Below are 110,896 nucleotides of genomic sequence, written 5' to 3'. Positions count from 1 at the left end.
TCCTGCGCATCTTCGGCTTCCGTGTCCTCCTCCCAATCCATCGCCCTGGTCGGCATGCCCGGCGCCGGCAAGTCGGCGGTGGGCAAGGAACTCGGCCGCCGCCTGCAGCGTGCCTTTGCCGACAGCGACGTGGTCATCGAGCAGCGCATCGGCTGCTCGATCCGCGAGTACTTCGAACGCGAGGGCGAGGCCGCCTTCCGTCAGCTCGAAGAACAGGTGCTCGCCGAGCTGGGCGAGCAGGGCGCCGGCGTGGTGGCCACGGGGGGTGGCATCGTCATCCGGCCGGCCAATCGTGCCTGCCTGCAGCAGTCCTTCCGTGTCGTCTACCTGCACGCGGCGCCTGAGGATCTGTACCGCCGCCTGCGCCACGACACCAAGCGGCCGTTGCTGCAGGTGGCCGATCCGCTGGCCCGTCTGCGCGAGCTCTATGCGGCGCGCGACGGGCTCTACCGCGAGGTGGCCCATGTCGTCGTCGAGACGGGCCGTGCCTCGGTCGGTGCCGTGGTGACGGACGTCCAGCGGCAGCTGCAAGCAGCCTCCGAAGGCTGAAAGACAGAGGCCGCCCTCTAAACTCGGGGCATGGCCGCTACCCCATCCCTTGCGCCGGCCGTCGAGCAAGTCCGCATCGACCTTGGCGAGCGCAGCTACCCCATCCTGATCGGCGCCGGCCTGCTGGCCGAGCCCGCCACCTACGCCGCGCTGCCGGCGGCATCGGCCGCCGTGATCGTGACCAACACCACCGTCGCGCCGCTCTATGCGCAGCAACTGCGCGACACGCTGGCCGGCCGCTTCGCCACGGTGCGCGTGGTCGAACTGCCCGATGGCGAATCGCACAAGAACTGGGAGACGCTGCAGACCATCTTCGATGCACTGCTGGCCGCCCATTGCGACCGCCGCACCGTGCTGTTCGCGCTCGGCGGCGGCGTGGTGGGCGACATGACCGGCTTCGCCGCCGCCTGCTACATGCGCGGCGTGCCCTTCGTGCAGGTGCCGACCACGCTGCTGGCGCAGGTCGATTCGTCGGTGGGCGGCAAGACGGCCATCAACCATCCGCTGGGCAAGAACATGATCGGCGCCTTCTACCAGCCGCAACTGGTGGTGTGCGACCTGGAAACGCTGCGCACATTGCCGCCGCGCGAGGTGTCGGCAGGGCTGGCCGAGATCATCAAGTACGGGCCCATCTACGACATGGGCTTCTTCGACTGGATCGAGGCGAACATCGAGGCGCTGGTGGCGCGTGAACCCGCCGCCCTGGCCCATGCGGTGCGCCGCAGTTGCGAGATCAAGGCGGCCGTGGTGGGCCAGGACGAGCGCGAGTCGGGCCTGCGCGCCATCCTCAACTTCGGCCACACCTTCGGCCATGCCATCGAGTCGGGCCTGGGCTATGGCGAATGGTTGCATGGCGAGGCGGTGGGCTGCGGCATGGTGATGGCGGCGCGTTTGTCGCAGAAGCTGGGCGGCGTCGATGCCGCCTTCGTCGAGCGGCTGACCGCGCTGGTGCGCCGCGCCAGCCTGCCGGTCGTGGCGCCGGCTCTGGGCGCGCAGCGCTACCTCGACCTGATGCGCGTGGACAAGAAGGCCGAGGCCGGCGAGATCCGCTTCGTGGTCATCGGCCGGCCCGGCAGCGCCCTGATGCGCCCGGCGCCCGATGCCCTGGTGCGCGAGGTGCTGGCCGAATGCGTGGCAGCCTGAGCGTGCGCGCCGGCAAGGCAGGGCGATGAGCGCGCCGGCCTGGGCCAGCGACCCCACCCGCAGCCGCGGACGTCGCTTCGCCGAGCCGCCCGCGCCCACGCGCGACGACTTCCAGCGCGACCGCGACCGCATCGTCCATTCGACGGCCTTCCGCCGGCTGGTCTACAAGACGCAGGTCTTCCTCAACCACGAGGGCGACCTGTTCCGCACCCGGCTCACGCATTCGCTGGAGGTGGCGCAGCTCGGCCGCTCGGTGGCGCGCTCCCTGGGCCTGAACGAGGATCTGGTCGAGGCCATCGCCCTGGCGCACGACCTGGGCCACACGCCGTTCGGCCATGCCGGGCAGGATGCGCTCAACGGCTGCATGGCCGAGCACGGCGGTTTCGAGCACAACCTTCAGAGCCTGCGCGTGGTCGACGCGCTGGAGCACCGCTACCCCGGCTTCGACGGCCTGAATCTCTGTTTCGAGACGCGCGAGGGCATCCTCAAGCACTGCTCGCGCGCCAATGCCGAGCGGCTGGAGGCGCAGGAGCCCGGCGGCATCGCGCGGCGTTTCCTCGATGGCACGCAGCCCGGCCTCGAGGCGCAGCTCACCAACCTGGCCGACGAGATCGCCTACAACGCCCACGACATCGACGATGGCGTGCGCTCGGGGCTGTTGCGGCTGGAGGCGCTGCAGGAGGTGCCGCTGTTCGAGCGCCACCGCCGCCAGACGCTGGCCGAGCACCCGGCGCTGGACGATCGCCGCCTGCTCTATGGGGCCATCCGCCGAATGCTGAGCGAACAGGTCTACGACCTGATCGATACCACGCGCGCCGCGCTCGCGCAGGCCGATCCGCAGGACGCTGAGGCGGTGCGGCGGCTGCCGCCCCTGGTGCGCTTCAGCGAGGACATGCGCGGCCAGTCGGTGACACTCAAGCGCTTTCTCTTTGCCAACCTGTACCGCCATCCGCAGGTCACCCGCACGACAGGGCGGGCGCAGGACGTGGTGCGCGACCTGTTCGCGGCCTATGTGCAGGGCGACCTGAGCCTGCCCGAACGGCACGCGCGGCGCCCCGACCGCCACCGTGCCGTGGCCGACTACATCGCCGGCATGACCGATCGCTTCGCCGTGCGCGAACACGAGCGGCTGACGGGCCGGCCGTGGACGGACGAATGAGCACGGCCGCGCCCGTGTCCCGTCACGCCGCCTTCTTCGTGGTCTTCGGTGGTGTGAGCGCCGCCATCCATCTGGGCAAGCTGCCGCCTGCGTTGCCGGCGTTGCACGACGAACTGGGGCTGTCGCTGGTGCAGGCCGGCTTCCTGCTATCGGTGCTGCAGTTCGCGGGCATGGGGTTCGGCCTGCTGGCGGGCGTGCTGGCCGACGGTCTGGGCGCGCGGCGCTGCATGCTCATCGGACTCGGGCTGCTCACCGGCGCGTCGGCGGCGGCGGGTGCCTGGGGGCAGATGGGCATCGGCTTCGGGGCCATGCTCGCGCTGCGCGTGGTGGAAGGGGCGGGCTTTCTGCTGGCGGTGATGCCCGGGCCGGCGCTGGTGCGGCGGCTGGCGGTGCCCGGCACCGAGAAGGCGGCGCTGGGCTGGTGGGGCGCCTACATGCCCCTGGGGGTGTCGCTCGCGTTGCTGGCGGGGCCCGTGTTCCTTCACGTCGCGGGCTGGACGGGTTGGTGGCAAGGCGCCGCGCTGGTGTCCGCCATGGCCATGCTGGGGCTGATCCATGCCGTGCCGGCCGATGGGGGGCGCCCCGCACCCGCTGGCGCTGGCGCTGGCTGGTCGTCGCGCCTGGGCCTGACGCTGCGCGAGCCGGGCGCCTGGCTGGTGGCGGGCGCCTTCTGCGTCTATGCGGCGCAGTGGATGGCTGTGATCGGTTTCCTGCCGACCATCTACGCGTCGGCCGGCATGCCGGCGGCCTGGACGGCGCTGCTCACCGCGGTCGCGGCCGCCGTCAACATCGTCGGCAACGTGTGCGGCGGCCGCCTGCTGCAGCGCGGGCACGCGCCGCAACGCCTGCTGGTGCGCGGTTTTCTGGTGATGGCGCTGATGGCTGCCCTGGCCTTCGCCCAGATCGGCAGCGGCGATCAGGTCTGGGCGCTGCCCATGCCCGTTCGCTACCTCGCCGTCTGCGTGTTCTCGCTGGCGGGCGGTATGGTGCCCGCCACGCTCTTCCTGCTGGCGGGACGCGTGGTGCCGCAGGCGGCCTCCACCACGGTTGGGCTGATGCAGCAGGCCTCGTCGCTCGGCCAGTTCCTGGCGCCCCCCGTCGTGGGCTGGCTGGCCCAGCGCGTGGGAGGCTGGCACTGGACCTGGGTGTTCGCGCTCGGCTGTTCGCTGGCGGGCATGCAGATGGCCCTCTGGCTGGGACGGCGCGCGCAGGCTGGCGCTTGAGAAGGGCGCAGACAATCGGCGGATTGCAGGGCCCGCCGCGGCCCGTGCACACCAAAGGAAATTCTTCATGACCATCGATGCCGCGCAGGCCATCGCCGACACGCGCCGCTGGGTCGACCGGGCGGTCATCGGCCTGCAGCTGTGCCCCTTCGCCAAGGCCGTGCAGGCCAAGGGCCAGGTGCACTACGCCGTCCATGCCGGCGACGACCTGGACCAGCTGGCCGAGCGCCTGTTGGCCGAGGCACAGGCGCTGCGCGAGACACCGGCCGACACCCGCGACACCACCTTGCTGATCGTCCCCCACGCCTTGCACGACTTCTACGACTTCCACGATTTCACCGGCCGCTGCGAGCGCCTGATGCGCCGCGCCGGGCACGAGGGCGAGCTTCAGCTGGCCAGTTTCCATCCGCGCTTCCAGTTCGCTGGCGAGGACGAGGACGCGCTGGGCAATTTCAGCAACCGTTCGCCCCATCCCACGCTGCATCTGCTGCGCGAAGCCAGTATCGACCGCGCGGTCGAGGCCTTTCCGGACGCGGCGGACATCTTCGAGCGCAACATCGACACGCTCGACGCCCTGGGGGCGGCGGGCTGGGCGGCGCTGGACGTGGGTGCCGGGGCAGGGGGGCGGCCATGAAACGCCAGGCAGACAAGGGGCAGCGCGCGGGCGCAACGGGCGTGGCAGACGCGGCGTTGGCCGAGGAGCTGCGGCCTGGCCAGTCGGTCGAGCTGCTCAAGGAGCTGCACATCCTGACCCGCGAGGGCCGGCTCAACCAGGACTCGCGGCGCAAGCTCAAGCAGGTCTACCACCTCTACCAGTTCATCGAGAAACTGCTGCTGGAGCTGCCGGAGGAAGGCGCTGTGGCGACCGTGGCGGACCACGGCGCCGGCAAGTCCTACCTGGGCTTCATCCTGCACGACCTGTTCTTCAAGGCGCGCGGCGGCCATATCTACGGCATCGAGAGCCGGGCCGAGCTGGTCGAGCGCTCGCGGGCGCTGGCCGATCGGCTGGGCTTTGCGCGCATGCATTTCCTGGCGCTGTCGGTGGCTGAATCGGCGACGGCCACCGAGTTGCCGGCGCAGATCGACATGGTCACCGCGCTGCATGCCTGCGACACCGCCACCGACGACGCCATCGCCTTCGGCCTGGCCAAGCAGGCCCGCTTCATGGTGCTGGTGCCCTGCTGCCAGGCCGAAGTGGCGGCCAGCCTGCGGCACAGCAAGGCGCTGTCGCTGGCGCGCACGCCGCTGGCCGAGCTGTGGCGGCATCCGCTGCACACGCGCGAGATCGGCAGCCAGCTCACCAATGTGCTGCGCTGCCTGTACCTGGAAGCCTGTGGCTACCAGGTGACGGTCACCGAACTGGTCGGCTGGGAGCACAGCATGAAGAACGAGCTGATCCTGGCGCGCCGCACCGGCCATCGCAAAGCCAGCGCCGCCCAGCGGCTGCGGGCGCTGCTGGCCGAGTTCGGGCTCGACGAGCTGGCCGGGCGCCGCTTTCCGGCACTGCCGCCCGCGGCGTCGGCGACCGAGGCCGTGCACGAGGCCTGAACATGGCCAGGCAGCCCCGGCTGGCGCTGGCCGGCCATCCGCACCACCTGATCCAGCGCGGCAACAACGACCAGGCGGTGGTGGTCGACACCACCGACCGGCAGATGCTGCTGGACACGCTGGGCGAGCAGGCCCAGCGCGCGGGCGTGGCCCTGCATGCCTACGTGATCCTGGAAGATCATTTCCATGTCCTGGCCACGCCGCCGACGGCCGAGGCGCTGTCGCTGTGGATGCAGGCCGTGGGGCGGCGCTATGTGCGCCACTTCAACGACCGCCACGGACGGCGCGGCACGCTGTGGGAAGGCCGCTACCGTGGCACGGTGCTGCAGGCCGAGCGCTATTTCCTGCCTTGCATGGCCTACATCGACCTGCATCCGGTACGGGCGGGGCTGGTGGAGCAGGCGCGCGACTATGCGTGGTCCAGCCATGGCCACTACGTGGGGCTGCGCACCGATCGCTTCCTCACGCCGCATGCGCTGTACTGGGCGCTGGGCAATACGCCCTTCGCGCGTGAAGCCGCGTACGCCGAAATGGTGCATGTAGGGCCGACGCGAGCTGAACAGCTCATGCTGACCGAAACCGCCCGCAAAGGATGGGCGGCGGGCGAGGCTGCCTTCGTCCAGCAGCTGCAGGCCGATACACCGCGCCGATTGGCGGTCGGGCGTGCAGGGCGTAAGCCGAAAGATCCCAGTCTTCCCGGGGGCTGATGCCTCGCAAGCGGCCGTAAGACCGGTTGCTCCCCGTTGATCGTGATCTGTCCCCAATTCTGAAGCGATAAGAAATGGCTGACGCCGAAATGGAGTCTGACCCCAATTAAAACGTTTGGCATTCTTCGTGCAAGTCCCTATGCTCCCCGCATTCCCCACGATATCTCCGAGGAGCGTGCCATGACCCTGGCAGCAGAAATCGAACACCTCCAGCAAAAAGGCCTGTACGTCACCGCCAACGAGCACGACGCCTGCGGCGTGGGCTTCGTGGCCCACATCAAGGGTGAGAAGCGCCACGACATCGTCACCCAGGCGCTGAAGATCCTCGAGAACATCGACCACCGCGGCGCCGTCGGTGCCGACAAGCTGATGGGCGACGGCGCGGGCATCCTGATCCAGATCCCCGATGCGCTCTACCGCGAAGAAATGGCCAAGCAGGGCGTCACCCTGCCGCCGGCCGGCGAGTACGGCGTCGGCATGATCTTCCTGCCCAAGGAGCATGCCTCGCGACTGGCCTGTGAGCAGGAGATGGAGCGCGCGATCAAGGCCGAAGGCCAGGTGCTGCTGGGCTGGCGCGACGTGCCGGTCAACCGCGAGATGCCCATGTCGCCCACCGTGCGCGACAAGGAACCCATCATGCGGCAGGTCTTCATCGGCCGCGGCGCCGATGTGATCGTGCAGGACGCGCTGGAGCGCAAGCTCTACGTCATCCGCAAGACGGCCAGCGCCAACATCCAGGCACTCAAGCTCAAGCACAGCAAGGAATACTACGTTCCGAGCATGAGCAGCCGCACCGTGGTCTACAAGGGCCTGCTGCTGGCCGACCAGGTGGGCACTTATTACCTGGACCTGCAGGACGCACGCTGCGTCTCGGCCATCGGCCTGGTGCACCAGCGCTTCTCCACCAACACCTTCCCCGAGTGGCCGCTGGCCCACCCCTACCGCTACGTCGCCCACAACGGCGAGATCAACACGGTCAAGGGCAACTACAACTGGATGCGCGCCCGCGAAGGCGTGATGAGTTCGCCCGTGCTGGGCGCCGACCTGGCCAAGCTCTACCCGATCAGCTTCGCCGGCCAGTCCGACACCGCCACCTTCGACAACTGCCTCGAACTGCTGACGATGGCCGGCTACCCGATCAGCCAGGCCGTGATGATGATGATCCCGGAGCCCTGGGAGCAGCACGCCACCATGGATCCGCGCCGCCGCGCCTTCTATGAGTACCACGCCGCCATGCTGGAGCCGTGGGACGGCCCGGCCGCCGTGGTTTTCACCGACGGCAAGCAGATCGGCGCCACGCTGGACCGCAACGGCCTGCGCCCCGCCCGCTACTGCGTGACCGACGACGACATGGTCATCATGGGCTCCGAGGCCGGCGTGCTGCCCATCCCCGAGGCCAAGATCATCCGCAAGTGGCGCCTGCAGCCCGGCAAGATGTTCCTGATCGACCTCGACCAGGGCCGCATGATCGACGACGAGGAGGTCAAGGCCACCCTCGCGCACAGCAAGCCCTACAAGCAGTGGATCGAGAACCTGCGCATCAAGCTTGACGACGTCGAGGGCGCGGGCGAGGCCCCGGCCAGCGCCGTCTCGCTGCTGGACCGCCAGCAGGCCTTCGGCTACACGCAGGAAGACATCAAGTTCCTGATGAGCCCGATGGCGGTGGCCGGCGAGGAGGGCATCGGCTCCATGGGCAACGACAGCCCGCTGGCCGTGCTCTCCAGCAAGAACAAACCGCTGTACAACTACTTCAAGCAACTGTTCGCCCAGGTGACCAATCCGCCGATCGACCCGATCCGCGAGGCCATCGTCATGTCGCTGGTCAGCTTCGTGGGCCCCAAGCCCAACCTGCTGGACATCAACCAGGTCAACCCGCCCATGCGCCTCGAAGTGAGCCAGCCCGTGCTCGACTTCAACGACATGGCCAAGCTGCGCGACATCGGCACCTTCACGCAGGGCAAGTTCAAGAGCTACACGCTGGACATCACCTACCCGCTCGCCTGGGGCGAAGAGGGTGTGGAAGCCAAGCTGGCCTCGCTGTGCGCAGAAGCGGTGGACGCCATCAAGGGCGGCCACAACATCCTGATCGTGAGCGACCGCGCGATCAGCGCGACGCAGTTGCCGATTCCGGCCGCGCTGGCGCTGTCCGCGATCCACCAGCACCTGATCCGCGAAGGCGTGCGCACCAGCGCCGGCCTGGTGGTGGAAACCGGCTCTGCCCGCGAAGTGCACCACTTCGCCGTGCTGGCCGGCTACGGCGCGGAAGCGGTGCATCCGTACCTGGCCATGGAAACCCTGGCAGCGATGCACCAGGACCTGCCGGGCGACCTGTCGGCCGAGAAGGCCATCTACAACTACGTCAAGGCGATCGGCAAGGGCCTGTCCAAGATCATGTCCAAGATGGGCGTGAGCACGTACATGAGCTACTGCGGCGCCCAATTGTTCGAGGCCATCGGCCTGAACACCGAGACGGTCGCGAAGTACTTCACCGGCACCGCCAGCCGCGTGGAAGGCATCGGCGTGTTCGAGATCGCGCAGGAGGCCATCCGCATGCACAAGGCCGCCTTTGGCGACGACCCGGTGCTGGAGTCGATGCTGGATGCCGGCGGCGAATACGCCTGGCGCACCCGCGGCGAAGACCACATGTGGACGCCCGACGCCATCGCCAAGCTGCAGCACTCCACCCGCGCGAACAACTTCAACACCTACAAGGAATACGCGCAGATCATCAACGACCAGAGCCGTCGCCACCTGACGCTGCGCGGCCTGTTCGAGTTCAAGTTCGACACCGCCAAGGCCATCGCGGTCGACGAGGTCGAGCCCGCGGCCGAGATCGTCAAGCGCTTTGCGACCGGCGCCATGTCGCTGGGCTCGATCAGCACCGAGGCCCATTCGACGCTGGCCATTGCCATGAACCGCATCGGCGGCAAGAGCAACACCGGCGAGGGCGGCGAGGACCCGGCGCGCTACCGCAACGAGCTCAAGGGCATCCCGATCAAGCAGGGCGCCACGCTCAAGAGCGAGATCGGCGCGCAGAACGTCGAGGTCGACCTGCCCCTGAAGGAAGGCGATTCGCTGCGCTCGCGCATCAAGCAGGTGGCCTCGGGCCGTTTCGGTGTGACGGCGGAGTACCTGTCCTCGTCCGACCAGATCCAGATCAAGATGGCGCAGGGCGCCAAGCCCGGCGAAGGCGGCCAGCTGCCTGGCGGCAAGGTCACCGAGTACATCGGCAAGCAGCGCTATTCGGTGCCCGGCGTGGGCCTGATCAGCCCGCCGCCGCACCACGACATCTATTCGATCGAGGACCTGGCCCAGCTGATCCACGACCTGAAGAACGTGGCGCCGCATGCCTCCATCAGCGTCAAGCTGGTGTCGGAAGTGGGCGTGGGCACCATCGCGGCCGGCGTGGCCAAGTGCAAGAGCGACCACGTCGTGATCGCCGGCCATGACGGCGGCACGGGCGCCTCGCCCTGGTCGTCCATCAAGCATGCCGGCAGCCCGTGGGAGATCGGCCTGGCCGAGACCCAGCAGACGCTGGTGCTCAACCGCCTGCGCGGCCGCATTCGCGTGCAGGCCGACGGCCAGATGAAGACCGGTCGCGACGTCGTGATCGGCGCGCTGCTGGGCGCCGACGAATTCGGCTTCGCCACCGCGCCGCTGGTGGTCGAGGGCTGCATCATGATGCGCAAGTGCCACCTGAACACCTGTCCGGTGGGTGTGGCCACGCAGGACCCGGTGCTGCGCCAGAAGTTCGCCGGCAAGCCCGAGCATGTCGTCAACTACTTCTTCTTCGTCGCCGAGGAAGTGCGCCAGATCATGGCCCAGCTGGGCGTGCGCAAGTTCGACGAGCTGATCGGCCGCGCCGACCTGCTCGACATGCGCAAGGGCATCGCCCACTGGAAGGCCCGCGGCTTGGACTTCAGCCGCCTGTTCGCCCAGCCGCAGGTGCCGGCCGAGGTGCCGCGCCTGCATGTCGACAGCCAGGACCACGGCCTCGAGAAAAGCCTGGACAACAAGCTGATCGAGAAGTCGCGCCCGGCCATCGACCGCGGCGAGAAGGTGCAGTTCATCGAGACGGTGCGCAACGTCAACCGCTCGGTGGGCGCCATGCTCTCCGGCGCGCTGACCAAGGTGCATCCGGAAGGCCTGCCCGACGACTCCATCCGCATCCAGCTGGAAGGCACGGGCGGCCAGTCCTTCGGCGCCTTCCTGGCCCGCGGCATCACGCTCTATCTGATCGGCGAGGCCAACGACTACACCGGCAAGGGCCTCTCGGGTGGCCGCGTGGTGGTGCGTCCCAGCCTGGACTTCCGCGGCGAGGCGGCGCGCAACATCATCGTGGGCAACACCGCGCTGTACGGCGCCACCACGGGCGAGGCCTTCCTGGCCGGCGTGGCGGGCGAGCGCTTCGCGGTGCGCCTGTCGGGCGCCACCGCGGTGGTCGAGGGCACGGGTGACCACGGCTGCGAATACATGACCGGCGGCACGGTGGTGGTGCTGGGCAAGACGGGCCGCAACTTCGCGGCCGGCATGAGCGGCGGCGTGGCCTTCGTCTACGACGAGGACGGCCAATTCGCCTCGCGCTGCAATATGGCCATGGTCACGCTCGAGAAGGTGCTGACCACCGGCGAGCAGACCGCCGGCGTCGACCGCAAGTTCTGGCACAACGCCCAGACCGACGAAGCCCAGCTGCGCAAGCTGCTCGAAGAGCACCACCGCTGGACCGGCAGCAAGCGCGCCCGCGACCTGCTGGACGACTGGGCCCTGTCGCGCACGAAGTTCGTGAAGGTCTTCCCGAACGAATACAAGCGCGCCCTGGGCGAGCTGCACGACCGCAAGATGATGCTGGCCAGCACCGGCAATGACGCCAAGGCCGGCCTGGAGCCGCATGCCGTCTCCGCCGCCGCAGCCGGCTGAGCCGACGCGCCACGAACCAGAACGAGGAACACACGATGGGAAAAGTCACCGGCTTCATGGAATTCGAGCGGCTCGAAGAGGGCTACCGCCCGGTCGATGAGCGACTGAAGCACTACAAGGAATTCGTGGTCGCGCTGGACGACCAGCAGGCCAAGATCCAGGGTGCGCGCTGCATGGACTGCGGCACGCCCTTCTGCAACAACGGCTGCCCGGTCAACAACATCATTCCGGACTTCAACGACCTGGTGTATCGCCAGGACTGGAAGAACGCCTTCGCGGTGCTGGACTCGACCAACAACTTCCCCGAGTTCACGGGCCGTATCTGCCCCGCGCCCTGCGAGGCGGCCTGCGTGCTGAACGTGAATGACGATGCGGTCGGCATCAAGTCCCTGGAGCACGCGATCATCGACCGCGCCTGGGCCGAGGGCTGGGTCAAGCCCCGTCCGGCCAAGCACAAGACCGGCAAGAAGGTCGCCGTCGTCGGCGCCGGCCCCGCCGGCCTGGCCGCGGCCCAGCAACTGGCCCGGGCCGGCCACGACGTGACGCTGTTCGAGAAGAACGACCGTGTCGGTGGCCTGCTGCGCTATGGCATCCCCGACTTCAAGATGGAGAAGTCGCATATCGACCGCCGCGTCGAGCAGATGAAGGCCGAAGGCGTGGTCTTCCGCACGGGCGTGGTCGTCGGCGCCGCCAAGGACGCGCTGGGCAAGGGCTCCAAGGTCACCAACCTGGCCAAGGAAACCGTCACGCCCGAGCAGCTCCAGGCCGAGTTCGACGCCGTGCTGCTGACCGGCGGTGCCGAGCAGTCGCGCGACCTGCCCGCACCCGGCCGCGACCTGGACGGCATCCATTTCGCGATGGAGTTCCTGCCGCAGCAGAACCGCGTGAACGCCGGCGACAAGGTCAAGGGCCAGTTGCGCGCGGACGGCAAGCACGTCATCGTGATCGGCGGTGGCGACACCGGCTCCGACTGCGTGGGCACCAGCAACCGCCACGGCGCAGCCAGCGTGACCCAGTTCGAGCTCATGCCCATGCCGCCCGAATCGGAGAACAAGCCGCTGGTCTGGCCCTACTGGCCTTACAAGCTGCGCACCTCCTCCAGCCACGAGGAAGGCTGCGAGCGCGAGTTCGCCATCTCGACCAAGGAATTCATCGGCGAGAAGGGCAAGGTCACCGGCCTCAAGACCGTGCATGTGGAGTTCAAGGACGGCAAGTTCGTCGAGGTGCCCAACACCGAGAAGACCTACAAGGCCGATCTGGTCCTGTTGGCCATGGGTTTCGTGAGCCCGGTCTCGCCGGTGCTCGAAGCCTTCGGCGTCGAGAAGGATGCGCGCGGCAACGCCAAGGCCACGGTCGACTTCACGGGTGGCTACGCCACCAACGTGCCCAAGGTGTTCGCGGCCGGCGACATGCGCCGCGGCCAGTCGCTGGTGGTGTGGGCCATCCGCGAAGGCCGGCAGGCGGCGCGGGCCGTGGACGAATTCCTGATGGGATTCAGCGACCTGCCCCGTTGAACCAAAGGGCAGCCGTAAGGTCGAAAACCGGCCTACGTGCTTTCCCTTATCATCGGCCGCCGCCAAGCCGGGATGCCGCACAGGCGCCCCGGCTTTGTGTTTTCTTGAGACTGCCCGTTTCTCCCACCGTCCCTCCCCCGGCTTTGTCCTCCGTCGATTCCGCCCCTTTCGTCGAGTTTCGTGACGTGCGCTTTGGCTACGGCGAGCGCGCCATCCTCGATGGCGTGTCGTTCTCCGTGCCCCGCGGGCGCGTGACGGCGCTGATGGGTGCGTCTGGCGGCGGCAAGACGACGGTGCTGCGGCTGATCGGCGGGCAGGTGCGTGCCAACGCCGGCGAGGTGCGCTTCGACGGCCAGGACGTGGGTCGCATGGCACCCCCTGCGCTCTATGCTGCCCGGCGCCGCATGGGCATGCTGTTCCAGTTCGGCGCGCTGTTCACCGACATGACGGTGTTCGACAACGTGGCCTTTCCCCTGCGCGAGCACACCCAACTGCCCGAGCCGCTGGTGCGCGACATCGTGCTCATGAAGCTGGACGCGGTGGGCCTTCGCGGCGCGCGCGAGCTGATGCCCAGCGAGGTCTCCGGCGGCATGGCGCGCCGTGTTGCACTCGCCCGGGCCATTGCGCTCGACCCCGAGCTGGTCATGTACGACGAGCCCTTTGCCGGGCTCGATCCGATTTCGCTGGGCACGTCCGCCCGCCTGATCCGCCGGCTGAACGACGCGCTCGGGCTGACGAGCGTGATCGTCTCCCACGACCTCGACGAGACCTTCCGCATCGCCGACCACGTGGTGATCCTCGCCAACGGCAAGGTCGCGGCACAGGGCGCGCCGGACGAGGTGCGGGCCAGCACCGATCCGCTGGTGCACCAGTTCGTCAATGCCGAAGCGGAGGGGCCGGTGCGCTTCCACTATCCCGGGCCCACGGTCGACGAGGATTTCGGCCACATGCAGGGAGGCCGGCCATGAGGTGGTGGCATCCGTCCGACGTGGGCTTTGCCGTGCGGCGCAAGCTGGCGGACCTGGGCCATGGGGCCCGCCTGTTCGTGCGCCTGGTGGCCGACCTGGGGTCTTGCCTTCGTCGTTTCGGCCTCGTGCGCGACCAGATCCACTTCCTGGGCAACTACTCGCTGGCGATCATCGCGGTCTCGGGTCTGTTTGTCGGTTTCGTGCTGGGGCTGCAGGGCTACTACACGCTGCAGCGCTACGGCGCCTCGGAGGCGCTGGGCCTGTTGGTCACGCTCTCGCTGGTGCGCGAGCTGGGGCCGGTGGTCGCGGCGCTGCTCTTCGCGGGCCGGGCCGGCACCTCGCTTACCGCCGAAGTCGGCCTGATGAAGGCGGGCGAGCAGCTCAGTGCCATGGAGATGATGGCGGTGGACCCGGTGCGTCGGGTGTTGGCGCCTCGCTTCTGGGCGGGCGTCATCACCCTGCCGCTGCTGTCCGCCGTGTTCAGCGCCGTGGGCGTGCTCGGGGGATGGGTGGTGGGCGTGCTCATGCTGGGCGTGGACTCCGGCGCTTTCTGGGGGCAGATGCAAAGCGGGGTGGATGTCCTGCAGGATGTCGGCAACGGCATCGTCAAGAGCGTGGTGTTCGGCTTCACCGTCAGCTTCGTCGCGCTGCTCCAGGGTTTCGAGGCCCAGCCGACGCCCGAGGGCGTCTCCCGCGCCACCACGCGCACGGTGGTGGTGGCTTCGCTGGCGGTGTTGGGGCTGGACTTCCTCCTTACCGCCATGATGTTCAGCCTCTGAGGTAAACCAATGCAACGTTCCCGCAGCGATCTCTGGGTTGGCCTGTTCGTGCTCATCGGCGCGGCGGCGCTGCTCTTCCTGGCCCTGCAATCGGCCAACCTGCTCAGCCTGAATTTCCAGAAGACCTACAAGGTCACGGCCCGTTTCGACAACATCGGCGGGCTCAAGCCGCAGACGGCGGTCAAGAGCGCCGGTGTGGTGGTGGGTCGCGTGGAATCCATCGGCTTCGACGACAAGACCTTCCAGGCCAGCGTGACGCTGGCGCTGCAGGACCGCTATCGCTTTCCCAAGGACAGCTCTTTGAAGATCCTCACCAGCGGTCTGCTGGGCGAGCAGTACATCGGCATCGAGGCCGGCGCCGACGACAAGAACCTGCAGGCCGGCGACACGATCTCGTCGACCCAGTCCGCGGTCGTGCTCGAAAACCTGATCAGCCAGTTTCTCTACAGCAAGGCGGCCGACGGAAGCTCCTCCGGCGATGCCAACAACAAGACCGGAGAGGGTGCGAAGAAATGACGACGAGAAGAACCCCCGTTGCGGGCCCGTGGCGCGGCGTACGCGCCGTGGCCCTGGGCATGGCGCTCGCAAGCTGCGGCCTGGCATGGGCCCAGGCGCAGCAGCCGGCTGCTGCGCCGGCCACTGAGGACTCGACCGCGGCGCCTGCCGACCTGCGCAATCCCGCGGACCCCTTCGAGCCCTTCAACCGCCGCATGTTCCGCTTCAACAAGGCCTTGGACGACGCGGTGCTCAAGCCGGTGGCCACCACCTACCGTGACGTGCTGCCGTCGATGGTGCGAAGCGGTGTCACGAACTTCTTCAACAACCTGGGCGACATCTGGAATTTCGCCAACAACGTCCTGCAATTGAAGGCGCAGAACAGTGCCGAGACCTTCATGCGCCTGAACGTGAACACGGTGTTCGGGTTGGGCGGCATCCTGGACGTGGCCTCCGACCTCGGCATCGAGCGGCACAGCGCGGACTTCGGCCAGACGCTGGGCTACTGGGGCGTGCCGTCCGGCCCGTACCTGATGTTGCCGCTCCTGGGCCCTTCGACCGTGCGCGACACCGCCGCGCTGCCCATCGACTGGCAGGGCGACCCGGTGCCCTCCATCGACGACAAGACGGTGCGCTGGAGTCTGACTGGCCTGTGGCTGGTGGACCGTCGCGCGCGGTTGCTGCGGACCACCAGTCTCCTGGAAGACGCGGCACTCGACCCGTACAGCTTCTCCCGCGACGCCTATCTCCAGCGGCGCCGTGCAGAAGTGAACGACGGACGCACGCGTCAGGACGACGACCAGTGACCAAGCAGGGCCCTTGCAGTTGGTTGCAAGTGCCGCCGCCTCGACGGAAACCCGCGCCGCAACGAGCCGCTCGAAAGGGCAGGCAGCGTCGCCGCACACAACGATAGAAGGGATACCCACCATGAACTTCGCCATCCAACGACGCACCATCGGCCGCTGGGCCGGAATGGGCGCGATCCTCGTGGCGCTGGGCAGCGCCTCGCTGTCGGCAATGGCCGCCGATGAAGCCCCTGATGCGCTGGTCAAGCGGCTGTCCAGCGAAGTGCTGGACACCATCAAGGCCGACAAGTCGATCAAGGCCGGGGACATCCCGAAGATCATGGCGCTCGTTGACGCCAAGATCATGCCCAACGTGAATTTCCAGCGCATGACCTCCTCGGCCGTGGGCCCCGCCTGGCGTCAGGCCACGCCGGAGCAGCGCACCCAGTTGCAGCAGGAATTCAAGACGCTGCTGGTGCGCACCTACGCCGGCGCCCTGGACCAGGTCAGTGACCAGACCGTCACCATCAAGCCCTTCCGTGGCTCGCCGGACGACAAGGAAGTGCTGGTGCGCACCGAGGTCCGCGGCGGCTCTGGCGACCCGGTGCAGATCGATTACCGGCTCGAGAAGACCCCCGGCGAAGGCTACGGCTGGAAGGTCTTCAACTTCAACGTGATGGGCGTATGGCTGGTCGATACTTACCGCACCCAGTTCGCCCAGGAGATCAACGCCAAGGGCATCGACGGCCTGATTGCCACGCTGGCGGCCCGCAACAAGGCCAACGCCCGCAGCTGACCGGGGTGACCGCATGGCGCTCGATGCCCTGACACTGATGCTGCCGCCTCGTCTGACGCACGACGAGGCACCGGCCTGCATGCGCATGCTCCAGCAGGGGCTGACGGCGCAGCCCGGGTCTTCGGCCGTGGTCGACGCGAGCGCGCTGAACCAGTTCGATTCCTCGGCCATCGCCGTGCTGCTCGAATGCCGCCGGGAGGCCGCGGCGCTGGGCCGGGGCTTTGCCGTCAAGGGGCTACCCGCGCGCCTGCGCGAATTGGCCATGCTCTACGGCGTGGCCGGCCTGCTGCCTTCCGCGCCCTGATCTCCCGCCAGGGGCGGGGCCAAGGGGAACAACCTAGAATCCCCACCCCCTATGGCCGCCGTCTCCTTCCAGTCCGTCTCCAAGACCTATCCTCCGTCCCGCGCACAGCGGGCCCATGGCAATCCCGGTCTGCGGGCGCTGGAGGATGTCAGCTTCGACATCGAGGAAGGCGAGTTCTTCGGCCTCCTGGGCCCGAACGGCGCGGGCAAGACCACCCTCATCAGCATCCTCGCTGGACTGTCGCGGCCCACGTCAGGTCATGTGAGCGTGCATGGCTTCGACGTGCAGAGCCACTTCGCCGATGCGCGCCGACAGTTGGGCATCGTGCCGCAGGAATTGGTCTTCGACCCCTTCTTCAATGTCCGCGAGACGCTGCGGCTGCAGTCGGGCTATTTCGGCATCCCGAACAACGACGACTGGATCGACGAGCTGCTCACCAGCCTGGGTCTGGCCGACAAGGCCGATGCCAACATGCGCCAGCTCTCGGGCGGCATGAAGCGCCGCGTGCTGGTGGCGCAGGCACTGGTGCACAAGCCGCCGGTGATCGTGCTCGACGAGCCCACGGCCGGCGTGGACGTGGAACTGCGCCAGACGCTGTGGCAATTCGTCGCCCGCCTCAACCGCGAAGGCAGCACCGTGCTGCTGACCACCCACTACCTCGAGGAAGCCGAGGCGCTGTGCAACCGCATCGCCATGCTCAAGAAGGGCAGGGTGGTGGCGTTGGACCGCACCAGCGAACTGCTCAAGGCGGCGGCCAGCAACGTGCTGCGCTTCAAGACCGATGCCGAGCTACCCTGGGAGCTGGCCCGCAACGCCCGGATCACCGGCCGCATCGTCCAACTGCCGGCGCAGAACGCGCTGGAGGTGGAACAACTGCTGTCCAACCTGCGACAGGCCGGCGTGTCGGTCGAGGACGTGGAAATGCGCAAGGCCGACCTGGAGGACGTCTTCATCGACCTGATGGCCGGCGAGCAGACACCGCTGGAGGTGGCGCGATGAGAGACATGCTGCTGTCGCGCGCCATGGGCTGGCGCGCCCTGCTGGCCAAGGAAGTGCTGCGCTTCTGGAAGGTGGCCGGCCAGACCGTCGGTGCGCCGGTGCTGACCTCGGTGCTCTACCTGATGGTCTTCGGCCATGTGCTGGAGGACCACGTCCAGGTCTACGGCCGCTTCAGCTACACCGCCTTCCTGATCCCCGGTCTGGTGATGATGAGCGTGCTGCAGAACGCCTTCGCCAATAGCTCCTCGTCCATCATCCAGAGCAAGATCATGGGCAACCTGGTGTTCGTGCTGCTGACGCCGTTGTCGCACTGGGGCTGGTTCTTCGCCTATGTGGGCTCGTCGGTGGTGCGCGGCCTGGTGGTCGGCGCGGGCGTGCTGCTGGTCACGATGTTCTTCGCCGTGCCGCCCTTCGCGCAGCCGCTGTGGATCGTGCTCTTCGCCCTGCTGGGCGCGGGCCTGCTCGGCACGCTGGGCCTGATCGCCGGCCTCTGGGCCGAGAAGTTCGACCAGATGGCGGTGTTCCAGAACTTTCTGATCATGCCCATGACCTTCCTGTCGGGCGTGTTCTATTCCATCGGCTCGCTGCCGCCCTTCTGGCAGGCGGTGAGCCACCTCAACCCCTTCTTCTACATGATCGACGGCTTCCGCTACGGCTTCTTTGGCATGTCGGACGTGTCGCCCTGGCTGAGCCTGGGCGTCGTGGCCGGTGCGCTGGCCGTGGTGAGTACCGTGGCGGTGCACCTGCTGCGCACCGGCTACAAGATCAGAGGCTGAGGAAGACCTGCCATTTCGAGGCCGCGACTGCCTGCTGGCAGATGCTGCATCCAACGACCGCCCCGCGCCCCACCATGACTGCCCAAGAACTCCAGGCCCTGATCGAGGCCGGCCTGCCCTGCCAGCACATCACGCTGGAGGGCGATGGCCGCCACTGGTTCGCCACCATCGTCTCGGCCGAGTTCGACGGCAAGCGTCTCATCCAGCGCCATCAGCGGGTCTACGCCACCCTCGGTGAGAAAATGCATACCGACGAAGTGCATGCGCTGTCGATGAAGACCTACACGCCTGCCGAGTGGGCCAAGCATAGCGCCTGACCCGTTGACCGAACGGCGAGGCCGCCGTTCCAAGGAATCCTGATGGACAAACTCCTCATTCGCGGCGGGCGTCAGCTCGGCGGCGACGTCACCATTTCCGGCGCCAAGAACGCGGCGCTGCCCCAGCTGTGCGCGGCGTTGCTGACCACTGACCCGGTGGTCGTGCACAACGTGCCGCGCCTGCAGGACGTCTCCACCATGCTCAAGCTGGTGCGTCACATGGGCGTGACCGCCGAGCGTGACGACAACGGCACGGTGCGCCTCAATGCCGCCGACCTGACGCAGCCCGAGGCGCCCTACGAGCTGGTCAAGACCATGCGGGCCTCCGTGCTGGCGCTGGGCCCGCTGGTGGCGCGCTTCGGCCATGCCAAGGTGTCGCTGCCGGGTGGCTGCGGCATCGGCTCGCGGCCGGTGGACCAGCACATCAAGGGCCTGCGGGCCATGGGCGCCGAGATCGATGTCGAGCACGGCTACATGATGGCCCGGCTGCAGCCCGGCCTCACGCGGCTGCGTGGCGCGCGCATCACCACCGACATGGTCACCGTGACCGGCACCGAGAACCTGCTGATGGCCGCCACGCTGGCCGAAGGCGAGACGGTGTTGGAGAACGCGGCCCAGGAGCCGGAGATTCCCGACCTGGCCGAGATGCTCATCAGGATGGGCGCCAGGATCGAAGGTCACGGTACCAGCCGCATCCGCATCCAGGGCGTGGAGCGCCTGCACGGCTGCGAGCACGCGACGGTCGCCGACCGCATCGAGGCCGGCACTTTCCTGTGCGCCGTGGCGGCCACTGGCGGCGACGTGCTGCTGCGCGGCGCCCGCGCCGATCACCTGGATGCCGTGGTCGAGAAGCTGCGCGATGCCGGTGCGCAGATCACCGAGGAGGCGGGCGGACTGCGCATCCGTTCTCAGGGTCGCCTCAAGGGCCAGAGTTTCCGCACGACCGAGTACCCCGGCTTTCCGACCGACATGCAGGCGCAGTTCATGGCGCTGAACGTCATCTCGGAAGGCGCGTCGACGGTGACCGAGACCATCTTCGAGAACCGGATGATGCACGTCAACGAGCTGCTGCGGCTCGGCGCGCGCATCCAGACCGATGGCCGCACGGCCGTCATTGAAGGCGTGCCCCGCCTGTCGGGCGCCTCGGTGATGGCCACCGATCTGCGCGCCTCGGCCTGCCTGGTCATCGCCGGCCTGGTGGCCGAGGGCGAGACGCTGGTGGACCGCATCTACCACCTGGACCGCGGCTACGACCGCATCGAACGCAAGCTCGGCAGCCTGGGCGCCGACATCGAACGCATTTCCACCGGAGCCGCCGCGTGATCACGCTCGCCTTGTCCAAGGGACGCATCTTCGAAGAGACCCTGCCGTTGCTGGCCGCCGCCGGCATCGAGGTGACCGAGGACCCCGAGAAGTCGCGCAAGCTGATCCTGCCCACGACCCGCCCCGATGTTCGCGTGGTGCTGGTGCGCGCATCGGACGTGCCGACCTACGTGCAGTACGGCGGCGCCGACCTGGGCGTGACCGGCCTGGACGTGCTGCTGGAGCATGGCAGCGAAGGCCTGTACCAGCCGCTGGACCTGCGCATCGCCCGGTGCCGCCTGAGCGTGGCCGTGCGCGCCGACTACGACTATGCCCACGCGGTGCGCCAGGGCGCGCGCTTGGCCGTGGCCACCAAGTACGTGGGCCTGGCCCGCGAGTTCTTCGCCCGCAAGGGCGTGCACGTGGACCTGATCAAGCTCTACGGCAGCATGGAACTGGCGCCGCTCACCGGCCTGGCCGATGCCATCGTCGACCTGGTCTCCACCGGCAACACCCTGCGCGCCAACCACTTGGTGGAGGTCGAGCGCATCATGGACATCAGTGCCCGCCTGGTCGTCAACCAGGCCGCGCTCAAGCTCAAGCGCGAGCCCATCCGCCGCATCATCGACGCTTTCGCGTCGGCCCTTCCGCAGAACTGACCGATTCTTCTCCCACCCCGCCGCTGCCATGACCCTGCAAGCCACTCCATTGCGTCTCGCCACCTCCGCGCCCGATTTCGAGGCCGCGTTCAAGGCGCGTCTGCATTGGGCGGCGGACACCGATGCAGCCATCGAGCAGCGCGTGGCGGACATCCTGGCCGACGTGCAGCAGCGCGGCGACGCGGCAGTGCTGGACTACACCCGCCGCTTCGATGGCCTCGAAGCGGATTCGCTGGCGGCGCTGGCTCTGGATCCGGCCGAGCTGAAGGCCGCCTTCGACGCGCTGCCGGATGCCCAGCGCAACGCCCTCGAAGCCGCCGCCCGCCGTGTGCGCAGCTACCACGAGGCCCAGAAGAAGGCCAGCGGCGAAAGCTGGAGCTACCGCGACGAGGACGGCACGCTGCTGGGCCAGAAGGTCACGCCGCTCGACCGCGTGGGCATCTATGTGCCGGGCGGCAAGGCGGCCTATCCGTCGAGCGTGCTGATGAACGCGATTCCGGCCCAGGTCGCCGGCGTCGGCGAAATCGTGATGGTGGTGCCCACCCCGCGCGGCGAGAAAAACCCGCTGGTGCTCGCTGCCGCCCATGTGGCTGGCGTCACACGCGCCTTCACCATCGGCGGCGCACAGGCCGTGGCCGCGCTGGCCTACGGCACGGCGACGGTGCCGGCCGTGGACAAGATCACCGGCCCGGGCAATGCCTACGTGGCGGCCGCCAAGCGCCGCGTGTTCGGCACCGTGGGCATCGACATGATCGCGGGCCCCAGCGAAATCCTGGTGCTGGCCGACGGCAGCACGCCGCCCGACTGGGTGGCCATGGACCTGTTCAGCCAGGCCGAGCACGACGAGCTTGCCCAGAGCATCCTGCTGTGCCCCGACGCGGCCTACATCGACGCCGTGCAGCGCGAGATCGACCGCCTGCTGCCCACCATGCCGCGGCGCGAGATCATCGCGGCCAGCCTCAACGGCCGCGGCGCGCTGATCCACACGCGCGACATGGAAGAGGCCTGCGCCATCAGCAATCGCATCGCGCCCGAGCACCTGGAGGTTTCCAGCCTCGAGCCGCAGCGCTGGGAGCCGCTGCTGAAGCACGCCGGTGCGATCTTCCTGGGTGCCTTCACCAGCGAAAGCCTGGGCGACTACTGCGCGGGGCCCAACCATGTGCTGCCCACCTCGGGCACGGCGCGCTTCTCCTCGCCGCTGGGCGTGTACGACTTCCAGAAGCGCAGCAGCCTGATCGAGGTGAGCGAGGCCGGCGCGCGCGCGCTCGGTCCCATTGCCGCCGAGCTGGCCTATGGCGAGGGCCTGCAGGCGCATGCCCGCGCGGCCGAACTGCGGCTGGAAGGGCGGCCGTGAACGCCGCGCGCCAGGCGCTGCTGGCGCTGGCGCTGCTGGGCGTCGCCGCAGCGGCCCCCGCCATGAGCCTGCGCGAGTTCCGCACGCTGGAGGCCGCCGGCAAGGAAGGTCCCAACTACGCCAGCTATTACCTGGTCGGCGTGGTCGAGGGCCTGCGCGAATCGGCCGAGGCGACGCAGCGCAGTGGCCAGAAGCCGCCCTTCTGCGTGGCGGGCCGCCGGCTGGAGCCCTCGATGGCGCGATCCCTGTTCCAGGGCGAGCTGGCGCGCAATGCCCAGCTCTACGAGGCCGACATGCCGGTGCAACTGGTGCTGTCGGCGGCGCTGCAGAGCGCCTATCGCTGCGCGCCCTGAGCGACGAAAGGCGCCCCACCCATGACCATGCCCCCGATGTCCGACCTGACCCGCCGCGCCCTCGAACGCATCCGCCCCGACGTGCGCGACATGCATGCCTACGTCGTCCAGCCCGCCGAGGGCCTGCTCAAGCTCGACGCGATGGAGAACCCCTACGGCCTGCCGCCCGAGTTGCAGGCCGAGCTGGGTGCCCGCCTGGGCGCGCTGGCCGTCAACCGCTATCCCGGTGACGAGGCCCAGCGGCTCAAGACGGCGATCGCGGCCCACGTGGACCTGCCGGCGGGCCAGTCGCTGGTGCTGGGCAACGGCTCGGACGAGCTGATCTCGCTGCTGGCCATCGCGTGCGACCGGCCGGGCGCCACCATCCTGGCGCCGCTGCCCGGCTTCGTGATGTATGCGCTGAGCGCGCAGCTCCAGGGGCTGCGCTTCGTCGGCGTGCCGCTGGATGCCGATTTCCAGCTCGACGAGGCCGCCATGGTGGCCGCCATCGCCGAGCACAAGCCGGCGCTGTTGTACCTGGCCTACCCCAACAACCCGACCGCCAACCTGTTCGACGCCGCCGTCATGCGCCGGCTGATCGCTGCCCAGGGCGAGCAGGGCGGCCTGGTCGTGATCGACGAGGCCTACCAGCCCTTCGCCGCCCACAGCTGGCTGGACGAGATCCGTCGCGACCCTGCCGCCCACGGCCATGTCGTGCTGATGCGCACCCTCAGCAAGTTCGGGCTGGCCGGTGTGCGCCTGGGCTACCTGCTGGCACCCGAAGCGCTGGCGGCCGAGATCGACAAGGTGCGCCCGCCCTACAACATCAGCGTGCTCAATGCCGAATGCGCGCTGTTCGCGCTCGCGCATGCCGAGGTGTTCGAGGCGCAGGCCGAAGCCATCCGCGGCGAGCGCACGCGCCTGGTGGAGGCACTCCAGGCGCTCCCCGGTGTGAAGGTGTGGCCCAGCGAGGCGAACATGGTCCTGCTGCGCGTGCCCGATGCCGATGCTGCCTTTGCCGGCATGAAGGCGCGTGGGGTCCTCATCAAGAACGTTTCTAGAATGCACCCGCTGCTGGCGAACTGCCTGCGCCTGACGGTCGGCACCCCCGACGACAACGCGCGCATGCTGGCGGCCCTCCAAGCCTCCCTATGAACACCCCCACGGCTCCCGACGCCATCGTTGCCGCCGCCGGCGGCGCCACGCCCCCGGCGCGCATCGCCGAGGTCGCCCGCAACACCGCCGAGACGAAGATCCGCGTGCGCGTCGACCTCGACGGCAGCGGCAAGGCCCAGTTGGCCACCGGCATCGGCTTCTTCGACCACATGCTCGACCAGATCGCCCGCCACGGCCTGATCGACCTGGACGTGCATTGCGAGGGCGACCTGCACATCGACGGCCATCACACGGTCGAAGACGTCGGCATCACCCTGGGCCAGGCCGTCGCCCGTGCCGTGGGCGACAAGAAGGGCATCCGCCGCTACGGCCATGCCTATGTGCCGCTCGACGAGGCGCTGTCGCGCGTGGTGGTCGACTTCTCCGGCCGCCCGGGCCTGCACATGGATGTGCGCTTCACGAGCGGCATGATCGGCGGCTTCGACACCCAGCTGACCTTCGAGTTCTTCCAGGGCTTCGTCAACCACGCGGGCGTGACGCTGCACATCGACAACCTCAAGGGCGTCAATGCGCACCACCAGTGCGAGACGATCTTCAAGGCCTTCGCCCGCGCCGTGCGCGCCGCGCTCGAACTCGACCCGCGCTCGGCGGGCGTGATTCCCTCCACCAAGGGCTCCCTGTAAACCTCCCGGCGCACCGCCGCCCGACCGGTCCTTTCCGACCCGAATGACTCCGATGAAGAACAGCGTCGCCGTGGTGGACTACGGCATGGGCAACCTCTGGTCCGTGTCCCAGGCCGTGCGCCATGCGGCAGACGCCGCGGGCGTGGAGGTGCACGTGACGGCCGACCCCGAGGTCGTGCGCGCGGCCACCCGCGTGGTTCTGCCCGGCCAGGGCGCCATGCCCGACTGCATGCGCGAGCTGCGCGAGTCCGGCCTGCTGGCCTCGGTGCTCGAAGCGGCCGCGAGCAAGCCGCTGTTCGGTGTGTGCGTCGGCATGCAGATGTTGCTGGGCCGCAGCGAGGAAGGCCCCAGCGAGGGCCTGGACCTGATCCCCGGTGAGGTGTTGCGCTTCCAGCTGGCGGGTCGCCTGCAACCCGACGGCAGCCACTTCAAGGTGCCGCAGATGGGCTGGAACCAGGTCTCGCAGGCGCGGCCGCATGCCATGTGGCAGGGGATTCCCGAGGGTGCGTGGTTCTATTTCGTCCACAGCTTCTATGCCCGGCCGCAGGACGCGGCGCACAGCGTGGGCGAGGCCGACTACGGTGGCCGCTTTACCGCGGCGGTGGCCCGCGATAACATTTTTGCGACCCAATTTCACCCGGAGAAGAGTGCCGACCACGGTTTGCAGCTCTACCGGAACTTCCTCCACTGGACTCCCTGAATCGGCCAAGCCGATCACCGCGGTTGCGGTGGGCGCCCGCGTGCCCCGCAGCAGCCTGAGACGGCCGGTTCGGAATCAGTTCGTTTCACCTTTCTCCTCCTTCGTTCCCGGCACTTTTCAGCGCCTCATCATGCTCCTCATTCCCGCCATCGATCTCAAGGACGGCCATTGCGTTCGGCTCAAGCAGGGCGACATGGACCAATCGACCGTCTTCAGCGAAGACCCCGCGGCCATGGCGCGCAAGTGGGTGGAAGCCGGCGCGCGCCGCCTGCACTTGGTGGACCTGAACGGTGCCTTTGCCGGCAAGCCGCAGAACCACGCGGCCATCAAGGCCATCCTGCGCGAGGTGGGCGACGACATTCCGGTGCAACTGGGCGGCGGCATCCGCGACCTGGACACCATCGAGCGCTACATCGACGACGGCCTGCGCTACGTGATCATCGGCACGGCGGCGGTGAAGAATCCCGGCTTCCTCAAGGATGCCTGCGTGGCCTTCGGCGGCCACATCATCGTGGGCCTGGACGCCAAGGACGGCAAGGTGGCCACCGATGGCTGGAGCAAGCTCACCGGCCACGAGGTGGTGGACCTGGGCAAGAAGTTCGAGGATTACGGCGTCGAGTCGATCATCTACACCGACATCGGCCGCGACGGCATGCTGTCGGGCATCAACATCGACGCCACCGTGAAGCTCGCGCAGGCGCTGACCATCCCGGTGATCGCATCGGGCGGCCTGTCCAACATCGCCGACATCGAGCAGCTGTGCGCGGTGGAAGGCGAGGGCGTGGAAGGCGTGATCTGCGGTCGCGCCATCTACTCGGGCGACCTGGACTTCGCCAAGGCACAGGCCCGGGCCGACGAACTGGCCGATGCGGCCTGACGCCGCGCTCCGCCTTCCTGCCTTCACCGGCCGCTTGAGGACTTTCGGATGAGCCTGCGCGAGATCACCGTCCAAGGCCAGCCGGCCGTCGAACTGTCGGCCACCACGGGCGACCAGGTCACGGTGGCGTTGCATGGCGGCCATGTGTTGTCCTGGCGCAGCGCGGACGGCACGGAGCGGCTCTACCTCAGCCCCAAGGCGGTGTTCGATGGTCGCGCGGCCATCCGCGGTGGCGTCCCGGTCTGCTTTCCCCAGTTCAACCAGCGCGGCCCGCTCGTCAAGCACGGCTTTGCGCGCAACCTGCCCTGGCAGGTGGTCCCCGACGCGGCTGCCGACACCGTCAGTCTGGGCCTGACGGCCAGCGACGAAACCCTGGCGGTCTGGCCGGAGCTCTTTCAGCTTCGCCTGAACGTGCACGTGCCCAAGGCGAACGTGCTGCGCATCGACCTGCAGGTGCGCAACACGGGCACGACGCCCTGGCCCTTCACTGCGGCGCTGCACAGCTACCTGCAGGTGGACGACCTGGCGGACGTGCAACTCCAGGGGCTGCAGGGCGCCGCTCGCTGGGACGCGGTGCGCGACGAGCGTTCGACCGAAGGCCGCGAGGTACTGCGCTTCGGCGAGGAGTTCGACAGCGTCTATGCCGCGCCCGCCCATCCTCTGGTGCTTCGCGCGGGGTCTGGCGAACTGCGCATCACCGCCGCGCCCACCTGCCCGGAGACGGTGGTGTGGAATCCCGGCCCCGCGCTGTGCGCGCGCCTGGCCGACATGCCGGCCGATGGTTGGCGCCACATGCTCTGCGTCGAGGCTGCGGCCATCGACACCCCCGTCGAACTGGCGCCGGGCAGCGAAGTGCACCTGTGGCAGCAACTCGATGCCAGGCCTTCCTCCTCCTCCTCCTCGACTTCCTGATCCTGCCATGCTTGCCAAACGCATCATTCCCTGCCTCGACGTCACCGGGGGGCGGGTGGTCAAGGGCGTCAACTTCCTGGAACTGCGCGACGCGGGCGATCCGGTGGAGATCGCTGCCCGCTACAACGCCCAGGGCGCGGACGAACTGACCTTCCTGGACATCACGGCCACCAGCGACGACCGCGACCTGATCCTGCCGATCATCGAGGCCGTGGCCTCGCAGGTCTTCATCCCGCTCACCGTGGGCGGCGGCGTGCGCACGGTGGAAGACGTACGCCGGTTGCTCAATGCCGGCGCCGACAAGACCAGCTTCAACTCCGCCGCGATCGCCAATCCGCAGGTGATCGAGGACGCCTCGTCCAAGTACGGCGCCCAGTGCATCGTGGTGGCCATCGACGCCAAGCGGCGCACGCCCGAGGAAGCGGCGACGCGGGGCGAAGGCTGGGACGTCTACAGCCACGGGGGCCGCAAGAACACCGGCCTGGATGCCGTCCAGTGGGCCAGCGAGATGGCACGCCGCGGCGCCGGCGAGATCCTGCTGACCAGCATGGACCGCGACGGCACCCGAAGTGGCTTCGATCTTGCACTCACCCGTGCCGTGAGCGATGCGGTGAGCGTGCCGGTGATCGCCTCGGGCGGCGTCGGCTCGCTGGCCGATTTGGCCGACGGCGTGCAGCAGGGCGGTGCAGACGCCGTGCTGGCCGCCAGCATCTTCCATTACGGCCAGCACACGGTGGGCGAAGCCAAGGCCCACATGGCTAAACGCGGCATAGTGGTGCGTACCTGACAGACTTATACGGAGCCGCATCCAAAGCCGAATATCATCAACATAGCGTTGACCTTTTTTGGCCACCGCTGCGCGCAGGGCCGTTGCTGCAGCAGTGCGTGATCCACGATCTGACAGGTATTTGATTTGAAACTCCCAGTGAATTTGCCGGCGTGGACGGCGTTGGCGACTGCAGCGCTTCTACAGGGTTGCACCGTGGTTCCCGGCATGGGACCTGTCGGTCCTTATTCGGATCAGGCCGAATTACCACCTAAGTTTCAATATGTGCCAGATGAGGCACCCGAAGGGCGCATCACTCCCATCACTCAGGCGCTGGTGCGCACATTGCAGGAAGTTGCGCCACGTGGTGTTCCGCCTGAAGTGCAGGCCCTGTTCGGCAAACCGGAGCCCTATTCCATCGGGCCCGGCGACGTGGTCGGCGTCATCGTGTACGACCACCCCGAGTTGCTGCCCAACGCGGGCGCCGTGATTTCGCAACAGACCGATCCGACGGGCGTCAGCGTGGCGCCCGGCTTCATCGTCGGGGGCAATGGCGAGATCTATTTCCCCTACGTGGGTCGCGTCAAGATCGAAGGCCTGACAGAGGCCGAGGCTTCCGACCTGATCGCACGCCGCCTGGAGCGCAACATCCAGAGCCCGCAGGTTTCGGTGCGTATCCAGGCCTTCCGCAGTCGCCGCGCCTACGTCGAGGGCCAGGTGCGTGCGCCGGGCTCGCAGATCTTCACCGACCTGCCCATGACGATGGCCGAGGCCATCAATCGCGCCGGGGGCATCACCGATGCGGGCGATCGCTCCTCGATCACGCTCACGCGCGGGGGGCGATCGGTGCGCATCGACCTGACGTCGCTGCGCGAGGCGGGTCACGATCTCAACGACATTCCTCTGCGCAACAGCGACACCATCACCGTCGGCACGCGCGAAGACACCAAGATCTACGTGATGGGCGAGGTGCTGCGGCCCACCGCGCTCGCGTTGCGTGGCTCGGGTCGTCTGACCCTCAACGAGGCGCTGGGCGAAGCGGGCGGTCCTTCACTGGACACTTCCAACCCTGGACAGATCTATGTGATCCGTAAGGGAGCGACGGGCTCGCCGGCGATCTTCCAGCTCGACGCCAAGAACCCCGCGGCCTTTGCCCTGGCCACGCAGTTCCCGTTGCGTCCCCAGGACGTGGTGTACATCGATCCGGTGCCGCTCGTTCGCTGGAACCGCGTCATCAGCCTGATCCTGCCGTCCGCCTCCGCCGTGAACGTGGGAACGGAAACCATCGACCGCGCTCGAGGCTGGTAAGGGCGGTAGGGCCTGCCTGGCCGGCCGTGATCGCGAAAAAAATGGCCGCCCTTGGGGCGGCCATTTTTTTGCCGTGCATTGCTCGCCGGGCCGCAGCCTCCCGTCGAAGAGAGGCCACGGTCCGAAGAACTCAGCGCTTGTACTTGTACTCGGTGTAGCGGTAGCCGCCGTAGCGGTAGCCATAGCTGCCATAGTGGCGGCGCGTCATGTCCATGGCGTTGAACACCACGCCCGTCGGCGTGACGTTGCCTTGGCGCAGGCGCTTGACGCTTTCGACGAGCTCGCCCATTTGCGTCTGGTCGGCACGTGCCACCAGCAGCACCACGGCCGAATGCGCTCCGGCAGCAGCGGCATCGGCCGCCACCAGCACCGGCGGCGCATCCATCACCACCAGATCGTATTGAGCCGACAGCGTGTCCAGCAGGCGGGCAAAGGTGTCGGACATCAGCATGTCCGCAGGATTGGGCGGATAGCGGCCGCTGGTGAGGACGTCCAGGTTGGGCACCACCTGGCGATGGATCGCCTTCTCCAGGGTGACCTCGCCCACCAGCAGTTCGGACAGGCCGCCCTCGCGCGCGAGCCCGAACTGCTTGTTGATGTAGCCCTTGCGCATGTCGGCGTCGAGCAGCAGCACCCGCTTGCCCGCCGCCGCCATGATGGCCGCGAAGTTGGCGGAGACGAAGCTCTTGCCGATGCCGGGCGTCGGACCGGTGATCAACACGCGGTTGTTGGCGCCTTCGAGCATGGCGAACTGCAGCGCGATACGCAGGCTGCGCACGCTTTCCACCGTCGTGCTCTCGGGGTTGGTGACGGTCAGCACATGTACGCCCTTCTGGCCGGACTCCATGCGCACTTCCAGTACTCCTTGCTCCTGCGTGTACGGGATGACCGACATCACGCTCATGCCGGTGTGGCTCTCGATCTCCTGCGGGTTGCGGATACCGCTGAAGAACATGCTGCGCACGAAGGCGACCGCGACGCCGGCAAGCAGGCCCAGAACGCCGGCGAGCGCAACCACCAGGGCCTTTTGCGGCTTGACAGGAAGGCGCGGAGAGATGGCAGAGTCCAGCAGGCGCACGTTGCCGGTCTTGCCTTCCTTCACCAGGCGCAGCTGAAGCGAGTTGGTCAGCAGTGATTGGTACAGCTCACTGTTGACGCGCACGTCGCGCTCGTAGCGGAAGGCCTCCTGCTGGATCGTCGGCATGCGCGAGACGCGGCTGTTGATCGCGTCGATGTTGCGCTGGATGAGGCCGATCTGCTGGTCGATGGTCTGGACGCGCGGGTGGTTCGGGGTGAACAGGGCGATGAATTCACGGCGCTTCTGCTGCGCATCGAGCAGCTTGGTCTGCAGGTCGACGATCTGCGACAGCGCGGCCTTGGCTTCCTCGTCGAAGGCCACCGTGGAGTTCTGGTTGCGGAAGCGCGTGTAGGCATCTTCCGAACGCTCCAATTGACGCTTGAACTCGGGCAGTTGTTCGTCGAGGAAGCTCAGCGTGCGCTCGGCCTCGGCCGCCTTGCGCTCGCGGTTCTGGTCGACATACTTGGTGCCCAGGGCATTGAGGATGGCTGTCAGCCGGGTGCGGTTGCTGTCTTCCAGCTCGACGCTGATCACATTGGACTGGCGGCCCTGTTCGCTGGCCTGGATGTTCCGCTGCAGGTCCTCGATGGTGCGCAGCCGCGAGTAGCGGCTCACATTGAATTGCGCGCCGGGCAGCGCGTCCAGGCGGTCGATCCTGAGCACGATGGCGCCGCCGGCACCGGGCACGTCGTGCGTGATTTCCTGGCCCACCCGGCCCTCGAAGGGCGCATCGAGCAGGGGATGCTCCACTTCGAAGCGCCCTTCGCCCATCGCGGTCACGACGAACGGCGCCTGGTCTTCGAGGCCGCCGGGAACGTCGAAGCGGCTCACCTCGATCTTCTCAGTGCCATAGACGCGACCGGCAAGTCCTGGCAACGTCATGGGAGTAGACAGGCTGCTGGCCCGCCGGGAGAGCCATTCACCCACCAGGGGCACGTAGGCGGGCTTGGCGTCGATGTAGAAGCGCGCCGCGTCGACCGCGCCGCCCACCACCAGTCGGGAGCGAAGCACCTGGATTTCGCCCGTGGCGGGTGTCTTGACTTCGAACAGGCTCGAAACGTCGCCCAGGACGCTCTTGGCGTCCGGCGCCGCATCCTCGACCTGGATCAGCAGGTTCGAGCGATAGATCGGCGTGGCCAGCAGCGCGTAGGCGGCGCCGACGATCAGTGCCAGTGCCGTGATGCCGGCCACCAGCCATTTGTTGTCGACCAGGATGTCGAAATACTCGGCCAGGTGGATTTCGTCATCGTCGTTCTCCAGGGACGCAGCGGGAGCGGGTGGTGTTTGCATGGGGCTTGCCGGAATGGCGGAGGACTTCAGGAGAGTTTGCGGATGCGTTCGGTCCACGTCTGGACGCCGGCATCGATCAGCTGCAGTGCGTTCTCGAAGGCTTCGCGGCCGAGCTTGTACGGGTCGGGCACGTTCAGCCGGGCGGCGTCGCCGAGCCGGTAGACCTTGCCGCGCACGAAGGGATAGCTCTGTTCGACGAAGCGCTTCTGCGCATCGTCCATGGTCAGGATCAGGTCGGTCTCCTGGCACATGGCCAGGCTCACCTGACGCGCGCGGTGCGCGCCGATGTCGATGCCACGTTCGCTCATGAGGGCGAGCGCCGTGGGATCGGCACCGTGGCCGATGAGCGCGCCGATGCCGGCGGAACTCACGGCGAGGCCGGGAAGCTGCTGTGCGAACAGGGCCTCGGCCATGGGGCTGCGGCAGATGTTCCCGACGCAGAGGACGAGGAGGGACTTCATGGACGAACGCAAAGAGAAAGGGCGCAGCACGCACGGGGCGCGGCTGCAGCGGGCACTGCGAGGATTACGCACGCACCGGTCGCCCGGATGCTAACCGGCACGATGAATTCAGCGCTGGACATCGAAGTCGAGAATGTTGTCTCCCGCACGCGGGCGTGTATCGGGGGGCGGGCCGAAGCTGCGCGAATCCGGGTCACGGGCGTAGGTGAGGTCGTACAGCGTCACGGCGCGGCCCAGGCGCGCGCCGCCGTCGCGGGTCAGCGGCGACCAGTTGAAGCCGATGACGGAGCGGCTGGAGCGGGGCAGCAGCGCGTCCAGCGGGATTGAGATGAAGATGCCCTTGTCGAAGCTGCCTTCGCCGAACTGGGCGGACGAGACGTTGGTCTTGGTGGCGTAGGCGCCCATGGTCAGGCCGTTGTCGAAGCGCTTGGCGATGTCGATCGACACGCCACGGTCTCCGGCGAGGTACTGGCCGGCGCTCAGCCGCACGAGCACACCGTTCCAGCCGGTGTTCCAGTACAGCGACGCATGTCCCGTGTTGACCTGGTAATCGCGCAGCGAGAAGTGCTGTGCGTATTCGCGCTGGCGCACGTGGTTGATGTCGATGCCGAAGGCCAGGCGGCTGCCCCATGGACGGTACAGCCATTCGCCGCCCACGCCCGCGAACATCGATTCGAGGTAGCCGCCATAGACGCTGTAGTACTGGTCGCTGGCCAGCTGGCCGACGTGCGTCAGCTGCAGGTTCGGGACTGTCACCCGGCTGGTCGTCAGGTAGAGCCGCTGGTCCGTGCGCACGCGGGGCAGGTTGCTGGGCGCGTCGTAGGTGAAGCTGTCGTAGTTGTCGGCCAGCCGCAGGTTGACCTGGCCCTGCAGCCAGGTCTGTTGCGTGAAGCGGTACTGGGCATTGGCCTTCGCGCCCAGTTCGACGAGCGCGAAGTTGTTGGGGCCGCCCACCACCTGGCTGAAGTTCGGCGAGATGCTGAAGTTGAAGCGGTCCGCGGGCCGCTCCCAGGCCGTGGCCGTCTCGGCAGGGCCGCCCGAGCCCGTGGCGGGGGGCAACTGTGCCTCGGTGGGTTCGTCCGGCACCGGCGCGTAGTCGCGCTGCGTCACGTCGCGCGCCAGGTGCGGCGGCAGGGGCTGCGCATGCGCCGCGACCCACTCCTCGCGCTGGAAGGCCTGGGCCTGGATCGCGATGCCGCGCTCTTCGTAATGGATGACGAAGGTGCGGATCCCCGCTGGCGCGCTGTGATGCAGCACGGCCACGGCGCGGTCCGAGCGCACCTCCCGGTAGACGGCATCGCTGTCGCTCACCCAAAGGTGCAGCACGTCGTCCTTGGGCGCGATGCGCAGCACGCGCCAGCCCGTCTGCGCCTCGACCTGCTCGGCCGTGCTCGCCCAGCCGGGGGGCTTGGCCGGGGCCTCGGGCATGAAGCGGGGCAGCGGTGGGTCCAGCAGCTTGGGCGTCTGGGCTTCCGCCGCGTTGCCGGACAGGGTGAGGCCGATCATGAACTTGTCGCCCCGCTCGAAGCCGGCGGCGAGGGTGACGTTCTTGTTGAGCTTGTAGGCCAGTCCCACGTTGATGGGGGAGCGGCGCGGCAGCGCGTTGCTGAAGGGTTCGCTCTGGTAGTTGTTGCCGTCGTATTCGATCTTCAGGGTCAGCGGATCCCAGGGCGTGCGCCATTGCACGCCGCCGAACAGGGCGGCCGGGCCGCGGAAGTAGCTGCTCAGGTTGGCCTCGCCGGCCGTGCTGGCCGCGGGCCGCGTCTTGAAGCGATCGCTCAGCAGCGTGAAGGGATTGCTGATGTTGCCGCTCGAGCCCATGTAGCCCCAGCCGATGCCCAGGCTGAAATCCAGGTCGCCCCAGCGCTTGTTGCCGACCAGGTATTCGCTGGAGAACAGGCCCGTGCCGCCGATGTCCCGGAAACCGAGCGACACCTCGGGCAGGTACGTCGATTCACGCATGAGCCTGAACTTGACGTCGATGCTCTTGTCCTTGTAGCTCTGCGTGCTGATGGTGGGGCCGTATTCGCGGTTGGAGATGCTCGTGTAGCGGAAGCCCGCCTCCATCCAGTCGAAGGGCTGGAACATGATGTTCAGCCGGCTGTAGGGCCAGACGGAGCTGTACGACGCGCGGATCTCGCCCGCAGACGCCATGCGTGCCGTGGGCGTCTGCAGCAGGCCGGTCTCGCCCCAGTCGTTGGCGCTGACGTCCAGCGGGCGGGGCAGGGCGCTCGCCACCGCGGGCAGGTTGCCGTCGGCGACGAAGGCGGTCGATGGCCTTGAGGTACCGGCGGGCGGCACCATGGGGCCCTGCCGCGCGGGGGCCGGTCCCTGAGTGGCCAGGAACTTGATGAGCCCTTCAGACGCAGCGACCAGGTCGGCCATTGTGCGCGGAGGGGCCCAGAGCCAGGCGCCCGGCGCCGGCTCCACGCCGGCTTCCGCATTCCAGCCCGCGATGCCGATGCGTGTGGTGCGCCCGTCGGGCTGCGCCAGCCAGGCCCAGTCCGTGCTGCCCATCCGGCCGCAAGCCTGCAGGTAATCGCCCACCCAGCGGCCGCTGGCGTGGGGCACGTGGCAAAGCGTGCCATCCGGCTGGACGACCACCACATCGGCCGTGCGGCCCGTGGGCAGCGCAAAGCGGGCGCGGTCGCGCGCCACCGGGTCCTGTCCCGGATTCACTTCGAGCCAGCGTGGGTCGGTGATGCTCAGCGCTACCCGGCCCGTGGCCGGCAGGCTGTGCAGCCAGACCAGCAGGCGCTGGCGGATCTCCCGGTCCTGCCCCGAGAGCTGGGCGGCGGAGCGCTCCAGGTGGACCAGCAGGACGTTGCGCAGGTATTGCTGCGGCAGCTTCTCCTGCGGCACCAGCCAGGCCAACGCCGGATCGGCAGGCTGGGGCGACTGGCGCAGCAGCCAGTGGCTCAGCCGTTCGCCTTCCAGAGTGGGCAGGGGCGCAGGATCCTCGGCCGGTGGCGCCAAGGGCTGCGCCTGCGCCGCCACAGCGGCGCCGAGCCCGAACGCGGCAAGCAGATGGATCCTGAGGGGATGGAGGCGGAAAGTGCGTTCGCGCGTCTTCATGAGCCGGCAGATGTCGGCGTGGCTGTCGCTGAGGGCGCACTCCACCGCTCGAAGGTGTAGCAGGCCTCGGCACTCAGACATTGCTCCGAGTACACGACCGACGGCGAACCGTTCGCCGTCATGGCAATCCCGAATCTGGCGGGAGGCAGCATAGGGCCGGGGGATGTTGATTCGGTGACTTGTTCTTCGAACCACTTCAGCGAAGCGGCACGCGCGCCCTGCAGGGCTGCGGGCGTGTAGCTTGCCAGCGGCGTAACGCGCACGGTTTCGCGGATGTTCGAGTGGTAGCCCGGCATGACGTCGCGCACACGCAGATAGCTGCCGGCGGTCTGTGCCTGCGCCCCTGCCGGCCAGAGCGGGAGCCGCTCCACCTGGGCGCGCCGCCAGTCCGGATTCAACCCGGTGGTGCCGACGACCCGGCCATCCAGGAGGCGGACGACTTCGCCGTCGCCGCTGTACCACACCTCGACCAAGCCTTGCGGCGTGGGATCGAGGTAGCCCAGCACCATGTAGACGGCGGTGCCGGCATGCGTCACGCGCAGGTAGCGAAAGGCCGGGTTGAAGACGGCAGGCTGTTGGTCCCGGATGCCGCCGGCCGTGCGGTCATACAAAAGCCGGGCACTGTCGCCCAGCGCTGCACTGCCGGTACTGCAGCCTCCCACCAACGCCGTTGCCAGAACGCAACAAAGCAGCCTCAGATGGAGATGCATCGAAGGCTGCCGCCGCGTGGAAGAGCGCACCCCTCGGCCACGAAGGGTGCCGGGGCTCACCGGCTCGTGGTACCGGTGGTGCCCGTCGTGCCAGTGGTGCCGGTGCCGGGGAAGACACCGGCGTTACCGCCGTCGCTGCCGCCGCCGGCCGCTGCGCCAATGGCCAAGGCGCCAGCCAGGCCAGCCACGGCGAGACCCGCAGCGCCCAGGCCACCTGCAGCCGCGCCCGTAGCGCCGGCCGCACCAGCGGTCCCGCCGCCGGCTGCGCCACCGGCGCCACCTGCCCCACCGCCAGCGCCGGGCGTCGCCTCGGCGGGCGTCGAAGACGGCGGAGGAGGCGTCTGGGCAGAGGCGATCATGGGTGCGGACACCAGGGCGGCCGCAGCGACCATCGAAACGAAACGAGCAAAGTTCATGGCACTTCCCCAAAAAGCCTGTGTGGCCAATATGCCAGCCGCGCCCAAGGCGCACCTGACCCAAAATGTTTCCCGAAGTTTAACGGCCGTGGCCGCGGAAGGCCATTTTTTGTTGCAGTGCAGCTGGGTAACAATCTGTCCCCATGACCACATGGATCGATGAAGTGAGCTGGGACGCCGCGGGGCTGGTGCCCGTGATCGCCCAGGAACACGGTTCCAAGGACATCCTGATGTTTGCCTGGATGAACCGCGAGGCCCTTGCCAAGACCGTGGAGTTGGGGCGCGCCGTGTATTTCAGCCGCTCGCGCGGCAGGCTCTGGTTCAAGGGCGAAGAGTCCGGCCACATCCAGCGAGTGCATGAGGTGCGGCTGGACTGCGACAACGACGTCGTCCTGCTGTCGGTGACGCAGGAAGGGCATGATCCCGGCATTGCCTGTCACACCGGCCGTCATAGTTGTTTCTTCCAAAAGTATTCTGATGGGCGGTGGGTGGCCGTCGAACCGGTGTTGAAGGACCCGACCTCGATCTACAAATGACTGTTTCCGATTCCTCCGACCCGATGCCTGCCTCCCCGACGCTCGACATCCTGGAGCGCCTTGCCGCGGTGATCGACAGCCGCCGGCCCGCCGCGGGCGGCGATCCGAGCACCAGCTATGTCGCCCGACTGCTTCACAAGGGCCCCGATGGCTTTCTCAAGAAGGTGGGCGAAGAGGCCACGGAGGTGGTCATGGCCTGCAAGGACGCCGACCACGGCGCACCGCGGGAAAAAATAGTGAACGAAGTGGCCGACCTGTGGTTCCACTGCATGGTGGCGCTGGCCCATTACGGGCTCTCGCCCCGGGACGTGGCGGCCGAACTGGCGCGCCGCGAAGGGATGAGTGGCATCGAGGAAAAGGCCCTGCGCAAGGCGCAGGCCCGCGAGGCGGCGGGTGATTGACGCCTCGGCCCGCGCCGCAGGCGCTTCGACATCCAGCTGGAGGAATCCATGAGCAAGGACATCATCGACGTGGGCGGCAGCGATTCGCTGCGCGCCGTGGGCTGGGTGAGCTATGTGCTGCACCTCATCGTCGCCATCGCGGCCGTTGTGCCGGGCGCCCAGGTGTCGGTGCTGCTGTTGCTCATTGCCCTGCTGATCGACTTTGTCAAACGCGACGATGCGGCCGGCACCTGGCAGGCCTCGCACTTCACGTGGCGCATCCGGTCGGTGCTGTGGGCGGGACTGCTCTACGTCCTGACCTCGTGGCTCTGGCTGCTCTTTCTCGTGCCCGGATGGATCGCCTGGAGCCTGATCTCGCTGTGGTTCCTGTACCGCATCGTCAAGGGCATGGTCCGGATGAATGCCGGGCGCCCCATGGACACTGCGGCTGCCGCGTGACCGCCAGCTCACCTTTCTGCGTTCCCCTCCCCTAAAAGACCCAATCGAATGGCTGAGCCCGACTGCATCTTCTGCAAGATCGTCGAAGGAAAGATTCCTTCGCGGAAGGTGTACGAAGACGACGACCTGTATGCTTTCCACGACATCTCGCCGTGGGCGCCTGTGCATTTCCTGATCGTGCCGAAGCGGCACATCGCTTCGATGGCGCACCTCACGTCCGAGGACGAGTCGTTGATGGGCCGCATCATGACTCTGGCGCCCCGTCTGGCCCTGGAGCAGGGTTGTGGCGCCTATCCCGAGGGTGGCTTCCGCGTGGTGGTGAACACCGGCAAGGAAGGCGGGCAGGAGGTGCACCATCTCCATGTCCACGTCATGGGCGGTCCGCGTCCCTGGCTCAAGGGCTGAGCCCGTCCGCAGTCTAAAATTTGAACATTGTTAGGAGTCTTCCATGGGTTCGTTTTCCATCTGGCACTGGCTGATCGTGCTGCTCATCGTGGTCATGGTCTTCGGGACCAAGAAGCTGAAGAACATCGGTTCGGACCTCGGCGGCGCCGTCAAGGGCTTCAAGGACGGTATGAAGGACGGATCGTCCGACGCCCCCGCCGCAGGGACGCCCACGCAGCAGGTGACCGGCCAGCCCTCGGCCGACAAGTCCACCATCGACGTCGAGGCGCGTCAGAAGTCCTGAGTGCTGCGCGCAATTCCTGAGCGAGGGGCACGCCGGTGATCGATCTGGGCATTTCGAAGATGGCGCTGATCGGCGCCGTTGCACTGGTCGTGATCGGCCCCGAGAAGCTGCCGCGCGTGGCGCGGACGGTCGGCACGCTGCTCGGCAAGGCGCAGCGCTACGTCAACGACGTCAAGGCGGAGGTCAACCGCTCCATGGAGCTGGATGAGCTGCGCAAGATGAAGGACAGCGTCGAAGGCGCGGCGCGCGACGTGGAGCAGAGCATCCGCGACGGCGCGCAGGACGTGCACAACGACCTCTCCGGCCTGGACACCGTCACGCCGGCCACCTCTTACGAGGCGGCGCCGGTCTACCCCGTCTACCGCCATCCGAAGAAGAACTGGCGCCTCAAGCAGGGCGCCGTTCCAACCTGGTACAAGGCGCGCAACAAGGTTCGCACCCGCGCGCAGTCCGGAGCCGCTCGCGTGGCCCGTCATCGGCCACGGCCCGGCGCCTGAGCCGCGGAAGCCTGCACGGTACATCCTGGCTCCGCGGCTTTTTTCCTTTCCGTTCATTTGTGCGCCCGAATCCGGCCACGCGGTGACCTCTGATGGCTGAATCTCCCTCCCACGACAAAGAAGACGAGCTTGCAGGCACGGAGCAGCCATTCGTTGCCCACCTGACGGAGCTGCGCGACCGGCTCCTCTACTGCATCTACGGCATCGCACTGGCGGCGGCATTGCTGGCGCTCTGGCCGGGGCCCGGAGGCCTGATCGACTGGATCGCCATGCCCATCAAGGCGCACATGCCGCCCGATGCCAAGCTGATCGCGGTTGGTGTGTTCTCCCCCTTCTTCGTGCCGCTGAAGGTGCTGGCCATGGCAGCCGTGCTGCTGGCGCTGCCTTGGCTCATGTATCAGGTCTGGGCCTTCGTGGCGCCGGGCCTCTACAGCCATGAGAAGCGCTTTGCCCTGCCGCTGATCATCTTCGGCAGCTTCCTGGCCTATGCGGGCATCGCCTTCGTGCAGTTCTTCGTGCTGGACAAGATGTTCGCCTTCATCCAGCGCTTCACACCGGCCTCGGTCGCGGCCACGCCCGACATTTCTTCGTACGTGGAGTCCATCCTTTCGCTGTACATCGCCTTCGGCCTCGCGTTCCAGGTGCCGATCGTGGTGATGCTGCTGGTGCGGTTCGAGATGGTGACCATCGAGAAGCTGCGCAGCTTCCGTGGCTACTTCATCGTGCTGTCTTTCGTGGTGGCCGCGGTGGTCACGCCGCCCGACGTCATCTCGCAATTGGCGCTGGCCGTGCCAATGTGCGTGCTGTACGAGATCGGCATCGTCGCCGCGCGGTACTTCGCCAACGCCACGCGGGCACCCGAAGAGACCGAGGCCGCGAGCGAAGAAGCGAAGTCGGCGGGACAGTAAAGTAAGCAAGCGCGGACCTGGCGCGCACGGCTGTTGTCCAGGCGAGGAGCGCGTTTCTCGCGCAGGCGACCCCAAGGGCCTCCGCGCATGCGCGGAGGCCCAATCGTCTGGCCAGGATTTGCCTGCGCTACTCGGCCTGGCGCCGCCGCACCGGCGTGGCCGGCCTTGTTCCGGCGGTGACGTCGACCTCGATCCGGTCGTTGCCGCGCTGAACCTGGAAGCGGCTGGCCGTGCCCGGCTTGAGCCCGGCCACGGCGGTCAGCAGTTCCTGCACGTTGCCGATGGCCTTGTCGCCCACACCGGTGATCACGTCGCCCGGCCGGATGCCGGCCTGCGCAGCGGGCGCGTTCTGCAGCACGCCGGTGATGATCACGCCCTGGGTCGCCTTGACGCCGAAGGTCTCGGCCATCTCGGGCGTGAGCGTGGCGGGCTCCACGCCGATCCATCCGCGGGTGACGCGGCCATCCTTCACGATGCCCTCGAGCACCTGCTTGGCCGTGGACACGGGAATGGCGAAGCCGATGCCCATGCTGCCGCCCGAGCGCGAATAGATGGCGGTGTTGATGCCCTGCAGATTGCCCTCGGTGTCGATCAGCGCGCCGCCGGAGTTGCCGGGGTTGATGGCGGCATCCGTCTGGATGAAGTTCTCGAAGGTGTTGATGCCGAGCTGGTTGCGGCCCAGTGCCGAGACGATGCCGCTGGTCACCGTCTGCCCGACGCCGAAGGGATTGCCGATGGCCAGCACCTGGTCGCCCACGAGGAGCGCATCCGAGTTGCCGAGCACGATCACCGGCAGCTTGTCCAGCGCGATGCGGATGACCGCCAGGTCGGTGTCGGGGTCTGTGCCGATCAGGCGGCCGCTCGCGTGCCGGCCGTCGTTCAGGGTGACCTCGATCTCGTCGGCGCCCTCGACCACATGGTTGTTGGTCAGGATGTAGCCGTCCGCGCTGACGATCACGCCGCTGCCCAGGCCGACCTGGGGCTGTTCGTTGTCCTGGTCGCCGAAGAAGAAACGGAACCAGGGATCGTTCGAGCGCGGATGCCGCGGCGCTGCCTTGCTGGTGTTGATGCTGACGACCGCGGGCGCCGCCTTCTGCGCGGCGGCCGCAAAGCTGCCGGGCGCCGGCGCGGTGGGTGCCGAGGCGGGCGCCTCGATGATGGAGACGACGCCGCCCAGCGAGGTGCTGCCCCGCCGGACCCATTCGGGCTTGAGGGTGGCGACGACGAAATAGCCCGCGAGCAGGACGGTCACGGCCTGGGCAAAGAGCAGCCAGATGCGCTTCATGAGGAGAGAGGAGGGGTGCTGTGGCAGAGGGAAGGCGGAGGGGTCCGCCGGCCCGGAATTGTCTCCCAACGGTCGGAGCCGACTTTTGATTCGACGTCGGACAAGACCCCGTTGCGGCTCGAGGCCAGGGGTAAACCCTAAAATCTCCGGTCTTGGCCTATCCGGCCGCCCCGACAGTGGCCTGCGCAATCCATCCGGTTGTCTGTGTCTCACGCCTGTCGACGCCCTCGCTGTCTTCCCTCACCTTCCGTGTCCCGTGTCGGACGCGCCGGCCGGCGGCCGTCTCCGCTGCATTGCTCTGTCATGTCCTCTGCATTCCCTTCCGCCGGTCCGCGTGCCCTCACCGCGCGCGACTACAAGACACTCGCCCTTTCGGCGCTGGGCGGCACGCTCGAGTTCTACGATTTCGTCATCTACGTCTTCTTTGCCACGGTCATCGGGGCGTTGTTCTTCCCTGCGGAGATGCCCGACTGGCTGCGGCAGCTGCAGACCTTCGGCATCTTTGCGGCGGGGTACCTGGCCCGGCCGGTCGGTGGCATCGTCATCGCCCACTTCGGCGATCTGCTGGGCCGCAAGCGGATGTTCTCGCTGTCGATCTTCCTGATGGCGGTGCCGACGCTGGTGATCGGCCTGCTGCCCACCTACGCGGCGATCGGTGTGGCCGCCCCGTTGCTGTTGCTGCTCATGCGTGTGCTGCAGGGCGCCGCGATCGGCGGTGAGATGCCGGGCGCCTGGGTCTTCATCGGCGAGCATGTGCCGGCCCAGCGCTACGGGCTGGGCGTGGGCACGCTCACGGCCGGCATCACTGGCGGCATCCTGCTCGGGTCTCTGGTGGCAGTGGCCATCAACACCCACTACGTTCCGGCGGAGGTGAGCGACTTCGCTTGGCGCATTCCCTTCATCCTGGGTGGCGTGTTCGGCCTGGTGTCGGTGTACCTGCGGCGCTTCCTGCACGAGACGCCGGTGTTCCAGGAACTGGCCCAGCGGCGCAATGTGGCGGCCGAACTGCCCCTCAAGACGATCGTGCGCGACCACCGCGGCCCCGTCTTCTTCGTGGCACTGCTGACCTGGGTGCTGTCCGCCGCCATCGTGGTGGTGGTGCTGTACACGCCCACCTACCTGCAGAAGGTGCACCACATTCCTGCGGCCATCGCGCTGGAGGCCAACGCCCTGGCCACGCTGACGCTGACGCTGGGCTGTGTGATCGTCGGCTGGGCCTGCGACCGCTTCGGCACCAGGCCGACCATGCTGGTCGGCTGGGCCGGTCTGTTCATTACGGCCTATCTCTTCTACACCGGCCTGCCGGGCACCACCGCCTCGCTCTTCTGGCACTACGGGCTGGTCGGCCTGTTCGTGGGCACCATCGCGACGGTGCCGATCGCCGGGGTGCGCGCCTTTCCGGCGCCGGTGCGCTTCTCCGGCCTGTCGTTTGCCTACAACATGTCGTACGCCATCTTCGGCGGGCTGACGCCCGTGATCTTGACGCTCTGGCTGCAGCGCGACCTGATGGCGCCCGCCCACTATGTCGGTGCGCTCGCGCTGCTGGGCTTCGTGCTGGCCTGGTTGCCGCTGGCCGCGCGCGGCCATGCCATGCGGCCCGCGACAATGCGCGCATGAGCATCACGCGATCCGCCCTGCTGCACGCCTTCGACGAGCTGCTGTCGCCCGAACGGTTCAAGGACTACGGGCCCAACGGCCTGCAGGTGGAAGGGCGGGGCGAGATCCGCAAGATCGTCTCCGGCGTGACTGCCAGCCGCGCCTTCATCGAGGCGGGCATCGCGGCAGGTGCGGACGCCTTGTTCGTCCACCACGGCCTGTTCTGGCGCGGCCAGGACGGGCGGGTGACCGGCTGGATGCGCCAGCGGCTCGGCCTGCTGATCGGCCATGACGTCAATCTCTTTGCCTATCACCTGCCGCTGGACGCCCATGCCGAATTGGGAAACAACGCGCAGTTGGGCAGGCAACTGGGGCTCGTCCCCCAGCATCAGCGATTCGGCGACCAGGACCTGGGCTGGCTCGGCGCGCCGGGCGCGGGGCTGCAGTTCGAGAGCGCGCAGCAACTGGCCCTGCACATCGAGGCACGGCTGGAGCGGCGCGTCACCGCCATTCCCGGCGACGGCCGGCCGTTGCAGCGCATCGCGTGGTGCACGGGCGGCGCGCAGGGCTTCTTCGAGGCGGCCATCGCCGCCGGGGCCGATGCCTTCATCACCGGCGAGATCTCCGAGCCCCAGGCGCACTACGCCCGGGAGTCGGGCGTGGCCTTCCTTGCCTGCGGTCACCATGCCACCGAGCGCTACGGCGCCCCCGCCGTTGCCGCGCATGTCGCGGCGCAATTCGGATTGGCGCATGAGTTCATCGACATCGACAACCCTGCCTGAGCCGTTCGCCATGCGTGCCCCCGATGCTTCTTCCGTCCTGGCGCTTACCCAGGGAGACCCGGCGGGCATCGGTCCGGAGATCATCGTGCGTGCCTGGCAGGAGGCGCCGGATGCGCTGCGGCATTGCTTCGTCGCCGGCGATGTCGCCGTGATGCGCCGTGCTGCCCGATTGATGGCCGGTCCGCAGGGCCTGGCCTGGCCCGTCGCGCAGATCGAGCGGCCGGCCGACGCGTGGGCCATGCCGCCTCGATGCATTCCCGTGCTGCAGGTCGGCGCATCGCTGGTGCCGCCAGACTATGGCCGCATCACGGCCGAAGCGGGCCGCAGCGCGGGCACTGCCGTCGAATGGGCAGCGCGCGCCGCGCTGCGCCGGGAGATCGCGGCCATGGTGACGGCCCCCCTGCACAAGGAGGCGTTGTCTGCGGCCGGCTACGGTTTTCCGGGCCACACCGAACTGCTCCAGGCCGAGGCCGCGGCCTTCCGGGGCGTGGGCATCGAGGAGGTTCCGGTGCGGATGATGCTGGCCAACGACGAACTGCGCACCGTGCTGGTCAGCATCCATGTGTCGCTGCGGGAGGCCATCGATCGCCTGAGCCGCGGCGGCGTGCTGCAGACGCTGCGCATCACGCATGCGTCGTTGGCCCGCATGCTGGGCCGCGTGCCACGCATCGCCGTGGCGGGCCTCAATCCGCATGCCGGGGAGGGCGGCCTGTTCGGCCGGGAGGAAATCGAGCGGATCGCCCCGGCGGTGGCCGACGCGCGCGCCGAGGGCATCGAGGCCTTCGGCCCCTTCGCGCCGGACACGGTGTTCATGAGGGCTCGACGCCAGCCGGGCCAGGCCGCAGGCGAGTTCGACGCCGTGATCGCGATGTACCACGATCAGGGGCTCATCCCGGTGAAGTACCTCGGCGTGGAGACCGGCGTCAACGTGACGCTGGGCCTGCCCTTCGTGCGAACCAGCCCAGACCACGGCACCGCCTTCGACATCGCTGGCCAGGGCGTCGCGAAGGCCGACAGCCTGATCGCCGCCGTGCGGATGGCGCGAAGCCTGGCCGGCTGCTGAGCGGGCTGCCGGCGAACGGCGTACTGCGCCGACGGCCCCGGCGCCGCCCGCTGCGCAGGGGCGGGTGGATGTTCAGCGGCGTGCGAGGCTGTCGCGGATCTCGCGCAGCAGCACGATGTCTTCCGGCGGCGCGGCAGGCGCGGCGGCGGCCGGTTCCGCCTTTTCGCGGCGCAGCCTGTTGATCTGCTTGACCATCATGAAGATCACGAAGGCCAGGATCACGAAGTTGACGACGATCGTCAGGAAGTTGCCGTAGGCCAGGACGGGAACACCGGCTTTCTTGAGATCGGCCAAGGTATTGGTCACGCCCGCAGGTATCGTGCCGAGCACGACGTAGAGGTTGGAGAAATCGAGTCGGCCGAAGACCAGCCCCACCAGCGGCATGATCACGTCGCCGACCAGCGAATCGACGATCTTTCCGAATGCGCCGCCGATGATCACGCCCACGGCCAGATCGACCACATTGCCCTTGACCGCAAATTCGCGGAACTCGCTGAAAAAGCTCATGAAAAGTTTCTCCTTTCCCATGTGTGTTAACACTTTAGGGGAAAGTATAGAGAGTCGGACGGGCGTCGAGCCCGACGGCATGATGGCTCCGATCCGCGGTTGTCGGGCCTTTTCCTGCCTCTTGGCGGACGGCCGCGACGGCTTGGATATCGGGGGTGTCCCGCGTTGAAGCAGCGAAAACCCCTCCGCTAAAATTGTTTGTTGACCCGGCACAGCCCACAAGTACATCGAGGAACCCCCATGAGTGATATCCCGGTCGGCCCGAAACGGGTCGACGCCAGCAAGCGGACCTGGCTGATTGCATCCGGCTGTGCCGGCGCTGTGGGTGGGGTTGCCACAGCGATTCCCTTCGTGAGCACCTTCCAGCCGTCCGAAAAAGCCAAGGCGGCCGGCGCGCCGGTCGAGGTCGACATCGGCGGCCTGCAGGTCGGCGAAAAGATCACGGTCGAATGGCGTGGCAAGCCCGTCTGGATCCTCAAGCGCTCGCCCGCGCAGATCGCCGAGTTGCCCAAGCTGGATCCGCTGCTCGCCGATCCGCTGTCCAAGCGCAATCCGTCCGAATTCACGCCCAAGTACGCCCAGAACGAGAACCGCTCGATCAAGCCGGAGGTGCTGGTCGTGGTCGGCATCTGCACCCACCTGGGCTGCTCGCCCACCGACAAGCTGCAGGCGGGTCCTCAGCCCTCGCTGCCCGACGACTGGCAGGGCGGTTTCCTCTGCCCCTGCCACGGCTCGACCTTCGATCTGGCCGGCCGCGTGTTCAAGAACAAGCCCGCGCCCGACAACCTGCCCGTTCCGCCGCACAGGTACCTGTCGGAAACGCGCCTGTTGATCGGCGAAGACGGCAACGCCAACGCCTGAGCGGGAGGAGACACCCATGGCCGAATTCAAGGACATCTCGCCCAACGCGCCCGCCGGCGCCAAGCTGGGCAACTGGCTGCACAACCGCTTCCCGACCGCCTTCGACGCCTACCGCGTCCACATGTCGGAGTACTACGCGCCGAAGAATTTCAACTTCTGGTACATCTTCGGCTCGCTGGCGCTGCTGGTGCTGGTCATCCAGATCGTGACCGGCATCTTCCTGGTGATGCACTACAAGCCCGATGCGACCCAGGCCTTCGCCTCGGTCGAGTACATCATGCGCGACGTGCCCTGGGGCTGGCTGATCCGCTACATGCACTCCACCGGCGCCTCGGCCTTCTTCGTGGTGGTGTATCTCCACATGTTCCGCGGCCTGCTGTACGGCAGTTACCGCAAGCCGCGCGAGCTGGTCTGGATCTTCGGCTGCGCGATCTTCCTGTGCCTGATGGCCGAGGCCTTCATGGGCTACCTGCTGCCCTGGGGCCAGATGTCCTACTGGGGCGCGCAGGTGATCGTGAACCTGTTCTCCGCGATTCCCTTCATCGGACCCGACCTGGCGCTGCTGATCCGTGGCGACTATGTGGTGAGCGACGCCACCCTCAACCGCTTCTTCAGCTTCCACGTGATCGCGGTGCCGCTGGTGCTGCTGGGCCTGGTGGTGGCGCACCTGCTGGCGCTGCACGACGTGGGTTCCAACAACCCCGACGGCATCGAGATCAAGGCCAACAAGGACGCGCAGGGCCGGCCGCTGGACGGCATCCCGTTCCACCCGTACTACACGGTGCACGACATCTTCGCGGTCGTGATGTTCCTGATCGTGTTCACGGCGGTGATCTTCTTCGCGCCGGAAATGGGCGGCTACTTCCTGGAGTACAACAACTTCATCCCGGCCGATCCGCTCAAGACGCCCAACCACATCGCCCCGGTCTGGTACTTCACGCCCTTCTATTCGATGCTGCGTGCCATCACCAGCGAGATGATGTACGCGCTCATCGCCTGCGTCGTCGGTGCCGCGGTGTTCGGCGTCTGGAAGACGCGCATGGCCAGCGTTGCCAAGATCGCCGTGGTGGTGGCGGCCGTCATCGCCTGCGCGATGATGCTGTCCATCGACGCCAAGTTCTGGGGCGTGGTCGTCATGGGCGGCGCCGTGATCATCCTGTTCTTCCTGCCCTGGCTGGACAAGAGCCCGGTGAAGTCGATCCGCTACCGTCCTTCCTGGCACAAGTACCTCTACGGCGTGTTCGTCGTCGTCTTCGTGGTGCTGGCCTATCTGGGTGTGCAGCCGCCGTCCCCCCTCGGCGAGCGTGTGTCGCAGGTCGGTACCCTGTTCTATTTCGGCTTCTTCCTGCTCATGCCGTGGTGGACCCGCCTGGGCGAGTTCAAGCCCGTGCCCGAGCGCGTGACCTTTGCCGCGCACTGACCGAGCCGCCGGAGAAGCATCCCCATGAAGAAACTGATCCTCTCGTTGATGATGGCGCTGGGCCTTGCCACGGGCGCCCTGGCGGCCGAAGGCGGCATCGCCTGGGACAAGGCGCCGGTGCGCACCAATGACCTGGCTTCGCTGCAGAACGGCGCCAAGCTTTTCGTCAATTACTGCCTCAACTGCCACTCGGCCGCCTTCATGCGCTACAACCGCCTGCAGGACATCGGCCTCTCCGAACAGCAGATCAAGGACAATCTGCTGTTCACCACCGAAAAGGTGGGTGACACGATGAAGGCCAACATCGATGCCCGACAGGCCAAGGAATGGTTCGGCGGCACCCCGCCCGACCTCACTTTGGTGGCGCGTTCGCGCGCAGGTCACAATGGCACCGGTGCCGACTACCTCTACACCTACCTGCGCACCTACTACCGCGACGACACCAAGGCAACCGGCTGGAACAACCTTGCCTTCCCGAGCGTGGGCATGCCCAACGTGCTGTGGGAATTGCAAGGCGAGCGCCGCCCGGTCTATGACAAGGTGGAGCAGCACGGCCACGAAACCGAGGTGCTCAAGGGCTGGGAGCAGGTCAAGCCGGGCAAGATGACGCCCCTGCAGTTCGACCAGGCCGTTGGCGACCTGGTCAATTACCTGCAGTGGATGGCAGAGCCCGCGCAGAACACCCGCGTGCGCGTCGGCGTGTGGGTGTTGCTGTTCCTGGCGGTGTCGCTGGTCTTCGTCTGGCGTCTCAATGCCGCGTTCTGGAAGGACGTGAAGTAGAGAGAACGCGGACGGCGTGGCCCGGGCTTGCCGGGTGCGTGAACGTACAGAGTGGGCTGCTCAAGCGGCCCACTCTTTTTTGATTTTTTGGAGCCTTTCGCCATGATGGTGCTGTATTCCGGAACGACCTGCCCTTTCTCCCACCGCTGCCGCTTCGTGCTGTTTGAAAAGGGCATGGACTTCGAAATCCGTGACGTCGACCTCTACAACAAGCCCGAGGACATCAGCGTGATGAATCCGTACGGGCAGGTGCCGATCCTGGTCGAGCGCGACCTGATCCTGTACGAATCGAACATCATCAACGAGTACATCGACGAGCGCTTCCCGCATCCGCAGTTGATGCCTGGCGACCCGGTGGACCGCGCCCGCGTGCGCCTGTTCCTGCTGAACTTCGAGAAGGAGCTGTTCGTCCACGTCTCCACGCTCGAGAACCGCGGCGCCAAGGGCAACGACAAGGCCATCGAGAAGGCCCGCTCGCACATCCGCGACCGCCTGACGCAGCTGGCCCCGGTGTTCCTCAAGAACAAGTACATGCTGGGCGAGAACTTCTCGATGCTCGACGTGGCCATCGCCCCGCTGCTGTGGCGTCTGGACTACTACGGCATCGACCTGAGCAAGAACGCCGCGCCGCTGCTGAAGTACGCCGAGCGCATCTTCTCGCGCCCCGCCTACATCGAGGCGCTGACGCCTTCCGAGAAGGTGATGCGCAAGTAAGCGCGCGGCGACGGCAAGAGAGAACGACGCGCCATTCATGATCAGCGCCCTCGAATCCACATCGTTGCGGCCGTACCTGTTGCGTGCGCTCTACGAATGGTGCACCGACCACGGCTTCACACCGTACATCGCGGTCGTGGTGGACGAGACCGTCCAGGTCCCGCGCGAGTACGTCAAGAACGGCGAGATCGTGCTGAACATCAGCTACGACGCGACCAGCGCGCTGAAGATCGGCAACGACTTCATCGAGTTCAAGGCCCGCTTCGCCGGCACCGCGCGCGACATCATCGTCCCCATCGGACGGGTGGTGGCCATCTATGCGCGCGAGAACGGCCAGGGCATGGCCTTCCCGCCGCTGGACGCGCAGGCGTCCGAGGCGGGCGAGGTCATCGCGCCCGGCATGGCTCAGGCCACGCCGGAGCCCCGGCCGGGCATGCATCTGGTGGGCGAAGCCGCCGAATCCCAACCGGGCGGGGCGTCCGCCGCCATCGAGCCGCCGCCGGACGAGCCGCCGCGGCCCCCCAGCGGCGGCCGGCCGGCGCTCAAGCGCGTGAAGTGATCGGCCCGCGACCCTTTCGATAGAATCGCAGGCTTTGCCGCTTTAGCTCAGTTGGTAGAGCACCCGCCTTGTAAGCGGTAGGTCGTCAGTTCGATTCCGACAAGCGGCACCAGACTGTCGCCATCCCGCTTGGCGGGATGCCGATCGAAGCCCCCGGACACATCAAGGTCCGGGGGCTTTTTTGTGCCCGGTGCGCGCGGCTGTCCGGCGTGCCGATCGCCGAGCCCGCCATCGGGCCGCCGCCGCCCGGCAAGCGGCCGGCTCGGCGGTCGCCTGCGCACGGCCGCCGTGCTCACAGCAGCGGCGTGTACGGCGAGCTGAGCGGCGACGGTCCACTGCCCCGGCCAGCGCCCGTGCCGAAGGTGTCGCCGCCATCGAACAGGTAGCGCAGGTACACGCCGCCGCTGAACTCGCGGTAGTTGCGCGCGTTGCTCAGGCTGACCGTCCCGCCCAGGAACATCCGCGGCATCACCTGGTACTCCACCACCGCACCCAGTCCGTAGGCGAGGCCGGTGTTGCTCTGGGCCGCATAGCGCGCGTCGAGCACGCCGGTGTAGAGGTTGGCGGCGAAGGCCTGCCGCAGCGCGGTGGCAGCGGCCGTCTGGCGCGCGCTGTCTGTCGGAAAGTAGTCCGCCGCATCCTGCTGGATCGACTGCACGCCCAGCGAGGCATTGAGTCGCCATGACAGCCGGTCGCTGCGGCCCTCCCACGCGACCGGGAAGGCGAGGCTGAAGTAGCGCTGCGGGCTGAAGTAGCCGCCGTGGCCGTAGGTGAAGTAGCTCAGGTTCTTGTCGTAGTGCATGAGCCCGAGGTTGACGCCGGCCGTGAGCGAGGAGCCGGCGCTCTTGAGCACATGGAAATACAGGCCCGCCCCCAACTCCGCACGGGCGTTGTCCTGGACCTCGGTGCCGTTGAGCGCGGCGGCACCAGCGTAGCCGTAGATGCCCATGGTGCCGTTGTCGTAGGTCATGTCGTAGCGGCCGCCGCTGGCGACCACGCCGCCCCAGCGCTCGCCGGTGCGGCTGTCCTTGGCGCCCGCGAAGGACAGCAGGCTGTCGGTCACCGGCCGGCGATAGAGCTCGGCCTTGTAGCTCAGGCTGTCGCTGAAGCTGCCCTGGTACGCCACCTTGCCGATGACGTTGGTCTCGGCGAAGCCGAGCGGCGTGGTGCCGATGCTGGCGCTGAGTTGCGGTCCCTCGTAGCCCACGCTCAGGCCGACGCCCGCCGCGTCCTGGGCACCTGCCGGCGCCACGCTGCCGTAGGCCTGTGCAAGCGTGGCCTGGGGCCCGCCGCCGAAGCGGGCACCGGTGGCGAAATCTGCCGCAGGCGTGCCCGAGTCCAGCAGCGTGGGCGTGGCGCTGACCACCAGCTTGCCTTCGCCGACGGGAAAGCGTGCCTCGATGGGCGTCTGCAGATCGCTCAGCCGGCTCAGCCCCGATTCGCCGCCGCGGGCGCGCAACACCGTGCCGACGCTCAGGCTGGGGCTGCGTGCGCTCTGAAGGTCGGCCAGTTCGGCCTGCAGCGGCGTGGCGGCCACGGCTGTTGTGGCGGCGGGCGCAATGGGCGCCGTGGGCCAGTCGGTGTCGGCCCGTGCCTGCACCTGCACCATGGGCAGGCTGCGCGAGGTGGCGCCTGCCACCGCCGCGCCGGGCACGGGCAGCCACAGGGGCGCGGCTGCGCCGGCGTTGGCGGGGCCCGGCGAGGAAGCGGGCGCGGCGGCGAGGGGGGGCGCAGGCTGCGCGGGCGCCGCCGCAGTGCCGGTGGCCCCGCCGCTGCCTGCCGCTCGTCGGTGGCGGGTCGCCCCGCCGCTCGGCGCCGGAGCAGAGGACGCGGTGACCGGCGGCGATGCAACCGGCCCCGCCGGCCAGGGCTGCAGCACGTCACCGCCCGCTGTCGCCATCGGCCAGGGACTGGCCCCCGCGCCGTAAGCGGAGGCGGGCTGAAGCGCACCGGGCGCGGCAGTACCCGACCAGCCCGCGGGTGGCGCCGGCAATGCGCCGGCCGAGGCGTAGACGGCACCTGCGCTCAGCGGCGGCGGAATGTAGGCGGCAACGGCGGCAGGCGCCGTGGACGTACCCAAACCGCCGGGCCAGGCGCCCGCACTGCCGGCAGGGCCGGTCATGCCCGCGAACGGGTTGGCACTGGCTGGGGCCGCGCCGCCAGCACCAGGCACGGCGGTGGCCAGGCCGGCCTGCCGGGCTTCGGCCTGCACGGCCGCGGCGAGAAATTGCTCGGCCTGGCGGCTGTCGCCCGCGTTGCGGTAGACGCGGCCCGCCGCCGCCAGCACGCGGGATTCGCCTGGGGCCTGCTTGAGGGCGGCCTGCACATAGGTCAGTGCGTCGTCGTGGTCGCGCAGCGCGCTGGCACTGGCGGCGGCGGCGAGCAGGGTGTCGAGGTCGGTAGGCTGGCGCTGCAGCACCCGCTGGTACAGCGCCAGCGCCTGACGCTCGTCGCGTGCGGCGGAGTACAGCCGTGCCAGCGCGCCGAGCACGCCGGCGTCGTCCGGGCGTTCCGCCAGCAGCGGCGACAGCATGGCGTAGGCCGCTTCCAGGTTGCCGACCTGGCGCAGGGCGTCGGTCTGGCGGATCGCATAGGCGCTGCGCAGTCCGTCGAAGTCCTGGCGCTGCGCGGCCGTCAGGGCGCTGGCCTGCAATTGCCGCAGCAGGGCCGAGAGCTCGATGTCCTGCCGCGTGGCCAGCAGCAACTGCCCGTAGCGCAGGCGGTCGGCCACGCTGGGGTTGGGCGTGCGGCTGAGCAGTTGCCGGCCCATGGCCAGCGCCCGCGGCGCATCGCCGATCTCGGCATAGGCCTCGGCCAGCTGGCTCCAGGGCTCGGCCGGCAGGTCGGCGCCCAGGCTGGACTGGGTGGCGGACAGCAGTTCGCGCGCGGCCTGCACCTGGCCGCGGCGTGCCAGCGCGGTGGCCTGGGCCGCCCTGTCCTGCACGAAGAGGCGACGCTGCAACTGGGCCATTGCGGGCGTGCGCCGTGCTGCGGGAATCCGCTCCAGGTACTGCAGGCCGGCACGCCCGTCGCCCGTGTCGGCGGCCAGCAGGGCCGACGCATACAGCGCGTCGGGCATGTCGGGCTGGCTCATCAGCAGGCCGTCCATCACCGCGCGGGCCTGCGGCACCAGGCCGGCCCGGCGGTAGAGGTTGGCCAGGTCCAGCCGCACCCAGGGGCTGTTGGGGGCGGCAAGCAGCGCGTCTTCCAGCGTGCGCTGGGCACCGGCGGTGTCGCCTGCCGCCAGCTGCTGCTGCGCCTGTGCGCGGGCCTGCTCTGCGCGCAGCGCCGACAGGTCGCCCAGTTGCGCGACCTGCTCGGGCGTCAGGCGTTGCAGCAGGGCCTGCGCATCGGCCTGGCGTCCCTGCCGGGCGTAGACGGTGACCAGGCCGGCCAGGGCCTGCGCCTGCGCGGGCTGGGCCTGCAGCACGCGGCGGTAATTCTCTTCGGCGGCGCCGAGTTCGCCCGCCGCCTGCTGGAGGTCGGCCAGGCCGAGACGCGCCACGGGCTCGGCCGGGTCGGTGCGCGTGGCCTGTTCGTACAGGCGGCGCGCCGCCGCGCTGTCGTTGCGTTCGCGCGCGGCCTGGGCCTCGCCCACCTGCTGCCAGTAGGTCGCGCTGCGCAGGGCCTGCGCCCACTGGCTGGCCTGTCCACCGCGGCTGGCGCGCTCCAGCAACTGGCGCGCCTCGGCATAGCGCTGCTGGCGCAGCCGCACCACACCCAGGCCGCCCAGGGCCTCGGGGTCGTTCGGGTTCTGGCGCAGCACGTCCTGGAAGCGGGCCTGGGCCGTGTTCTCGTCGCCCTGCTGCAGGGCGCGGTAGCCCTGTGCCAGCGGCTGGGCCTGGGCGCTGGCCTGCGCGCCTTCGCGCAGGCGGGTCAGACGGGCGTTCACCGCCTCATCGGTGCGGCCGGACAGGTACTGCTCATACAGCGGCGTGTCGCTGGCCCGCGCGTCCAGCCAGATCAGGGCCTGGCGCCAGGCCTCCCGCGCGCCGGTGGCCGTGTCGCCGCCCTGGCCTGCCAGTTCGGCCAGGCTGCGGATGCCCTCGCGCCGGCTGGGCTCGCGGTAGGTCTGCACGCGCGCCAGGGCGAGCCGGTAGGCGGCGTTGCCGGGGTTGCGCTGCACCAGCTGCTCCAGGCCGCGGCGGCCTTCGTCCCAGCTCTGGGTGGAACCCCCCAGCACCTGGTAGTACTCCAGGGCGAGCGGTTCGGGCACCGGCTGTTTGCCGATCACCTCCCGGTACAGCCGGATGGCTTCCTCGGTACGGCCGGCTTGCGCCGCGGCCCGGGCGCGCTGCAGGTCGTTGGCCTGCGCCGGGGCGCCGGCCGGGCGGCGCAGTTGCTCGTCCAGTCGCGCGAGCCGGGCATCGCCCGGCCGCGCAGCCCGCAACCGTTCGATCCAGCTGCGGGCCGCATCGGCATTGCCACGCGCCAGTTCGAGCTGCGCCATGCCAGCCAGCGCATCGGGTGCGTTCGGGTCGACCCGCAGCAGCTTGCGCCAGCTCTCCTCCGCCAGGTCGTTGCGGCCCAGGGCTTGCCAGTAGCGGCCCTGCTCGACGAGGGCCGTGGCCGCGTCCGATTGGGCCCGGGCGGGCGTGCCGGGCATCAGCGAGCAGACGAGGCCCAGCGCGGCAGGCAGCGTGCGCAGGGACGCGGGGAAGGGGGTCAGGCGTTGGCGGGGCATGGCGGGGCAGGATTCGGCTGCAGCCGGCCGCTGGCGTCGAAGGCGAAATGGCCTTCCAGCCAGCCACGCCCGAAGAGCAGCAGCATGCGTTCGTAATAGGGCAGCAGCGGCTGGCCGGCGGCGGTGCGCAGGTTGACGAAGGCCAGCCGGGCCTGCACGAGTTGTTCATGGCCCAGGGCGCGCAGGTAGGGCAGCAGCGCCGCCGAGAAGCCCGGCGGGCCATCGCCGCGGACCGTGCCGGTGGCGGTGTCGACCCGCTCGGCGACGCGACCGGTGGACTGCAGCAGGGCGCGGGGCCCGTACAGGCTGTGCAGCAGCGGCGCCCGGCCCGTGTCGCCCGTCGCCGTCATGCCCGCCCACAGGTACACCCGGATGGCGTCGTAGCTGCCTTCCGCCCCCTTTTCGGGATCGGTGACGAAGGCCTGCCGGGCCTCGCTCCAGGCGCACCAGTCGGGCACGAAGCCGTGCGGCGAGGTGGCGGCGACCATGCGCACCGTGTTCTGCGCGATCTCGCTCCAGGGGCCGGCCGGGTTCTCGGCGGCCAGCCGGCGCAGCAGGGGCAGGGGCATGTAGCTGGCATTGAGCCGCCACACGGGGCCTTTGCCCACGCTGCGCGGCCAGGGCAGCAGCATGGCGCCCAGGCCGGGCAGGCGCACCACTTCCTCGCGGATCACCAGCACCAGCATCTGGCGGGCGAGCGCGGTGTAGGCCGGCTGCTGCCACAGGCGCCCGGCCTCCAGCAGCGCATAGGCGATCCACAGGTCGGCGTCGGAGGCGGGGTTGGCATCGATCACGCCCCAGCCGCCATCGTCGCGCCGGCCCCACTGCCACGCCGGCAGGCGGCGGTCGGGCTGCCCGTCGCACAGGTTGGCGACAGTCCAGTCCAGGATGCGCCGGAAAGCGGCGCGGTCGCCGTGCACCAGCGAAAAGAAGAGGCCGTAGGACTGGCTTTCCGAGGTCGATTGCTGGCGCGGCGTGTCGAAATCCACGATGCGGCCGTCGGCCTGCAGGTGGCGGGCGGCGAAGGCAGGCCAGTCGCTGCGGTCGAGGCAGGCTGGCCCCAGCGGGCTGGCCGCTCCCGCCTGAGCCCAGGCATGCGGTGCCGCGCCCGGCAGCGCGCACAGCAGTGCCTGCTGCAACCAGCGGCGCCGGGCGAGGGGCAGGGAGGGGGAATGGAGGTCTTGCTGCATGGGATCGCTGTCACTCCAGCCGGCGCCGCGCGCGCCGTTGCAGCCCGGCATAGGCCACGGCCGCTGCCAGCGCCGCGGCGGCCAGGGCCAGCAACGCGGGCATGAAGGCATTGCGCGAAAGCTGCCATTGCAGCCAGGTCAGAGGCGGCAGTCGGCCGACGTAGTAAGGCTGGCCGCCGAGCACGCTCTCCACGCGGCCTTCGCGCACCACGGCCATGCTGCCCTGTACGCGCTGCAGCAGTTCTGGCGTCTGGAGCGCGTCCAGCAGCTTGTCGCCCTGGCCCGGCTCGGCCACCACGGCGATCACGCTGCGGCCGGGCCGCAGCGGCGACTCGAAGCCGGCCAGCACCGCCGTCTCGCGGCCGGCGCCGCGCAGGTCCAGTTGCGCGGCCTGGGGCAGGTCCTGCCGCATGCGCGAGCCGGCCACGATGTCGAGCGCGCGGCGCAGCCAGCCCGGCAGTTCCAGCCTCTGGGTGTCGGCCGCGGGCTGGCTCAGGGGCATGCGCGCGCGCCACTCGCCGAACAGCGGCTGGCGGTCCAGGTCGCCGAGCACCAGCAGGTCCTTGTCGGCCACCTCTGCCGGCCTGCGGACGTCGCCTACGCGCAGCCGCAGGGCGGGGTAACCGGTGCTGCGGCCGATCTGGCCCATCAGACCCAGGTAGAGGCCCAGATCCTGCGCCGTGGGCGCGGGCGGCAGCAGCACCGCGCTGTCCGCCAGGTCCGCCAGGCGCGAAAACGGGAAGCCCGCATTGGCATAGGCGGCCAGATCGGGCATGGCGATGTAGTGCGGCAGGCCCGAGAGGTCGAGCGTGGAGTCCGGGTCGATGGCCCCGCGCACGTTGGCCAGCAGCGGCTGGCATTTGCCGGCGCTGGGCTCGAAGTAGTAGTGCAGCCGCAGCTGGCTGCTGGGCGCCAGCAGCTGCGGCGGCACCTGCACCGTCTTCTTCTCGGCCACGGTGCCGTCGGGCAGCAGCGGCAGCGCGAAGGGGTTCCACCACGCGTCGTGCAGCGTGTTGGCGGCCCGCAGCGGCACCGCGCCGATGAAGCTCTGCCCCATGTTGATGTTCAGCGTGGACTGGTCGGGCCGCACGCGCGGGGTGTAGCGGTAGTGCAGCGCCAGCGGCATGCCGTGGCTGCGCCAGGTGAAAAGATCCGGCGGCAGTTGCAGGTTGACGCGGATCACGTCGGGGGCATAGCCGCTGACGTTGAGGTCCTGGGCCTGGGCCAGTTCGCCCAGTTGCACGGGGCGGTCGCTGGGCACCCAGCGCGGCGCGTCGTAGGGCTTGCGCGCAGGCGGCGGCTCGAAGCCGGCGATGCGCGCCTGGGCACCTGCGAGCGCGGGAGAACCCAGGGCCAGCGCCGAGGCGGCGCTGCGCAGCTCGGTGGCGTCGCGGCCCATCACCAGCAGCAGCTTGCGCTGGGCGTGGCCGGGCATCGGCGCGACCGCGAGCTGGGGGCCGTCGATGGGCGGCATCGCCACCCCCGCGGGTAGCGCCTGCGGCGTGGCGAAGACCACCGCATGTCCGTCGGTGGGCAGGGTGTCCTCGCTGACCGGAAAGCGGGCGCCGCGGTAGCCGGCCAGCGCACCGAACCATGAGGCGACGATGCCCGCGGCCTCCAGCACCTCGGGGGCGGCGCCCGCGGGCAGCACGAAGGGCAGCGTCAGCCGGCCGACGTCGCGCCGGTCGAAGAAGGGCACCGGCAGCAGGCGCAGGTCGTTGTCGAGCGTGAGCGGCTGGACGGACAGTCGCAGCGTGCTGCCGCTGTCGATGGCGGCCCACAGGCTGCTGTGGTTGGGATCCTCGCAGTCGCGGGTGTAGTGGCCGACCAGCTCGACCACGAGCCGGTTGAACTCGGTCACCAGCCGGCGGTCGATGGCGATCTCGGCGGTCTGCGGCCGGCCCGCGGCGGCAGGGTCCACCGGCAAGGTGGCCAGCACCACGTCGTTGACGCTGACCTTCAGGTGCGACAGCGCGGGGATCAGCGCCGGCGAGAAGGTGTAGTTCAGCCGCAGGCTGCCCCCGGTGACCAGCTCGTCGGCCCGCACGCTGAAGGGAATGCCCACGGCGCCGCTGGTGCCGCGCAACTGGATGGCGTAGTCCACGCCCAGCTGGCGCAGCGTGGCCTCGCGCACGGGCGGGCCTGCCACGGCCGTGCCCGGTGCCGGGACGGTCGCCGCCGCCGCGCCCGTCGGCGCGGGCTGCTGCGCGTGCAGGCCCGGCGCCGGGCCTGCCAGCAGGCCGAGGGCGAGCGCGGCGGGCAGCAGGCGGCGGCCGCATGCCGGCGACCGGCGGGGCGCATGGGGCGCAGCGCGCATGCCGTTCATTTCGCCGCCTGTCGCACCGAGGGCCGCGGATCGGGGCCGATGCGCAGGCCCGCCTGGCGCAGGTAGTGGAAGCTCATGTCGCGAAGTCCGATGACACTGATCCGGCTGATGTGCGCGAGGACCGACCACACGGACGCGCGGGGATGGTTGCCCCAGCGGGCCGCCCACAGGTCGGCGCGCGCGGTGGTGCACTGCACGAAGGCGCGCTCCTGCGCCAGCGTCATGGCGTCCAGGCGCACGCCCATGCGCCCGTCCTGGTGGTGACGCACCACGGCGTCGAAGCGGTGCTCCTGCGCGCCCGCGAACAGCGCGACCGACACGCGGTCGTCCGTCTTCGCCGCCACCGGCTGCGGCAGGCGCAGGCCCAGGCCCTGCCGGGAGAAGTCGTTGGTCTCGCAACGCATCGACACGCCGTCCGGCGTGTAGAGCGTGGCCGCCACCTGCAGCCGCACCCGATGCGTCTCGTGCCGTTGCTGCGCTTCGTTGGCAGCCGCCACGCAGGCGCCCAGGATCAGCACGTTGTAGACCGTCCAGGCCATGTTCAGCCAGACCGTGAGGGTGTCGTGCGCCGGCACCCAGCCCAGGCGCCACACGCCGAAGCCCAGCCCCACCACGTTCAGCAGCAGCAGCACCAGGTAGGGCTTGGCGATCTGCGCATCGAAGTAGCGCTCCGCGATCAGCCCGCCCTTGGCCGTGACGTTGAAGCTGCCCAGCTTGGGATTGAGCAGCGCCACCAGCGTGGGACGGAAGATGTACCAGGCCAGCACCGCCTCGTAGACCTCGTTCCACAGCAGGTAGCGGAACCGCCCCTGGATGCGGCTGTTGGTGAGATTGGCATGCAGGATGTGCGGCAGCGCGAAGGCGAAGATCATGGCCGCCGACGCATGGATCACGCTGGCACCCAGCAGCAGGTAGGCCAGCGGCGCGGTCAGGTAGATCAGCCGCGGCAACCCGTACAGGAAGTGCAGCATCGCATTCAGGTAGCACAGCCGCTGGGCCCAGCTCAGCCCCCTGCCCAGCAGCGGGTTGTCGGTGCGGAAGATCTGCGCCATGCCCCGCGCCCAGCGGATGCGCTGGCCCACGTGGCCGGACAGGCTCTCCGTGGCCAGGCCCGCTGCCTGCGGCAGGGCCAGGTACGCGGTGTTGTAGCCGGCGCGGTGCATCTTGAGCGCCGTGTGGGCGTCCTCGGTCACCGTCTCCACGGCGATGCCGCCCACGGCCTCGCAGATCGTGCGCCGCAGCACGGCGCAGGAGCCGCAGAAGAACGCCGCGTTCCACAGATCGTTGCCGTCCTGGATCAGGCCGTAGAACAGCTCGCCCTCGTTGGGCACGGTGCCGAAGGTGCCCAGGTTGCGCTCGAAGGGATCGGCCGAGAAGAAGTAGTGCGGCAACTGCACCATGCCCAGCTTCGGGTCGCGTCCGAACCAGCCCATCGCGATCTGCAGGAAGGAGCGGGTGGGGATGTGGTCGCAGTCGAAGATGGCGATGAACTCGCCATGGGTGTGCTTGAGGGCCGCGTTGATGTTGCCGGCCTTGGCATGGCGGTTGTCCGTGCGGGTGAGGTGCTCCACGCCGGCGGCTTCGCAGAAGACGCGGAATTCCTCGCGCCGGCCATCGTCCAGCACGTAGATGCGCAGCTTGTCGCGCGGCCAGTCGATGGTCTGGGCCGCCAGCACCGAGCTGCGCACCACATCCAGCGGCTCGTTGTAGGTCGGAATGAACAGGTCCACCGTGGGCCAATGGGCCGGGTCTGCAGGAAGCGGCACCGGCCGGCGCTGCAGTGGCCAGGCCGTCTGCACATAGCCCAGCACCAGCACCACGAAGGCGTACACCTCCGCCACCAGCAGTCCGGCGCCCAGCGTCAGGTCGAGCACGCCGGGCAGCACCAGCGTCTCGGTCAAGCGCCAGTAGAGGTAGCGGGAGGACACCGTCACCGACAGCACCATCATCACCAGGCTGGCGAAGCGGCCGCGGGCGCGGCCGACCACGAGGGCGGCGACGAAGCACGTCACCGACAGCAGGAGCTGCTGCCCGAGCGTGAGCGGCGTGATGACCACCAGCGCCAGCAGCACGAGCGCCAGCAGCCAGCCTCCCACGCGCACGGGCAGCAGGCCCAGCCAGGCGGGCGGCTGTGCGGCGGGGTGCGCCGGCGACGGCGTCATGCGGCGGGCCTTCCCGATGCGCCTGGGGGCGCCGTTGAGCGACGCCTCACGCCTGGGCGGGCCAGTGGCCGGGGCTGGTGGCGTCCAGGTGGGGCAGCAGGCGCCGCACCGCCTCGTCGATGTCGTGCGCGGCCTGGCTGTGCGGCGCGTACTGCGCCACCGGGAGCATGTGCGCCATGGCCTCGCTCACGGCCTGGTCCTGGTGCAGTTCGCCGATGAGGCGCGGGCCCAGCTCGTCGCGCAGGCGCTGGAGCACATCGCGCGCCAGCCGCCGCTCGGGCGCGACCTGGTTGACCAGGTACAGCAGCCCGCCGAAGCCGGCGCGTGCACGGGCGTACTTGTCGACCATGCGCTCGACCAGCTCACGCGTGGCGAAGGAGGCCGCGTCCGCCAGCAGCGGCATCAGCGCGAGCGAGGCCACGCGCAGCACCTGCTGCAGATAGACCGACGGGCCGGGCGGCGTGTCCACCACCACCACGGCGTCGGCCGGCAAGGCCCAGCCCTCGATGGCCAGCGCCAGCCAGTCCGGCTGGGCGGCCAGCGACTGCTGGAACGCGACGAGCTGCTCGTCGTCGAGCTGGCCGAAGGGCAGCAGCACCACGCCGCCGCGGCCGCGCATCATGCTCTGGCGCCAGCCGATGCGGCCGAGCACCACGTCGGCCAGGCCGTTGGTGGGCAGGGGCTGTGGCGCCAGATGCAGCCGCAGCGCGTTCTGTGGATCCAGGTCCAGCGCCAGCACGGGCCGGCCCTGGCGTGCCAGGGCCGCGGCCAGGTTGGCTGCCAGCGTGGTCTTGCCCACCCCGCCCTTGGAGGCCACCAGGGCCAGCACGGTCGCCATGGCGGCTCAGGCCTGGCGGCGCCAGCTGCGCAGCAGCCCATGCCGCACCACGGGCGGGCTGGACGATGCAGGCGGCTGCTGCGCCAGCCGCTCGAACAGTTGCTGCAGCGGTGCCATGCGCGCATCGTTGCCGGCGGTCGCTGCGCCCACGGGCAGCGAGGGCGCCGCTGCGCTGGCTGCCGCATGGCGAAGCAGTGGCGCCAATCGCGCGGAGGGCATGGCCGGGGAGGTCGGCTCCGCCTGCGCGGGGCCGGTCCCCGTCGACGGCGCAGCCCCCGTATGGGGCGAAGCAAGCAGGGGCCACTCGGCCGTCGGCTCGGGCGCGGCCGGCGACGCGAACTTGCGGTAGCTGCCGGCGTCGCCGTCGAATTTCTGGAACAGGCCGACGATGTCGTCGGGAGGCACGGGAGCAGTCATCGATCGGCGCGTCGGTGGAGTTGGAGATGGATGCGCGGGCTGACGGTGGGCTCGGCCGCATCGGGCACGAGCGCCGACACGGCCAGCGCGGCGGGCGAGCCCTGGGCTTCGAGCCAGCCCTCGTACACGCCCTCGAAGAAGCTCTGCGCCCAGGGCAGCGAGACGCTGCCGAAGCTGGCCACCAGCGGTTGGCAGTGGTGCTGCAGCCACAGCCGGTCCTCGTCCTCGTGCAGGCGCACGAAGCCCCAGTGCATGTCGGCCCAGGTGCGGTTCATCGCCGCCTCGAGTTCGGCCACGGTCTGGCAGCGCTCCAGCGGCATCGACTGCGCCACTCGCCGGCCCAGACGGGCGAACAGCGCCTTCAATTCGCTGTCCGGGAGCCCTTCGCCCAGTTCCACGCCCAGCGCCTGATTGAAAAGGCGCCATTGCCGATCGCAGTGAACACTTTCGTAATACGCTATTTCTTCGGAGCTCAAGGAGGACATAAAAACGGGTCCCGCATCTCAATGGGTCAGGAAAAAACATTCACTTGTAATTAAATGTTTTTAACAAGGATAAGATTTGATTTTCCTTTGAAAACAACAACCTGAATGACATTTGGCGAGAGTTTTCCCCATGTTGGGAAACCTTTCGCAACCATGTTATCGCGCTTTGTTTCTCAACGGCCAATTGGCCGTTGAGGCTGACAGGCCGTCTCCGAGACGATGCAAATCCGGAAAATGTCCTCGCATTGCGAAGGGGACCGCGTCGGACAATTCCGCTTTGCAGCCGGCCCGGCGGGAACGGGGCATGGCCGGCCCTCGTACCGGGGAGGCGCAGGTGCAGGCCGGCCCTGTGCCTGCGAAACAGGCAATCCGTCCAAAGTGCACGGGGGAACGGGCCTTGGCGATGCCTTCCCAGGAATATGCCCAGACTTATCCACAGAAATCCGGGACAACACGGCCTGCGGCGGCAGGAGCGCGCGGGGCGACTTGTCCGGACGTGTGCGTAAACGCACTTCCGCGCACCGGCGAGGGGCAGAAACTGCAAGGCATCGATCCGGTGGCACCTGCCGCGACGGGATCGACCTCTCTCTCCCGACCCTCGAAAGGATTCGCCATGAACAAGACCGCTCTCCTCGCCGCCGCCCTGCTGACGCTCGCTGCCGGTGCAGCCTCCGCCGAAACGCAGGAGGACTACATCCAGCAGAACCGCACGGCGGTGCACAGCACCCTGTCGCGTGCCGAGGTGCAACAGCAACTGGTCGCCGCCGAGCGCAGCGGCGACGTGGCCGCCATCGGCGAAGCCAGCAGCTTCGGCCAGCAGCCCGTGTTCGTCAGTGCCCGCACCCGCGCCCAGGTGCAGGCCGAGGCGGTGGCCGCCGCCCATGCGCCCAACCAGAACCTGGACCCGCGCGCCTTCGTCGACAGCCGCCTGCCCGCCAACATGCAGCATGAGCCGCAGCGTCAGCAGGCCTCTGGCGCCGCCCAACAACCCCTGTGAGGCCCGCCATGTCCTACGCTTCCTCCGAGACGGGCGCCGCGCTGCTTCCCCGCCACGACGATGCCGGCAAGCTGGTGCTGCGCCTGGCGGTCGGCGTGCTGGTGCTGCTGCACGGCATCTTCAAGCTGGGCACGGGCCCGGGCTTCATCGTGAAGATGCTGGCCGCCCACGGCCTTCCCGGGGCCATCGGCTACCTCGTCTATGTGGGCGAAGTGCTGGCGCCGGCGCTGATGATCCTGGGCCTGTGGACGCGCCCGGCCGCGGCGGTGGTCGTGATCAACATGATCGTGGCCTTCCTGCTGGTGCATACCAGCCAGTTCTTCACGCTGACCGGCCAGGGCGGCTGGGCGCTGGAACTGCAGGGGCTGTACCTCTTCGGTGCCCTGGCGGTGATGCTGCTGGGCGCGGGCCGCTATGCCGTGGCCGGACCGCAGCGCGGGCTGAACTGAACTGAGCGCGACGCGCCTCAGGCGCCGCCGTCGCCCGTCACCTCGGCGACCACGCGGGCCAGGCGCGCCACGTCGGTGACGACGAGGGCGTCGCCCTCCTTGCGCAGCAGGCCGCTGCGCACCAGCGCATTGAGTTCGCGGGTGACCTGCTCGCGGTTGGTGCTGATGCGGCTGGCGAGTTCGGCATGGCGAGGCGCCGGCGCCAGCCGCACCTCGCCGGCGGCGGCATCCGGGCTGGCGGTGCGGGCCAGCCGGAGCAATTCGGCGTGAAGCCGGTTCTGCACGCCCAGCGTGCTCAGCTCGATCACCCGCTCCGACAACTGGCGCACCAGGGTGGTCAGGCGCTGCATCTGGCGCCGCGCCACCGTCGGTTCGTCCTGCAGCAGCTCCAGGAAGGCCTCGCGGTCGAGCACCGCCACCAGGCTGTCCTCGACGGTCATCACGTCCGCCGAGCGGGGTTGGCCGTCCAGCGCGGCCAGGTCGCCGACGATCTCGCCGGCACCCAGGTCGCGGAAAGTGACCTGCCGGCCATTGGCGCCGTAGGTGGTCACACGCACGGCGCCGTCGATCACAAGATAGACGTCGGCGCGCGGCTGGCGCCGCAGCAACAGCGGCTGGCCGGCAGCCACCCGGCGCCAGACGCAGCGGCCCGCCAGTGCGTCCAGGCGCGCCGGGGGCAGGTCGTCGAAGAGGGCGAAGCGCCGAAGCGCGAGACTGGAGGGCCGGTCGCTCATGGGCGCGCGATTATGCTCAGCCGCCCATGAGCCCGCCTCCGCCGGTCGCCGCACCGGCCGCCCCCGCCCCCTTCTCCTTGCGTTCGCGCCGCGATCTGCGCTGGGCCAGCGGCCTGGTGCTGATGGCCTACGTGACGCTGCACCTGCTCAACCACGCGCTGGGGCTGGTCTCGCTCCGGGTGGCCGAAGGAGCGCTGGGGCCGCTTCGCGCCTTCTGGCATTCCTGGCCGGGCACGCTGCTGCTCTATGGCGCGGTCGCCGTCCACCTGGCCCTCGCCTTCGTGGCGCTGTGGGAGCGGCGCAGCCTGTGCATGCCGCCTTCGCAGGGGCTGCGCATCGTGCTGGGCTTCGCCTTGCCGCTGCTGCTGGCCTCGCACCTGGCGTCGATGCGCGGCGGCTACACCTTGTTCGGATTGAACGGCAGCTACGCCCGGGTGGTCGAGGGCCTGTGGGCCAGCGCCGGCGGTGCCTTCCAGGTCATCGCACTGGCCGCCGCCTGGCTGCATGGCTGCATGGGCCTGCATTTCGCCCTGCGCGCGGACCCGCGCTGGCGGCGGGCGCAGCCGCTGCTGCTCACGGCGGCCGTGTTGCTGCCCACGTTGGCGGCGCTGGGTTTCGTGGCGATGGGGCGGGAGTGGCAGTTCGCGCCAGGACCGGTGAATGCGCCCGGCACCGTCCAGGGACACCGGCTCGGCCTGCTGGCCGAGCACGGCCAGGACCTCTACGTCACGCTGCTGGCGGCATGGCTGCTCGCCCGCCTTGCACGAGGGCGGCTGCATCGGCTGTCCGGTGGCCGCATGCTGACGCTGCGCTATCCGGATCGCAGCGTGCAGGTGCCCGTCGGCTGGAGCGTGCTGGAGGCCAGCCGGGCCCATGGCATTGCCCACCTGTCGCTGTGCGGCGGCCGGGCGCGCTGTTCCACCTGCCGCGTGCGGGTGGCGGGCCCTGCCGGGCACTGCCCGCCGCCCGGCCCCGACGAGCAACGCACGCTGGCCCGTGTGCGTGCCGGCGCCCAGGTCAGGCTCGCCTGCCAATTGAGGCCGACGGGCGATCTGGAGGTCTCCCCGCTGCTGGGCGCCGGCGCGGCCGCCGAAGGCCACCGTCCGCGGCTGGACGGCGAGCGGGAGGTGGCCGTGCTCTTCGTCGACCTGCGCCGCTGGTCCGGCCTGGCCGAGCGCCAGTGGCCTTTCGACCTCGTCTACGTGCTCGACCGCTACTTCGCGCTGGTCGGCCAGGCCGTGCGGGAGGCGGGCGGCGTGCCCAACCAGTTCATCGGCGACAGCGTGATGGCCCTCTTCGGCCTGGAGGAAGGCCTGGATCTCGCCTGCCGGCGGGCCTTCCGCGCGGCGGCGCTCATCAGCGCGCGGCTGCGCGCGTGGAGCGCCGAATTCGAGCGCGAATTCGGCCAGTCCCTCGATTTCGGCATGGGCCTGCATGCGGGCACGGCCGCCGTGGGCGAGGTCGGCCACCTGGACGTGCAGAGCTTCACCGCCGTGGGTGAGGTCGTGAACACCGCCAGCCGGCTGCAGGAGCAGACCAAGGCGGCCGGCGCGGCGCTGGTGGCCTCGCGCTTCGCGGTGAGGCATGCGGGCCTGTCGCCGGCGGCCGGCGAAATGCGGCGCATCGAGGTGCGGGGCCGCCGCGAGCCCATCGAGGTGGTCGCCTGGTCGGCGGAGGCGCTGGCCGTGGCCGTGCAGGGTCAGGGTGCATCGCCGCTTTTGTAGAATCCGCCCCCAACCGAGGAGCGTTGCAGCGCCGTCAGGCGTGAGGCTCGGAATTCATACGCAACCACGCTCACCCGCATCGCGCCGTGGTGAGTGCTTTCTCTCCCTCTCCCGACGTGCAGCGGAAACCCTGAAACCCGTGTTCTGGAGCATTGCATGAGCGCCGTTCTCAAAGCCGACCCGTCCGCCGATCTGGCGATCGCCGACATCTCGCTGGCCGACTGGGGCCGCAAGGAAATCAAGATTGCCGAGACCGAGATGCCCGGTCTCATGGCCATCCGCGAGGAATTCGCGGCAGCGCAGCCCCTGAAGGGCGCCCGCATCACGGGTTCGCTGCACATGACCATCCAGACGGCGGTGCTGATCGAGACCCTCAAGGCCCTGGGCGCCGACGTGCGCTGGGCCTCGTGCAACATCTTCTCGACGCAGGACCATGCCGCCGCCGCCATCGCCGCCGGCGGCACCCCGGTGTTCGCCATCAAGGGCGAGTCGCTGGAGGACTACTGGGACTACACCCACCGCATCTTCGATTTCGGCCCCAAGGGTTCGAAGGGCGAAGGCCCCAACATGATCCTGGACGACGGCGGCGATGCGACGCTGCTGATGCACCTGGGCCAGCGCGCCGAGAAGGACCTCTCGGTGGTCGCCAACCCGTCGAGCGAAGAAGAGCGCATCCTCTTCGCCGCCATCAAGTCCAAGATCGCCCAGGACCCGACCTGGTACAGCCGCAAGTCCGCCGAGATCATCGGCGTGACCGAAGAGACCACCACCGGCGTGCACCGCCTGAACGAGATGTCCGCCAAGGGCACGCTGCTGTTCCGCGCGATCAACGTCAATGACTCGGTCACCAAGAGCAAGTTCGACAACCTCTACGGCTGCCGTGAATCGCTGGTGGACGGCATCAAGCGCGCCACCGACGTGATGATCGCTGGCAAGGTCGCCGTGGTGGCCGGCTACGGCGACGTGGGCAAGGGCTGCGCCCAGGCCCTGGCCGCCCTGCGGGCCCAGGTGTGGGTGACCGAGATCGACCCGATCAACGCCCTGCAGGCCGCGATGGAAGGCTTCAAAGTCGTCACCATGGAATACGCCGCCGACAAGGCCGACATCTTCGTGACCACCACCGGCAACAAGGACGTGATCCGCCACGAGCACATGCTGGCGATGAAGAACGAGTCCATCGTCTGCAACATCGGCCACTTCGACAACGAGATCGACGTCGCCTCGATCGAGAAGTACCAGTGGGAAGAGGTCAAGCCCCAGGTCGATCATGTGATCTTCCCGGACGGCAAGCGCATCACCCTGCTGGCCAAGGGCCGCCTGGTCAATCTGGGCTGCGCCACGGGCCATCCCAGCTTCGTGATGTCGTCCTCCTTCGCCAACCAGACCATCGCGCAGATCGAGCTGTTCACCAAGCCCGACGCCTACGAGGCCGGCAAGGTCTACGTGCTGCCCAAGGTGCTGGACGAGAAGGTCGCGCGCCTGCACCTGAAGAAGGTCGGCGCCCAGCTCACCGAGCTGACCGACGCGCAGGCCGCCTACATCGGCGTCGCCAAGACCGGGCCCTACAAGCCCGACACCTACCGCTATTGAGCACCCACCGGGCTTCGTGCCGCCGCCTTGGGCGTCCGTGCAGGGCGCAAGCGGCGCGCCGGAGCCGGTGGTCGCGGCGCCTCGCACGGGGCGGCCCGGCCTGCTCCTGTTTCCTCCCATGCGCGCTGACCAGCTGCTCGTCGAACGCGGCCTGGCCGCTTCACGCTCGCAGGCGGCGCGCCTGATCGCGGGCGGCCTGCGCTGGCGCCTGCATGCCGGCCAGCCCTGGCGTTCGGCCACCAAAAACGGCGACGAGGTGCCGCCCACGGCCGAGCTCGAACTGGCGGACGCGGCCGAGGCCCGTTACGTCTCGCGCGGCGGCCTGAAGCTCGAAGGCGCACTCGATGCGGCGCAGCTCGATGTCGCCGGCCTGCGTTGTCTGGACGTGGGCCAGGCGACCGGCGGCTTCACCGACTGCCTGCTGCAGCGCGGCGCGGCCGCCGTGGTGGGCGTGGACGTCGGCCATGGGCAGTTGCATGAACGGCTGCGGGCCGATGCTCGCGTGCAGGCGCTGGAGAAGGTCAACGCGCGCCATCTGCAGCCCTCGCAGTTCGCGGCAATGGGCGGCGCGGATTTCGGGCTGGTCGTCGGCGACCTGTCCTTCATTTCGCTGACGCTGGTGCTGCCGGCGCTGGTGCCGCTGATGGCACCGACGGGGCGCCTGCTGATGCTGGTGAAGCCGCAGTTCGAGCTTCAGCCGGCGCAGATCGGCAAGGGCGGCATCGTCCGCGATCCCGCGCTGTACGCCGAGGTCGAGGCCCGGCTGCGGCAGGGCTGTGCCGATGCCGGCCTGCGGCTGCTCCAATGGCTGGACAGCCCCATCGTCGGCGGCGATGGCAACCGCGAGTTCTTCATCCACGCGGCGCCTTCGGCGGCCGTGCACGACAACTAACGACAAGAAAAGGGTTCCCCATGGCGCTGCCGATCAGTTTCGAGTTCTTCCCGCCCAAGACGCCCGAAGGCGCGGTCAAGCTGCGGGCCGTGCGGGCGCAACTGCGTGCCCGCGCGCCGCAGTTCTGCTCGGTGACCTATGGCGCCGGCGGTTCCACCCAGGCGGGCACCTTCGCCACGGTGAAGGAGATCCTGGAAGAAGGCACCGATGCCGCCTCGCATTTCTCGTGCATCGGCGCCACGCGCGAGACGGTGCGCGATCAACTGCATCAGCTCAAGGCCATGGGCGTGCGCCGCCTCGTGGCGCTGCGCGGCGACCTGCCCAGCGGCTACGGCATCGGCGGCGAATTCCAGTACGCGAGCGACCTGGTCGCCTTCATCCGTGCCGAGACCGGACGCGACTTCCACCTGGAAGTGGCCTGCTATCCCGAGGTGCATCCGCAGGCGCGCACGCCCCAGGCCGACATGCAGGCCTTCGCGACCAAGGTGCGTGCGGGCGCCGATTCGGCCATCACGCAGTACTTCTTCACGCCCGAGGCCTACTTCCGCTTCGTCGACGAGGCGCGCGTCGCCGGTGCCGACGTGCCGATCGTGCCGGGCATCATGCCCATCACCAGCTCCACGCAGCTGATGCGCTTCTCGGATGCCTGCGGCGCCGAGATTCCGCGCTGGGTGCGGCTGCGGCTGCAGTCCTTCGGCGACGACACGGCTTCGATCAAGGCCTTCGGCCTCGATGTGGTCGCGGCCCTGTGCGAGCGGCTGGTGGCGGGCGGCGCACCGGCGCTGCACTTCTACACCATGAACCAGGCCGCGCCCACCCTGGCGCTGCTGGATCGGCTGGGCCTGGGCGAATGAGCGTCTGGGCAACGGCGCGGGCCGCATGTGCGGCACTCGCGACGCTGCTGGCCGTGGCCTGTGCGCCGCTGCCGACGACCCCGGAGGCCGGGGCTGACGGCGTTTCGGCGACCGGTGCTCCCGCGGCCCGGCCCACGCTGCGCCCGCTGGAACGGCAACCGCCAGCCGCCGCCGAGGCACCGCGTTCGCGCGTGGTCCAGATCTTTCCCGACCTGGGCGAGACGCCCGACGGCCCGCCCGACGATTTGCAGGTCGAGGAATTCGAGCGGGGCGGGGGCTCCTGGTACGGCGTGCAGTTCCACCGCCGGCGCACCGCCAGCGGCGAGCTGTTCGACATGACCAGCTTCACCGCCGCCCACAAGACGCTGCCCTTCGGCACCAAGGTGTGCGTGCGCAGCCTGGTCAATGGGCGCGAGGTGCTGGTCTACATCAACGACCGCGGGCCTTTCACGCCGGGTCGCATCATCGACCTGAGCCAGGCCGCGGCCGAGCAGATCCAGCTGACCACCATCGGCTTCAAGCAGGTGTCGCTGACGGTGATCCCGGAGGAGGGCGGTCGTTGCGCGGGCGAGCGCGTCGAAGGTGGTCTGGCGCCCATCAACATGGCGGCGGCGCCGCGTCCCGCGCCGGCGCGCCGTGCGCCAGCGCGCGTGGTGAACAAGCGAAAGCGCTGAGGTAGGCCCGGCCTTGGCCGGGCAAGCCCGACCGCAGCCGTGGATCAGCCACCGTGCTCCAGCGTGAAGGCGGCGTTGGCGTCCTGCGCCAGCACTTGCGCCATGCGGGCCAGGCTGGGACGCAGCCGCGCGGCCAGGGTGTGCGGCGGATTGATGATGAACATGCCGCTGGCGGGCAGGCCAGGCCGGCGGCTGGTCTCGCCCGGCAGCGCGACAGCCATGCGGCTGGACTTGACCGTGAGGCTGGCATTGAGCCACGGCTTGCCGGCCTTGGTTGCCAGCGTCTTGAGCCGGCGCGGCAGCTCGTGCGCCTCCGGTCGGGGAATGATCGGATACCAGACCGCGTAGACGCCCGTGGCGAAGCGCTTGAGCGCCTCGTCCACGTAGGCGGCGGTGCGGCCATAGTCGGTCTTCATTTCGTAGCTCGGATCGGTGAGCACGAGCGCGCGGCGCGAGGGCGGCGGCAGGAACTTGGTAGCGCTGCCGAAGCCGTCCTCGCGCAGCACGGCGATGCGCCGGCCGGCATCGAGCTGGGCCACGTTGCCGTCGAGGGTCTTGGCGTCCGTGGGATGCAGTTCGTAGAGCTTGAGGCGGTCGTGTTCGCGCAGCAGCTGATGGGCGACGAAAGGCGAGCCCGGGTACACGCGCAGCGCCTCGCCGCGATTGAACTCGCGCACCAGCGCCAGGTAGCGACCGAGCGCATCGGGCAGGGGGGTGTCGGACGCGGCGGCCGCCTCGGCCAGCCGCAGCACGCCCTCGGCGGCCTCGCCGCTCTTGCCGGCATAGTCACCGTCCAGGCGATAGAGGCCGGCACCGGCATGGGTGTCGACCATCGTGAGGGCGGTTTCCTTCTCGAGCAGGTAGTCGAGCACGGCGATCAGCACCGTGTGTTTGAGCACGTCGGCATGGTTGCCGGCGTGGAAGGCATGGCGGTAGCTGAACATGGGGCAATGCTAACCGCGGCAGCCTTCAGGTGGCGCCTATCTGAAGGCTGTGCATATAATGGAAGGCTTCGCAGCGTTTTACCGAGCCCCGCGGCGAAGCTCGACACCCGCCTAAGAGCTTTCCTTCAGAGAAAGACCGACCGCGGAAAAGGGCTCACTCCAAACCTCCTGTTTTCAAGGAAATCTCATGTCTACGTTCAGCGCCAAGCCCGCTGACGTGAAGCACGAGTGGTTTGTGATTGACGCAACCGATAAGGTTCTCGGTCGGGTCGCCAGCGAAGTGGCCCTCCGTCTGCGCGGCAAGCACAAAGCCATCTACACGCCTCACGTCGACACCGGTGACTTCATCGTCATCGTCAACGCGTCCAAGCTCAAGGTCACCGGCACCAAGAGCCTCGACAAGGTCTACTACCGTCACTCCGGCTTCCCGGGTGGCATCACCGCCACCAACTTCCGCGACATGCAGGCCAAGCACCCCGGCCGCGCGCTCGAGAAGGCCGTCAAGGGCATGCTGCCCAAGGGTCCTCTGGGCTACGCCATGATCAAGAAGCTGAAGGTCTACGGCGGCGCTGAGCATCCGCACAGCGCCCAGCAGCCGCAGCCGCTGGAAATCTGAGGAGTCCCGAGATGATTGGTGATTGGAACAACGGCACCGGCCGTCGCAAGTCCAGCGTCGCCCGCGTGTTCCTCAAGAAGGGCAGCGGCAAGATCACGGTGAATGGCAAGCCGATCGAGCAGTTCTTCGGCCGCCAGACCTCGATCATGATCGCGAAGCAACCGCTTGCGCTGACCGAGAACCTGGAAGCCTTCGACATCCAGGTGAACGTGCACGGCGGCGGTGAGTCCGGCCAGGCCGGCGCCACCCGCCACGGCATCACCCGTGCGCTGATCGACTACGACGCGACCCTCAAGCCGGTGCTGAGCCAGGCTGGCTTCGTCACCCGCGACGCGCGTGAAGTCGAGCGTAAGAAGGTCGGTCTGCACTCCGCACGCCGCCGCAAGCAGTTCTCGAAGCGCTAAGCGTTTCGCACCTGCCAGAGAAAAACCGCCTTCGGGGCGGTTTTTCTTTGCCTGCGTTAGCATCCTTTCCCATGGCTGCGCCCGCCGGGCTCGGCCCTCCACGGAGATTTCCCATGACCGCAGTTGCCGAAACCACCGCGTCCGCCGTGCAGGCGATGCCTGAGCCGATCGTGTTCACCGATTCCGCCGCCGCGAAGGTGGCCGACCTGATCGCCGAGGAAGGCAATCCCGATCTGAAGCTGCGCGTGTTCGTCCAGGGCGGCGGCTGCTCCGGCTTCCAGTACGGCTTCACCTTCGACGAGGTGACCAACGATGACGACACGACCATGACCAAGAACGGTGTGTCACTGCTCATCGATGCCATGAGCTACCAGTACCTGGTCGGTGCCGAGATCGACTACAAGGAAGATCTGCAAGGTGCCCAGTTCGTGATCAAGAACCCCAACGCCACCACCACCTGCGGCTGCGGTTCGAGCTTCTCGGTCTGATCCGCCGCACCGTGCGACAACAACGCCAGTCGCCGCCATGAAAGCCGCCTTCGGGCGGCTTTTTGTTTCCCTTTGCGCCCGAGCCCGCCCTTGACCGCCTCCCGACCCGAAGCCGCTCCCGCGGCCACCGACACCTCGCAACGCATCCTGCTGTGGCTGGTGGCCATCGGCTTCTTCATGCAGACGCTGGATGCCACCATCATCAACACGGCCCTGCCGTCGATGGCGCGCGCGCTGGGCGAAAGTCCTTTGCGCATGCAGTCCGTCGTGGTGTCCTATTCGCTCACGATGGCCTTGCTGATCCCGGCTTCGGGCTGGCTGGCCGACCGCTTCGGCACGCGGCGGATGTTCATGGTGGCCATTGCCCTGTTCACGCTCGGCTCGCTGGCCTGTGCGGCATCACGGCACCTGGGCGAGCTGGTGGCGGCGCGGGTGCTGCAGGGCCTGGGCGGCGCGCTCCTCCTGCCGGTCGGTCGGTTGACGGTGCTCCGTACCTTTCCCCGCGCTCAGTTCCTGCAAGCCATGAGCTTCGTGGCGATTCCTGGCCTGATCGGCCCCCTGCTGGGTCCGACGCTGGGCGGTTGGCTGGTCGAGTACGCATCGTGGCACTGGGTGTTCCTGATCAACCTGCCGGTGGGCCTGATCGGCCTGGCAGCGACCCAGCGTTTCATGCCCGACGTGCGGGCCGATGCGCCTGGCCGCTTCGACCTTTTGGGCTACGTGCTGCTGGCCTTCGGAATGGCCACCTTGTCGCTGGCCATTGAAGGTGCCACGGGCATGGGGCACGCGGGCGCCCTGGTGATGGCGGTGTTCGGCTTCTCGGCGGTGGTGGCCTATTGGTTGCATGCGGTCCGGCATCCAGCGCCGCTGTTTTCGACCCACCTCTTCCAGGTGCGGACCCTCTCGGTCGGGTTGCTGGGCAACCTGTTCTGCCGGCTGGGCAGCGGCGCCATGCCCTTCCTGATTCCGTTGTCGCTGCAGGTGTCGCTGGACTACTCGCCGATGCAGGCCGGCATGATGATGCTGCCGACGGCGCTGGCCGGCATGGGCATGAAGCGGGTGGCGGCGCAGCTGATCCTGCGCTTCGGCTACCGGAACCTGCTGACGGCCAACACCTGCATCATCGGGCTGCTCATGACCAGCTTCGCGCTGGCGTCGCCGGGGGAGCCGCTGTGGCTGCGGCTGCTGCAGTTCGCCCTGTTCGGCGCTTTCAATTCGCTGCAGTTCACCGCCATGAACACGCTCACGCTCAAGGACCTGGACGGTGCCAGCGCCAGCAGCGGCAACAGCCTCTTCTCGATGGTGCAGATGCTGGCGATGAGCCTGGGTGTGGCCATGGCCGGCGCAGTGCTCTCGGGCTTCAGCGGGACCTTCGGCGACCATGCCCTGCCGGCCTTCCAGGCCACCTTCGTGACGGTGGGGCTTGTGACTGTGGCCTCGGCCTTCATCTTCTGGCAGGTGCCGCCCGAGGCGCGCTCGCCCCAGCTCGAAGAACCGGACGCGGCCGGCCGGCACTGAGGCTGGGCGGCCGCCCGGCCGCTGCGATCGATGGTCGGCGCTTTCCAGGGGCCGGCCCTCGTCGGGTCGACGCGGCCGCGCCGGCAGTCAGGCCGGGTAGAGCGCGCCGAGCACCCGCAGGCCGCGGGCACCCGTGACCGTCGGCAGATTGCCGGGCTCCCCGGCCAAGAGCCGCTGCGCCAGCCAGGCGAAGGCCGTGGCCTCGACCTGCTGGGCCGGCAGGCCGTGCGCGGTGGAGGTGTCGACGGCAACCCCGGGCAGGTGCAGCGCCAGGCGGTGCATCAGGTCTTCATTGGCGGCGCCGCCGCCGCAGACGATCAGCCGCCGGACGTCCGGTGCATGCAGGCGCAGCGCGTCGGCGCAACTGCGGACCGTCAGCTCCGCCAAGGTCGCCTGCACATCGCGCGGATCCGCAGCCAGGTCGTCGGGGTGCAGGTGCTGCGCGAGCCATTGCGGATGGAACAGGTCACGCCCCGTGCTCTTGGGGATGGGGTGGGCGAAGTAGGGTTCGGCCAGCAGGCGCTGGAGCAGCGCGGGGCGGACCGTTCCCGACGCGGCCCAGGCACCTCCGGCATCGAAGGCAGTACCGCGGTGCAATTGGCACCAGTGGTCGAGCAGGGCGTTGGCCGGGCCGCAGTCGAAGCCACGTACGGGCCCGTCGTCGCCCGGCAGCAGGCTCAGGTTGGCAATGCCGCCGAGGTTGAGCGCCGCACGGACCTCCCCGGGGCGACCGAACAGCGCGGCATGGAAGGCCGGCACCAGTGGGGCGCCCTGGCCGCCCGCGGCCACGTCGCGCGAGCGGAAGTCGCAGGCCACGGGCAGGCCCGTCAGTTCGGCCAGCAGTGCCGGGTTGTTCAGCTGCAGCGTGTAGCCCGTGCCGTCGAAGGCGCCCGGCCGGTGGCGCACCGTCTGGCCATGGGCGCCCACAGCGCGGACCGAACCTGCGGCCGGACTGGTCCGATCGAGCAGTTGCCGCACCACCGCGGCGTAGTGGCGCGCCAGCCGGTTGGCGGCGAGCGCGGCCCGGTGCAGCTCGTCCACGCCCTGCGGCTGGTTCAGCGCCAGCAGCTCGGCGCGCAGGGCGGCGTCGAAGCCGACGCTCGCATGGGCATGCACCGTCACGCCGTCGTCGAAGGCGGCGATCACGCCGTCCACGCCGTCGAGGGAAGTGCCGGACATCAGGCCGATGAAAAGCGCCGTCATGCGGGGTTCTCGAATGTCGCCAAGAAAAAAAGCGCCGGAGGGCCGGCGCTGCTTGGAGGGGAGTGAGGGCCGGGCCGCCGGTCTGGCGCAGGTGCGTGCCGTCGTCAGTCCGCGCGGGCCTGCAGCACCGCGCTGGCGGCGGCGAGTTCCGTGCGCGCCGCACCCATGGCCTTGGCGAAGGCCGCTCGGGCGGAAGCGGGAATCGGCGTGCCGCCATCCTGCTCGGCCAGCATGCGCTGCGGATCGAAGTACTGGCCGTCGATGCGGAACTCGAAATGCAGGTGCGGGCCCGTGGCCCAGCCGGTGGAGCCCACCGCGCCCACGCGCTGTCCCTGGCTCACGGACTGCCCCGCCTTGACGTCGATGCGGCTGAGGTGCGCATAGGCCGTCTGTTGGCGGTTCCGGTGGTTGATGATGACGATGTTGCCGTAGCCGTTCTGCCAGCCGGCGAAGTCGACCGTGCCGTCGCCCACCGTGCGCACGGGCGTGCCGGGTGGTGCGGCGAAATCGGTGCCGGTGTGCTGCCGCCAGCTGTTGAGGATGGGGTGCAGCCGCATCGCGAAACCGCTGGACACGCGGGTGAACTCGACCGGCGACGCCAGGTACGCGCGGCGCAGGCTCTCGCCGTCGAAGCGGTAGTAGCCGCCCTTCTGGCCGGCCGGCTCGAACCACATGGCCTGGTGCACCTTGCCGCCGGTCTCGAATTCGGCGGCCAGGACGCGGCCGGTACGCATGGCCTGGCCATCGGCTTCGAGGCTTTCGTACTGCACGGCGAAACGGTCGCCCTTGCGCAGTTGGCGGAAATCCACATCGCCCGAGAAGATGTCCGCGAGCTGGCTGGCGACGGCGTCGGGGATGCCCGCGGCGTCGGTGGCGGCGAAGAGCGAGCTCTGGATGGTGCCGCCAGCCACGCGCTGGTTGATGTCCAGCGCCTCGGCCTCGCTGCGCACGGCGAAGCTGGCGCCGTCCGGCTGCATCGTGATGCGCCGGAAACCGCCTGCGTTGTCGGGCACCCAGCGGGCCGACAGGCGGTGCAGGCGGCCGTCCTGGCCGATCTCGGCGGAGATGGTGCGGCCCACGCGGCTGAGCATGGCGGCGCGCGCCTCGCCGTTGCCGCGCACGAAAGCGGCGGCCGCCGGGTCGTTCACGCCGAGGCGGCCGAGCAGGGCGTCTGCCGTGTCGCTGGCGCGGGTGGACTCGGTGCGGAAGAGGGTGAAGCTGTAGCCGTCGAGGGCCTGGCTCTGGCTTTCGACAGAGACGGGGGTGACGGTTTCGAGGACTTGGCGGATCGGCAGATCCGCGGCATCGGGGCCCAGCGAGGCGACGGCGAAGGCGCCGCCGCCGGCGGTCATCAGCATCGCGGCGACGGCGGCGGTGAGATGGCGGGGATGGGTCCGGATGACCAGGGCCACGCGAGACGCAAACGCTTCCTCGGCGGCCAGAATGCCGTTGATCAATTTCGACAACGTAGGATCCAGGGCTCGGGTTCGGCGGCCGCCCTGCAGCGCTGTAGGTGAGCGCTGATGCAAGGGCGGGGCGAAAAGAGGCGCTGCGTAGAATGCACAGCGCAAAACCCGGCGGAGTATAGCGGCGTGTGTTGTTTCCGCCCCTCAAAATCGCAATGAATCCCCAGTCTCCTATTGGTCAAACACTATCGGATGGTGTAGGACAAGCGCTCGAAATTTCTCTGCGAGGCGCCGACGAACTGCTGCCTCAGGACGAGTGGATCCGCAAGCTGCAGCGCGCCGAAAAGACCGGCCAGCCGCTGCGCATCAAGCTGGGTCTGGACCCGACGGCGCCCGACATCCACATCGGCCATACCGTGGTGCTCAACAAGATGCGCCAGCTGCAGGACCTGGGCCACCAGGTGATCTTCCTGATCGGCGACTTCACCACCCTGATCGGCGACCCTTCAGGCCGAAACAGCACCCGTCCGCCTCTGACGCGCGAGCAGATCGAGGAAAACGCGCAGACCTACTACCGCCAGGCCAGCCTGGTGCTCGACCCGGCCCGCACCGAGATCCGCTACAACTCGGAATGGAGCGACCCGCTGGGCGCGCGCGGCATGATCCAGCTGGCGGCCAAGTACACGGTGGCGCGCATGATGGAGCGCGACGATTTCACCAAGCGCTTCAAGGCGGGCCAGTCGATCTCGGTGCATGAGTTCCTGTACCCGCTGATGCAGGGCTACGACTCGGTGGCGCTCAAGAGCGACCTGGAACTCGGCGGCACGGACCAGAAGTTCAACCTGCTCGTGGGTCGCCACCTGCAGCAGGAATATGGCCAGGAGCCGCAGTGCATTCTGACCATGCCCCTGCTCGAAGGCCTCGACGGCGTCGAGAAGATGTCGAAGAGCAAGAACAACTACATCGGCATCAGCGAGGCACCGAACACCATGTTCGCCAAGGTCCTGTCGATCTCGGACGCGCTGATGTGGAAGTGGTTCACGCTGCTGAGCTTCCGCTCGTTGAAGGAGATTGCCGCGCTCAAGGCCGAGGTCGAGGGCGGTCGCAATCCCAAGGACGCGAAGGTGTTGCTGGCCAAGGAGATCACGGCCCGCTTCCACAGCGCCCAGGCGGCCGACGCGGCCGAGCAGGACTTCATCAACCGCAGCCGCGGTGGCGTGCCGGACGAAATTCCCGAGGTGCCGATCAGCGGTGCGCCGCTGGGCATCGCCCATGTGCTCAAGCAGGCGGGGCTCGCGGCGTCCACGTCGGAGGGCAACCGCCTGATCGACGGCGGCGGCGTGCGTGTGGATTCCAGCGTCGTGAGCGACAAGGGGCTCAAGCTGGAGGCCGGCAGCTACGTGGTGCAGGTGGGCAAGCGCAAGTTCGCGCGGGTGCTGCTGGCCTGACCGTTTCAGGTGTGCCGACCGGCACGCCTGCTTCCATGCGTCGGCCACGCCAGTCGCGCGTCAGGCGGCCGGGCGGGTGCTGCCAAGAAACGCCCGGGGCTTTCAGCGCAGATCGATCACCACGCGCCGGTTGCGCGGCTCGTCCACCTCGTCGGCCGTGGGCACGGCCAGTTCGCGCTCGCCGCGTCCGGCGGCTTCGATGCGTTCCTGCGCGAAGCCGCGCTGGATCAGCATCTGCCGCACCATCTGTGCGCGGGCCAGCGACAGCGCGTCGTTGGCCGCCGCCGCACCCCGGGTGTCGGTGTAGCCGGTGATGACCAGGTCGGCGCCCGGCCGGGCCAGGGCGTCGCCCAGCAGCGCATCGAGGTCGCGCTGCGATTGCGCGGCCAGCCGCGTGCCGCCGGTGTCGAAGAACAGCACGTAGCGCTGCGGGCGGGCGGGCCGCATCGAGAAAAGGCTGGGGTTGCGGGCCTGCACCGTCGCCGCGTCGGTGGTGTCGACCACCGGCGGCTGGCTGGCGGCGACCACCGAGGCGCGTTCGTAGGGCTTGTCCAGGCGCTGCTGACCGCCGGCCGTCTTCACCACCACCGCGGACGGGGTGCCGTCGTCCTGCGGCAGCAGCACCACGCGGGTGGAGGGCGGCGGTGGCGCCGCGCAGGCGGCGAGCAGCACGGCCACGGCGGGAACGGTCCAACGCAGCAGGGTGGGCGGGCGGCGCATCATGGGGCCTCGGCGGACACGATGAAGTCCGTCCCTCGGATGCCGATCGTGGCCGTCTGCGTCTCCACGCGCACGGCTTCCGGATGGGCCTTGCCCAGCAGGCCGCTGATCATGCGCAGCGAGCCCCGCAGCAGGCCGACCAGCAGGTTGCCGTCCTGCGTGGTGCTGTCGAAGCGGTAGTCGCGCAGGTCCACGCGCGAGGCGGGGCCGACGACCAGGGTGGTGCCATCCCGCAGCACGAGGCCGGCGGCGCCTTGCGCGTCCGTCTCGACGCGGTCGCTGGCACGCAGCGTGCTGCCCGCCTGGGCGGCCTGCGACTGCCCGGCCGCGTTCACGATGAGGACCTGCCCCTGGACCGATTTGATGAAGCCGGCGTGTCCGCCGCTCACGGCGTCCTGCGCCTGGGCCGGGCCCACAATGCCGGCCCACAGGGCAGCGGCGGCGAGCAGGCCTTGAAGCGTCCTCTGTCTCATGACCTTAATCTGGCGCTAAAGAAAACCGCGCATGATAGGGCGCGCCCCGCGGCGCTCTGTGGCGCGTTCAGTAGAGTTTTTGACAAAGAACATGAAATATTTCCCTATCGGTGACGATTCGCCACTTTGGCAGCCGCGCAACCTGCTGAAGCTGTCGATCGGAGTCGCGCTGGTCACCATCCTGCTCAAAAGCATCGCCGGCTACGTGACCCATTCGATGGGCCTGATCTCCGATGCGATGGAGTCCTTCGTCAACCTGGCCAGCGCGGTGTTCGCGCTCAGCATGGTGACGGTGGCGGCGCGGCCAGCCGATGACGAGCATCCCTATGGCCACCACAAGGCGGAGTACTTCTCGTCCGGCTTCGAGGGCGTGCTGATCGTCGGCGCCGCGCTGGGCATCGGCGGCGCGGCGGCGCACCGGCTGCTCAATCCCCAGCCGCTGGAGCAGTTGAGCTGGGGCCTGGTGCTCTCGGCCGTGAGTTCGGCCTTCAACGGCGGGCTGGCCTGGCTGCTGTTCCGCGCGGCCAAGAAGCACAACTCCATCGCGCTGGAGGCCGACGGCCGGCATCTGATGACGGACGTGTGGACCTCCGTCGCCGTGATCATCGGCGTGATCGCCGTGGGCTTCACCGGCTGGCTGTGGCTCGATCCGCTGCTGGCCATCGGCGTGGCGATCAACATCATCTGGGAGGGGGGGCAGCTGGTCTGGCGCTCGGCCCAGGGCCTGATGGACGAGGCGCTGGCGCCGGCCGACCAGGCGCTGCTGCAGTCGGTTCTGGATCGCATCGCCGCCGAGACACCGGCCGACACCGAGCTGCGCTTCGACCACCTCGTCACCCGTCGTGCCGGCCGCCGCTGTTTTGCCGACCTGCACATGCACCTGCCCGGGGGCTGGACGCTGCGCCGCGCCGCGCTGATGCGGGACGACGTCGAGCGGGCATTGATGGCGGTTCTGCCCAACCTGCGGGTGACCATCCAGCTGCTGCCGCTGAAATTCGAATCGCGGGCCGCGCTGGCGCAGGACCGCGATCCGGTCGGCCGGGTGCTGCCGTGAAGGCGCTGCTGCAGCGGGTGCGCGAGGCGCGCGTGGAGATCGCCGGCGAGGTGGCGGGCGCCATCGGCCCAGGCTTGCTCGTGCTGGTGTGCGCCGAGCCGGGCGACACCGAGGCCGTGGGCGAGCGCCTGCTGGCCAAGATCCTGAAGCTGCGCATCTTCTCGGACGAGGCCGGCAAGATGAACCGCAGCGTGCAGGATGTGGGCGGCGGGCTGCTGATCGTCAGCCAGTTCACGCTGGCGGCGGACGTGCGCGGCGGCAACCGTCCCAGCTTCACGGGCGCTGCGCCGCCGGACGAGGGGAGGCGGCTCTACGACGCCTTCATCGCGCAGGCCCGCAGCCTGCATCCCGAGGTGGCCACGGGGCGCTTCGGCGCCGACATGCAGGTGCACCTGGTCAACGACGGTCCGGTCACCATCCCCATCGACATGCGCTGAAGGCCGGGATTGCTCTCCGGACCTCGGGCTGTGGTGCAGGCGGGTCTGTGAAAGGCGTGCTCTCAGCGACCCCGATACGGATTGCGCACGCCCAGCCCGGCCAGGATCTCGATCTCGCGCGCTTCCATCCCCTCGGCATCCTCGTCGCCAGTCTCATGGTCCCAGCCCTGCGCATGCAGCGTGCCGTGCACCAGGAGGTGCGCGTAATGGTCGGCCAGGGTCACGCCCAGCTCCTTCGCTTCGCGGGCCACGACCGGCGCACACAGCACCAAGTCGGCCATCACCATCGGGGACTGCGCATAGTCGAAGGTGAGCACGTTGGTCGCGTAGTCCTTGCCACGGAACTCGCGGTTCAGCTGCTGGCCTTCCTCGGCGTCGACGATGCGCACGGTGATCTCGCCGGGCGCCTCCAGCGCATGGCGGATGCAGCGGGCCACGCGGTGGCGGGGCAGGGCGGCGCGGTGGCGCGCCAGGGCGTCGATGTGGCCGAACTGCAGCGACAGGGAGAGGGGCGGCATCGCCATCAGTCGGCCTTTGCGCTGCTGCTGCGCTTGCGGGAGGCGTCGTAGGCATCGACGATGCGCGCCACCAGCGGGTGCCGCACCACGTCGCCGGTGTCGAAGCGGGTGAAGGCCAGGCCCTGCACCCGGCGCAGCACGCGCTCGGCCTCCACCAGGCCGCTGGTCTGCGTCTTGGGCAGGTCGATCTGGCTGATGTCGCCGGTCACCACGCACTTGCTGCCGAAGCCGATGCGGGTGAGGAACATCTTCATCTGCTCGGGCGTGGTGTTCTGCGCCTCGTCCAGGATGACGAAGGCGTTGTTGAGCGTGCGCCCGCGCATGAAGGCCAGCGGCGCGATCTCCAGCGCGTTGCGCTCGAAGGCCTTGGTGACCTTCTCGAAGCCCATCAGGTCATACAGCGCGTCGTAGAGCGGGCGCAGGTAGGGATCGACCTTCTGCGTGAGGTCGCCGGGCAAAAAGCCCAGGCGCTCGCCGGCCTCCACCGCCGGGCGGGTGAGCACGATGCGTTGCACGCTGCTGCGCTCCAGCGCATCGACCGCGCAGGCCACGGCCAGGTAGGTCTTGCCGGTGCCGGCCGGGCCGATGCCGAAGGTGATGTCGTGGTTGGCGATGTTGTCGAGGTACACGCTCTGGTTGGGCGTGCGTGCGCGCAGGTCACCGCGGCGGGTGGCGAGCGTGAGGGCGCCGTCCTCGGCCTCGGCCATCTGGCCGTCGCCGGCCAGGGTGAGCTGCACCATGGCGGCGTCGAGCGGATGCCGGGCGATCTCGTACAGGGCCTGCAGCACCTCCAGCGCGCGTTCGGCGCGGGCCTTGGGGCCGTCGATCTTGAACAGCTCGTGGCGGTGGGCGATCTTGACCTCCAGCGCCTCCTCGATGCGGCGCAGGTGCGCGTCCATGGGGCCGCACAGGTGGGACAAGCGGCTGTTGTTCGCGGGGGTGAAGCTGTGGCGGAGAATCACGCGGCTTTTTTCTCTGGCAGATGGAATCGAAGGATCGGCAAGCAAGTCATGATAGGAAAACTCACCGGAACCCTGGCCGAACGCAACCCGCCGCAGATCGTGATCGACTGCGGCGGCGTGGGCTACGAGGTGGACGTGCCGATGAGCACCTTCTACAACCTGCCGCAGGTGGGCGCGAAGGTCTCGCTGCTCACGCACTTCATCGTGCGAGAGGATGCCCAGATTCTCTACGGCTTCGCCTCGGCGGAAGAACGTGCGGCCTTTAGGCAGCTGATCAAGATCGCGGGCGTGGGGCCGCGCACGGCGCTGGGCATCCTGTCCGGGTTGAGCGTGGGCGAGCTGGTGCAGGCCATCGCGCTGCAGGAGCCGGGCCGGCTGGTGAAGATTCCCGGCATCGGCAAGAAGACGGCCGAGCGGCTGCTGCTGGAGCTCAAGGGCAAGCTGGGCGACGCCGTGGGCACCGCCGGCGCCGCGGCGCAGCCCGCCAGCGACGCCCAGGCCGACATCCTGCAGGCCCTGCTGGCGCTGGGCTACAACGACAAGGAAGGCGCCGCCGCCCTCAAGGCCCTGCCCAAGGACGTGGGCGTGAGCGAGGGCATCAAGATGGCGCTGAAGGCGCTGGCGAAGTAGGCGCTCAGGTTCCGCTGACTTTTGCTCGAAAGGCCGCGGAGCAGGCCACGCGTGGACATCCGCGGAACCGGCTTTGCCGGGCCGCTGGATGTGCCCCCTTGAGGGGGAGGCGGAGCGCGAAGTGCGAAGCCTGGGGGTGGGTCAAGGAACCCACCAATAGTGGAGCGCGTGGAAGTACATCGGCGCGGCAAAGATCACCGAATCGAGCCGGTCCAGCATCCCGCCATGTCCTTCGATCATGGTGCCCCAGTCCTTCACGCCGCGGTCGCGCTTGATGGCGGACATCACCAGCCCGCCGAAGAAGCCCATCATGCAGATCATGAAGGCCATGAGCGCGGCCTGCCAGGGCGCGAAGGGCGTGGCCCACCACAGCGCCGCGCCCAGCAGCGTGGCGCTGGCCACGCCGCCGATGAGCCCTTCCCAGGTCTTGGAAGGCGACAGCTCCGGCGCGACCTTGCGCTTGCCCATGAGCTTGCCCCACACGTACTGCAGCACGTCGCTGCCCTGCACCACGATCACCAAAAAGGCGATCAGCAGCAGGTTGCGGCCCTCGAAGCCCGGGATGTGCAGCGTCAGCAGCGCCGGCACGTGGCTGATGCAGAACACACAGACCATCAGGCCCCACTGCACCTTGGACGTGCGCTCCAGGAAGCGTTGCGTGTCGCCGCCCAGGGCCGACAGGATGGGCAGGATGAGGAACACCTCCACCGGGATGAAGATGGCGAACATGCCGTACCACTCGATCCAGACCAGGAAGTACTGCACCGGCAGCGCCACGTAGAAGGCTGCGGCCATGGCCAGGTGGTCGCCGCGCCGGGTGTAGGTCAGGCTCAGGAACTCGCGCAGGGCGTAGAAGGAGACCAGGTAGAACAGCAGGATAACGCCCAGCTTGCCGAAGGCGAAGGCGATGCCGATCACGGCCACCATCACCCACCAGGCATTGACCCGGGCGTTGAGGTTGTCGATGACCGAATGGGGCGCGCCGTGGGCCACGCGCCACTTGAGCAGCGCGCCGATGGCCGAGGCCAGCACCAGCACGCCGGCCACGCCGCCGAAGAGCATCAGGGTGGTGTGGGTGATGGGGCTCATCGTTCCTCCGCTTTGTCATGGTCAGGCCGCAGGTCCAGCATGGCCTGCTGCGCGCGCGCCAGGAAGGCGGCCTTGTCCTCGCCGTCGGCCAGCACCACCGGCGCGCCGTAGCGCACCGAGCAGGCCAGCGGCACCGGCACCAGCTGCCCCTTGGGCAGCACGCGCTTGAGGTTCTCGATCCACACCGGCACCAGCCGCACCTGCGGGCAGGCGCGGGCGATGTGGAAGAGGCCGCTCTTGAGCGGCAGCATCACCGCATCGCCCGTGTTGCGCGTGCCCTCGGGGAACATGATCAGCGAATCGCCGGCCTCCAGCGCCTGCACCATCTGCTCCACGGGATTGGTGGCCGCGCCGCCCGCCGCACCGCTGCCGTCGCGGCGGATCATCAGCGCATTGAACACGTCCTGGCCGATGAAGCGGCGCAGCCGCGAGGCCAGCCAGTAGTCCTGCCCGGCGACAGGCCGCGTGATCGCCCGCAGGTCGGGCGGCAGCGTGGCCCATACCAGCACGAAGTCGCCATGGCTGGAATGGTTGGCGAAGTACAGCGTGGTCTCGGCCACCGGCGTGGTGCCGCTCCAGATGGCGCGCACGCCGGTGAGCAGGTTGGCCACCAGCACGATGGCCCGGGCGGCAACGAAGGCGCCGGCCTGCCGCAGCAGGACGCGCGCGGGCGGTGTGTCGGAGTCGAGGATGTCGTTCATGGCGAAGGCAGGCCGGCGTGGAGGCCGGCGATGAGGGCGATCAGGACGCAGAGGGTCTGCAGCAATGCGACGCCCAGATGCCGACGCATCAGGGCCTGCGTGCCGCGCAGGCGCTCGTCCAGCGGGCGTGGGGTGCCCGGCGACGAGGGGCGCAGGCCCAGCCAGGCCAACGCGTCGTCCATCGCGGCCAAGTCGGGCAGGACGCCGCGGGCGAGGGCTGCGAACAGGCCCTCGTCCAGGCGCAGGCGCAGCGCCAGGTAGCGTTCGGTCAGGCCGAGCAGCGCGCCGAGCGCCCAGGCGGGAAGGCAAAGGCGGCTCGCCGGCACGGCCCAACCGGAGGCCACCGCCGTCAGGGCAAGGAGGCAGGCGGCCGACAGCAACAGGCTCCAGGCGGCCACGGGCCGCTGGGCGGCCAGTCGCGCGGCCAGGGCGGCGCAGCGGCTGCGTGCCAGCGGATCAGGGGGTGGCGACGGCAAGGTCATGGATGGCGCGGCAATGGCTCGGGGCTCTGCATGGCCGACAGCGCCGCCCGCCACGGCGCACGCAGCACGATCTGCGGCCGCGCGCGCCGGACCATCGCCTCCGCGGCGGCCAGCTCGGACGCACCGCCGTGCCGCAGCAGCCAGCCCACGACTGTCGCAGCACTGCGCGAAAAGCCCAGTGCGCAGCAGACCCACACGGCGCCATCGCCGGAGCCCCGCTGGCCTTCCAGCACCGCGACGGCCCGACGCAGCCGGGCCGGCGAGGGCGTGGCGAGGTCCAGCATCGGCACGCAGCGGGCGCCCGGCACGCGTGGCAGTTGCAGTTCGGCGCACAGGCTCAGCAGCCGCGGCCGGCCGGCGGCCTGCCACTCCGCCTGGGAGGGGAGGCGTCCCAGCCACAGACCCGGCGCCACCTCCACGCGGGCCGGCAGCTTGCGCGTCCAGGCCCACGCGTTGACGGCGGCCGCGGCCCGGTAGGGGCCCAGGAGCCAGCGCGCGGCGTAATGCATCCGGCCGTGCCGGTCCATGCGGAAGCCGCGCGCGCCGAAGCCGGCGTAGTTCAGCGCCACCAGGGCCAGCGACGCGGCGGGCCAGCCCAGCCACAGGAACCCTCCGCCCCACTGCCGCGCCAGGGCCAGGCACAGCAGGGCTCCCACCGCGTAGGCCCCGGCCAACCGCCAGCGCCCGCCGTCCCGCGCCCACCGCCAGGCGCGCGGCAGCGCCACCTGCCGCTCCAGCGGCCAGAGCCACACGCACAGCAGGCCCAGCAGTGCGCCGGTCGGGATGTCGATGAAGTGGTGCTGGTAGGTGGTCAGCACCGAGGCGCAGATCAGCAGCGTCCACACGTGCAGCACCGCGCGCGCCCAGCGCGGGCGGATGAGCTGCCGGTACCAGTCCCACAGGATCACGGCCAGCGCGATGTGCAGCGAGGGCGCCTGGTTGAAGGGCTTGTCGAAGCCGCGCAGCGCCTCGAACAGGAAGGCGGGCGCACCTTCCACTGCCGGCTGCCCGAAGCTGAAGCCCAGCGGCCAGAGCACGAAGCAGCTGACGGCCACGACCTGCGCCGTCAGCAGTCGCGCCGCATGCCGGTCCACGAGATGCCGCGTGCGGCCGAGCAACAGCGACAGCGCATAGAAGGCATTGATCGACCAGTACGGAAAGATGGTCCAGGCCCAGAAGGGCAGGCTCCGTTCCCAGTCGAACACGACCGACGGCACCTGCGGCCGCGTGCCGGCCCACCAGTTGGCCAGGCCGTAGCTCAGGTAGAAGAAGGGCCCCAGCAGGGCCAGCCAGGCGAGGGCGCGCTTCCAGGGGCGCTTCGTCATGCCTTCTGCGCGAGCGAGACGGTGAAGATGCCCCAGTGGTCCACGCGCTGGGCGATCTTGCGAAAGCCCGCGGCTTCCACCAGCTGGTCCATCTCGGCCTGTGTGCGCCGACGCATCACCCAGGCCTGGCCCTGGCGGTGGCTGGTGAGCGCCCGGGCGATCATCTCCAACTGGGGATGCCAGGGCTGGCCGGTGTAGACCAGGTAGCCGCCGGCCTCCACGGCGTCGGCCACGCCGGCGAGCGAGCGGGCCACCATGTCGTTGTCGGGGAAGAGTTCGTACAGCCCCGACACCACGGCCAGCGTGGGTCGCGGCGTGACGGCGGCCAGGCTCGCGCGGTCGAAGGCATCGGCCTGCACGAAGCGTGCGATGTCCTGCAGGCCACGCTGGGCGATGAGCCGCTGCCCATCGCGCACGTTGATGTCGCTGTAGTCGCGCAGCAGGATCGACACGGGCGCGACGGCACTGCCTGCCGCGGCATCGAGCACATAGCGGCCATGGCCGGCCGCGATGTCCATCAGCCGCACCTCCCGGCCTTCGTGGGCAAGCCGCCCCATGGCCTCGCGCAGCAGTTCTTCGACATGCAGCTTGCGCTGGCGGATGCCGCGCCAGCCGATGGAGTCGAGGTAGGTCCGGTCCACCAGCCGGCCCACCAGCGGCGCGCCCGCCGGCTCGTTGCGGTAGACGTAGTCCAGCGTGCTGCCGGAATCGAAGCCGGTGGCGTGGCCCAGGGCGATGCCGCGGGACAGCCGGCCGCCCAGGCGCAGCCCGGCGCGCGTGGCGGCCCAGTACAGCCCACGCGGCGACAGCGCCGGCAGCGGGGCCGCAAGTGCCCGCGCCTCGTCGGCGGTGAAGCCCTGGCGGTCGGCCGTGCGCAGGTCGACCGGCGCGGGTGGAGCGTCGAAGAGCCGCAGAATGAAGTCGCGCACCGCGGCCACGGCGCCGGCCCGGTCGCGCTCGCCCAGCGTGTCGTGGAAGAAGCCGGGCAGCTCCAGCTTCTCTTTCACGCGGCTGCCCAGCCGGTCGAAGAAGCGATGCTGCGGCCCGTGGTGCACCACCCAGTCGGCGCCGGAGATCAGCAACTGCGTCGGCAGCACGATGGCCTGGGCGTCGTCGACCACGCGCTCCGCGGCCTCGTACAGGTCCAGCAGGATGTTGACCGCGATGGGTCGCGTGATCAGCGGGTCGGCCTGGTAGCTGGCGATGCGCGCCGGGTCGTGCGTGAGGAACTTCGGCTTGACGTAGCTGTTGACGAAGAACAGCCCCCGCAGCCTGTGCATGAGGGCGAGCCCGGGCCGCGCGAAGGGCACGTAGAGCTTGACCTTGAAGGCCGGCGAGGCGAGCGTGAGGCCGCGGACCTTCGGCGCGTAGTCGTGGGCCCAGGTCGAGATCAGCACGGCCCCCACGCTCTGGGCCACGACGTGCATGTCCTGCTCGGCCACGCCGTGCTGCGCGGCGATGTGCTCGACGAAGGTCTGCACGTCGCGCACCGAGTGCGCGAAGCTGGGGCTGTGGCCGCGCTGGCCCGGCGAGCGGCCATGGCCGCGGGCATCCCAGGCGAAGAAGTCGAAGTCGGGCAGGTCCAGCTCGTCCACCAGATGCGCCATGCGCGCGCCGTGCTCGTGGCCGCGGTGGAAGAGCAGCACCGCCCCACGGCGCGCGCTGCCGGTGGCAGGCCAATGGCGATAGAAGAGCGATTCGCCGTCGTGCGTCTGGAAGTGCCGTTCCTCGGCGATGCGTGGTGTGGCCGTCATGCGTGATTCGTCCCCGGGGTTGTTGTGAAACTCATCGGCGCCGGCTCATCCGGCGGTGCGTTCGGCCAGGGCGGCGCGCACGCGGCGCACCACCGTCCAGCCCACGGCCAGGGCCAGCAGCGGCATCAGCCAGGCCGCCGCGGCCGGCAGCGGCCAGCCCAGGGCCACGTACAGCCCCACTGCGCCGAACACGAAGGCGCGGTCGCTCTTGCCCATCGGCCCGTCGTAGCGGCGGCTGGCACCGACCGTCGGCCCCAGTGCGCCCGCGAATTCGGACAGGCCCGCCAGCACGATCACCACGCCCACCCAGAAGCCGGAAAAGGGCGCCACCATCGCGAAGGGCAGGTACAGCGCCGCGTCGGACACCACGTCCGTCAGGTCGTTGAGGAAGGCACCCAGCGCGCTCTGCTGACCATGTTCGCGGGCCAGCATGCCGTCGACGGCGTTGAAGGCCATGCGCACGAGCATCCAGAGCGGCACCAGCGCGAAGGCCGCGTGTGAGGGGGCAGCCCAGAACAGCCACAGGCCGAGCGTCACGGAGACGATGCAGGCCGCCATCGTGACCTGGTTGGCCGTGACCCCCGCCCGGGCGAGGCGTTGGACCAGGGGGCGGAGCAGGGCCTGGAAGCGGGGCTTGAGCTGGTAGATGGACAAGGTGTTGACGGTGAGCGGCAGGAGCGGTCGATTCTGCCGCCTGAATGCAGGCTGACCGCGTCCCGGCCGCGGCAGGCGCCGCCTACAATCCGCCGCTTCACCCCGCGACATGTCCATCCACACCGACGACTTCGCCCCGGTACCGCAGCGCGTGGTGTCCGCGGCCCCCGCCTCGCCCAACGAAGAAGCCATCGAGCGCGCCCTGCGGCCCAAGCTGCTGCAGGAATACGTGGGCCAGGCCAAGGTGCGCGAGCAGCTCGAGATCTTCATCGGTGCCGCCCGCAAGCGGCGCGAGGCGCTCGACCATGTGCTGCTTTTCGGCCCGCCGGGCCTGGGCAAGACCACGCTGTCGCACATCGTCGCGGCCGAACTTGGCGTCAACCTGCGCCAGACCAGCGGCCCGGTGCTCGAGAAGCCCAAGGATCTGGCGGCGCTGCTGACCAACCTCGAGCCCAACGATGTGCTCTTCATCGACGAGATCCACCGGCTCTCGCCGGTCGTCGAGGAAATCCTGTACCCCGCGCTCGAGGACTACCAGATCGACATCATGATCGGCGAGGGGCCGGCGGCGCGCAGCATCAAGCTCGACCTGCAGCCCTTCACGCTGGTGGGCGCCACCACGCGCGCCGGCATGCTGACCAACCCGCTGCGCGACCGCTTCGGCATCGTGGCGCGACTGGAGTTCTACACCGCCGAGGAGCTCACGCTCATCGTCACCCGCAGCGCCGGCCTGCTCAACGCGCCCATCGACCCCGAGGGCGCCTTCGAGATCGCCCGTCGTTCGCGCGGCACGCCCCGCATCGCCAACCGGCTGCTGCGCCGTGTGCGCGACTATGCCGACGTGAAGGGCGATGGCCGCATCACCCAGTCCATCGCGCACAAGGCGCTGGCCATGCTCGACGTCGACCCCGAAGGCTTCGACCTGATGGACCGCAAGCTGCTGGAAGCGGTGATCCACCGCTTCGACGGCGGTCCTGTGGGCCTGGACAACATCGGTGCCAGCATTGGCGAGGAGTCCGGCACCATCGAAGACGTGATCGAGCCCTACCTGATCCAGCAGGGCTACCTGCAGCGCACGCCGCGCGGGCGCATCGCCACGCTGGCGGCCTACCGCCACCTCGGCGTGGCGGCGCCCAGCAGCCGCAGCGCCGACGGGGACTTGTTCGGCAGCTAGCCGGACGGCGGGGCGGCTGCCAGAATCGCCGCCGCCATGCATACCCACGACCTCAGCCCCTGGCAGCACAGCCATCAGTTCGACACCGGCAACCCCGCCGCCGAGCGCAGCACCCGCTGGGTGCTCGCCATCACCGCCGCCGCGATGGTCATGGAGATCGCCGCCGGCTGGTGGTTCAACTCCATGGCGCTGCTGGCCGACGGCTGGCACATGAGCTCGCATGCGGTGGCCATCGGCGTCAGTGCCTTCGCCTACACCGCGGCGCGCCGCCTGGCGCGCGACCGGCGCTTCGCCTTCGGCACCTGGAAGATCGAGGTGCTGGGCGGCTTTGCCAGCGCGGTCTTCCTGCTGGTGGTCGCGGGCCTGATGGTCTTCGGCTCGCTGGAGCGGCTGTGGTCGCCGGAGCCGATCCATTACCGCGAGGCGGTGATCGTGGCCGCGCTGGGCCTGGCGGTGAACCTGCTGTGTGCCTGGCTGCTGGCGGGCGCGCACGGGCATGACCACGGACACGGCCATGGCCATGGCCATGGCCATGGCCATGCACACGGCGGGCATGGGTACGGTCACGGTGAGCACGGACACGACCATGGCCACCACCACGACCTGAACCTGCGCTCGGCCTACCTGCACGTGCTGGCCGATGCCGCCACCTCGGTGCTGGCCATCGCCGCGCTGCTGGGCGGCTGGTTCCTGGGCTGGGCCTGGCTCGACCCGGTGATGGGCGTGGTCGGCGCGGTGCTGGTGGCCAACTGGGCGCGCAGCCTCCTGCGCCAGACCAGCGCGGTGCTACTGGACCGCGAGATGGACCATCCGGTCACCGAGGAGATCCGCGAGGGCATCGAGACCGGCCTGGCCGATTCGCACACCCGTGTGGCCGATCTGCATGTCTGGCGCGTGGGCCGCGGGGCCTATGCCTGCGCGGTGACGGTCGTCACGCACTCGCCCACACTGGACGCCGACGGCGTGCGCGCCTGCTTCTCGATGCACGAGGAAATCCGGCACTCCACCGTCGAAGTGCAGCGCTGCAGCGCCTGAGCGCCCGTCTCTGAACGGCGTGCCAACCGCGGGGCTCCGCGCCCACCGACGGTGGTGCTTACGGCCCGACCACCGTCACGCCTTCTTCGCGCGAACGCCACGAGGGCGTCACGCAGGCCGCCGATGCTGACGGCCCATGCAACGCGACGACGCCTTCCTGCGCGCCTGGCAAGACAACGCCGGTCGCCTGTCCGATGCCGGCGAGGACGAAGGCGGGGGCGAGCGCCCCGTGCTGCGCTTTCGCACGCTGTGGATTTCCGACCTGCACCTGGGCACGCCCGGCTGCCAGGCCAACGCCCTGCTCGACTTCCTGAAGAACACCGAGTGCGAGACGCTGTACCTCGTGGGCGACATCGTCGACGGCTGGCAGCTCAAGCGCCACTGGTACTGGCCGCAGGCCCACAACGACGTGGTGCAGAAGCTGCTGCGCAAGGCGCGCAAGGGCACGCGGGTGATCTTCATCCCGGGCAACCACGACGAGTTCGCCCGCAAGTACCTGCACCACAACTTCGGCGGCATCGAGGTCGCCGACGAATGGGTGCACGAGACGGCCGACGGCCGCAAGCTCTGGGTGATCCATGGCGACCTGTTCGACGGCGTCATCCAGTGCGCCAAGTGGCTGGCCTACGTGGGCGACTCGCTCTACGAATTCACGCTGCGCCTGAACCGGCATTTCAATTCGCTGCGCGCGCGCATCGGCCTGCCGTACTGGTCGCTGTCCAAGTACCTCAAGCACAAGGTCAAGCGCGCCGTGAGCTACATGGGCGACTTCGAGCAGGCCGTGGCCCGCGAGGCCGAGCGCCGCGGCATGCAGGGCGTGGTCTGCGGCCACATCCACCATGCCGAGATGCGCGAGATCGACGGCATCCTGTACTGCAACGACGGCGACTGGGTCGAGAGCCTGACGGCGCTGGCCGAGCATGCCGACGGCCGGCTGGAGCTGCTCGACTGGACGCCCCGCGTGCGCCAGCAGGGCCGCCGCGCGGCGCAGCCCGTGCCGGCCCTGGGCTGATCGCCCGGCGCGAGCGCCGCCCCAAAGCCCCGGTCCGCACGGCGGGCGCGCTGCCGTCTGCGAAAATGGCGGGTTGCCCTGGAGCCCGCCTGTGTCCTCTCCCTACGCCGCCGAAACGCGCCGCCGCCGCACCTTCGCCATCATTTCCCACCCCCACATCGGGCTCTAGGTCAAGCAGGGTCAGGCCGCGCCACGGCCAGGCCGTTTGCGAGGAACAGACGAGGAAGGCGCACCCGTCGCCGTGGTCAAGTAAAGCCACGGCGCGACAGGTGCAGACAGGGGCAACGTGTACATAGCCGTGTACATAAAATCCGCTCTCGCAACCCGCTTCGCGCTATGTACACACATAGGTGCGAAATGGCGCTCTCCGACACTTGGCTCAAGGCCCATCATGGGAAGGAACGGCCCCGCCTGGCCGAACATGGCGACCGCGACGGCTTGGGCGTCCGCGTAACGCCCAAGGGCAAGATCACGTTCCAGTTGCGGTTCCGCTACGACGGCAAGTTCTCCCGACTTGACCTCGGCACCTATCCGCAGATGTCGCTCAAGGAGGCTCGGGTCGAGGCACAACGTCTCCGCGCACGCCACGAGCAGGGCCACGATCCTAGGATCATCCGCCTGCTGGACCGGCAGGCCATCCTCAAGGCGGAGTCCGTGGAATCACTGTTTCGTCAGTGGTATGCGGCCTACTGCACGAAGAACAAGAAGGGGCACCACGACATCCTCCGGTCCTTCGAGCTTCACGTGTTTCCGCTGATCGGCAAGCTGCCTGCCGAGCAGGTGACCCTGCATCAATGGCTCGATCTGTTGGAGAAGCAGGCGGAGGCAAGGCCCGGCATCGCCGAGCGCATCCTCGTCAACGCCAAGCAGATGCTGAAGTGGGCAGTCCGTCGGAAGCTGGTTGCCGCGAGCGCCCTCGCCGGAATCAATGCCAAGGAAGACCTGCAAATCAAGAAGCTCCCGGGCTCGCGCACGTTCTCAGCCGATGAGATCGCGCGCTTCTGGCGTGCCATTGAGCGTTCCCGCATGGCCGCCAAGAACAGGCTCTTCCTGAAGCTCTGCCTCATCTACGGATGCCGCAACGGCGAACTGCGGGCCGCAGAGAAAACCCACTTCGACTTTGAGCGCAGCGTCTGGACTGTGCCGCCCGAGAACCACAAGCTCGGCCACGCCACCGGCAAGCCGCTCCTGCGCCCGATCCCGCCCGGCATTGCTCCGCTGGTCAAGGAGGCGATGGCACTGAGCAATGGGAGCCGCTACCTCTTTACCAACGCCGGTAGCGACGAGCCGATGGGCACGAGTGCGCCACTGGCGCTGCCCTACAACGTCATGCAGTGGCTGCGGCGGCATGAGGGGTTCGAGATGGAGCATTGGTCGGTGCACGACCTCCGGCGCACGGCGCGGACGAACTTCTCGACGCTCACGGCTCCGCACATCGCCGAAATCATGCTCGGTCACCGGATGCCTGGTGCGTGGCAGGTCTACGACCACCACGACTATCTGCAGGAGCAGGCCGAGGCCTACACGGCGTGGCTTCGGCGGCTGGAAAGCTTAACGGCACCATGAGGGGCGTGGCCCCGGACTACCGCCGGGGGCCGACGTTTCTTTAGAAGGGAATGTCGTCATCTCGATCGTCGAATCCGACCGGGCAGGGTGGCGGCTCCGCCTCCATCTCCGCGAACATCGCCGTGTTGAGAACACAGCTCAGAAATCCATCCGGCGTTGCGAAGCCTCGTGCAAGGCACTCGACCTGCGCAAAGGCCGCGATGTCGGGCGGCAGACACAGTGTGATCGCATAGCAGCCGCCCGGAAGCTTGCGCAGTGTGGGCGTGGTCATAGCGCCAAGCTCTCCTCAGTTCGACCGAATGCCCGCGCGCGCGTGTGCGCACGCTCACGCTGCTCCCATTCCGTGACTTCCCTCGCGTCCCAGAGATTGAAGCTTCCGGCGTGCTGCATGCAGGGTGGTGGGAACGGGTTGATTTCGCGCTTCATGCGCCGGAACAATGTGCGCGCCGAGCAGCGGTAGCGCACGCACAGGTCCCTGGTCGAGAAGTAGCTGTCTGACATCACGCCCTCCATTGACAGTGTCACCAATCTAAGAGCGTCCTTGTTCGTCGGTCCTCGCGTGTTCCTCGCGGGAGCTCGCCCCTTTTCCGGCGGTAAAGGGCTACCGCGGACAAAGGCGGGTGTTCACGTACCACGAGACGTGCAAGCCCCAGATTCCCCAACGCTTTTCCAACGTCGTTAACCATTTCTTAGTGAGTGAGGGTGCAGACTGAAGTTATGAAAACCCAAGGTTGCGTTGGTTGGAAGGGAGCCGTCCATGCAGATACTCATTCACGGAGAGATGTCGATCGCCGACATCCGGCAAGCCATCTTCGAAAAGCTGCACGAACTGGAGGACGACTTCGCCGTGAAGTTCTCGCGCGGTGCCACGCTCTACGTCAACCCAACTGACGGCAAAGGCCACAACGTGGAGCCGCGTCGCTATGGACGCAGCGTAAAGAAGCTTGATTGCGACGGCCCGTATCGTTCCGCCGCCGATGACTTCAAGCTGTAGGCGGGGCAAGTCCGATGATAAAGCCGCCCTTCTACATTGGACTTGACGAGGCGCGGCAGGCGCTGTCTGAGATCGGAATCGAGCTGACCCATAAGCAAATCAAGCGTGCAGCCGATCCTGATGCGGCAGGTCGCCGCAAGCTCCCCTTCTTCGTCGATCCCATCGACGGTCGTCTCAAGATCGAACGTGGAACTCTTCTGGAAATCTACATGCGCTGTCAGATTGACGCCGAGCGCGCTGCGCATGTTCAGCCGTCGCGCTCGCCCTCTTCTCCGAAACCCTTTGACCCGAGTCCATGAGTGCGGTAAGCCTGGTTCATGTCAGACATCAGGAAGAGAACAGGCGCAAAGGGCACCACGTATCAGGTCCGATATGCCGCGCCAGGCACGAAGACCGGCTATGCGTACAAATCGTTCGACACGCGCAAGGAAGCGGTAGCCTTCCGCGAAACCGCAGGTACCCGAAACCGGCCGCCCAAGGCCACCGTTCTGACGGTGCCTGAAGCCGTTCAACGCTGGCTGGACATCTGCGAGAAGATCGGACGCGATGGCCGTGAGGTGGTAGAGCGAGAGACGCTCAAGGAGTATCGCCGCCGCGCCAGCGTGATGTGCGAGTACGCCTGGGACAAGCCTCTAACTGAGCTACGCCCCGCTGACTGCGTTCAGTTCCGCAACTGGCTTCTGACCAACAAGAGTCGCGACTTGGCACGCCGCACGCTCTCGTCCTTTCATTCGATGCTGATCGAGATGAAGCATCAGGACGAGATCGACACCGACCCTGCGCATGGCATCACCATCAAAGCGCACGGTCGTTACGAGGACGACGATGCAGACGTAGATATCCCGTCGGACGACGAGATGCGCGCCATCCTGGCCGCTGCCGACCGTATGGGCAGCAAGAACGACTTCATGCGCAAATGCTGGGCGCGTTACCGGCCTATCGTCTACCTCGCTGCCTTCTCCGGCATGCGTCCGTCCGAGTATCGGGGGCTTACCTGGGACAACATCCACAGGGACCGTGTTGAGGTCGTGCAGCGCGCGGACAAGTCAGGCGTCATTGGCCCGGTTAAATCCAGAGCGGGCAGGCGAACCATTTATCTCCCACGCTTGGTGACCGACATGATCTTCGCCTGGAAGGAAGACTGCCCGGCCTCGGAACTCAACCTTGTGTTCCCGACCGACAGCGGTAAGCCCCTCATGCTCAACAACTTTGCCACGAGCGCATGGAGGCCACTCATGAGAGAGGCGGGGCTCGTCGTCGAGAAGAAGACGCCCGTCAAGCAGCGTGGCAAGTCAAAGAAGGTGGTCTTGACGCCGCTCTACACGCCGTATGCCTTGCGGCACTATTTTGCCTCGAAGCTCATCGAGAAGCGGCTCGATCTAAAGCTCATTCAGGAAGCGATGGGCCACTCGAAGGCGGAGATCACCTTGAACGTATACGGACACCTGCTCAAGGGTCGCGAAGAGGAGAAAAAACGCGCCGCCGAGAGCCTCGTCAACGACCTTCTGAAAACGTGTGGCGAATCTGTGGCGATCAGCCTGTAAGCCGCAGAAATCCGCCAGTTCTTTTCAGCCTTCCAAGCTGGCTATGAGGGTTCGATTCCCTTCACCCGCTCCATCAATCAGATCAATGACTTAGAAGGCATTAATTTTCCATAGCGTTGAGAAATCTGCCGATTTGCCACAAACGGGCCACCCGCCGAAACCCGCAGAAATCCGCCATTGTCCGAACCAACAGTTTTGAACTTGTGGCGAGTTTGTGGCGAATCGCCCATCCAAACATGGCGGTGCGTCTACGGTCCAGGATGCAGCGGCTGCGCTTGGCGGATGTTCTTCACGGTCTTGGCCGCCACTTCACGCTCAGTCAGTGGCCGGGTTCGATCGGACGCTACCAATGTGGCGATCTTGAACATCGCCTGAAGCTTGCCCTTGGGCATGCGCAGCAGTTCTTCGATGGTGGGGATGTCGTTCTTCATTTGTTCCTCCTGTGTTGGAGGCCGCCCAGCGCGGCCTTGCAGGACCGCCCAAGGACAAACAAGGGAAACCGTCGCACCGGCAGGGGTCGCAACGACGTGGAGAAGTGCCTGGCACTTGCGACGGTCTGCCCGTTTTGTCATGACGGGACCCAAAGGCCGCCTGCGCGGCAGCCCGCAGGCCAAGGACCTTGGAAAGGCATCACCCACGAATGAAAACATGCCTTCCGTGCTGCAGCGTAGCTCGGGCCGATTTATGATTGACGTACATCGTCCGGACGCATACTCTGACCTGACAACACTGACAGCGCAGGGAGGGGCATGAGCTCACCCACCATGAGGCGAAAGATGGCAACCGCAGTTCAGCATCCCGGCGAGGTCCTCGCCGCACGGCTTGAGGCCGTTGGCATCTTGCCGACGGAACTGGCGCGGCAGCTTTCTGTTCCGGCGAACCGGATCACACAGATCGTCAACGGCAAGCGCGGAATCACCGGCGACTCGGCCCTACGGCTCGCCCATTGGTTCGGCACCGAGCCGGAGTTCTGGATGGGCTTGCAGGCCCGCTACGACCTACAGCTTGCTGAGGTCGAGGCGGGGCGCGCGATCAGGTCGTTGCCCAAAGGGCCGGATGTTCACGGCCCGAAGGCTGGCAAGCAGGCGCAGACCGCATAGAGGATAGTTTGATGACAACAACGAAGGCGGCAAACCGCCGCAGATCGATCGGGCAAGTGATCGCCGCATCCTCGGATGACAAAGGGGCGTGCAATTGAACGCCGTCGAAATCGAGCAGGCCATTACTGATCTCGCTGAGCAGCCATTTGACGCGGCAAGCTTTCCCTATGCCTTTCTGGAGGCCTTTGGAAACAAGGCTACGACCATTCAGCGTCTGCGTAGCGGTGCCACAAACAAATCCGATCTTGGCGGCGTCCTTCAGACCAGCAACATCCACATTGCGGTCTGCCAGACCGGCCAGGTCACGCAGACACTCTCAGCCCTGAGAGTCAGTCCGGCCACGTCGAGGGCCAAGGCCAAGTTCATTCTCGCAACGGACGGGGCCGACTTCGAAGCCGAGGACCTGACCGGCGGCGGAACCGTCGCCTGTGCCTTCAAGGACTTTCCGGACCACTTTGGCTTCTTTCTTCCGCTTGCGGGCATAAGCACGGTTCGGCAGATCAGCGAGAACGCCTTTGACATCCGGGCGACCAGCCGCCTCAACCGGCTGTATGTGGAGTTGCTGAAGGACAATCCCGACTGGGGCAAGGCCGAGCGTCGCCACGACATGAACCACTTCATGGCGCGTCTCATCTTCTGCTTCTTCGCCGAAGACACCGATATCTTCATCGGTAAGGGCCGCTTCACTGAGACCATCGCGCAAATGAGCGCGAAGGACTCGGTGAACACCCATGAGGTGATCTCCGAACTGTTCCGCGCGATGAACACCAAGGCGGAAGACCGGGCCGCCGAAGGCATCGCCCGCTGGGCGACAGACTTTCCGTACGTCAACGGCCAGTTGTTCTCGGGGAACCTGGAGGTACCGCGTTTCAGCCGCATTGCGCGGTCTTACTTGCTGCACGTCGGTGGACTGGACTGGACCAAGATCAACCCGGACATCTTCGGGTCGATGATCCAGGCCGTTGCCGAGGATGAGGAGCGCGGCGAGCTTGGCATGCATTACACGAGCGTGCCCAACATCTTGAAAGTGCTCAATCCGCTGTTCCTGGATGACCTGCGCGCGAAGCTTGAAGAAGCAGGCGACAACGCCCGTACCTTGCTCAACCTGCGCAAGCGCATGTCGAAGATCAGGGTTTTCGACCCGGCGTGCGGCTCGGGAAACTTCCTTGTTATCGCCTACAAGGAAATGCGCGCCATCGAAGCCGAGATCAACAAGCGGCGTGGTGAATCAGATCACCGTTCTGAGCTGCCGCTCACCAATTTTCGCGGAATCGAGCTTCGCGACTTCCCGGCGGAGATTGCGCGCCTCGCTCTGGTCATCGCTGAGTACCAGTGCGACGTGCTCTATCGCGGGCAGAAGTTGGCCCTGGCCGAGTTCTTGCCGCTGCGCAACGAAAACTGGATCATTTGCGGCAATGCGCTGAGAATTGATTGGCTGAGCGCATGTCCACCGACTGGAACCAGCGTGAAGGTGAGGGGCGACGATCTATTCAACACACCGCTCGATCAGGCAGAGATCGATTTTCAGAATGAAGGCGGCGAGACCTACCTTTGCGGTAATCCACCGTACAAGGGCAGTCAATGGCAAAGCGCTGAGCAGAAGGGCGACCTTCAGTCGATCTTCGAGGGTCGCACCAACAACTGGAAGTCTCTCGACTACGTCGCTGGGTGGTTCATGAAGGCAGCGGACTACGGCACGAAGACGACCGCCGTGGCAGCATTCGTTGCGACCAACTCTATCTGTCAGGGTCGCCAGGTAGCGAACCTTTGGTCCCTTGTATTCTCTACCGGCCATCAAATTTCCTTTGCGCATACGTCCTTTAAGTGGGCCAATCTAGCAACCCATAACGCAGGTGTTACGGTTGTCATTGTCGGCGTGTCAAATCACCCGCCTCACTTGCGCCCGCTTTATTTCGAGAATCCCAATGGCAGCGGTTCGGTCAAGTCCGTAGACCACATCAATGCCTACTTAGTACCTGGCCAAGGCGTAATTGTTGGCCCAGAACCGCGCCCAGTTTGCGCGCTTCCGGAAATGAGCTTCGGCAACATGCCCAACGAAGGGGGATATCTTCTCCTGACTGTGGATGAGGCAAGTGCGGCCGTTGCGGCCGGAGTTCCTCCCATGTTCATTCGAAACTTCGTTGGTTCTAGGGAGTTCATACAGGGCGATAGACGGCTTTGCATCTGGGTGAGGGATGACGACTACGAGGCTGCTAGTCTGAATCCTTGGCTCTCCGACCGTTTCAAGGCCGTACAGGCGCAACGGATGGCTTCCAATCGGAAGACAACGAGGGAACTCGCCACTGTTCCTTATCGCTTTGGAGAGGTGCGCCAAACTGGCAACGAACAAACCATAGTCGTGCCCCGGGTAAGTTCCGAGACAAGGGAGTTCCTCCCGGCTGGAGTTGTCGATGGCGGAACGATAATCGGCGACAGAAATTTTGCGCTTTATGACGCGCCCATCTGGAGCATCAGCCTCATTACGTCCAGACTCCATTGGGTGTGGATCAGCACGGTTTGCGGACGACTCGAGCAGCGCCTGTCTTATTCAAACACGCTCGGATGGAACACGTTCCCGGTTCCCGCGCTGACAGACAAGAATAAGGCCGACCTCACGCGCTGCGCCGAGGACATCCTTCTGGCGCGTGAGCACCACTTCCCGGCAACCATCGCCGACCTGTACGACCCGGATGAAATGCCGGACGACTTGCGGGCGGCTCATGAGCGAAACGACGAAGTGCTGGAGCGTATCTATATCGGTCGCCGGTTCAAGAACGATACCGAACGACTGGAGAAGTTGTTCGACCTCTACACCAAGATGACCGCCGAGGCCGCACCGGCCAAGGCGAAGAAGCGCAAGGCAGGCGCGAACGCATGAACGACAAAAGCAAATCCGTCCCCTCCGTTTCCGTGTCCTACGCCCAGAGCGGCGTGTCCACGAAGGCCAATGCTCTTGGCATGCGCCCGATGCAAGAGCGCGCATACGAGAAGCGCGGTGAGCAGTACCTGCTAATCAAATCGCCCCCAGCGTCTGGCAAGAGCCGGGCGCTCATGTTTGTAGCGCTCGACAAGCTCAAGAACCAGGGGATCAAACAGGCGATCATCGTCGTGCCTGAAAAATCCATCGGAGCGAGCTTCAATGATGAGCCGCTCTCGAAGTTTGGCTTCTGGACCGACTGGCGCGTTGAACCTAAGTGGAACCTGTGCAATGCGCCTGGCAACGACAACGGCGGCAAGGTCAAGTCCGTTGGCGTATTCCTCGAAGGGCCGGACAAGGTGCTCGTCTGTACGCACGCCACCTTCCGATTCGCGGTCGATGCCTACGGTATCGAAGCCTTCGACGACCGGCTGATCGCCGTCGATGAGTTCCATCACGTGTCCGCGAACCCCGACAACAAGCTCGGCCTTCATTTGGGAGAGTTCATCGCGCGCGGAAAGACTCACATCGTCGCGATGACCGGCTCTTACTTCCGGGGCGACGCCGAAGCCGTGCTGGCGCCATCGGATGAGGCCAAATTCGATACTGTTACTTACACCTACTACGAGCAGCTCAACGGCTACGAGTACCTGAAGCAGCTCGACATCGGCTACTTCTTCTACAGTGGCCCGTATGTCGATGACATCCTCAATGTCCTCGATCCAGCCGAGAAGACCATCGTCCACATACCGAACGTCAATTCGCGCGAAAGCACGAAAGACAAGATGCGGGAGGTTGAGCACATCATTGAAGCGCTCGGCCAGTGGCAAGGTATTGATCCAGCGACCGGCTTCCAGCTCGTCAAGCTCCCGGATGGCTGCGTCCTACGGATCGCCGATCTTGTCGATGACGACGCGGGCAAACGCGACCGCGTGTCGGCAGCACTCAAAGACCCGGCGCAGAAGAACAACCGCGATCATGTAGACATCATCATCGCGCTCGGCATGGCTAAGGAGGGCTTTGACTGGATATGGTGCGAACACGCGCTCACGGTCGGCTATCGCGCCAGCCTGACCGAGATCGTGCAAATCATCGGACGCGCCACCCGCGATGCGCCCGGCAAGACCCGCGCGCGATTTACAAACCTGATCGCAGAACCTGATGCCTCTGAGGACGCGGTCACCGAGGCCGTCAACGACACGCTCAAAGCCATCGCGGCGAGCCTGCTGATGGAGCAGGTGCTCGCGCCGCGCTTCGAGTTCCGCCCCAAGAACCCGGACAACGGTCCCACGCCAGGTTTCGACTATGGCGAAAACGGCTACGACCCGAACAGGTCAAATGTCGGCGTCAATCACGAGACCGGCCAGGTGCAGATCGAGATCAAGGGGCTTGCCGAGCCGAAGAGCAAGGAGGCCACGCGCATCTGTCAGGAAGACCTGAACGAGGTGATCGCGAGCTTCATTCAGGACAAGACCGCTATCGAGCGCGGCTTGTTCGATGAAGACCTTGTGCCGGAGGAGCTTACGCAGGTTCGCCTTGGCAAGATCATCAAGGACAGATACCCCGAGCTTGATGCCGAGGATCAGGAGACCGTCCGTCAGCACGCCATCGCGGCCTTGAATCTGACGCAGCAGGCCAAGCAGATCATGACGGGCGACGACAACACGGAGCCCACCGCCAACACCGCGCTCATCGACGGTGTCCGGAAGTTCGCGATGGATGTCCGCGAGCTGGACATCGACCTGATCGACCGGATCAATCCTTTCGGGGAGGCTTACGCGATCCTTGCCAAGACAATGAGCGAGGAGAGCCTGAAGCAGGTCGCGGCAGCGATCTCTGCGAAGCGCACGACCCTGACGCCCGAAGAGGCGAAGGATCTGGCTGTCCGCGCCGTCCAATTTAAGAAGGAACGCGGGCGCATCCCTGCGCTCGACGCGCAGGACGCATGGGAACGAAAAATGGCTGAGGGCGCGTCCGCCTTCATGCGATACAAGGCGGAGGGTCGCTATGAGTGATCCAGACCTCGACGAACTGGCCTCCGAGCTTTCCGAGTTCTCCGCGCCTGAGAAAAAGGGTGGACGCCCTCCCCATGAAGAGCGCGTGATCGCAGGCTTCGAGGAAATCCAGCGGTTCTTTGCGCAGCATGGCCGCGCGCCGCAACACGATGAGGATCGAGACATCTTCGAGCGGCTCTATGCCGTACGCCTGGATCGCCTGCGCGCGCTCCCGGATTGCCGTACGCTGCTCACACCCCTCGATCACCAAGGCTTGCTCGGAGCTGCAGTGGTGGCCGCCGAGCCAACCCCGACTTACAGCGTAGATGACCTGGCCGCTGAACTGGAGGGCGTTACAGGTGCGAACGACATCACGGTCCTGCGCCACGTCCGCACGAGCGCGGACAAGCGTGCCGCCGAGGAGATCGCTGATCGCAAGCCATGCGAAGACTTCGAGACGTTTAGGCCGCTGTTCGAGCACATTGAAGCTGAGGTCAAAACCGGCCTGCGTCAGGCTCAGCTCATCTCGGCGGGAAGCCGCTCGATTGACGCGGGGGACTTCTTCGTCCTCGACGGCATCACGCTGTACGTTGCCGAGGTCGGCGAGCCGCTCAAGACGACCGCCGGAGAGGTGGATCGTCGTTTGCGCCTGATCTTCGCAAACGGCACAGAGAGCAATTTGCTTCTGCGGTCTCTTCAACGCGCGTTCTACAACGATCCTGCAGCGAGGAGACTCACGTCCCCGGACACGGGGCAGTTGTCTTTCGGTGGCGAGTTGGAAGCGGATGACGTTGAAAGCGGCACCGTCTACGTTCTGCGCTCGCTGTCGGATCACCCCTACGTCGCGCAGCACCGCGATCTCATCCACAAGATCGGCGTCACGGGTGGCAAGGTGGAAACACGCATCGCTGATGCTGAGCGCGACGCGACATACCTTCTTGCCAAGGTCGAGGTCATTGCCACGTACAAGCTGGCGGGCATCAATCGCACGAAGATGGAGAACGTCTTCCACAGGGTCTTCGCCGCAGCCCGTTTGGATATCACGATCAACGATCGCTTTGGCAACCCCGTCATCCCGCGGGAGTGGTTCCTCGTGCCGTTGTTCGTGATCGACGAGGCTGTCGAGCGCATCAAGGATGGCTCGATCACCCGGTACGTCTACGACCCGAAGGCCGCTCGCCTCGTAGCGCGATAGGCTCATCGTGGAACCGATCAGCGCCTTCCTGGCCCGTCTTGGTTTTCCCTTGCGCAACACACGATGGTCGTGGGGCGCACACTCCGATCTTGGCGTGTTGCTGACCACATGGGAAGACGACCTCGCTGAGGACGGGCGATTTATCCGCGTTCTGGGGTGGCGGTCGCAAGAGCGCTCGCCTGCAGGCTTTGGCGAGCGCGTGGATCATCTGCGCACCCTCTGGTCGGGTGGGCTCGCGGGGTATGCCGTTGTCGCGAAGGCGAAGGACACCAAAGCGCAGCCGCGGAAGATTCAGTCCTACGACAACGAGAACGTCCGCGCCATCGTTTCGCTCGTGGCGCAGCCCGACGGCTCCGTCTGGGCCGAACTGGGCGAGGCCGTGCCGGTCCTGAAGCTGAAGAAACATGCCATCAGCCATCGTTTGATACCCGGTGAGGGTGCTTTCCCGATGGCACGCGCCCCCAGCAAGACTTTCAAGAACAGCACTGCTTCCTACATTGCGAAGCTGCCCGCCATGCGTCAGTGGCTCATCGACGTAGCCAGGCGTCGCGCGACCGTCACTTATGCAGAGGCCCGCGCCCCCTTTGGGCTGCGCTCACTGGAGCACCGACATGCGATGGATCGCATCGGCCACGAATGCGTGGACGCTGGCGAGCCGGTTCTCACGTCGCTCATCGTCCATGAGACGACGGGCCGATGTTCCGTAGGCTTCGTCAATGAGTTCCGTCGCGACGATGCCGAAGAGCGCCAGGACTGTTATGCGTTCTGGCCGCCACATGGTGCGACGCCCGTCGAGAGCGAAAAGCGTAGCAAGGACGCGCAGCCCTCCCCCGGCAGCCGCGCACCTGACGAGACGCTACAAGCACGTGCCGCGCGCTTTGCCAAGGTCGCTGTAAGGCCCGAGCAGGCCGCATTCCGGCGACGCGTGTTCCTGGAGCACAAGGGCGCTTGTGTCGTCACCGGCTGCACCATTCCCGAGGCGCTTGACGCGGCACACCGGCAGGGACGCGACTGGCGGCTCGGCCACAACAGCGGTGGCGATGGTCTCCTCCTGCGCAAAGACATCCATGCGCTCTATGACGCGAAGCTCGTGAACATCAGCGACAGCGGCGCGGTGATGTCTCGCAGTGATCTTGCGGCTCATTACCGGGACTATCTGCGCAAGTCCTGACGCCCTGCCCTTCGAGAACGCGACGCGGGTTGGGTTGTCGTCGTTCTTGTTTCCTTTCCTTCTTGAGCAATTGCTTTATGCCTGAGAGCCTGGCACGGGCGCAGCCCGGTCAAGGGCGAGGCTGCGCTCGTCCTCGCTTCCGCGCCCCATCGTTCCTTTGTGGCTTGTGCAGCTCCGGGCGACCCATGACCGCTTCTGCTTGATCCCGTGCCTTGTCTCGTCACGTCGCAACGCTCAATGAAAGGAGAACGACGATGACAACCACCAAGAAACCCGCCTTCATCGCTTACGCTGTAACCGGCGAGGGCAAAGATGCCTTCTGGACCCGCATCGGATCGGTCTGGCCCCACAATCACAGCGAAGGCTTCAGCATCGAGCTGAACGCGCTGCCTGCCAACGGACGCATCGTCCTGATGCCCCCCAAGGCGATCGAGAGCACAGAAGGTGCGGAGGTGGCGCGATGAGCGCCCCTCTCTTTCCCCTTGGGCAAGTGGTCGCCACCCCCGGCGCGCTCAACGCCACGAACAGCACGTTCGAACTGCTGGGCCTTCTGACACGCCACATCCACGGCGACTGGGGGTGCTGATCCCGAAGACGCCGAAATGAACCGGCGCGCGGTCGAGGCGGGTGATCGCATCCTATCGGCCTACGCCATCGACCCCGGGAAGCCTTGCGCAGGCTTCGGCGACAACTGCCTCTGGGTCATCACCGAAGCCGACCGGTCGGTGACAACGATCTTGTTGCCCGAGGAATACTGACCCGCACAACCGTCGCCCGCCACCTCTCCGGCTTGCGGGCGACATTGGAATGACGATTTATCAGAGGCGCGCCAGCGCCTGTTTGCGGACAACTTCCGGCAAGCACGGGCAAGCGGCCACACGTTCATCCCCGATGATGCCGACCACCCATGCAATGTGATGCGGCAGCACCCGCATGCGGGCATGCGTGAGCGCATTGTGGAGCGCATCAGCAATGCCTGCGCTACCGAGCGCGCGTTCGACATGCGCATGCTTGAGGAGATCGACGGTGCAGCCGAGCGGCACAGAGGCATACTGGTCAGCGGCCAGACGGCGCGCCTTGCGCTCTTCAACGAGCGCGCGGGCACTGTTCTCAACGGCAAAGGCGATCGTGGCGGCTTCACCGTCGTCAAGGGTGCCGCCGGACGCGCCGATCACCAGGCTTTCGAAGTGAAGCAGGCCCTGCGGCCCGAGCGTCACGACCTCAATCAACCCGGCGTCGATGAGCTGCGCGAGCCGGGCTGCGTCCTGGCGGCCTTTGCGAAGACCGCCTTTGATCTCATCGACAACGACATCAACTACCGCTACGCGATGAGGCAGCGCCCGAAGCAGCGTCTCGGCGCAGCCCGTCGCGTTGAGATTGATCACGACACTTGTATCCGCGATCAGCAATGCAGGTTTGTCAGATAAGGAGGGTGGGAGCGCCATCGGCCTCATCCTCCTGCAACTCGATGTCTTGCAGCATTTCGCGAAGCTCGATGCGATCAAGATGGAGAAGCCGCGCAAGCTGACCTTCACTCAAGAGTGCGCGTCTGTAGGCTTCTGCGGCCAGCAGATTGAGCCGCAGGGTCGTAGGCTTGTTCGCCTCTGCCTTGTGCTGATCTTCCGTTCGCAGATCACCAAGGACCTGTTGCGCCTGCTCATCAGTGATACCGCCGTTTGCCGCGAACCAGTCCCACGTGCCCTTGCGGGTCAGGCCCAGCTCTTCCAGCCGTCGGACCATGGCTTCGCGTGAGACGCCGAAGAAATGCGCCAGCACGATGATGTGGCGGCGCGTCAGATGCGTCGATCCAGCCGTGACCTCCTGAAACTTCTGGCGCACCCCGCCAGCAGGCGTCAGGAAGGAGCGGCCAAAAGCGTTGGCGTAGCGCTCTTCGCGCGAGTTTTCCGGCTCATCCGCGTGCAAGACCTCAGGCTCATGCCGCACCGAGATGAAATGCCCCAGCTCGTGCCCGCCCGTCTGGTTGCGGCGCTCGCGCGGATGATTGGCGTTGAGGAGGATGCATGCGCCGAGCGTCTCGTCGTAGACGAAGACGCCCGAGACTGATCCTTCAAAGCGCCGTACATACACCCGTATGCCAAGCTCCATTTCCAGCAGCGTGACGATGTCCGCGATGGGCGCAAAGCCGAGGCCGAGGCGTTGCCGCAGTTCCAGCGCGTCCTGCTCTGCCTGCACCCGCACGTCACCGGGCAGGATTGGCCTCTCCGGCGGATAGTTGCGGGCGCGCTTCACACCCAGCACGTTCTCCAGCTCCACTTCGGCGCGTGCCAAGTTGGCGAGCAGCTCGGTCGCCGCGGCGGCGGCAAAGTCTTTGGTATCGAAGAGCTTCCGAAAGCGCGGCACCAGATCGACATGCACCGCCTCACGACGCAGGATGGCATTGACGGACACGCCATACGCCTTCGCGAGTTGCTGCAGCTCGTCGATGCGCACACGGCGCTGACCTTGCTCGACGGCAACCAGCGTCGTGCGCGCAACGGATATGGCGTCGGCGGCTTGCTTCTGCGTTAGATGTGCGGCTTCACGGGCGAGGCGCAGGCGCTCCCCCACTTCGGCCGGTGGCATCGCGCTCAAGGGTGATTCGGTCATGGCCGCCCCACCCAGTTCATCACGAAGGCCTGCGGCCCCAGGCTATCCAGAAAATTCATCCATTCACTTTCATGTTGATTCAATAAGCGGTTCAGCGATGCGCGGACCGTGTATTCGGGAAGCGCACGGGAGCGGCTGAGCTGAGAAACGGTCAGGTCGATCATTCCCTTGTTCATCGGCGACTTCTGTAGCGTCGCCAGATGGTCAAGATGAAGCGTGCCCGCGATGGCGTATTCGCGCAGGGCCTTCGTGGTGTGAGCAAAGCCAGACGCCGCACCCTCTTCGAACGTCGGTGCCGAGAGGCTCTCCCACACATACGTCTGCGGCTCTTCACTCAGGCCTGCCGCATGGACGCTCAAGCGTCTGAGCATGCAGGCCGCACAGATGCCGCACTGGCGCTTGTGTCCGTCAACGGAGGATTGCCGGTTTTGCTGCCAGCATGACCAGGTCGTGCTCCACGATCCACCGTCTGCACATGCACGCACGAATTCGGCCAGCGTTTCGCCCTTCGTGTACCAGAGTCGCGGGAACTCGAACTGCACGCGGTGATGGAAGAGCGCCTGGAGGAAGACCTCCATGCGGTCCATGAAGGGCGGGTAGCTGCGGTAGTCCTCGTAGCCCTGACCAACAGCCGCAAGCACAGGCCCGAGCGCACCCTGACCGCTCTCCGTCACGATGATCCGGTGGGCCTTGACCAGGTAGGCGGCGATGCCACTCACGAGCGAGAACTTGAAGCCCCGAGAGCGCGCGCTCGATTCTTTGAACGCGCCGGTCTTCGGCTTCACGCGGTAGGGGATCGAGGTGAATGGCTGCTTCACATTCGATGCGCTAGTGCCCGGCAGGAAGTCTTTGGTACCGAGGCGGACGCGAATCAAGCCGTCACCTATCTCGCGATGCATCAGGCTGGCAACAGCGCGCGAGTCGAGCCCTTCGCTAAAGGGGATCACAGCCTTTGCGTCGCTCGACAGGTCAAAGGGAAACTGGTGCGGCTTGTGGGCGGGAGCCTTGCGCGCCACGAAGGACAGGTCCCAACGATCACCCGTAAGAAATTCAAGCACGTCCTTCAAGCTGGTAATGACAGGCACGGCGTTCCAGCGATCTGGATGGTGAACCGGAATGCAAATCTCGAAAGCACGGCCCCAGTGCTGCGTCTTGCGTCGCTGCAAGCGATCGCAGAACTCCACGGCCGCAGCGACGACCAGCGCGTCGAATATGATGGGCTCCCATCGGGCCAGACAGTAGCTCTCCAGATGCTCCGTCGAGAATTTCAGGTCACCGCCGATCTCGCAGGGCGTGCGTCCGCGCCGGGGGCGCTCGCCGGTCTCCACAACATCGACACGCAGAGCCGGGGCCACAGTCTTGTCATCGTCATGTTTCATGGCAGCGGCACTCCTTCGTCCACGTCGGCATGCTTGCGGATGCTGCTACCTCGTCGCGCGCGCGGCTCCAGGCCCGCACACTGCCGGGCAAGCCCCGTCATGTCAGCACTGCCCATGGCATCCGAAATACGGGTACGGACTTGCGCCGTCAGCCGTGCGGAGGCCTTGCGGCAGTAGTGCTCCTCGATCTGGCGCACGGAGCGCGCCGCATAGGACTCGAGCGCGCGCTTCGTCGCCTCCGTGAGGCCCACCTCGCCAGTGAGTCCCTCGGCAAGGACCGATGACGCATGAGCGGTCAGCAGGCGACCGAGCCCATAACCCGCCGTGTCGGCGACCACAGCCTCGACGCGCGCGAGGCGCGAATCGGCGAAGAGCCCCGGTTCCTTCTCTAGAAACACGTCGCGAAGGCCCTTCACTACGATGGCGGGGACCTCGTTGGTCCACGTCGTCTTTAGAGCGTGGCTCGCCGCCGCGCTCGTGTCGGCACGGTCGAAGTTCACGTTTTCCGCGAACTCAGCCAGTCGCTTCCATCCGCGCGACATGGGCAAGCTTCGGTAAGGACCATCGCTCATCGGCACCTCCAATGTCAGATATAATTGTCTATATGCCTGACAATGTCAAGTCATGAAGGCAGGGGTGTCGACTGCATGCCGGGCTTTGGGCTCGCGCTTGCGATCAGCGGTCGGCAGCCCACGCATCGCCCACCCTTGAATGTGAATGGCGGCGATGCTCATATGGGCTGTCGCGGAAGGAGAACCAGTTGAAAGGTATGAGCGAGGACGACGACCACAAACGCATCTGCCACGATTGCGTCGGGGAGGCTTACCTCGCGCAGCAGATCGAGAACGACGGCCAGTCGGGAGACTGCTCGTACTGCGGCCAGACACTGGCGTGCATACCCATCACCGAGCTTGCGGATCACATCGAGACGGCGTTCGCCGACCACTACGTGCGCACGGCGAACTATCCCGACTCCTGGCAAGAGCGGGCCATGGCCGACCGTGAGTCAAGCTACGAGTGGGAGCGCGATGGCCAGCCGGTGCTCGACGCCATCGAGGAGGCCGCTTCGATCCCGAGCGACGCCGCCGCAGATGTTCTGGAGATTCTCGACAACCGTCACGGCGACTTCGACTCAGCAGCGATGGGCGAGGAGACCGAGTTCTCCGGGGAAACGTACTACGAAGAAAAGGGGGCCAGCGCTCAGGCCTGGCACGAGGAGTGGCACAGCTTCGAGCAGTCTCTCAAGACCGAGGCGCGCTTCTTCAGCCGCTCCGCTACAGAGCTTCTCGTGCGGGTCTTTGGGCAGATCGATACGCTCAAGACCAAACCGCGTCGTCCGCTCGTTGTCGATGCAGGGCCGAACCGCAAGCTAACCCATCTTTATCGCGCCCGCGTCTTTCAATCAAGCGAGAGGCTCGAAGAAGCGCTTTGCCGCCCGGACTTGCATCTGGGTTCGCCCCCGGCCCGGCTCGCGAGCGCGGGCCGGATGAATGCGCGCGGAATCTCCGTGTTCTATGGAGCGACCAGCGCCGCGGTCGCCCTCGCCGAGGTGCGTCCGCCCGTCGGAAGCAAGGTCGCAGTCGCGAGATTCAACATCATCCGGCCCCTGCGTCTTCTGGACCTCACCGCGCTTGATGGTGTCAAAGACGGTGGCAGCATCTTCGACCCCAGCCTCAGAGGTCGGCTCGAACGGGTCGCGTTCCTGCGGACCCTCGGTGAGCGCATGACGCGCTCTGTCATGCCGGACGATGAGGCCTTCGACTACCTGGCGACGCAGGCGGTTGCGGACTTCCTGGCGACCGAGAACGAGCCACGGCTGGATGGGATCATCTTTGGTTCGGCGCAGGCGAAGACGGGACGGAATGTCGTGCTCTTCCACAAGGCCGCACGTTTGGAAGCGATGCAGTTCCCGGAGGGTGCCCTTATCGAGGCCCATACGGGCTACGGCACTGAAGATGGCTGGGAGATCGACTACGGTGTCAGTGAGACCGTGCCAAAAGCGAAGAAACCTGCACCGCCGGAAGACGGCGACCTGATGATCTTCGATCCCAGGCCTTACTTGAACCACAGGGCAGATAGCGACACTCGTAGCGTTGCTCTGCGCGTCGATACCGGTGCGGTCGAGGTCCACCATGTGGACTGGGTAAAGGTGAATAGCACACGCTTTGACGTGAGTAGACATCGGCACGAGAAGCGGGACCTGAAATTCTGACCTCCTCCGGTTTCAAGGGAGGGCCTGCATTGGCACGGCGCGCCACCACCGTTGGCTGCACGTGCCGACCGGGCTCTATCCGTCTCACGAGTGAACGCGCCTGTAGTCGGAGCCGTAGCTGCACCTCCGGTGGCCTTGCATGAAAACACCGCTCCGTGTCTTCATGACCACGCGGCCCGCTGTCATGCCGTGGATTGACGGACTGAAATGCGCAGGTGAGACTGAGTTGGGATCAGAGAAACATGAACGCGAGGGGTGCAAAGAGATGCGGACCAACGACAAGGGCGAGCCGTCAGAGATCCCGCCTCCCATTGGATTTCAGAACGAGGAAAGCCGATGGCAACGTCCTTGGTGATCGGCAATGGCATCAACCGCGTCACGAACCATGACGCGTCCTGGGAGCATGTGCTCAATGCGCTCACGCCGCAGACGCTCTCCCTTCCGGCTCTCGAACACATGAAGCACAAGCCGTTCGCGCTGGTCTACGAGGAAATCCTGCTGACCCGCCTGTCGAACGACAAGAGCGTGGACGAGCACGCCATGAAACGCCAGATCGCGCGACTCGTTGGCGGATTGCAGTTCAACGACTTCCATCGCCGCGTGATGGACTCTGCCGTCAGGCATGTCATCACGACGAACTATGACTACGGCTTCGAGAAGGCAACGAGACAGGTCTACCCGCGCAGCCATCTGATGCGCGAGAGCAAGTACAGCGTCTTCCGGCGGCGTGCCGTCGGCGACAAGTTCGTCTGGCACATCCACGGCGAAGTCGAAGCGCCCAACACCATCACACTGGGCTATGACCAGTACAGCGGCTACCTGCAGAAGCTGCGCACCTATGCCACCGCCGACCGTGAGTCCAAGAACGGCTCTCCCTTCAAGATGGGGAACATGGCTTTCGACCATGTTCCGGGCACCATCTACTCGTGGCTCGACGTGTTCCTGCGGGACGACATTCACATCGTTGGCCTCGGGTGTTGGCGCCGACCGAAATCTGAGCCACTTTTGAAGGGTCTGCCGACCTAAAACTGAGCCAGGTGAGCAACCTACTCTGCTGCTTTTTTGTGCAGCAGAGGAAGAGGAGTGATCACCATGGACATG

109 protein-coding genes, 1 tRNA gene and 1 riboswitch are annotated in these 110,896 nt (G+C 67.6%); of the genes, 76 read left to right on the top strand and 34 right to left on the bottom strand.

What is annotated here, in order from left to right; genetic code table 11:
* The first annotated feature begins 21 nt into the window (after positions 1-21).
* The 29 genes from KBC94_RS12895 to KBC94_RS12755 all read left to right on the top strand — a co-directional run bounded on the left by KBC94_RS12895 (position 22) and on the right by KBC94_RS12755 (position 28,988).
* Entirely contained in the window at positions 22-549 is a 528-nt protein-coding gene (locus KBC94_RS12895; RefSeq protein WP_294370568.1) for a shikimate kinase, read from the top strand.
* 30 nt (positions 550-579) lie between these two features.
* Positions 580-1,692 (top strand): 3-dehydroquinate synthase, encoded by a 1,113-nt coding sequence (aroB, locus tag KBC94_RS12890; RefSeq protein WP_294370567.1) that lies wholly within the window; start codon positions 580-582, stop codon positions 1,690-1,692.
* A 25-nt stretch (positions 1,693-1,717) separates the two neighbouring features.
* Positions 1,718-2,851, top strand: coding sequence for a deoxyguanosinetriphosphate triphosphohydrolase (locus KBC94_RS12885; protein WP_294370566.1), 1,134 nt, complete (start codon positions 1,718-1,720; stop codon positions 2,849-2,851).
* On the top strand, positions 2,848-4,074 hold the full coding sequence (locus KBC94_RS12880) for a CynX/NimT family MFS transporter (RefSeq protein ID WP_294370564.1): 1,227 nt from the start codon (positions 2,848-2,850) through the stop codon (positions 4,072-4,074). Before KBC94_RS12885 ends, KBC94_RS12880 begins: the two co-directional genes overlap by 4 nt.
* A gap of 67 nt (positions 4,075-4,141) precedes the next feature.
* Positions 4,142-4,708 (top strand): DUF1415 domain-containing protein, encoded by a 567-nt coding sequence (locus KBC94_RS12875; protein WP_294370562.1) that lies wholly within the window; start codon positions 4,142-4,144, stop codon positions 4,706-4,708.
* The gene (locus KBC94_RS12870; RefSeq protein WP_294370560.1) at positions 4,705-5,622 is read left to right on the top strand and encodes an SAM-dependent methyltransferase; all 918 of its coding nucleotides are present in this window, start codon (positions 4,705-4,707) and stop codon (positions 5,620-5,622) included. Before KBC94_RS12875 ends, KBC94_RS12870 begins: the two co-directional genes overlap by 4 nt.
* 2 nt (positions 5,623-5,624) lie before the next feature.
* Complete coding sequence (locus KBC94_RS12865) at positions 5,625-6,329, top strand: transposase (RefSeq protein WP_294370559.1); 705 nt, start codon at positions 5,625-5,627, stop codon at positions 6,327-6,329.
* A gap of 180 nt (positions 6,330-6,509) precedes the next feature.
* A complete protein-coding gene (locus tag KBC94_RS12860; RefSeq protein ID WP_294370558.1) occupies positions 6,510-11,246 on the top strand; it encodes a glutamate synthase-related protein in 4,737 nt (1,578 codons plus the stop codon).
* A gap of 35 nt (positions 11,247-11,281) precedes the next feature.
* Positions 11,282-12,760, top strand: coding sequence for a glutamate synthase subunit beta (locus KBC94_RS12855; RefSeq protein WP_294370557.1), 1,479 nt, complete (start codon positions 11,282-11,284; stop codon positions 12,758-12,760).
* 143 nt (positions 12,761-12,903) lie between these two features.
* Positions 12,904-13,728 carry an ABC transporter ATP-binding protein gene (locus KBC94_RS12850; protein WP_294370556.1) on the top strand — a complete coding sequence of 275 codons (825 nt, stop codon included), beginning with the start codon at positions 12,904-12,906 and terminating at the stop codon, positions 13,726-13,728.
* Entirely contained in the window at positions 13,725-14,507 is a 783-nt protein-coding gene (gene mlaE, locus KBC94_RS12845) for a lipid asymmetry maintenance ABC transporter permease subunit MlaE (protein WP_294370555.1), read from the top strand. Before KBC94_RS12850 ends, mlaE begins: the two co-directional genes overlap by 4 nt.
* A gap of 9 nt (positions 14,508-14,516) precedes the next feature.
* Positions 14,517-15,023: an outer membrane lipid asymmetry maintenance protein MlaD gene (gene mlaD / locus KBC94_RS12840; protein WP_234194529.1), complete on the top strand. Its 507-nt coding sequence runs from the start codon at positions 14,517-14,519 to the stop codon at positions 15,021-15,023.
* Positions 15,020-15,808, top strand: coding sequence for a VacJ family lipoprotein (locus tag KBC94_RS12835; protein ID WP_294370550.1), 789 nt, complete (start codon positions 15,020-15,022; stop codon positions 15,806-15,808). Before mlaD ends, KBC94_RS12835 begins: the two co-directional genes overlap by 4 nt.
* Positions 15,809-15,929: 121 nt before the next feature.
* Entirely contained in the window at positions 15,930-16,583 is a 654-nt protein-coding gene (locus KBC94_RS12830) for a phospholipid-binding protein MlaC (RefSeq protein ID WP_294370548.1), read from the top strand.
* Positions 16,584-16,596: 13 nt separating this feature from the next.
* On the top strand, positions 16,597-16,887 hold the full coding sequence (locus KBC94_RS12825; RefSeq protein ID WP_017759877.1) for an STAS domain-containing protein: 291 nt from the start codon (positions 16,597-16,599) through the stop codon (positions 16,885-16,887).
* Between the two features lie 51 nt (positions 16,888-16,938).
* Positions 16,939-17,886 (top strand): ABC transporter ATP-binding protein, encoded by a 948-nt coding sequence (locus KBC94_RS12820; protein ID WP_294370546.1) that lies wholly within the window; start codon positions 16,939-16,941, stop codon positions 17,884-17,886.
* 5 nt (positions 17,887-17,891) lie between these two features.
* Positions 17,892-18,662 carry an ABC transporter permease gene (locus KBC94_RS12815; protein WP_294370765.1) on the top strand — a complete coding sequence of 257 codons (771 nt, stop codon included), beginning with the start codon at positions 17,892-17,894 and terminating at the stop codon, positions 18,660-18,662.
* Positions 18,663-18,736: 74 nt separating this feature from the next.
* Positions 18,737-18,979, top strand: coding sequence for a BolA family protein (locus tag KBC94_RS12810; RefSeq protein WP_294370544.1), 243 nt, complete (start codon positions 18,737-18,739; stop codon positions 18,977-18,979).
* Positions 18,980-19,021: 42 nt separating this feature from the next.
* On the top strand, positions 19,022-20,302 hold the full coding sequence (gene murA, locus KBC94_RS12805; protein ID WP_294370542.1) for a UDP-N-acetylglucosamine 1-carboxyvinyltransferase: 1,281 nt from the start codon (positions 19,022-19,024) through the stop codon (positions 20,300-20,302).
* A complete protein-coding gene (gene hisG, locus KBC94_RS12800) occupies positions 20,299-20,940 on the top strand; it encodes an ATP phosphoribosyltransferase (protein ID WP_017759882.1) in 642 nt (213 codons plus the stop codon). Before murA ends, hisG begins: the two co-directional genes overlap by 4 nt.
* Before the next feature lie 28 nt (positions 20,941-20,968).
* A complete protein-coding gene (gene hisD / locus KBC94_RS12795; protein WP_294370538.1) occupies positions 20,969-22,294 on the top strand; it encodes a histidinol dehydrogenase in 1,326 nt (441 codons plus the stop codon).
* Entirely contained in the window at positions 22,291-22,647 is a 357-nt protein-coding gene (locus KBC94_RS12790) for a hypothetical protein (RefSeq protein ID WP_294370537.1), read from the top strand. The genes hisD and KBC94_RS12790 overlap by 4 nt, the downstream gene beginning before the upstream one ends.
* A gap of 21 nt (positions 22,648-22,668) precedes the next feature.
* Entirely contained in the window at positions 22,669-23,781 is a 1,113-nt protein-coding gene (hisC, locus tag KBC94_RS12785) for a histidinol-phosphate transaminase (protein WP_294370535.1), read from the top strand.
* Positions 23,778-24,425, top strand: coding sequence for an imidazoleglycerol-phosphate dehydratase HisB (hisB, locus tag KBC94_RS12780; protein WP_294370533.1), 648 nt, complete (start codon positions 23,778-23,780; stop codon positions 24,423-24,425). The genes hisC and hisB overlap by 4 nt, the downstream gene beginning before the upstream one ends.
* Positions 24,426-24,477: 52 nt before the next feature.
* Positions 24,478-25,125: an imidazole glycerol phosphate synthase subunit HisH gene (hisH, locus tag KBC94_RS12775; RefSeq protein WP_294370531.1), complete on the top strand. Its 648-nt coding sequence runs from the start codon at positions 24,478-24,480 to the stop codon at positions 25,123-25,125.
* 130 nt (positions 25,126-25,255) lie between these two features.
* Entirely contained in the window at positions 25,256-26,002 is a 747-nt protein-coding gene (gene hisA / locus KBC94_RS12770; protein ID WP_294370529.1) for a 1-(5-phosphoribosyl)-5-[(5-phosphoribosylamino)methylideneamino]imidazole-4-carboxamide isomerase, read from the top strand.
* A 48-nt stretch (positions 26,003-26,050) separates the two neighbouring features.
* On the top strand, positions 26,051-26,914 hold the full coding sequence (locus KBC94_RS12765) for a D-hexose-6-phosphate mutarotase (RefSeq protein ID WP_294370527.1): 864 nt from the start codon (positions 26,051-26,053) through the stop codon (positions 26,912-26,914).
* A gap of 7 nt (positions 26,915-26,921) precedes the next feature.
* Positions 26,922-27,701: an imidazole glycerol phosphate synthase subunit HisF gene (gene hisF / locus KBC94_RS12760; protein ID WP_114802299.1), complete on the top strand. Its 780-nt coding sequence runs from the start codon at positions 26,922-26,924 to the stop codon at positions 27,699-27,701.
* Positions 27,702-27,908: 207 nt separating this feature from the next.
* Positions 27,909-28,988: a polysaccharide biosynthesis/export family protein gene (locus tag KBC94_RS12755; protein ID WP_294370764.1), complete on the top strand. Its 1,080-nt coding sequence runs from the start codon at positions 27,909-27,911 to the stop codon at positions 28,986-28,988.
* A gap of 130 nt (positions 28,989-29,118) precedes the next feature.
* On the opposite strand, the gene KBC94_RS12750 is transcribed toward KBC94_RS12755, so the two are convergent.
* The 4 genes from KBC94_RS12750 to KBC94_RS12735 form a co-directional block, all read right to left on the bottom strand.
* On the bottom strand, positions 29,119-31,356 hold the full coding sequence (locus KBC94_RS12750) for a polysaccharide biosynthesis tyrosine autokinase (protein WP_294370525.1): 2,238 nt from the start codon (positions 31,354-31,356) through the stop codon (positions 29,119-29,121).
* Positions 31,357-31,382: 26 nt separating this feature from the next.
* Positions 31,383-31,817: a low molecular weight protein-tyrosine-phosphatase gene (locus KBC94_RS12745; RefSeq protein ID WP_294370523.1), complete on the bottom strand. Its 435-nt coding sequence runs from the start codon at positions 31,815-31,817 to the stop codon at positions 31,383-31,385.
* A 108-nt stretch (positions 31,818-31,925) separates the two neighbouring features.
* A complete protein-coding gene (locus tag KBC94_RS12740) occupies positions 31,926-34,793 on the bottom strand; it encodes a YjbH domain-containing protein (protein WP_294370522.1) in 2,868 nt (955 codons plus the stop codon).
* Between the two features lie 95 nt (positions 34,794-34,888).
* Complete coding sequence (locus KBC94_RS12735) at positions 34,889-35,602, bottom strand: YjbF family lipoprotein (RefSeq protein ID WP_294370521.1); 714 nt, start codon at positions 35,600-35,602, stop codon at positions 34,889-34,891.
* A gap of 559 nt (positions 35,603-36,161) precedes the next feature.
* Here KBC94_RS12735 and hisI point away from each other — a divergent pair.
* The 7 genes from hisI to tatC all read left to right on the top strand — a co-directional run bounded on the left by hisI (position 36,162) and on the right by tatC (position 39,486).
* Complete coding sequence (gene hisI, locus KBC94_RS12730) at positions 36,162-36,554, top strand: phosphoribosyl-AMP cyclohydrolase (RefSeq protein ID WP_294370519.1); 393 nt, start codon at positions 36,162-36,164, stop codon at positions 36,552-36,554.
* Positions 36,551-36,955 carry a phosphoribosyl-ATP diphosphatase gene (locus tag KBC94_RS12725; protein WP_294370517.1) on the top strand — a complete coding sequence of 135 codons (405 nt, stop codon included), beginning with the start codon at positions 36,551-36,553 and terminating at the stop codon, positions 36,953-36,955. The genes hisI and KBC94_RS12725 overlap by 4 nt, the downstream gene beginning before the upstream one ends.
* 48 nt (positions 36,956-37,003) lie before the next feature.
* Complete coding sequence (locus tag KBC94_RS12720) at positions 37,004-37,393, top strand: hypothetical protein (protein WP_234194549.1); 390 nt, start codon at positions 37,004-37,006, stop codon at positions 37,391-37,393.
* 48 nt (positions 37,394-37,441) lie between these two features.
* A complete protein-coding gene (locus KBC94_RS12715) occupies positions 37,442-37,798 on the top strand; it encodes a histidine triad nucleotide-binding protein (protein ID WP_294370514.1) in 357 nt (118 codons plus the stop codon).
* A 43-nt stretch (positions 37,799-37,841) separates the two neighbouring features.
* Positions 37,842-38,081, top strand: coding sequence for a Sec-independent protein translocase subunit TatA (gene tatA / locus KBC94_RS12710; protein ID WP_017761020.1), 240 nt, complete (start codon positions 37,842-37,844; stop codon positions 38,079-38,081).
* Positions 38,082-38,116: 35 nt separating this feature from the next.
* Positions 38,117-38,578 carry a Sec-independent protein translocase protein TatB gene (tatB, locus tag KBC94_RS12705; protein ID WP_294370512.1) on the top strand — a complete coding sequence of 154 codons (462 nt, stop codon included), beginning with the start codon at positions 38,117-38,119 and terminating at the stop codon, positions 38,576-38,578.
* A gap of 92 nt (positions 38,579-38,670) precedes the next feature.
* Positions 38,671-39,486 (top strand): twin-arginine translocase subunit TatC, encoded by an 816-nt coding sequence (gene tatC, locus KBC94_RS12700; protein WP_294370511.1) that lies wholly within the window; start codon positions 38,671-38,673, stop codon positions 39,484-39,486.
* Between the two features lie 127 nt (positions 39,487-39,613).
* On the opposite strand, the gene KBC94_RS12695 is transcribed toward tatC, so the two are convergent.
* A complete protein-coding gene (locus tag KBC94_RS12695) occupies positions 39,614-40,771 on the bottom strand; it encodes a trypsin-like peptidase domain-containing protein (RefSeq protein WP_294370510.1) in 1,158 nt (385 codons plus the stop codon).
* Between the two features lie 303 nt (positions 40,772-41,074).
* Between KBC94_RS12695 and KBC94_RS12690 the strand changes: the two genes are divergently transcribed.
* Genes KBC94_RS12690 through pdxA form a run of 3 tightly spaced genes read left to right on the top strand, consistent with a single transcriptional unit; the run spans position 41,075 to position 44,212 of the window.
* The gene (locus KBC94_RS12690; RefSeq protein WP_294370508.1) at positions 41,075-42,388 is read left to right on the top strand and encodes an MFS transporter; all 1,314 of its coding nucleotides are present in this window, start codon (positions 41,075-41,077) and stop codon (positions 42,386-42,388) included.
* Positions 42,385-43,149: a Nif3-like dinuclear metal center hexameric protein gene (locus KBC94_RS12685; protein WP_294370506.1), complete on the top strand. Its 765-nt coding sequence runs from the start codon at positions 42,385-42,387 to the stop codon at positions 43,147-43,149. The genes KBC94_RS12690 and KBC94_RS12685 overlap by 4 nt, the downstream gene beginning before the upstream one ends.
* A gap of 10 nt (positions 43,150-43,159) precedes the next feature.
* Positions 43,160-44,212, top strand: a complete 1,053-nt coding sequence (gene pdxA / locus KBC94_RS12680; RefSeq protein ID WP_294370504.1) for a 4-hydroxythreonine-4-phosphate dehydrogenase PdxA — start codon at positions 43,160-43,162, stop codon at positions 44,210-44,212.
* Between the two features lie 72 nt (positions 44,213-44,284).
* On the opposite strand, the gene mscL is transcribed toward pdxA, so the two are convergent.
* Complete coding sequence (gene mscL / locus KBC94_RS12675; protein WP_294370502.1) at positions 44,285-44,719, bottom strand: large conductance mechanosensitive channel protein MscL; 435 nt, start codon at positions 44,717-44,719, stop codon at positions 44,285-44,287.
* A 240-nt stretch (positions 44,720-44,959) separates the two neighbouring features.
* Between mscL and petA the strand changes: the two genes are divergently transcribed.
* The 6 genes from petA to KBC94_RS12645 all read left to right on the top strand — a co-directional run bounded on the left by petA (position 44,960) and on the right by KBC94_RS12645 (position 49,165).
* Positions 44,960-45,580 carry a ubiquinol-cytochrome c reductase iron-sulfur subunit gene (gene petA / locus KBC94_RS12670; protein ID WP_294370499.1) on the top strand — a complete coding sequence of 207 codons (621 nt, stop codon included), beginning with the start codon at positions 44,960-44,962 and terminating at the stop codon, positions 45,578-45,580.
* 16 nt (positions 45,581-45,596) lie between these two features.
* Complete coding sequence (locus KBC94_RS12665) at positions 45,597-47,000, top strand: cytochrome bc complex cytochrome b subunit (protein ID WP_294370497.1); 1,404 nt, start codon at positions 45,597-45,599, stop codon at positions 46,998-47,000.
* Between the two features lie 24 nt (positions 47,001-47,024).
* Complete coding sequence (locus tag KBC94_RS12660; RefSeq protein ID WP_017761644.1) at positions 47,025-47,780, top strand: cytochrome c1; 756 nt, start codon at positions 47,025-47,027, stop codon at positions 47,778-47,780.
* A 102-nt stretch (positions 47,781-47,882) separates the two neighbouring features.
* Positions 47,883-48,494 carry a glutathione S-transferase N-terminal domain-containing protein gene (locus KBC94_RS12655; RefSeq protein ID WP_017761645.1) on the top strand — a complete coding sequence of 204 codons (612 nt, stop codon included), beginning with the start codon at positions 47,883-47,885 and terminating at the stop codon, positions 48,492-48,494.
* Positions 48,495-48,531: 37 nt separating this feature from the next.
* The gene (locus tag KBC94_RS12650; RefSeq protein WP_294370494.1) at positions 48,532-49,053 is read left to right on the top strand and encodes a ClpXP protease specificity-enhancing factor; all 522 of its coding nucleotides are present in this window, start codon (positions 48,532-48,534) and stop codon (positions 49,051-49,053) included.
* A gap of 36 nt (positions 49,054-49,089) precedes the next feature.
* Positions 49,090-49,165, top strand: a tRNA-Thr gene (locus KBC94_RS12645).
* 180 nt (positions 49,166-49,345) lie between these two features.
* On the opposite strand, the gene KBC94_RS12640 is transcribed toward KBC94_RS12645, so the two are convergent.
* The 7 genes from KBC94_RS12640 to bcsD are packed head-to-tail and all read right to left on the bottom strand — an operon-like array spanning position 49,346 to position 61,155.
* Positions 49,346-53,737, bottom strand: a complete 4,392-nt coding sequence (locus tag KBC94_RS12640) for a cellulose biosynthesis protein BcsC (protein ID WP_294370492.1) — start codon at positions 53,735-53,737, stop codon at positions 49,346-49,348.
* On the bottom strand, positions 53,719-54,927 hold the full coding sequence (gene bcsZ / locus KBC94_RS12635) for a cellulose synthase complex periplasmic endoglucanase BcsZ (protein WP_294370490.1): 1,209 nt from the start codon (positions 54,925-54,927) through the stop codon (positions 53,719-53,721). Before bcsZ ends, KBC94_RS12640 begins: the two co-directional genes overlap by 19 nt.
* A 10-nt stretch (positions 54,928-54,937) precedes the next feature.
* Complete coding sequence (gene bcsB / locus KBC94_RS12630; RefSeq protein ID WP_294370488.1) at positions 54,938-57,244, bottom strand: cellulose biosynthesis cyclic di-GMP-binding regulatory protein BcsB; 2,307 nt, start codon at positions 57,242-57,244, stop codon at positions 54,938-54,940.
* Positions 57,245-57,249: 5 nt separating this feature from the next.
* The gene (bcsA, locus tag KBC94_RS12625; protein WP_294370486.1) at positions 57,250-59,415 is read right to left on the bottom strand and encodes a UDP-forming cellulose synthase catalytic subunit; all 2,166 of its coding nucleotides are present in this window, start codon (positions 59,413-59,415) and stop codon (positions 57,250-57,252) included.
* Positions 59,416-59,461: 46 nt separating this feature from the next.
* Complete coding sequence (bcsQ, locus tag KBC94_RS12620) at positions 59,462-60,253, bottom strand: cellulose biosynthesis protein BcsQ (protein WP_114802310.1); 792 nt, start codon at positions 60,251-60,253, stop codon at positions 59,462-59,464.
* Between the two features lie 6 nt (positions 60,254-60,259).
* Complete coding sequence (locus KBC94_RS12615) at positions 60,260-60,670, bottom strand: hypothetical protein (protein ID WP_294370483.1); 411 nt, start codon at positions 60,668-60,670, stop codon at positions 60,260-60,262.
* On the bottom strand, positions 60,667-61,155 hold the full coding sequence (bcsD, locus tag KBC94_RS12610) for a cellulose biosynthesis protein BcsD (protein WP_294370481.1): 489 nt from the start codon (positions 61,153-61,155) through the stop codon (positions 60,667-60,669). The genes KBC94_RS12615 and bcsD overlap by 4 nt, the downstream gene beginning before the upstream one ends.
* Before the next feature lie 613 nt (positions 61,156-61,768).
* Here bcsD and KBC94_RS12605 point away from each other — a divergent pair.
* Together KBC94_RS12605 and KBC94_RS12600 are read left to right on the top strand one after the other, a co-directional pair.
* A complete protein-coding gene (locus tag KBC94_RS12605; RefSeq protein ID WP_294370479.1) occupies positions 61,769-62,152 on the top strand; it encodes a DUF4148 domain-containing protein in 384 nt (127 codons plus the stop codon).
* 8 nt (positions 62,153-62,160) lie between these two features.
* On the top strand, positions 62,161-62,601 hold the full coding sequence (locus KBC94_RS12600; protein WP_294370478.1) for a DoxX family protein: 441 nt from the start codon (positions 62,161-62,163) through the stop codon (positions 62,599-62,601).
* Positions 62,602-62,618: 17 nt separating this feature from the next.
* Here the strand turns inward: KBC94_RS12600 and KBC94_RS12595 are convergent, their stop codons facing one another.
* Positions 62,619-63,335, bottom strand: a complete 717-nt coding sequence (locus KBC94_RS12595; protein WP_294370477.1) for a Crp/Fnr family transcriptional regulator — start codon at positions 63,333-63,335, stop codon at positions 62,619-62,621.
* 26 nt (positions 63,336-63,361) lie between these two features.
* Between KBC94_RS12595 and KBC94_RS12590 the strand changes: the two genes are divergently transcribed.
* From KBC94_RS12590 to KBC94_RS12570, 5 genes are all read left to right on the top strand, one after another.
* Positions 63,362-65,059 (top strand): adenylate/guanylate cyclase domain-containing protein, encoded by a 1,698-nt coding sequence (locus KBC94_RS12590; RefSeq protein WP_294370475.1) that lies wholly within the window; start codon positions 63,362-63,364, stop codon positions 65,057-65,059.
* A gap of 9 nt (positions 65,060-65,068) precedes the next feature.
* Positions 65,069-65,138, top strand: a riboswitch (S-adenosyl-L-homocysteine riboswitch).
* Between the two features lie 77 nt (positions 65,139-65,215).
* Entirely contained in the window at positions 65,216-66,649 is a 1,434-nt protein-coding gene (ahcY, locus tag KBC94_RS12585; RefSeq protein ID WP_294370474.1) for an adenosylhomocysteinase, read from the top strand.
* A 118-nt stretch (positions 66,650-66,767) separates the two neighbouring features.
* On the top strand, positions 66,768-67,541 hold the full coding sequence (locus tag KBC94_RS12580; protein WP_294370473.1) for a TlyA family RNA methyltransferase: 774 nt from the start codon (positions 66,768-66,770) through the stop codon (positions 67,539-67,541).
* Between the two features lie 20 nt (positions 67,542-67,561).
* Positions 67,562-68,395 (top strand): methylenetetrahydrofolate reductase [NAD(P)H], encoded by an 834-nt coding sequence (gene metF / locus KBC94_RS12575; RefSeq protein ID WP_294370471.1) that lies wholly within the window; start codon positions 67,562-67,564, stop codon positions 68,393-68,395.
* Positions 68,392-69,069, top strand: a complete 678-nt coding sequence (locus KBC94_RS12570; RefSeq protein WP_294370470.1) for a septal ring lytic transglycosylase RlpA family protein — start codon at positions 68,392-68,394, stop codon at positions 69,067-69,069. The genes metF and KBC94_RS12570 overlap by 4 nt, the downstream gene beginning before the upstream one ends.
* Positions 69,070-69,113: 44 nt before the next feature.
* On the opposite strand, the gene rlmJ is transcribed toward KBC94_RS12570, so the two are convergent.
* Positions 69,114-70,013, bottom strand: a complete 900-nt coding sequence (gene rlmJ / locus KBC94_RS12565; RefSeq protein WP_294370469.1) for a 23S rRNA (adenine(2030)-N(6))-methyltransferase RlmJ — start codon at positions 70,011-70,013, stop codon at positions 69,114-69,116.
* Positions 70,014-70,200: 187 nt separating this feature from the next.
* Here rlmJ and rplM point away from each other — a divergent pair, with 187 nt between their 5' ends.
* The 4 genes from rplM (at position 70,201) to mdtD (ending at position 73,039) form a co-directional block, all read left to right on the top strand.
* Positions 70,201-70,629: a 50S ribosomal protein L13 gene (gene rplM / locus KBC94_RS12560; RefSeq protein WP_114802320.1), complete on the top strand. Its 429-nt coding sequence runs from the start codon at positions 70,201-70,203 to the stop codon at positions 70,627-70,629.
* Positions 70,630-70,640: 11 nt separating this feature from the next.
* Positions 70,641-71,033: a 30S ribosomal protein S9 gene (gene rpsI / locus KBC94_RS12555; protein WP_017761458.1), complete on the top strand. Its 393-nt coding sequence runs from the start codon at positions 70,641-70,643 to the stop codon at positions 71,031-71,033.
* 113 nt (positions 71,034-71,146) lie between these two features.
* Positions 71,147-71,521 (top strand): iron-sulfur cluster insertion protein ErpA, encoded by a 375-nt coding sequence (gene erpA, locus KBC94_RS12550; protein WP_294370464.1) that lies wholly within the window; start codon positions 71,147-71,149, stop codon positions 71,519-71,521.
* Positions 71,522-71,611: 90 nt separating this feature from the next.
* A complete protein-coding gene (gene mdtD, locus KBC94_RS12545; RefSeq protein WP_294370462.1) occupies positions 71,612-73,039 on the top strand; it encodes a multidrug transporter subunit MdtD in 1,428 nt (475 codons plus the stop codon).
* A gap of 87 nt (positions 73,040-73,126) precedes the next feature.
* On the opposite strand, the gene KBC94_RS12540 is transcribed toward mdtD, so the two are convergent.
* A complete protein-coding gene (locus tag KBC94_RS12540) occupies positions 73,127-74,242 on the bottom strand; it encodes an anhydro-N-acetylmuramic acid kinase (RefSeq protein ID WP_294370460.1) in 1,116 nt (371 codons plus the stop codon).
* Between the two features lie 104 nt (positions 74,243-74,346).
* Positions 74,347-75,699 carry a M23 family metallopeptidase gene (locus tag KBC94_RS12535; protein WP_294370763.1) on the bottom strand — a complete coding sequence of 451 codons (1,353 nt, stop codon included), beginning with the start codon at positions 75,697-75,699 and terminating at the stop codon, positions 74,347-74,349.
* Between the two features lie 164 nt (positions 75,700-75,863).
* Here KBC94_RS12535 and tyrS point away from each other — a divergent pair, with 164 nt between their 5' ends.
* Entirely contained in the window at positions 75,864-77,096 is a 1,233-nt protein-coding gene (gene tyrS, locus KBC94_RS12530; RefSeq protein ID WP_294370458.1) for a tyrosine--tRNA ligase, read from the top strand.
* A gap of 102 nt (positions 77,097-77,198) precedes the next feature.
* Here the strand turns inward: tyrS and KBC94_RS12525 are convergent, their stop codons facing one another.
* Both KBC94_RS12525 and KBC94_RS12520 read right to left on the bottom strand, forming a co-directional pair.
* Positions 77,199-77,819: an OmpA family protein gene (locus KBC94_RS12525; RefSeq protein WP_294370456.1), complete on the bottom strand. Its 621-nt coding sequence runs from the start codon at positions 77,817-77,819 to the stop codon at positions 77,199-77,201.
* Positions 77,816-78,289 (bottom strand): FecR family protein, encoded by a 474-nt coding sequence (locus tag KBC94_RS12520; RefSeq protein WP_294370455.1) that lies wholly within the window; start codon positions 78,287-78,289, stop codon positions 77,816-77,818. The genes KBC94_RS12525 and KBC94_RS12520 overlap by 4 nt, the downstream gene beginning before the upstream one ends.
* A gap of 91 nt (positions 78,290-78,380) precedes the next feature.
* Between KBC94_RS12520 and KBC94_RS12515 the strand changes: the two genes are divergently transcribed.
* Both KBC94_RS12515 and dtd read left to right on the top strand, forming a co-directional pair.
* Positions 78,381-79,343 (top strand): cation diffusion facilitator family transporter, encoded by a 963-nt coding sequence (locus KBC94_RS12515; protein ID WP_294370453.1) that lies wholly within the window; start codon positions 78,381-78,383, stop codon positions 79,341-79,343.
* On the top strand, positions 79,340-79,780 hold the full coding sequence (gene dtd, locus KBC94_RS12510) for a D-aminoacyl-tRNA deacylase (protein ID WP_294370451.1): 441 nt from the start codon (positions 79,340-79,342) through the stop codon (positions 79,778-79,780). Before KBC94_RS12515 ends, dtd begins: the two co-directional genes overlap by 4 nt.
* 62 nt (positions 79,781-79,842) lie before the next feature.
* Here dtd and ybeY read toward each other — a convergent pair whose 3' ends face one another.
* Complete coding sequence (ybeY, locus tag KBC94_RS12505) at positions 79,843-80,304, bottom strand: rRNA maturation RNase YbeY (protein WP_294370449.1); 462 nt, start codon at positions 80,302-80,304, stop codon at positions 79,843-79,845.
* The gene (locus KBC94_RS12500; protein WP_294370447.1) at positions 80,304-81,260 is read right to left on the bottom strand and encodes a PhoH family protein; all 957 of its coding nucleotides are present in this window, start codon (positions 81,258-81,260) and stop codon (positions 80,304-80,306) included. Before KBC94_RS12500 ends, ybeY begins: the two co-directional genes overlap by 1 nt.
* Positions 81,261-81,308: 48 nt before the next feature.
* Between KBC94_RS12500 and ruvA the strand changes: the two genes are divergently transcribed.
* Positions 81,309-81,890, top strand: coding sequence for a Holliday junction branch migration protein RuvA (gene ruvA, locus KBC94_RS12495; RefSeq protein WP_017761470.1), 582 nt, complete (start codon positions 81,309-81,311; stop codon positions 81,888-81,890).
* 141 nt (positions 81,891-82,031) lie between these two features.
* On the opposite strand, the gene KBC94_RS12490 is transcribed toward ruvA, so the two are convergent.
* From KBC94_RS12490 to KBC94_RS12465, 6 genes are read right to left on the bottom strand one after another with little or no spacing between them, the layout of a single operon-like run.
* Positions 82,032-82,979: a phosphatidate cytidylyltransferase gene (locus tag KBC94_RS12490; protein ID WP_294370443.1), complete on the bottom strand. Its 948-nt coding sequence runs from the start codon at positions 82,977-82,979 to the stop codon at positions 82,032-82,034.
* A complete protein-coding gene (locus KBC94_RS12485) occupies positions 82,976-83,680 on the bottom strand; it encodes a 1-acyl-sn-glycerol-3-phosphate acyltransferase (protein WP_294370441.1) in 705 nt (234 codons plus the stop codon). Before KBC94_RS12485 ends, KBC94_RS12490 begins: the two co-directional genes overlap by 4 nt.
* A complete protein-coding gene (locus KBC94_RS12480; RefSeq protein ID WP_294370438.1) occupies positions 83,677-84,162 on the bottom strand; it encodes a hypothetical protein in 486 nt (161 codons plus the stop codon). Before KBC94_RS12480 ends, KBC94_RS12485 begins: the two co-directional genes overlap by 4 nt.
* Positions 84,159-85,487, bottom strand: coding sequence for a phosphatase PAP2/dual specificity phosphatase family protein (locus KBC94_RS12475; RefSeq protein WP_294370436.1), 1,329 nt, complete (start codon positions 85,485-85,487; stop codon positions 84,159-84,161). The genes KBC94_RS12480 and KBC94_RS12475 overlap by 4 nt, the downstream gene beginning before the upstream one ends.
* On the bottom strand, positions 85,484-87,241 hold the full coding sequence (locus KBC94_RS12470; protein ID WP_294370435.1) for a bifunctional alpha/beta hydrolase/class I SAM-dependent methyltransferase: 1,758 nt from the start codon (positions 87,239-87,241) through the stop codon (positions 85,484-85,486). Before KBC94_RS12470 ends, KBC94_RS12475 begins: the two co-directional genes overlap by 4 nt.
* 45 nt (positions 87,242-87,286) lie before the next feature.
* On the bottom strand, positions 87,287-87,895 hold the full coding sequence (locus KBC94_RS12465) for a CDP-alcohol phosphatidyltransferase family protein (protein WP_294370433.1): 609 nt from the start codon (positions 87,893-87,895) through the stop codon (positions 87,287-87,289).
* A 109-nt stretch (positions 87,896-88,004) separates the two neighbouring features.
* Between KBC94_RS12465 and ruvB the strand changes: the two genes are divergently transcribed.
* The 4 genes from ruvB to KBC94_RS12445 all read left to right on the top strand — a co-directional run bounded on the left by ruvB (position 88,005) and on the right by KBC94_RS12445 (position 92,682).
* A complete protein-coding gene (ruvB, locus tag KBC94_RS12460; RefSeq protein ID WP_294370431.1) occupies positions 88,005-89,069 on the top strand; it encodes a Holliday junction branch migration DNA helicase RuvB in 1,065 nt (354 codons plus the stop codon).
* A 36-nt stretch (positions 89,070-89,105) separates the two neighbouring features.
* The gene (gene dmeF / locus KBC94_RS12455; protein ID WP_294370429.1) at positions 89,106-90,104 is read left to right on the top strand and encodes a CDF family Co(II)/Ni(II) efflux transporter DmeF; all 999 of its coding nucleotides are present in this window, start codon (positions 89,106-89,108) and stop codon (positions 90,102-90,104) included.
* Positions 90,105-90,240: 136 nt separating this feature from the next.
* Positions 90,241-91,116, top strand: coding sequence for a UDP-2,3-diacylglucosamine diphosphatase (locus KBC94_RS12450; RefSeq protein WP_294370428.1), 876 nt, complete (start codon positions 90,241-90,243; stop codon positions 91,114-91,116).
* A 357-nt stretch (positions 91,117-91,473) separates the two neighbouring features.
* The gene (locus KBC94_RS12445; protein WP_294370426.1) at positions 91,474-92,682 is read left to right on the top strand and encodes a site-specific integrase; all 1,209 of its coding nucleotides are present in this window, start codon (positions 91,474-91,476) and stop codon (positions 92,680-92,682) included.
* 40 nt (positions 92,683-92,722) lie between these two features.
* On the opposite strand, the gene KBC94_RS12440 is transcribed toward KBC94_RS12445, so the two are convergent.
* Positions 92,723-92,953: a hypothetical protein gene (locus KBC94_RS12440; protein WP_294370424.1), complete on the bottom strand. Its 231-nt coding sequence runs from the start codon at positions 92,951-92,953 to the stop codon at positions 92,723-92,725.
* Positions 92,950-93,183, bottom strand: coding sequence for a hypothetical protein (locus tag KBC94_RS12435; RefSeq protein ID WP_294370422.1), 234 nt, complete (start codon positions 93,181-93,183; stop codon positions 92,950-92,952). The genes KBC94_RS12440 and KBC94_RS12435 overlap by 4 nt, the downstream gene beginning before the upstream one ends.
* Before the next feature lie 256 nt (positions 93,184-93,439).
* Between KBC94_RS12435 and KBC94_RS12430 the strand changes: the two genes are divergently transcribed.
* The 3 genes from KBC94_RS12430 to KBC94_RS12420 are packed head-to-tail and all read left to right on the top strand — an operon-like array spanning position 93,440 to position 95,220.
* Positions 93,440-93,676: a hypothetical protein gene (locus KBC94_RS12430; RefSeq protein ID WP_294370421.1), complete on the top strand. Its 237-nt coding sequence runs from the start codon at positions 93,440-93,442 to the stop codon at positions 93,674-93,676.
* Positions 93,677-93,690: 14 nt separating this feature from the next.
* Entirely contained in the window at positions 93,691-93,975 is a 285-nt protein-coding gene (locus tag KBC94_RS12425; protein WP_294370419.1) for a hypothetical protein, read from the top strand.
* 18 nt (positions 93,976-93,993) lie between these two features.
* A complete protein-coding gene (locus KBC94_RS12420; protein WP_294370417.1) occupies positions 93,994-95,220 on the top strand; it encodes a site-specific integrase in 1,227 nt (408 codons plus the stop codon).
* A 248-nt stretch (positions 95,221-95,468) separates the two neighbouring features.
* Here KBC94_RS12420 and KBC94_RS12415 read toward each other — a convergent pair whose 3' ends face one another.
* A complete protein-coding gene (locus tag KBC94_RS12415; RefSeq protein ID WP_294370413.1) occupies positions 95,469-95,651 on the bottom strand; it encodes a hypothetical protein in 183 nt (60 codons plus the stop codon).
* Between the two features lie 318 nt (positions 95,652-95,969).
* On the opposite strand from KBC94_RS12415, the gene KBC94_RS12410 reads away from it, so the two are divergent.
* The 7 genes from KBC94_RS12410 (at position 95,970) to KBC94_RS12380 (ending at position 104,355) form a co-directional block, all read left to right on the top strand.
* Positions 95,970-96,320 (top strand): HigA family addiction module antitoxin, encoded by a 351-nt coding sequence (locus tag KBC94_RS12410; protein WP_294370412.1) that lies wholly within the window; start codon positions 95,970-95,972, stop codon positions 96,318-96,320.
* Between the two features lie 94 nt (positions 96,321-96,414).
* Entirely contained in the window at positions 96,415-99,198 is a 2,784-nt protein-coding gene (locus KBC94_RS12405; protein WP_294370762.1) for a DNA methyltransferase, read from the top strand.
* Positions 99,195-101,252 carry a DEAD/DEAH box helicase gene (locus KBC94_RS12400; RefSeq protein WP_294370411.1) on the top strand — a complete coding sequence of 686 codons (2,058 nt, stop codon included), beginning with the start codon at positions 99,195-99,197 and terminating at the stop codon, positions 101,250-101,252. The genes KBC94_RS12405 and KBC94_RS12400 overlap by 4 nt, the downstream gene beginning before the upstream one ends.
* Positions 101,245-102,426, top strand: a complete 1,182-nt coding sequence (locus KBC94_RS12395) for a GIY-YIG nuclease family protein (RefSeq protein WP_294370410.1) — start codon at positions 101,245-101,247, stop codon at positions 102,424-102,426. The genes KBC94_RS12400 and KBC94_RS12395 overlap by 8 nt, the downstream gene beginning before the upstream one ends.
* A 7-nt stretch (positions 102,427-102,433) precedes the next feature.
* Positions 102,434-103,597 (top strand): HNH endonuclease signature motif containing protein, encoded by a 1,164-nt coding sequence (locus KBC94_RS12390; RefSeq protein ID WP_294370409.1) that lies wholly within the window; start codon positions 102,434-102,436, stop codon positions 103,595-103,597.
* A gap of 254 nt (positions 103,598-103,851) precedes the next feature.
* A complete protein-coding gene (locus KBC94_RS12385) occupies positions 103,852-104,061 on the top strand; it encodes a hypothetical protein (protein WP_294370408.1) in 210 nt (69 codons plus the stop codon).
* A 138-nt stretch (positions 104,062-104,199) separates the two neighbouring features.
* A complete protein-coding gene (locus tag KBC94_RS12380; protein ID WP_294370407.1) occupies positions 104,200-104,355 on the top strand; it encodes a hypothetical protein in 156 nt (51 codons plus the stop codon).
* Positions 104,356-104,415: 60 nt separating this feature from the next.
* Here KBC94_RS12380 and KBC94_RS12375 read toward each other — a convergent pair whose 3' ends face one another.
* Genes KBC94_RS12375 through KBC94_RS12360 form a run of 4 tightly spaced genes read right to left on the bottom strand, consistent with a single transcriptional unit; the run spans position 104,416 to position 108,155 of the window.
* Positions 104,416-104,982: a hypothetical protein gene (locus tag KBC94_RS12375; RefSeq protein ID WP_294370404.1), complete on the bottom strand. Its 567-nt coding sequence runs from the start codon at positions 104,980-104,982 to the stop codon at positions 104,416-104,418.
* Positions 104,983-105,016: 34 nt separating this feature from the next.
* On the bottom strand, positions 105,017-106,204 hold the full coding sequence (locus KBC94_RS12370) for an XRE family transcriptional regulator (RefSeq protein ID WP_294370403.1): 1,188 nt from the start codon (positions 106,202-106,204) through the stop codon (positions 105,017-105,019).
* Complete coding sequence (locus KBC94_RS12365; RefSeq protein ID WP_294370402.1) at positions 106,201-107,583, bottom strand: 7-cyano-7-deazaguanine synthase; 1,383 nt, start codon at positions 107,581-107,583, stop codon at positions 106,201-106,203. The genes KBC94_RS12370 and KBC94_RS12365 overlap by 4 nt, the downstream gene beginning before the upstream one ends.
* Complete coding sequence (locus KBC94_RS12360; protein ID WP_294370401.1) at positions 107,580-108,155, bottom strand: hypothetical protein; 576 nt, start codon at positions 108,153-108,155, stop codon at positions 107,580-107,582. Before KBC94_RS12360 ends, KBC94_RS12365 begins: the two co-directional genes overlap by 4 nt.
* 197 nt (positions 108,156-108,352) lie before the next feature.
* Between KBC94_RS12360 and KBC94_RS12355 the strand changes: the two genes are divergently transcribed.
* Both KBC94_RS12355 and KBC94_RS12350 read left to right on the top strand, forming a co-directional pair.
* Positions 108,353-109,795 carry an RES family NAD+ phosphorylase gene (locus KBC94_RS12355; RefSeq protein WP_294370399.1) on the top strand — a complete coding sequence of 481 codons (1,443 nt, stop codon included), beginning with the start codon at positions 108,353-108,355 and terminating at the stop codon, positions 109,793-109,795.
* Between the two features lie 336 nt (positions 109,796-110,131).
* Complete coding sequence (locus KBC94_RS12350; protein WP_294370397.1) at positions 110,132-110,821, top strand: SIR2 family protein; 690 nt, start codon at positions 110,132-110,134, stop codon at positions 110,819-110,821.
* The last annotated feature ends 75 nt before the right edge of the window (positions 110,822-110,896 follow it).

Source organism: Pseudacidovorax sp. (assembly GCF_017991995.1).
Taxonomy (GTDB): Bacteria; Pseudomonadota; Gammaproteobacteria; order Burkholderiales; family Burkholderiaceae_C; genus Xenophilus.
This window is presented reverse-complemented; position numbering and strand designations above follow the sequence as displayed.

Excerpts from the sequence above, each read along its gene's own strand:
- KBC94_RS12395 (WP_294370410.1), top strand. The coding sequence starts at position 101,245 with ATGAGTGATCCAGACCTCGACGAACTGGCCTCCGAGCTTTCCGAGTTC.
- KBC94_RS12370 (WP_294370403.1), bottom strand. The coding sequence starts at position 106,204 with ATGACCGAATCACCCTTGAGCGCGATGCCACCGGCCGAAGTGGGGGAG.
- KBC94_RS12765 (WP_294370527.1), top strand. The coding sequence starts at position 26,051 with ATGAGCCTGCGCGAGATCACCGTCCAAGGCCAGCCGGCCGTCGAACTG.
- KBC94_RS12715 (WP_294370514.1), top strand. The coding sequence starts at position 37,442 with ATGGCTGAGCCCGACTGCATCTTCTGCAAGATCGTCGAAGGAAAGATT.
- mlaD (WP_234194529.1), top strand. The coding sequence starts at position 14,517 with ATGCAACGTTCCCGCAGCGATCTCTGGGTTGGCCTGTTCGTGCTCATC.
- KBC94_RS12410 (WP_294370412.1), top strand. The coding sequence starts at position 95,970 with ATGAGCTCACCCACCATGAGGCGAAAGATGGCAACCGCAGTTCAGCAT.
- KBC94_RS12440 (WP_294370424.1), bottom strand. The coding sequence starts at position 92,953 with ATGACCACGCCCACACTGCGCAAGCTTCCGGGCGGCTGCTATGCGATC.
- KBC94_RS12650 (WP_294370494.1), top strand. The coding sequence starts at position 48,532 with ATGATCAGCGCCCTCGAATCCACATCGTTGCGGCCGTACCTGTTGCGT.
- tyrS (WP_294370458.1), top strand. The coding sequence starts at position 75,864 with ATGAATCCCCAGTCTCCTATTGGTCAAACACTATCGGATGGTGTAGGA.
- KBC94_RS12880 (WP_294370564.1), top strand. The coding sequence starts at position 2,848 with ATGAGCACGGCCGCGCCCGTGTCCCGTCACGCCGCCTTCTTCGTGGTC.
- KBC94_RS12820 (WP_294370546.1), top strand. The coding sequence starts at position 16,939 with ATGGCCGCCGTCTCCTTCCAGTCCGTCTCCAAGACCTATCCTCCGTCC.
- KBC94_RS12355 (WP_294370399.1), top strand. The coding sequence starts at position 108,353 with ATGAGCGAGGACGACGACCACAAACGCATCTGCCACGATTGCGTCGGG.
- KBC94_RS12685 (WP_294370506.1), top strand. The coding sequence starts at position 42,385 with ATGAGCATCACGCGATCCGCCCTGCTGCACGCCTTCGACGAGCTGCTG.
- KBC94_RS12825 (WP_017759877.1), top strand. The coding sequence starts at position 16,597 with ATGGCGCTCGATGCCCTGACACTGATGCTGCCGCCTCGTCTGACGCAC.
- KBC94_RS12475 (WP_294370436.1), bottom strand. The coding sequence starts at position 85,487 with ATGACGAAGCGCCCCTGGAAGCGCGCCCTCGCCTGGCTGGCCCTGCTG.
- KBC94_RS12520 (WP_294370455.1), bottom strand. The coding sequence starts at position 78,289 with ATGAGACAGAGGACGCTTCAAGGCCTGCTCGCCGCCGCTGCCCTGTGG.
- KBC94_RS12870 (WP_294370560.1), top strand. The coding sequence starts at position 4,705 with ATGAAACGCCAGGCAGACAAGGGGCAGCGCGCGGGCGCAACGGGCGTG.
- tatA (WP_017761020.1), top strand. The coding sequence starts at position 37,842 with ATGGGTTCGTTTTCCATCTGGCACTGGCTGATCGTGCTGCTCATCGTG.
- KBC94_RS12750 (WP_294370525.1), bottom strand. The coding sequence starts at position 31,356 with ATGCAAACACCACCCGCTCCCGCTGCGTCCCTGGAGAACGACGATGAC.
- hisF (WP_114802299.1), top strand. The coding sequence starts at position 26,922 with ATGCTTGCCAAACGCATCATTCCCTGCCTCGACGTCACCGGGGGGCGG.
- murA (WP_294370542.1), top strand. The coding sequence starts at position 19,022 with ATGGACAAACTCCTCATTCGCGGCGGGCGTCAGCTCGGCGGCGACGTC.
- rplM (WP_114802320.1), top strand. The coding sequence starts at position 70,201 with ATGTCTACGTTCAGCGCCAAGCCCGCTGACGTGAAGCACGAGTGGTTT.
- KBC94_RS12490 (WP_294370443.1), bottom strand. The coding sequence starts at position 82,979 with ATGAGCCCCATCACCCACACCACCCTGATGCTCTTCGGCGGCGTGGCC.
- KBC94_RS12595 (WP_294370477.1), bottom strand. The coding sequence starts at position 63,335 with ATGAGCGACCGGCCCTCCAGTCTCGCGCTTCGGCGCTTCGCCCTCTTC.
- KBC94_RS12665 (WP_294370497.1), top strand. The coding sequence starts at position 45,597 with ATGGCCGAATTCAAGGACATCTCGCCCAACGCGCCCGCCGGCGCCAAG.
- KBC94_RS12525 (WP_294370456.1), bottom strand. The coding sequence starts at position 77,819 with ATGATGCGCCGCCCGCCCACCCTGCTGCGTTGGACCGTTCCCGCCGTG.
- KBC94_RS12600 (WP_294370478.1), top strand. The coding sequence starts at position 62,161 with ATGTCCTACGCTTCCTCCGAGACGGGCGCCGCGCTGCTTCCCCGCCAC.
- KBC94_RS12350 (WP_294370397.1), top strand. The coding sequence starts at position 110,132 with ATGGCAACGTCCTTGGTGATCGGCAATGGCATCAACCGCGTCACGAAC.
- petA (WP_294370499.1), top strand. The coding sequence starts at position 44,960 with ATGAGTGATATCCCGGTCGGCCCGAAACGGGTCGACGCCAGCAAGCGG.
- KBC94_RS12605 (WP_294370479.1), top strand. The coding sequence starts at position 61,769 with ATGAACAAGACCGCTCTCCTCGCCGCCGCCCTGCTGACGCTCGCTGCC.
- KBC94_RS12450 (WP_294370428.1), top strand. The coding sequence starts at position 90,241 with ATGCAACGCGACGACGCCTTCCTGCGCGCCTGGCAAGACAACGCCGGT.
- mlaE (WP_294370555.1), top strand. The coding sequence starts at position 13,725 with ATGAGGTGGTGGCATCCGTCCGACGTGGGCTTTGCCGTGCGGCGCAAG.
- KBC94_RS12885 (WP_294370566.1), top strand. The coding sequence starts at position 1,718 with ATGAGCGCGCCGGCCTGGGCCAGCGACCCCACCCGCAGCCGCGGACGT.
- KBC94_RS12485 (WP_294370441.1), bottom strand. The coding sequence starts at position 83,680 with ATGAACGACATCCTCGACTCCGACACACCGCCCGCGCGCGTCCTGCTG.
- KBC94_RS12400 (WP_294370411.1), top strand. The coding sequence starts at position 99,195 with ATGAACGACAAAAGCAAATCCGTCCCCTCCGTTTCCGTGTCCTACGCC.
- KBC94_RS12615 (WP_294370483.1), bottom strand. The coding sequence starts at position 60,670 with ATGACTGCTCCCGTGCCTCCCGACGACATCGTCGGCCTGTTCCAGAAA.
- hisA (WP_294370529.1), top strand. The coding sequence starts at position 25,256 with ATGCTCCTCATTCCCGCCATCGATCTCAAGGACGGCCATTGCGTTCGG.
- KBC94_RS12430 (WP_294370421.1), top strand. The coding sequence starts at position 93,440 with ATGCAGATACTCATTCACGGAGAGATGTCGATCGCCGACATCCGGCAA.
- KBC94_RS12690 (WP_294370508.1), top strand. The coding sequence starts at position 41,075 with ATGTCCTCTGCATTCCCTTCCGCCGGTCCGCGTGCCCTCACCGCGCGC.
- ruvA (WP_017761470.1), top strand. The coding sequence starts at position 81,309 with ATGATAGGAAAACTCACCGGAACCCTGGCCGAACGCAACCCGCCGCAG.
- KBC94_RS12425 (WP_294370419.1), top strand. The coding sequence starts at position 93,691 with ATGATAAAGCCGCCCTTCTACATTGGACTTGACGAGGCGCGGCAGGCG.
- rpsI (WP_017761458.1), top strand. The coding sequence starts at position 70,641 with ATGATTGGTGATTGGAACAACGGCACCGGCCGTCGCAAGTCCAGCGTC.
- KBC94_RS12660 (WP_017761644.1), top strand. The coding sequence starts at position 47,025 with ATGAAGAAACTGATCCTCTCGTTGATGATGGCGCTGGGCCTTGCCACG.
- KBC94_RS12725 (WP_294370517.1), top strand. The coding sequence starts at position 36,551 with ATGACTGTTTCCGATTCCTCCGACCCGATGCCTGCCTCCCCGACGCTC.
- KBC94_RS12360 (WP_294370401.1), bottom strand. The coding sequence starts at position 108,155 with ATGAGCGATGGTCCTTACCGAAGCTTGCCCATGTCGCGCGGATGGAAG.
- aroB (WP_294370567.1), top strand. The coding sequence starts at position 580 with ATGGCCGCTACCCCATCCCTTGCGCCGGCCGTCGAGCAAGTCCGCATC.
- KBC94_RS12435 (WP_294370422.1), bottom strand. The coding sequence starts at position 93,183 with ATGTCAGACAGCTACTTCTCGACCAGGGACCTGTGCGTGCGCTACCGC.
- KBC94_RS12735 (WP_294370521.1), bottom strand. The coding sequence starts at position 35,602 with ATGCATCTCCATCTGAGGCTGCTTTGTTGCGTTCTGGCAACGGCGTTG.
- ybeY (WP_294370449.1), bottom strand. The coding sequence starts at position 80,304 with ATGGCGATGCCGCCCCTCTCCCTGTCGCTGCAGTTCGGCCACATCGAC.
- KBC94_RS12695 (WP_294370510.1), bottom strand. The coding sequence starts at position 40,771 with ATGAAGCGCATCTGGCTGCTCTTTGCCCAGGCCGTGACCGTCCTGCTC.
- KBC94_RS12415 (WP_294370413.1), bottom strand. The coding sequence starts at position 95,651 with ATGAAGAACGACATCCCCACCATCGAAGAACTGCTGCGCATGCCCAAG.
- hisH (WP_294370531.1), top strand. The coding sequence starts at position 24,478 with ATGAAGAACAGCGTCGCCGTGGTGGACTACGGCATGGGCAACCTCTGG.
- ruvB (WP_294370431.1), top strand. The coding sequence starts at position 88,005 with ATGTCCATCCACACCGACGACTTCGCCCCGGTACCGCAGCGCGTGGTG.
- KBC94_RS12640 (WP_294370492.1), bottom strand. The coding sequence starts at position 53,737 with ATGCCCCGCCAACGCCTGACCCCCTTCCCCGCGTCCCTGCGCACGCTG.
- KBC94_RS12855 (WP_294370557.1), top strand. The coding sequence starts at position 11,282 with ATGGGAAAAGTCACCGGCTTCATGGAATTCGAGCGGCTCGAAGAGGGC.
- KBC94_RS12420 (WP_294370417.1), top strand. The coding sequence starts at position 93,994 with ATGTCAGACATCAGGAAGAGAACAGGCGCAAAGGGCACCACGTATCAG.
- KBC94_RS12570 (WP_294370470.1), top strand. The coding sequence starts at position 68,392 with ATGAGCGTCTGGGCAACGGCGCGGGCCGCATGTGCGGCACTCGCGACG.
- KBC94_RS12445 (WP_294370426.1), top strand. The coding sequence starts at position 91,474 with ATGGCGCTCTCCGACACTTGGCTCAAGGCCCATCATGGGAAGGAACGG.
- mscL (WP_294370502.1), bottom strand. The coding sequence starts at position 44,719 with ATGAGCTTTTTCAGCGAGTTCCGCGAATTTGCGGTCAAGGGCAATGTG.
- bcsZ (WP_294370490.1), bottom strand. The coding sequence starts at position 54,927 with ATGCAGCAAGACCTCCATTCCCCCTCCCTGCCCCTCGCCCGGCGCCGC.
- KBC94_RS12590 (WP_294370475.1), top strand. The coding sequence starts at position 63,362 with ATGAGCCCGCCTCCGCCGGTCGCCGCACCGGCCGCCCCCGCCCCCTTC.
- KBC94_RS12470 (WP_294370435.1), bottom strand. The coding sequence starts at position 87,241 with ATGACGGCCACACCACGCATCGCCGAGGAACGGCACTTCCAGACGCAC.
- KBC94_RS12815 (WP_294370765.1), top strand. The coding sequence starts at position 17,892 with ATGCTGCTGTCGCGCGCCATGGGCTGGCGCGCCCTGCTGGCCAAGGAA.
- dmeF (WP_294370429.1), top strand. The coding sequence starts at position 89,106 with ATGCATACCCACGACCTCAGCCCCTGGCAGCACAGCCATCAGTTCGAC.
- KBC94_RS12835 (WP_294370550.1), top strand. The coding sequence starts at position 15,020 with ATGACGACGAGAAGAACCCCCGTTGCGGGCCCGTGGCGCGGCGTACGC.
- KBC94_RS12515 (WP_294370453.1), top strand. The coding sequence starts at position 78,381 with ATGAAATATTTCCCTATCGGTGACGATTCGCCACTTTGGCAGCCGCGC.
- bcsB (WP_294370488.1), bottom strand. The coding sequence starts at position 57,244 with ATGCGCGCTGCGCCCCATGCGCCCCGCCGGTCGCCGGCATGCGGCCGC.
- KBC94_RS12365 (WP_294370402.1), bottom strand. The coding sequence starts at position 107,583 with ATGAAACATGACGATGACAAGACTGTGGCCCCGGCTCTGCGTGTCGAT.
- KBC94_RS12875 (WP_294370562.1), top strand. The coding sequence starts at position 4,142 with ATGACCATCGATGCCGCGCAGGCCATCGCCGACACGCGCCGCTGGGTC.
- KBC94_RS12380 (WP_294370407.1), top strand. The coding sequence starts at position 104,200 with ATGAACCGGCGCGCGGTCGAGGCGGGTGATCGCATCCTATCGGCCTAC.
- KBC94_RS12540 (WP_294370460.1), bottom strand. The coding sequence starts at position 74,242 with ATGACGGCGCTTTTCATCGGCCTGATGTCCGGCACTTCCCTCGACGGC.
- rlmJ (WP_294370469.1), bottom strand. The coding sequence starts at position 70,013 with ATGTTCAGCTACCGCCATGCCTTCCACGCCGGCAACCATGCCGACGTG.
- bcsD (WP_294370481.1), bottom strand. The coding sequence starts at position 61,155 with ATGTCCTCCTTGAGCTCCGAAGAAATAGCGTATTACGAAAGTGTTCAC.
- hisB (WP_294370533.1), top strand. The coding sequence starts at position 23,778 with ATGAACACCCCCACGGCTCCCGACGCCATCGTTGCCGCCGCCGGCGGC.
- metF (WP_294370471.1), top strand. The coding sequence starts at position 67,562 with ATGGCGCTGCCGATCAGTTTCGAGTTCTTCCCGCCCAAGACGCCCGAA.
- KBC94_RS12755 (WP_294370764.1), top strand. The coding sequence starts at position 27,909 with ATGGGACCTGTCGGTCCTTATTCGGATCAGGCCGAATTACCACCTAAG.
- hisI (WP_294370519.1), top strand. The coding sequence starts at position 36,162 with ATGACCACATGGATCGATGAAGTGAGCTGGGACGCCGCGGGGCTGGTG.
- KBC94_RS12860 (WP_294370558.1), top strand. The coding sequence starts at position 6,510 with ATGACCCTGGCAGCAGAAATCGAACACCTCCAGCAAAAAGGCCTGTAC.
- KBC94_RS12580 (WP_294370473.1), top strand. The coding sequence starts at position 66,768 with ATGCGCGCTGACCAGCTGCTCGTCGAACGCGGCCTGGCCGCTTCACGC.
- hisC (WP_294370535.1), top strand. The coding sequence starts at position 22,669 with ATGACCATGCCCCCGATGTCCGACCTGACCCGCCGCGCCCTCGAACGC.
- pdxA (WP_294370504.1), top strand. The coding sequence starts at position 43,160 with ATGCGTGCCCCCGATGCTTCTTCCGTCCTGGCGCTTACCCAGGGAGAC.
- bcsA (WP_294370486.1), bottom strand. The coding sequence starts at position 59,415 with ATGACGCCGTCGCCGGCGCACCCCGCCGCACAGCCGCCCGCCTGGCTG.
- KBC94_RS12720 (WP_234194549.1), top strand. The coding sequence starts at position 37,004 with ATGAGCAAGGACATCATCGACGTGGGCGGCAGCGATTCGCTGCGCGCC.
- ahcY (WP_294370474.1), top strand. The coding sequence starts at position 65,216 with ATGAGCGCCGTTCTCAAAGCCGACCCGTCCGCCGATCTGGCGATCGCC.
- KBC94_RS12655 (WP_017761645.1), top strand. The coding sequence starts at position 47,883 with ATGATGGTGCTGTATTCCGGAACGACCTGCCCTTTCTCCCACCGCTGC.
- hisD (WP_294370538.1), top strand. The coding sequence starts at position 20,969 with ATGACCCTGCAAGCCACTCCATTGCGTCTCGCCACCTCCGCGCCCGAT.
- KBC94_RS12865 (WP_294370559.1), top strand. The coding sequence starts at position 5,625 with ATGGCCAGGCAGCCCCGGCTGGCGCTGGCCGGCCATCCGCACCACCTG.
- tatC (WP_294370511.1), top strand. The coding sequence starts at position 38,671 with ATGGCTGAATCTCCCTCCCACGACAAAGAAGACGAGCTTGCAGGCACG.
- KBC94_RS12810 (WP_294370544.1), top strand. The coding sequence starts at position 18,737 with ATGACTGCCCAAGAACTCCAGGCCCTGATCGAGGCCGGCCTGCCCTGC.
- bcsQ (WP_114802310.1), bottom strand. The coding sequence starts at position 60,253 with ATGGCGACCGTGCTGGCCCTGGTGGCCTCCAAGGGCGGGGTGGGCAAG.
- erpA (WP_294370464.1), top strand. The coding sequence starts at position 71,147 with ATGACCGCAGTTGCCGAAACCACCGCGTCCGCCGTGCAGGCGATGCCT.
- KBC94_RS12480 (WP_294370438.1), bottom strand. The coding sequence starts at position 84,162 with ATGACCTTGCCGTCGCCACCCCCTGATCCGCTGGCACGCAGCCGCTGC.
- KBC94_RS12830 (WP_294370548.1), top strand. The coding sequence starts at position 15,930 with ATGAACTTCGCCATCCAACGACGCACCATCGGCCGCTGGGCCGGAATG.
- KBC94_RS12745 (WP_294370523.1), bottom strand. The coding sequence starts at position 31,817 with ATGAAGTCCCTCCTCGTCCTCTGCGTCGGGAACATCTGCCGCAGCCCC.
- KBC94_RS12385 (WP_294370408.1), top strand. The coding sequence starts at position 103,852 with ATGACAACCACCAAGAAACCCGCCTTCATCGCTTACGCTGTAACCGGC.